Origin of the sequence: Sphingobacterium nematocida (assembly GCF_900168125.1) — a bacterium.
Taxonomy (GTDB): domain Bacteria; phylum Bacteroidota; class Bacteroidia; order Sphingobacteriales; family Sphingobacteriaceae; genus Sphingobacterium; species Sphingobacterium nematocida.
Genome location: NZ_FUZF01000002.1, coordinates 402,491 through 517,833 on the forward strand (window position 1 = coordinate 402,491; position 115,343 = coordinate 517,833).

Here is a 115,343-nt window from a genome sequence, read left to right on the forward strand (position 1 = left end):
CGGACCTTAAGAAAAAAGCAAAGTCCCGTATACCCAAATTCGCTTTCGACTATCTAGAAGGCGGCTGTAATGAAGAGTTGAATCTATTCCGAAATGAAAATGATTTTGATGAGATCCTACTGAAACCACGCTACCTGAAAGAAGTAGGACAGATAGATACCTCCGTCGAATTATTTGGCAAGAGATACAGCGCCCCTTTTGGAATATCACCCATTGGATTGCAGGGGCTTATGTGGCCCAATGCACCAGAGATACTTGCCAGATCCGCGACACAGCAAGATATTCCCTATATACTGAGTACAGTATCTACCGCAAGTATCGAACGGATAGCCGAAGTTTCCGAAGGCAAAGCCTGGTTTCAGCTTTATCACCCTACTGAGAATCGGTTGCGAGACGATATTTTACAACGATTAAAAGATGTCGAATGTCCTGTGTTGGTTGTATTGGTCGACGTACCCTCGTTTGGACTTCGCTACCGGGAGATAAAAAGCGGACTTTCTATGCCTCCAAAGTTAAATCCTTCCACCATTTTACAAGCGATGCGCTGCCCTACCTGGGGTATACAAACCCTACTTCAAGGTATTCCCTCTTTTGCGACACTAAAGCCCTATATGGACAAGGGACTTGATCTGGCACAACTGGGACAATTTATGAACCGAACCTTTACCGGCAAGGTAACCGTCGACAAGATTAAGGCTATACGTGACATTTGGAAAGGGCCTTTGGTCTTGAAAGGAGTTGCCACCCAAGAGGATATGGACGATGCATTACATATTGGAGTGGATGGCGTCATCGTGTCCAATCACGGCGGACGGCAGTTAGATGCGGCCGAGTCTTCTATTCATTCCTTGATGCGGTTGGCGAGCAATGAGCACTATCGGAAAAATATGACTATCATGCTGGATGGTGGTATTCGTTCTGGAGTAGATCTAGGAAGAGCGTATGCCGTAGGATCCTCGTTCAATTTTATGGGCAGACCGTTTATGTACGGTGTAGGAGCATTGGGAGAAGAGGGAGGTACACATACTATCAATATGTTTAAAGCACAATTATACCAGCTGATGCAACAATTGAGCATTGAAAAAATAGGACAGTTTTCTGAAAGGCTGATAAAAATATAAGTAGCATACACGAACAGTTTTAACACCTTCTTATCTCAAAATCGATGATAAGAAGGTGTTATTGCATGTGGAAGAATATTTTTTATTTTCCTGATGGGTACAAAGGGAAAACAGTACTTTCTTTATGAGCCGCTTCCAGTTGTACCGTAAGTTTTTTTACTATTTCGGTGTATCGATCGGCTAGATTTTGAATTTCTTTCGGATCCTTTTTAATATTGTAAAGTTCAAAGACCGGTTGCTTACTTTTGGCTTTTAGTTTGATTAATTTCCAATTGTTTACCAAGATAGCTTGTCTTCCACCATCCTCATGAAACTCCCAGTATAAGTATTCGTGTTTCTTCTGTTTGCTGTTGCCTTTTAACGTTGGCCAAAATGAAACACCATCGGTATACGAGTCCATTGTATTCCCACTCAGCTCGACAATTGTCGGCATAATATCCCAAAATGCTGCAGTATGGTTTATAGTTTTGTTGGCCTTTATTTTAGAGGGCCACGATACGATAAAAGGTGTTCGAATTCCACCTTCATAAAGATCTCTTTTATAACCACGCAAACCTGCTGTACTGTTGAAAAAAAGAGGATCAGCACCACCTTCCCGATGAGCCCCATTATCACTGGTAAACATAATTATGGTATTATCCAACAAATCAAGTTCACGTAGTTTGTCTACGATCTGTCCGACATAATGATCCATTCTGCTCACCATTGCAGCATAGGTAGCTCGAGGTTTTTCAACAGAGGCATAGCCTGCTATTGTTGCATTTGAGCCGTAATCATTGCCCTTGTGTGGCGTTTCTGGAAATGTATTCTTGTATTTTTCGTGAAATACATCATCTGGGCCAGCGAGCTCGGCGTGAGGCAATACCGTTGGAACAAATAAGAAAAATGGCCTGTTTTTATTCGCTTCTAGAAATGCTAATGTTTTCTCCTGTATTAGTTCAGGAGCATAATGAACTTTGCCCGTAAGATCGTTACCTTTCAATTCAATACGTTGACTGTTGTGCCATAGATGAGTAGGATAGTATCGATGCGATTGCCGTTGACAATTATAGCCGTAGAATTCGTTAAATCCTTTTTTATTGGGGTCGCCACTGGTTCCGACCATTCCGAGTCCCCATTTACCAAATGCTCCTGTAATGTACCCCGCTTGCTGTAATGCCATTGCCATTGTTATGACCGAGTCTGCAAGCGGTTGTTGCCCCTCAGGTTCAATTTCTTTATTCCCTCTGATGAAGGTATGTCCAGTGTGCTGACCAGTCATGAGAGCAGATCTGGATGGGGCACATACAGAAGTTCCCGCATAAAAATTGGTAAATCGGGCACCCTTTTTTGCTAGTTCATCGATTCGGGGCGTGTTTATTTTAGTCTGTCCATAACAACCCAAATCTCCAATACCTAGGTCGTCAGCCATGATTAATACGATATTAGGTTGTTTTTGCTGCGCGTATGTCTCAGTTATGAAGAAGAGAGCAGCAATTAATAGCCATTTTTTCATAATTCGTTCTTATAGTTAGGATTTAGTTTATTTGGAATTTTAGCATTTGTATCCAAGATTTTCTTATTCAATTCTAATTTCATCTTCTCTAAGATTTTCGGACATGCAGAAGCTTTGTTTATTCGTTCACCAATATCTGTCGATAGGTCATATAAAAGGTAGGTATCGTCTTCATAATAATGGTGGAGTTTCCAGTTTTTAGACCGTATGGTACTTCCTGGGCGGGTTCTGAATTTTGGATCTAACCCATCATCCTTGGATTCATTGTAGGCTTCAAGATAGATAGGGAAATGCCAGAATAATACACGTTCTTGTAGATTTTTCTGTCCCAGCATATTGTTCCACAGTGATTCACCGTCTAATTGCATTTGTGAGTCATCTTTTACAATTCGTTTTATCGTAGGTAGTATGTCGAGGTGGCTGACCAAGGTGGTACTGTCCCGACGTGGTTGGACATGGCTGGGCCAGTGTACAAAGAAAGGGATTCGGACTCCCCCTTCAAAATAAGAACCTTTACCAGCGCGGAGCGGCTGTTGCGGAGAGATGGTATTTATACCGCCATTGTCCGAACAAAACCATAGTATTGTATTCTCCGATAGTCCCTGATGTTTGAGTTCAGAGATGAGCTTGCCGATGTTATGGTCCAATGATTCAATCATGGCGGCATATACCGGGTAGTCTCGTTCCCCGGTTCCGTAGAGTCCTTTATAATGATTTTTTAAGGAGTCAGGTGCTTCTAAAGGGGTGTGTATCGCATAGTAAGAAAGGTATAGAAAGAATGGCGTTGTCTCCTTTTGTTGACGAATGTACTCGATAGCTTCGTCTGTAATTCGGTCGGTTAGGTATTCACCTTTCATTCCATCGGGTATTGCCGTGTTTTTGTAAGGAGAAAAGTGTTTATTATGTCCGGTATGGTTGCCACCAAAACTGTATGAAAAGCCATGGGAGGAGGGAGAATCACTGAGGTGCCATTTACCTATTGAAGCGGTTTGGTATCCATTGCTGCCCAAAAGTGTAGCTATAGTAGGAAGGGTGCTGTCCAGTGTATTGTTATTTTGGATAGGAATTAATTTTCTATCTTCTGTTTTGCCCCTTTCTGAAGAGCCGACAGTGTATATACCGTGTCTATTTGGTAGTAAACCTGTCAAAAGACTCGCGCGACTGGGAGCGCAGTTTGATGCCGCTGCATAGGCTTGTTGGTACACTATAGACTCTTTTGACAAGCTATCCAAATGAGGCGTGCGGTAAAAATTACCTCCCATAAAACCTACATCCTTGTATCCGAGATCATCCACCAATATAACAATGATGTTTGGAGAGGTTGATTGTGCATAGGTTTGAGTCATGCAGCAGATGGTAAATAGCCAGAAGATATATGTGGTTTTCATCGTGTTTTTAGTATAGAGGCTGTCTCTATGGAATTAAATCATATAGACAGCCTCAAATTTATTATTTCCACTCCGGGTTCTGCTTTATTTTCGGATTCATTGCGATTTCGGCAGAGGGTATAGGGTACAGATAGTAATAGTCAGGAAATGCAGGAGGTTGCCCTTCGTAGGCGATATATCCTGCAGTTGCGCCATTGAGAATAGGTATAGGTGCGGTTTGAGGAACATCTACTCCTTTCGTTAAGTATCTTCCCAGTTTTTGTTTGGCTGCATAGTTCATTTTCTTCCATCTTCTCAGATCATCAAATCGGAATCCTTCACCCATTAGTTCTACAGCACGCTCTCTACGTATTTTCCATAACAGAGGAGCGATTTCCGAATCTCTACTGGGATCCAAAGGTATAGCGCTTATCTGCAGAGCTGCTACTTTTCCTCGATTTCTAAGTTTGTTAATAGTCTGATTGATGATATCTTGATCTATCTTTTGTAATTCGTAGGCAGCTTCTGCATAGTTTACAAATATTTCCCCCATTCTGAAAATCGGCGCATCATTAATATCTTCGTTCTGCAACATTTTGATCTTGTTGCTGAATTTATAGAACCGATACCCGGTGAATGTTACATTAAAGGGTTGTCCATTTGTATAATCCGCATAATGAGGTTCTTGTCTCAAGACCAATCCTTGCCAATTTAACGTAGGTAATGTTTTTCTCGTAGCTACAGACAAGGTGTTCATCAGATCAATATACTCTCTATCTGCAGCGACTCCCGTATGGGCCCAAGCATAACTAGGGTGTGCTACAGTTACTTTAAATGGAGGTGGGACAGTGTAATACAATCTGATGTCACGATTTCTAAATTCGCTGTTTGGAGTTTTGTCTCCATCAAAGGTAGGACTTGTCCAGCGCGATTGTCCGTCCTTCATAAGGTATAGGTCTACAGCATCTTTTGTTAGATCCCAACGACCAGCCGAGTTTCTAGCTAAGGAAGACAAGGTATGTGTGATCTGGTTGACCTCGTATTGCTTGTAAAGTAAAACTTCTTGGTTATTAGCTAGCGATTCACTATTGAACAGTTCGTCATAGTCAACATGTAGATTTGGAAAATCAGTAATCAACCCCTTCGATGCATCCATTGACAATTGAAGGTATTTGTTCGCATCGTTTAGACCATGATATTTACGCCAGGTACCTTCCCTCAGACCAAATCGAGATATAAGTGCCCTAACGACATGCTTGGTTATGGTGTTTTTGCCATCACCGCTTAGTTTTATATTTTGCTCGGCGTAGCTAAGCATGTCAGTTATTTTTTGTGCAATTTCATCACGCGTCGAAGGTGTACCGTACAAGATGTCTGTATCACCATCATCAATGGCATTTTCTACCCAGATGACACCACCATATTTGTTTAGCAGGTTCATATAATTATAGGCTTTGAAAAAATAACCTACACTGCGGATATGTTTCTTCTCTATATCCGTAAGAAAAGTCGATCCCTCGATATTGTCCAATAGGATGTTGATGGATCTGATATTTTCATATGGCACTTTGTAATCATCTGACGCCCCAGGGGTGACCATTCTATTCCAGAGCCAATCCGAGGTAGCGTTGGTATTGGCCTTGGCAAAAAAGTCCCCATGTACTTCAGAGTCTGGTACTGCATTCGTGTATCCTGGAAATACGCCGTAAAATTGCCATGCATAGGTGACGAAGTTATTGTAAGAGGTAAACGTCGTTTTCTCGACCAACGATCCTTCCGGAGTTAAATCCAAAAGATTGGAACAGCTTACGCTCGAAAAACCGATGGCAGCCGCAAATGATATATGTAAAAATGATTTTATTATTTTCATTGTAGTAGGAGTAATGGGTTAGAAATTAATATTAATACCAGCACTGAATTTTTTGAGGTAAGGGTATATCCCTCCTGAACTAATATTCTCCGCATCGGCTTCTATCCCCTGCGGAAGCTTGTCAAATAAGAATAGATTCTCTCCTGTAAAATAAAGACGGATGTTTTCAATCTTTTTCGTTTTTAGCAACTCTTTGCCTAGGTTATATCCCACTGTAATATTACGGACCCGTAGATAAGAGCCATCTTGCAAGTATTTGGTTTGTACACGACGATTGGCTCCAGTGTTTAATCCTCCATTAGCGTATACACGACCATAATATGCATCCTGGTTTTCAGGAGTCCAGTAGTCTAATGTATGCTCATAGAGTGTGGCAAATTCATTGGTGAATGGCCAGATAGCCGGGTTGCTCATCCAAAGATCCCTTTTACCTACCCCCTGTAAGAATATGGATAAGTCAATGTTCTTATAACTAAAGTTGCCGTTGATACCGAATTGGTAGCGTCTTCGGTTATTACCGATAATCTGCATGTCACCTGGATCATTTATTGTCCCATTTCCGGAAAATATAATACCATCTTGATTTAGATCTTTGTACAATACATCTCCAGGATTCTGTGCGACACCATTGAAATATGGAATACCAGGTTTCAGTTTCCCTCCGGTAAGATCTGCTTTGAGAGAACCTGGCTCAAAATCATCAACGGTATAGTATCGATCTGTCACGTATCCCCATATTTCACCTATTTCTTTGTCTTGATGATAATTATTGATAGCTCCTGCATTATTCTCAAGTTTGGTTATAAATGCCCTATTATCTGATAGGTTGAACCCCAATGAATAGTTGAAATTATTAATCTTATCTTTCCATACCAGTTCCCATTCCCAGCCCTTTGATTCCAGATCTGTGATGTTTTGGAAGGGAGCTGGCGCACCCAAAACTGAAGGAAGACCTAATGGTTGGAATAACATACCGATAGTCTGTCTTCTGAACCAATCGAAACTTGTCGTTAGTCTATTGTTTATGAGTCCCATATCAACCCCTAGGTTTAATGTTCGTACTTTTTCCCATGTAAAAGTAGAAGATACCAGGTCTGGACGATTGATGGTTAGATAGCGGATACCAGTTTCTGGATTAATCCAACCCGCATTTGTGGTTGACATCTCAGGATTTACAGGGAAATAGTTTAGAGTTTGATCCGTATTGTATACAACTTGATTTCCGATCTCACCGAAAGAGCCTCTTAATTTTAATAAGGGTACCCAATTACGGACAGAAATTGAAAGTAGGCAGTAAAGATGCGGTTAGAGATATAAAGAGAGCTCATATTGTAAGAGAGGTCGCTGGTGATAATGCTACTGTAATGTTGGATGCGAATCAACAGTGGACCTTGCCTCAGGCTTTATCAATATGTCGGGACCTAAAAGAAATCAACCCCTACTGGATTGAGGAACCAATTCATCCAGACGATGTCTTGGGACATAAGACCCTGGCCGATCAAATAGCTCCGTTAAAAATTGCAATGGGAGAACATGTGCCTAATCGTATTCTTTTTAAAAACTACTTGCAGCTAGGGGCGACAGGTTTCGTGCAGGTCGATGCCGTTCGGGTGGGAGGAGTCAGTGAGTTTATAGCAGTGAGTCTTTTAGCCCGGAAATATAATATTCCTGTCGTGCCGCATGTGGGAGATATGGGCCAGTTGCATCAGCATTTAGTGTTGTTTAATCATATGGCGATGGGACACGAAGCACTTTTTTTAGAACATATTCCACATCTTAGATCAAAATTTGTCCATCCGGTACATATTGAAGGTGGGGTGTATCATACCCCGATGGAAGTAGGAAGCAGCTGTGACTTATTATAAATATTGAAAAGACTATGTTAAGTTCTATTGATTTGAGTATTGCTTTGCTCTATATATTGTTTATCCTCCTGGTGGGGCTCTGGACAGGCATCCGTCAAAGGAAGAAGTCACTGAATAGCGCCGACGATTATTTTTTAGCCGGAAAGTCCTTGAAATGGCCGGCTATCGGGCTGGCACTTTTTGCTACCAATATTTCAACGGTACACCTTGTTAGCCTGGCTCAAAGTGGATTCGATACGGGCTTGCTGAACGGTAATTTTGAATGGATGGCGGCCTTTACCTTGATCTTGTTGGCTTTGTTTTTTGTGCCATTTTATCTTAAATCGGGTGTAGCTACATTGCCTGATTTTTTAGAACGTAGGTATGATCGATCGAGCCGGGAATGGCTAACCATGATTTCAATAGTATCGGCTATAGTGATTCATATCGCCTTTTCTATGCTAGCAGGCGGTATCGTGCTTAAGACCCTATTTGGGTTTGATATGTATGTGAGCATTACTGCTATTTGTTTGGTGACAGGGCTATATACCATTATAGGTGGATTGCGTGCTGTTGTGGTTACGGAATCCATACAGACGGTGGTACTGCTGATAGGGGCTTTTATTATAAGTTATGCTGCTTTTGATAAGATGGGGGGATGGGCACCTATGAAAGAAAACTTGGCCCTGGAAGGTGAATTGAGCAAGCTTTCGATGTTGCGACCTTCAGGTGATGCTAGCGGTATGCCCTGGTATGCTGTGTTTTTGGGGTACCCCATTTTGGGTATCTGGTACTGGTGTGCGGATCAGACTATCGTACAGCGCGTACTTGGGGCCAAGAGTGAGAACCATGGAAGGGTAGGTGCTCTATTCTGTGGCTTCATAAAGATTCTGCCTGTTTTTATTTTTGTGTTGCCAGGGTTGTTTGCATTTACATTGTATAAAACGGGACAATTGGACTTGTCAACGTTGGGGCTGGATGCTGCCGGAAATGTAAATTCAAAGGGAATTTATACGTTGATGATTACACAACTGTTGCCTTCGGGATTGATAGGGGTATTGGTGGCTGCTTTATTATCTGGATTGATGAGCCAGATTTCCGGAGCTCTAAATTCGATATCAACAATGGTAAGTTATGATATCTACAAGCAAAGAAAGCCCCAAGCCAGTGATAAGCAATTGATCTGGGCGGGTAAAGTATCGGCTGTACTGGCGATGATCTTTTCGTTAGCCTTATTGCCTTTGTTGGATAAATATGAAAGTATTTTTAATGGAATAAATGATGTGATAGCACACATAGCGCCTCCTATTACCTGTGTATTTGTGGTTGGTGTATTTTGGGAAAAAGCATCGGCAAAGTCTGCAAAATTAACACTATGGATTGGGTCTGCTTTAGGGGTGATTATCTTTGCAATTAATAAGCTTGTGCCAGAAAGCTGGATTGGTCAGGTCCCTTTTATGATGATGGCATTTTACCTGTTTTTGGTTTGCGTTGCGATACAAATTGTGACTTCTTATTGGTATCCTGTGGTGCATACGGCACAAAGTAGGGAGCTGTATTGGCGAAATCCACTTGAACCTTTGAAGGGGGCTGCATGGAAGGGATTGGGGAACTATCGCCTTTTGTCTGGATTATTGTTATTCATTGTTTTTATACTGTATGGAATTTTTAAGTAAATTATACCGGATATCTTTGTTTGGATATTTATTGGGGGCTTTGCTGATGACCGCTTGTACGGTAGCGCCAAAAGAAGATGTGGAGGTCAAGCGCTTTGCGTCGGTAACGGGAGTCAAAAAGGATAAATTAGCGTATTATAAACAACTGCATGCAAAAGCATGGCCCGGGGTATTAAAACAGATACGGGTTTGCAACATTCAGAATTATTCTATCTATCTGAAAGAAATTGAAGGACAATATTATTTGTTCAGTTATTTTGAATACGTGGGCGATAATTTTGAAGCAGACATGCATAAAATGGCTCAAGATCGAGAAACACAACAATGGTGGAAAGAAACGGATCCCTGTCAGATTCCGCTACCTGATGCTGCGGCGAAGGGAGCTATTTGGGCCGATATGGAAGAAGTTTTTCATACAGATTAATATGGATTTAAAAGATAAAGTAATCTTGGTGACCGGCGGTACAGCGGGAATTGGAAAAGCTTGTACGCTTGCTTATGTACAGGCTGGAGCATTGGTCGCTGTAATGGGATTGGAACAGGAATATCTTAAAGATACGATCGATGAAATAGGAGCGGATCATCTTGGTATATGTGGAGACGTCTCGCGCGAAGAAGATGTGGTGTCGGCAATAGACAAAGTGATCGCAAAATTTGGTAAGCTCGACGCTATTCACAATAATGCGGGAATAGCCTCTCCTGCCAAACCTTTGCATAGCACAACCGACCAAGAATGGGATAAACTTATAAATGTCAATTTAAAGGGGATTCTTCTCACTACACGACATGGATATACCCATCTTCAGGCCTCGAAAGGCTGTATATTGAATACAAGTAGTTTGGTCGGAAATATTGGACAGGAAAATCATGCCGCATACTCGGCTACAAAAGGTGCTGTCAATGCGCTTACGAAATCGATGGCTATAGACTATGCAAAGGATGGTATACGTGTAAATTCGGTACTGCCTGCTGCTGTAATGACACCGATGCTGAAAGTTTGGGCCTGGGAACAACCAGAACCCGAACAAGTTTTTGAATTTTTAGAAGACATACATCTTTTGGGTTATTGTCCTGAAGGTGATGTCATCGCTGATGCTTGTGTCTTTTTACTTTCGGACAAAGCTCGCTTTATAACGGGGGTAAATCTACCGGTAAGTGGTGGGGCGGAGTTGGGATATAGACGCAACGTTTAAAAACATCACCTAGACCTGCTACTCCGTGGAGACAGGTTTACCTCGTAGTTCTGCTTTATACACGGAAGGGGTTACACCTTTTATGGACTTGAATATTTTATTGAAGTTGGACATCGAATTGAAGCCACAGGTATACGCTATATTGGTAATCTGATCGCGTTCTTGGCTGATTAGTTTGCATGCTTGACTAATTCGAACTTCATTTACAAATTGTATAAACGTTTTTTGGGTTCTGGATTTGAAATATCGACAGAAAGCAGTCTTCGTAAGATTGGCTATTTCCGCTACTTCGTCTAGCATTATCTCGTTTCGGTAATTGTCGAATACATGTCTGAATATTTTATCGATAACGTTATTATCCTTACTCATATAGGTGTTGACATAGCTTGCTCCCGAGAGAATTTTATACTCCTGGGTATGGATTAAAATTTCTAACATTTCGAAAAGATAGATGGTTTGCTGTAACTCATTGGCATCTACCATTTTTTGGAGTATCTGTTTTAACTGGTTTTTGGTTTCGCCATAAAATAACAAACCTTGTCTGGATGTTATCAAAAACTCATTTAATGTAACCGTATTAAAAAGGGATTCACAGATATTTAGGAGTCTATCTGGATCGAAGAAAAGTGCTAAAGAACTCGCTTTGTGGTCTTCGACGGTTAATGTTTTGTCATTGTGCCAAACATGGGGTAGATCAGAGCCAATAAATGTCAACTCATCGCTTTCAAAGGTGTCCAGACTGTCCCCGATAATTCGTCTACCTTCACTCTCTACAATGTAGGTCATCTGGCATTCTCTGTGAAAATGGAACTCGGTGGAAAAATAGGGACGTATTATTTTTCGAGTCTGATAAATTGTACCATCTAGGTTTTCGAGCACCTTTGCGAAAATCGGCTTCATCAATATTGCTTGTTTTTAGATTTTTAAAGGTTATTCATGCTAATATAGTGATAAATCTGTAGTTTTCGAAGATCTTAGGTAAGAAGATGTGGGACATGAGGTCTGCATAGATGTGACAACAATTTTATTTATGTCGGGCGCTCCTTTATAAACTGATTTATTTTATTTTTGTGGGTAAAATATCTACCTGTTTATTGGACATTTAGCCAACTGGAGGATATTGCCAAACAATTAATACCAAACAAATTACCATTATGAAATACTCATGTTTAGCGAAGCACAAACACCCATGAGTATTCCATATGACAACTGAAAATCAAATTATATACATATGAAAAGAATACAGTGTGAAATCAACGTGCGGCATATGTTGTCCCGATATCTCGGTCAATTGACCTCCATTATACAATCACGGATTGTAGGAGTGTCTTTTGCGAAGTTAAAAGAAGAAAAACTTTTGTCGAATAGAGACTAGTTATGACGAGAGCTGTACAACCTAATCCTACGGGATGTAAAGAAATTGTATATTTCTTTGATCAGATACACCCGGTATCGCCCGATGCCGCCAAGTTTTTATTAAAGAATACAGAATACGTCTTTGTCAAAAAAGGCAAATTCCTCCGAAGTCCGATCGATCAGTCTGATGTCGTTTATTTTATTGTTCAAGGTTTGATACGGGGTTTTATCAAAGACGAAGGGGTGGAGATTACGACCTGGATCAACGAAGAACAAAATATTGTTGGAAGCATCCGCAATTTGGGATTAGACTATGAAACGGATGAATACCTACAGGCACTAGAAGATACGCTGCTGATAGAGATCAGTCGCGCTTCACTCGAAAAGCTCTATGATAATTTTTACGAAGCAAATATTATTGGTCGTAAAATCCTTGAATGTTATTATCGGGATGCCGAAGAAAGAGCCTATCTGTGCCGCTTGCCCAGTGCAGAGAAGAGGTACCGGCGATTTGCGTTAACCCGCCCTTCGCTGCTAGGTAGAGTATCCCTGAAATATCTAGCGTCCTATCTAGGTATGAAACAGGAGACACTATGCAGGGTAAGAGGTAAATATCAACCTGTAACTAAGAAGTAGTTGTAACATGATATTGTACCGGGATGTTGTTTTAAAAAAGTGACGTAGATCACTTTTTTAAAAATATATGCAATTATAGATTGATATATGTCAATAAATTTATTCGCGCTACAAAAAGCTGTTTGAAAATAAAATACCTTTATAATGTCTTAGAAACACGTCATCTATAGAGCCTGACGTATATGCTAGACCCTACTTATTGAAATGAATAACTTGACTATGAAAAACATGTGCCTTCACTACTGTGATTTACCCTGAGTATTAATTATTGCTATTTAAAAAGCTCTGTGGGAGGGCTTGGGAGTGCTTTCAAAGCTGGATTTAATTTATTTATTCAGCTGAAATTTAGTGGTTTAATGCTGTTGTCCAGTATTTGTCCCCCAATTGTCCCCCCCTCTTAAATTGTGTTTTTTTAGGCTTTTACTTACATTTACAAGACAATTATTAATTACATCCAATGAATAAAAATTTGACCATTACGGAATGTCAGCAGTGTATGCAGTTTTTGGGTACTAGGGAGGTCGGTCGGAAAAAATCAAACAATTCTAAAAATGAGTAACAATAACAGACGCGATTTTTTAAAGCATAGTGGTTTGCTATTAGGAGGGCTCTTATTCAATTCGAGCAAATTGTTTAGCGGAGCAGACAGCGGATTTTTAGCAGGAGATACACATTTTCTTTCCGAGATCGCTATTTTTTCGTTTGGCTTTGCCCCGAAAGGCTGGGCACAATGCAATGGACAATTATTGCCTATCAATCAAAATCAGGCTCTTTTTTCGTTATTAGGTACTATCTACGGAGGAGATGGTCGTGTTAATTTTGCCTTACCGGATCTCCGGGGCAGGGTGCCCATGCACGTAGGAAACGGGCATGTTTTGGGTGAGAGAGACGGAGAACAAGCACACACCCTGAATATCATGCAAATACCAACGCATGTGCACTCGGGTCCAATCTCGATCACACCACAGATCGGTGGAAATGCAGACCAGTCAAATCCGATTGGAGCATTACCGGGTAAAAACAACAGTTATGCCAATCGTTTTTCGACGTCGAGTGATGAAATGATGGAAATGAACATTCCGGCTTCGGACAATAACACGACGATCGGCGGCAGTCAGGCTCATCTGAACATGCAACCTTTTCTTACCTTGAATTTTTGTATCGCTTTAGAGGGAGTTTTCCCTTCACTAAATTAAACGACTATGGCCGCAACAGATCCATTTGTAGCAGAAATATGTATATTCCCATTTAACTTTGTCCCGAAAGGTTGGGCTTGGTGTGATGGACAGTTATTACCGCTCTCCCAAAATACGGCTTTATTCTCTTTACTGGGAACCACTTATGGAGGTAATGGTATGTCAAATTTTGCTTTACCCAATATGCAGGGATGTGTTCCCATGCACCCTGGACAAGGCCCCGGATTATCCCTACATGATTTGGGAGAAAGTGGTGGAGCGGATACCGTCACACTACTAGCCAGTGAGATTCCTGCCCACAGCCATCCCATTAAGAATGTGAGCTATCCGGTAGCAGCGGAGGCCGATACGGCTAGTCCTGTACAGACATATTTCGCAGAAGTACCAGATGTAAATTTATATAGCAGTACCGCGACACAGGGCGCCCCCCGGCAGATGACCATTGTGGATCTACCGGTAGGAGGAGACCAGCCCCATAAAAACTTACAACCTTATTTAACACTTTATTTCTGTATTGCTCTGCAGGGAGTATTCCCCCCAAGAGGTTAAAATTATTATACTATGGCATCTTATGTTGGTGAAATAAGAGTATTTGCTGGGAATTTTGCTCCGGCAGGATGGATGTTTTGTGAAGGACAGCTATTACCCATCTCGGAGAATGAAACATTATTTAACTTAATTGGCACTACGTATGGTGGTGATGGAGAGTCAACCTTTGCCTTACCCGATCTTCGAGGACGCATCCCCATTCATCAAGGCAATGGTTTTATACTCGCCGAGACAGGGGGAGCTGAAGAAGTAACATTGACCATAAGTCAGATCCCAGCACATAATCATTTTGGTGCAGGTCCTGAAACTGTACAGGCAAAAATATCCGGATACGCGCAGGGTTCACAGACCGGTTCTTCGGCAGACCCGACGGTAGGTTATCCGGCTATAGTCCCTGGATTAAAGCAATTCGGAAAAATAAAATCTTCCAATACAACCGCAAAATCGACTACCGTAGTAGCTAACACACAGACAGGAACGACAGGTGGGAGCGAGCCACATACCAATTTTCAACCCTATCTCTGTGTCAATTTTATTATTTCGCTATACGGAATTTATCCATCTCCCACTTAAGAGAACCCTATAAGATAGAATCAGGAGGGAGGCTTTAGGCTTCCGGATACACACGGCTGAAGGTAATGCGAATATTCTAAATAATTAATGAATAACTCGGATGAGAATGATAACCCATCTTTTAAAAAATAACTTATTCCAATGAAAATAGCTGTACTGATACCCAGTTCGACAACTCATCCGCAGTTGGGCTATGATTTCTATTTATCGTTGCAGTATGCTCTAGCACAGCATGATATAGTCGTCGAGTGGATGAGTGCATCTATCGGATTTGGTGTCGATGATGTCGATATGCTGGCTAAAGCCGAAGATTTGCTACTCAATAAAGGGGCAGATCTTTTGGTTGCTTTTGCGGATTATCCAAAGATAAGTAAGCTTTTTCCGTTGTTGGAAGCTGTAAATAAAGAATTGGTCGTTGTCAACATGGGTGCAAAATTACCTTTAGATTGGCATCCACATCCCTTAGTATTCCATCTCAGTTTGCAAGAAAGCCTATTGGCTTATGTGACAGGCAAAACAATATATGAAGAAGGTAGTAAGCAACTTGTATTGGCTAGCAATTATTATGAAGGCGGCTATGCACCTTGTCAACTTGTAGTCGACGCTTTTATGCAAGAAGGAGGTGAGGTCATTTACAATTTTATACCGCATAGTAAAGGGGAAGCATTTTCGTTGGAACCGCTTACGACATACCTTACAGAATCCAAAAATAACCTTACGATCTTTGCTAGTTATTCAAATCCACTTACTACGGTGTTTTGGCAGCAATGGTCGCAACAGTGCTTTTCGCAGGAACATGGACTTTGGGGCAGTTCTACCTTTTTGATGGAGTCTCTGGTTAATCATCGAGATGTACTAATCCATAATAATCAGACTTCTGGTTTTATAGCCTGGGATAGGGCACTGGACAATGAAGAAAATACCCTGTTTTTACGTGTATTCGAACAAAAATTAAATCGTGTAGCGAGTTGTTTTGCAGCTTTGGGATGGGACGCAGGCCTGTTGATCGCCAAAGCCTTGCAGGATAAGCAAGGAAATTCATCTTTTAGTCTAATCGCTTCAATGGCAGATCTGGCAGGACCGATTAGGTTAACTAGGGGGGAGGCTATCGTAGACAAAGACTTTCTGACACTGATAGCACCAGTACACCAGTTATCGGTAATAGACAAAAAGATACAGTATCAAACCATTGCGGCGATGGAAATGCTTTCTGTATGGCAGGATCTTAAAGCACAACATCCTCAACCCAACCAAAATGGTTGGTTTAATACCTATTTGTGTTCCTAACGAACCAATTAATTATGAAAAAGATATTTTATATTCTAGCGAGCTTCTTTATTACCTTGTTTCAGCTCTTTAACTGGAATAACGTACAGGCCCAATGTAACGATGCTACTGGACTGATTGCTTTTACGGGGTATCAGATCGCTGACGCTGCAAATCCCCAAGGTCAAAAGGACAGATTCTCCTTTGTGGTGCTAGACTCATTGCCTGCTAATACCGCAATTCGATTCACAGACAGAGGGTATACAGGAGGGCCATTTCAGTCTTTCACAGACGCACGCTCGGATGGCGAATTGATATGGACTGCAACACAAGGGATAAGTCCCGGTACCACAATTGTCATTACGTTGGATGGCGCCAATACCCTGGCTTCGAGCGGAAGTATCAGTGGCTATCAGGGGAATTTCGATTTGGGACTTGCCGGCGATCAGCTCTTTGCTTACGTCAATAGCCCATTTAAGATACATGCTGCAATGCTTATCAATAAAGCGGGATGGGATACCGAAATGACGCAATGGGAATATTATCCCATATTATCTTCTTCAAAGTCCTTGAATCCGAATATTAGTCCGCGGCAGACTGCTATTGTCGCTAATCTTCAAGGTATTGATCAGGAGAATGCATTTCAGGCTAAATTAAACCCGATAACGCTAACGGGCGGTAGGAATGCCTTGCGCACACAGCTGTTCGCCAGAACATTTGCCATATCGGACAGACTCGATGTACAGGATTTCAATCTGACGAATTCTCCTATCACTTGGAATGTAAGTGCACCGACGTATACGGCGTTGCAGCTCAGCAATAATACGATTACAGGTACCTTTACAGATGCTTGTTATTTCCAATGGCAAAGTAGTACAGATGGAATAAATTTTAATAATATTCAGGATGGTGCCGCATTTGCGGGTACAAGTACAGCTGCATTGACCTTAAATACCTTATTGACAGAGGATACTTGGTTCCGTATACGCCTGACGGGAGCAAAAGCTACCCTTACAAATCCATTGAAGCTAACTGTTCCAAAGATAAATGATCATCCTGAAGATAGTAAGATATGTGCGGGGAGCGGTACTGGTTTTACCGTCGGTGCGACAGGGAGTGGTACGTTGACTTATAAATGGCAGGTCAATACCGGAAGTGGATTTACCGATTTGTCAAACGGTGGAGTATATAGTGGTGTGACTGCGTCGACGCTGCATATTGCGAATGCACCGATTAGTATGAATAGCTATACCTATCAGGTGATTGTATCCAGTAATATAGGTGTATCTGTAACTTCTACAGCGGCTAAATTGACCGTGAATCAAGTTACTATTGCCGATAATACAACCAAGACAGATGTGTCTTGCCACGGAGGAAACAACGGGACAGCCACAGCGTCAGCGACAGGCGGTACCCAACCGTATTCCTACAGTTGGGTGCTAAAAGGTTCTATCTTAGAGCTGTCTACAGAGCAGACGATCACAGGTCTCCAGGCAGGAACGTATGTGGTGACCGTGACGGATAATATGGGGTGTATCGCTACCCAAGAATATACTATCGGCCAGCCCGATGCTTTGTATATCGCACTGCCCACGGTAACCCCCGTAACGAGCTATGGTGGTAATGACGGTAGGATAAATATAACGGTCACGGGGGGGGTACTACCTTACACGTATAAATGGTATAAAAATGGAGCGATGACGGCATTTGCGATCACAGAAGATGTCACTGGTCTTACCTCAGGTGCTTACAAAGTGGTGGTTACCGATCATAATGGATGTGTATTAGAAGGCAACGATATCGTGGTGACCCAGCCCAATTATGTTCCGGTGGTAACCGGAACGGCGAGTAAGGTATATTATACCGAAGGTCATCTAGGGGTGGTCGCTGATGGTGGAATCACGCTTACTGACCTCGATAATACCACACTGTCCACGGCGAATATTTTGATACGTGGTGGATTGCTGTCTGAGGATGTGCTGTCCTTTGTGAATGATAACTCTACCATGGGTAATATCATAGCTTCTCCGTTTTCGGGTAGTATATTGATGCTATCATCTCCTGGAAAAGAAGCTACGCTGGAGCAGTGGAACAATGCGTTACGCTCGGTGACGTACCACAATACGTCGAATAATCCGGGGACACAACTTAGGGAACTGGCTTTTACCGTGAATGATGGAATCAGTACTTCGGCTGAGTTTGGGCGGGAGCTTCAAGTCTATTCGGTCAATAATCCACCAACACTCACTGCGACTGGAGGAACAGTGACGTTTACCGAGGGGGGATCAGCAGTAGATTTATTTTCTGCAGTTTCTTCGTCGACCGTGGAAAGTGGTCAGCTGATGCGACAATTGACGTTAACAGTAACCGGAGTTTCTGATGGTGCTGAAGAGATATTGGCTATTGATGGCAGTGATGTCGCCCTGACGGATGGTAATTCCATTATCACGGCAACTAATGCATTGTCTGTGACAGTTACGGTGAATACGGGTGTCGCAATGGTAACGGTATCAAAGTCATCAGGCATCAGTACCTTGGCACTCCATACGCTAATTGACGGGGTGAGTTACCGAAATAGTAGTGAAGCTCCTACTAGCATAAATCGTGTTGTCTCCCTGACTAGTATTCAGGATAATGGTGGTACAGCCAATGGTGGGGTTAATACCACTAGCTTATCAATAGCGTCTACAGTTACTGTGGTCGCCGTAAATAATGCGCCCGTAGTAACCACTAGCGGTGGTAATACGACTTTTACGGAGGGAGCATCCGGCGTTGCAATCGACGGTGCCGTGACCCTTTCTGATCCGGATAATACAACCTTAGCTACTGCAAGAGTAGCGATTACGGGTAATTTCCAAGCTGGACAAGATGTGTTGGAATTTGCCAATAATGGGACTACAATGGGTGATATAACGGCAGCGCTGTACAATAACGCAACGGGTGTATTGACACTTAGCTCTGCTGGATCCTCGGCGACTTTGGCGCAATGGCAGGCGGCTTTGCGCGCGGTTAAATACGATAACTCGTCGCAAAATCCATCAACAGCTGCACGTACAATAACCTTTACCGTCAATGATGGTAGTCTTGGTTCTGTGGCGGCGACAAAGACTGTTTCCGTAGTTGCTGTCAATGATGCACCTGTTGCTACGAATGATTCTTATATCATTAATGAAGATGTGACGTTGACAGTTCCTGCTCCTGGTATTTTAGCAAATGATACCGATGTGGATAGCAATACACTAACTGCGGTACTTGTAACAGGACCTACTAATGGTACGCTTACCTTAAACGCTAATGGATCATTTGCCTATACACCGAATGCGAATTTTAACGGTACAGATAGCTTTACCTATAAAGTGTATGATGGAGATTTAAATAGCAACGTGGCGACAGTCACGATAACCGTTAATCCGGTAAATGATGCACCAGTAGTTACCGTACCTGCAAGTATTTCTGTAACAGAAGATGTTGCTTCTGCGCTTACAGCGATAAGTTTTTCTGATGTGGATGCAGGTATCAATCCCGTGATAGTTACTTTTTCTGTGCCGACTGGTACGCTCAGTGCGACATCAGGAATGGGTATTACCGTAGGCGGAACGGCAGCAATGTTGACACTTAGTGGAAGCATTGCTAATATCAATACTTTTATAGCAGCTAGTGCTGTTACATTTACAACGGCTAGTAATGCCACGAATAATGTCTTATTGACCGTGTCCATTAATGATAATGGTAATAGTGGAGGGACTTCGTTAACGGATACCAAGACGACTACATTGCTCGTCACTGCTGTCAACGATGCGCCAGTTAATTCGGTGCCGGGACCTCAATCGGTGGATCAAGATGCTACTTTGACATTTAGTACTGGGAATAATAATTTAATCTCCATTTCGGATGGAGATGCTGGATCTTCAAATGTTCAGGTTGCTTTGACTGCAACGAACGGTAGGATGACATTGGGTAGCACCAATGGGCTGATTTTCCTATCAGGTAGTGGTACAAGCGATGCTATAATGAAGTTTGAGGGGACGATAGCAAATATTAATAATGCCTTAAATGGTTTGATATTTACTCCAACCCCAGGTTATAATGGATCTGCTTCCCTACAGATAATAACAGATGATAAGGGCAATTCGGGCTCTGGTGGAGCTAAAACGGATACCGACAATATCGTTATTACAGTCAATTCGATCAATCCCAAAGTAACCTCCGTTGGGGCATCAACTCCTAATGGTACGTATAAAATAAACGATGTCATTGCGCTGACAATGACTTTCGATCAAACGGTGGTGGTCAATACAGGTGTAGGTATACCTACACTTTTATTGGAGACAGGAGTAATCGACCGGGAGGCGACTTATGCAAGTGGTAGCGGAAGTAATACCTTGACATTTAACTATACGGTACGGGCTGCTGATATCTCTGCCGATCTAGACTATACATCGACTACTGCACTTTCTTTGAATGGTTCGACTATTAAAAATATACACAATGATGTTGCCATATTGACCTTGCCTGCTGTCGGCAGTTCAAACTCCATTGCTGGACAGCGTGCTATTGTGATAGATGGTATTGTTCCTACAGTTACATCTGTCGCTGTACCTACAAATGGCTATTATCTACTTAATCAGAACCTGGACTTTACGATTTACTTCTCGGAGGCTGTGACTGTAGATGCGATAGGAGGAACGCCTCGACTGTCGCTTACGATCGGAGGACAGACGGCATATGCGAATTACCTGTCTGGTTCTGGAAGCCCTGCACTCGTATTCCGATATACAGTGGCTGCAGGATTGGAGGATCATGATGGTGTTGCAGTGGGCGCTTTATCATTGAATGGGGGTACAATCAGAGACGCTGCAGGCAATAATGCGGTGTTGACGCTAAACTCGGTTGGAAATACTACAGGTGTAAATGTAGATTCTAATCCGCCAGTTGTTCCTGCTAATTTTACAGCTACAGGTCAGGATGCGCAGATATCGCTGGCTTGGGAAGCGAATATGGAAACTGACTTTGAGAAGTATATACTCTATGTTAAACCTGATGGTGGCGTAAAAACGTATTTAACAGATATAGCAAAAGGAACAGAATACTATACGTATTCGGGTCTTCCTAACGGAGCTTCTTACGAATTTTTCCTAATCGCTATAGATCAGCGAGGCCATCAGAGTGGGGAAGCATTAGCGTCTGCAAAAACGATGGGCGAGCAGTCGATCAGTTTTGCGGCATTGACCAACCTAACTTATGGTCAGCAAGGGGTAGTATTGACGGCCTCAGCAACATCGAATCTTCCTGTGTCGTTCGTGTCGTCTGACTCGAATATCGCTGAAGTATATCAGGACAACAATGATGGCGGTAAATGGAAAGTCAATGCTAAAAAGGTTGGAACGGTGACCATTACAGCTACCCAAGGTGGAAATAATGTATACTTGCCTGCCGCATCTGTTCCGCAGTCATTAACCATAGTTCCAGCTATTCTTACTGTAACAGCGGATGCGAAGACTAAGGTCTATGGGGAAGCAGATCCTGCACTGACTTATATGGTGAAGGCTTCTGATCTTCGTAACGGCGATGAAGCGACAGTAGTAAGTGGTAGCCTGACACGTGCACAAGGTGAGGCTGTGGGCAACCACGATATCACGAATGTGGATCTTGCAGCAGACAACTACGCGATAAACTACGTTAAATCCCAGTTGAGCATCACCAAAGCGATATTAACCGTAACAGCGGATGCGAAGACTAAGGTCTATGGCGAAGCAGATCCTGCACTGACCTATGCGGTGAAGGCTTCGGATCTCCGTAACGGCGATGCAGCAACAGTAGTAAGCGGTACGCTAACGCGCGCACAAGGGGAGGCTGTGGGCAACTACGATATCACGAACGTGGATCTTGCTGCGAGTAACTACGCGATCAACTATGTTAAATCGCCATTGAGCATAACGAAAGCTGTATTAACGGTAACAGCGGATGCGAAGACGAAGGTGTATGGTGATGCCGATCCTGCGCTGACCTATATGGTGAAGGCTTCGGATCTCCGTAATGGCGATGCAGCGACAGTAGTAAGTGGTAACCTGACACGTGCACAAGGTGAGTCCGTAGGCAACTACGATATCACGAACGTGGATCTTGCTGCGAGTAACTACGCGATCAACTATGTTAAATCAGCATTGAGCATTACGAAAGCGGTATTAACGGTAACAGCGGATGCGAAAACGAAGGTGTATGGTACAAACGATCCTGCCTTGACATATATCGCTACAGGATTCAAACGTACAGACAGTAAATCAATACTGATTGGAGGTCTTACACGTGTAGAAGGTGAGAATGTCGGTAGTTATGCTATCCAAAGAGGTACACTGGCGGCAGGTGATAACTATACTATCAGTTATACAGGTGCCAATCTGATAATCACCAAGGCGACCCTATCGGGATTGAGTTTTGTGAACAAGGATGTGGTCTATGATGGTGCTGTTAAATCAATCCAGCTGAACGGCAGTTTGCCTACTAGCGTGACTGTCGCTTATCAAAACAACGACAAGATCAATGCAGGTAGTTATGAAGTGAAGGCTATTATTGCTGAAACACAAAACTATTTTGGTACAAGCTTCAGCGCAACGTTGTTGATCCGCAAAGCGAAACAAACGATTAGTTTTACGGCACCAGAGGTATTGGGCCGCGATGCAGGTAAAGTTGCTTTGGATGTGTATAGCAGCAGTAATCTCCCGGTTAGTCTAATTGTAGATGATCCTATGGTGGGTACGGTATCAGGAACTGATCTGAACGTGTTGCGTCTCGGTACGGTACTCATAACAGCGACACAGGCTGGTAATGAGAATTATGAAGCGGCAAGTCCAGTGACGGTATCGGTACGTATTGCAAATGACGCATCGGCTAAGTTGCCTATTATCGTACATCAGGCGGTATCTCCAAATGGGGATGGTATCAACGAATTCCTGATTATCGAAGGTATTCGCGACTATATCGATAACAAGGTGACCATTTTTGACAAGAACGGTGTTGTTCTGGCTGAAATACAAGGCTATGACAATAGAGAACGGGTATTCTTTGGTAATGCTCATCGCGATGGTACGTACTATTACTATATCGATGTAAAAGATGGTAATACCTGGAAGCGTGAAAAAGGATTTTTTGTGATTAAGAGATAATAAAGTCGGTTACAATGTTACAGAGGTTACAAGGTTATAACTGTTAACTTTCATCACCTCATAACCTTCATAACTTTTAAAAAATGAAAACAATAAACATAATTATGAGCCTGTTGATCCTACTGCCCCTGTGCAGTAGGGCACAGCATGGCGTGAGTTACAATCAGTTTGGCCAGTTGCGCAATTCATTTAACTCCTCGCTGAGCACCATGGATGAACAGGGGAATTTTTCTGTGCTTGGACGAAGCCAATGGATGGGGGTGGATGGTGCTCCTCGTTCGCTATGGGCGTCGGGGCACGGAATGATATCTAAATTGGGATTGGCCATCGGTGGCGACATTAAACACGCATCACTGGGAGTCGTCAAAGAAAATGAAGTGACAGCATTTGCCTCGAAAGCTGTACGATTAGATAGAGATGAGTACCTGAGTCTTTCTATGGGGGGCGGCCTTTTGTTTTATCAAGGCGATTACAACCAATTGGATCCCAACGATCCCTCATTCAAAGAAGATATTCGTGAAACGGCAGGTGTCCTTAGTATAAGTACTTCGTACTATAAAAAAGATAAATACTACTTCGGTGTTTCGATGCCGCGGTTTTCGCTGAATAGGAGTGGTGATCAGGAGTATGAATTTCGTAATGTGTATTACGTGACTGGGGGAGCATTGTTTAGACTAGATAATAGTTTTTACCTTCGGCCTTCATTCTTGGTAAGCCACATGGACGATATGACACCAAGATACGACGTCAGCGCCTTGGTATTTATGGGGGCCAAACTGGGACTAGGGATGGGCGTACAGAATCAGGGAGATCTCTCCGGATTATTACAGTTGAATTTTGGATCTTTTGGGATAGGGTATAGCTATCAGTTCAGCCCTAAAAGCAATACGCTCAATCAACGTATTTCGAATAATACCCATGAATTTGGTTTTCGCTATAGAATTGGTGGTATTGGGTTGTTATAGATATAATACCAACAAGTCTAAATTATAATAAATGCCTGAAGCGGAGAGCTTCAGGCATTTTAACTAACCAATTATTAACCTAAATTATGAATACTTAGGTATTAGCCATAACTGTGCCAAAAAAATCTCTAGCACGCTATCTTCTTTGTAATAAATCTGTTGGATTTTAAATTTATCTTCAAGTAGCTTCGTTTTGTTTCGGTTTTTAGTTTTGATTTGTTTTATATTTGTTCTATAACCTTAAATGTAAGTATATGAACACATTTCGTCCCTTTGTACTCTGGATGGCATTAAGCCTATTCACCGCTTCTTTTTCGATAAGCTGTTCGCAGCGTGTTATTAAGTCTACAGATAAGATGCTTGCGGTGCCGATCCCCGATAAAGAAGGAGCGACAGTCAAAGGAAGGGTTTATGCCAAAGGTAGAGGTGTAGCGAATGTGGTGGTGTCGGATGGGGTTGAAGTGACGTCTACGGATGAAAATGGGGTATATTACTTGGCTTCTAGCAAAAAGCAGGGCTATGTGTTTATCTCGATTCCGGCCAATTATGAAGTGAACAGCGTAGGAAATCTGCCGCAGTTTTTTAAGTACCTGCAAGCAAGTCGCGAGGAGGTAGAAGTTGTAGATTTTGAATTAACCCCTGTTCGTAATGATAATCATAGCGTAATAGTGATGACAGACTTTCATCTGGCCGATCGAACGGACGATCTGTCGCAGTATGCACGATTTGTGAAAGATGTAAATGGCAGTATTCAAGAACTACGTGAGCAAGGTAAAAAGGTTTACGGCCTGACATTGGGTGATCTGTCTTGGGATAATTATTGGTATTCAAGATCCTTCGCCCTACCGGAATATGTCTTACAGATGAATAAACTGAATACAACAGTATTTAATACGATTGGCAATCACGATAATGATCCCTACATAGCGGGAGATTGGGATAGTGGAGCTGCCTACCGTAAATATATAGGGCCCACTTATTATTCCTTTAACATTGGAAAGATACATTACGTGGTGTTGGATAACGTGGAGTACTTGAATAAAGGTGGAAACCAGGGCAAAATCGGCGAACGTAATTATAAAGCCCGGGTGCTGGAGGAACAGATGGAATGGTTGAAGAAAGATTTGGAGACGGTACAGGACAAATCTACTCCTATTGTATTGGCTATGCATGTGCAACTTAATAATGCCCCTAAAGCAGACCAGTCTGCTACCCAGCGATTGGATAATGCTTCAGAATTATTGACGGTATTGGCCCCATTTAAAAGGGTTCAGGTACTGACAGGTCATACGCATGTAAACTATACGGTCGAAAATACACCGAATCTAATGGAACATAATATTGCTGCGGTATGTGCCACCTGGTGGTGGACAGGCAAAGATGGCTACACCGGTAATCATATTTCGCAGGATGGTTCGCCGGGTGGATACATGGTTTGGAACATGTCCGAACGGAATATAGATTGGTATTACAAAGGAATAGATAAGGCCAGGGATTATCAATTTAGAGCCTATGATCTGAATAAAGTTAAAATTACAGCGGCTAAGTTTGCACCGAATAGTACCGATGCCAAATTAAAGAACTATACCAACGGTTATGAGGTCGCGAACAATAAAAATGAGGTATTGATTAATGTCTGGGGGGATGACCCACAATGGAAAGTAAATGTAACGGAAAATGGTGTGCCACTGAAGGTGACTCGGGTACAAACCTACGATCCATTGCATATCGTGTCTTATGCGGCGATGCGTCTTCAAGATAACGCCACCCCCTCTAAGGGATTTGTGACTTCAAAGTCCGCCCATTTTTTTAAGGCGACTGCCTCGTCAGCCAGCAGCACACTGGATATCAAGGTGACAGACCGCTTTGGTAATGTCTATAAAGAATCTATGGTGCGACCAAAAGAATTTTCGACGAAGATGATGTAATTAGGTCAACGTACTTTTACATCCAGCGTTTTAAAAATTTCAATACCCACCCTTTATTTGAATAGGGTGGGTATATAAGTTTTGACATTGGAACCCGGGATTGATACATGACCGAACGTTCGTGCGAGAATGCTTTAAATCCAAAATAACCGTGACTACCACCCATTCCACTATGATTGACCCCCCCAAAAGGAAGGTTTGGATTCGAGACATGAAGTATGACATCATTGACGCAAGTGCCCCCAGCAGAAGTGGATTTGATAATGTTATCTATAGCTCTTGTGTTACTACTAAATATATACAAGGCTAGAGGTTTAGGCTTGGACCGAATAAAATCTATGGCTTCCTCGATATCGCTATAGGTGACTATGGGTAATAGGGGGCCAAATATCTCTTCTTCCAGTATACGGCTTTCTGGCTTTACGTTACGTAATATCGTTGGTGAAATACTATCTTCTAAATTATTCTGTCCCTGCCAAGCAATCTCTGCGCCATTCTGGATGGCGTCTTCGATAAGCAAGTTGAGCCGGGCCATATGTTTTCCATTGATGATCTTTGCGTAGCTGTTTGGATCTATTGTGCCATTTTCCCCATATATTAGTCGAGTGGCGGCAGTCTTAAAGTGTTGGATGAATTTTTCTTCTTGGCTGTGATGAATCAAAACATAGTCGGGAGCAATACAGGTCTGCCCGGCATTGATCAGCTTACCCCACGCGACCTTTTCAGCGGTTTTCTCCAGGTCAGCACTGCTGTGGATCAGTGCAGGAGATTTGCCACCGAGCTCTAGGGTAATCGTACTCAGGTGTTCGGCCGCTGCCCGCATGACAATCTTACCTACCTGGGTACTGCCGGTAAAGAAAATATGATCGAAAGGTAATTTCAATAGTGTTTCAGATACCTCCTGCCCACCTAAAGCACAGTAAACAACCGATGTGTCAAATGCTTCGTCAAGAATTGCAGCTATGACGGCAGCCGTGTGGGGGCTATATTCCGAAGGTTTGATAATAGCGGTATTGCCTGCTGCGAGGGCAGAGACCAAAGGACTCATGGTGAGCTGAAAAGGGTAGTTCCACGGGGCGATAATCAGACAGCTTCCTTTGGGCTCGTAAATGATCCTATTTTTGGCAAATAGACTGGCAACAGTTGGTCTCGCCCGTCGTGGCTTTACCCAATTCGACAGGTGCTTAATTGCAAAATCAATCTCGGAATAGACAAAATAGATTTCAGTGACGGCAGCCTCAAACTCACTTTTGCGAAGATCTGTAGATAGTGCGTTGAAAATCTCCGGTTCATGACGTTGGATCACATCTTTCAATTTTTTTAAATGATCGATACGTTGTCGCGCTTCCAATAGCTTATTGGAACGTTGATAAGCTTTCTGTTGGTGAAATAGGACGTCTACTTTTTGATACATACCGTGGTAATTTTAAGCAAATTTAGTTGTTTGTATTGACCTTCGCTATTTATTGTTTTTAATGATAATCGTAGAACCAAGGAATTCGTCTCCTTGATTTATCATCTGACAGGAATAGCTAATTCTAATTTCATTAAGAAATTGTATAAAGCTCTTTTGAGTACGGTTTTTAAAGTATCGACAAAAAGCTTGTTTGGTCATGTTGGCAATAACAGATATTTCGTCTAGACTAATCTCTCTGTGGTAGTTTTCAAACATGAATCGGATGATATTATCCATTTTTTCAGGATCATTTGCCGAATAATTGGCCTGGAAGCCTGCGCTGCTCAAAATTACATATTCCTTTGTGTGGATCATAATATCCATCAGCGTTAAGAATAGCGCAACTTGTTTGAATCCCTCACTTTGAGAAATAGCTAAAATTAATGGTTTAAGTTGCTTTGTTACTCCTTTTTTAAACACAAGGCCTCGTCTGGAAATTTGTAGAAAGGAGACCAGTCGTTCGGGATCTACGAAATGTTTCATCGCCGAAATTAACTTGTCGGGATCGAAAAAAAGAGTAATCGAACGTGCCGATCCCTTAGGGCCAAGTGCATCAGCGTGTGTATGCCAGACATGTGGTAGATCCGAACCTAAAAAAGTAATCTCGTCAATCTCGTATCCGTCAATACTGTCGCCGACGATTCGTTTACCAGTACTTTCCAATACAAGATTGATTTGACATTCATGGTGAAAGTGAAATTCGGTCGAGAAATTAGAATTAGAAAATTGTTTGATACTAAATGTTTGATGGTTGATATCATTTAATATTTTGGCAAAGACCGGTCTCATAACGTAAGTTGTTTAATATTTGTAAACTTATTGCTAATATAGTATAGCTCGTTCAAAATTGCAAGAAGACATTTCTAGATATTAATTACCTTAAATAATAAAGGGTGCAAAGGGGCAAATTATATATACAACGGTAAAAACAAGGTAATAAATGTTTAAAGTAGGTTAATATTGTTTAATAATGCGACGTTAGTTTTATATACTTTTAAGAACTGGTTAGGAAACCCAAAGCCCTGTTTTTTCTGAAATTGTCTGCGTTTAATGGACAACAAGAACTTTCATGTCTGTTGGTGATCCAAAGGAATCATGAGAGTTTTTTATAATTAAAGTATATACCATGACAATTTTTAATCAAATACTGTTAGCTGGTTGCGGACTATTGGTCTCTTGGCAAGGATTTGCTCAACAAAAGAATGTGGCAAATACACTTCCAACAAAGAATACCTATGCTGTTAGTGCTACAGATACGCATGCCGATATTATTCAGAAGGCAGCGCATGTAGTACCTACTGCAAGACAGTATGAGGCATTGCAGAACGAATTTATAGCCTTTATACACATGGGGCCCAATACCTTCACGAAAATGGAATGGGGTAACGGCAAAGAAGACCCACGTATTTTTGACCTGAAAGAATTGGACACAGATCAATGGTGTCACACCATGAAATCTGCCGGGATGAAAAAAGTGATATTGACAGTCAAGCACCACGACGGATTCGTCTTATGGCAGAGTAGGTACACGGATCATGGGGTTATGTCTACCGGATTTAGAAACGGTAAGGGGGATATTTTGAAAGACCTATCGGCTTCCTGTCAAAAGTATGGATTAAAGCTGGGGATATACCTTTCGCCAGCAGACTTATTTCAGATAGAAAATGAAAAGGGCCTGTACGGCAACCTCAGTAAATACACCAATCGTACTATTCCTAGACAGGTAGAAGGTAGACCATTTAAGAATAAGACCACCTTTCAGTTTGAAGTAGATGATTATAATGAATATTTTCTGAATCAGCTTTTTGAATTGCTTACGGAGTACGGTCCAGTACACGAGCTTTGGTTTGACGGGGCACATCCAAAAACTAAAGGAGGACAAAAGTATAATTATGCAGCTTGGAGAGAGTTAATTAACACTTTAGCGCCAAATGCTGTTATTTTTGGAAAGGAGGATATCCGTTGGTGTGGTAATGAAGCAGGTGGTACACGTAAGACGGAGTGGAACGTGATCCCTTATGACGCTGATCCACATAGCTTGGAAGGATTTAGGGATCTTACCGATGAAGATTTGGGAAGCCGGGAAAAATTATATTCGGCAAAGTACCTCCATTACCAGCAGGCAGAGACCAATACGTCTATACGTGAGGGCTGGTTTTATAGAGATGATGTGCATCAGAAGGTACGAAGTGCGGATGATGTTTTTGATATTTACGAACGTGCTGTAGGAGGTAATAGTACGTTCCTTTTAAATATCCCGCCAAATCGGGAAGGCCGATTCTCCGACGAAGACGTTCAGGTGCTGACGGAAGTCGGCAAGCGAATCAAAGAGGGGTATACGAATAATCTCCTTCAGAAAGCAACAGCTCCCAAACAGCTCTTGGATAAGGATCAAGCTACAGTATTTATAGTAAAAGATGGTGCAATAGAATTTAAAACAGCAAAGCCCATACGTACCAATCGCTTTGTATTGTAGGAGGCTGTACAGCAAAATGGGGAGCGTATCGAAAGACACGCGATTGATATCTGGAAAGACGGAGGCTGGAAACAGATTGCCGAGGGTACGAATGTGGGGTACAAAAGGATATTACGGTTTCCTATGGTGGAGGCTAGTCGATTCCGATTGCGTGTGTTAGAAAGTCGAGCTACCCCCGTGTTGACGACTGTAGGCGCTTACCTAGTCCCTGTGAGGCCACCTCAGCTTGCTATTCAGCCTGATCTGGATGGTAAAGTCGAGATTAAGCCTCATCAGCATGAATTTGGATGGAAACCACATGGTGAGGATGTGCTAGCCAACCTGACTTCAGATTATCGTATTTATTATACCGTAGATGGTTCTAATCCTACGGTTAAGTCGCAACTGTATACGGGCGCTTTCTTACCGACTGCCTCTATCATAAAGGCTGTTGCCATAGATCGCGAAGGGCAAAGAGGAGCTCCAGTAGAAGAGACTTTAGGTATAGCCAAAAGGAATTGGAAAGTGGTTTCGAGCAGCGGGGCTCGTGAAAAATTCGCTGCGGATAAAGCTATTGATGGAAATGAAAATTCATTCTGGCACTCGCAATCCACAGGAGCAGATCAGTTTATTGAAATAGACTTAGGTCGTGACTATGCTGTTTCGGGATTTGCCTACACCCCTCAGCGAAAACATGGGGAAGGTATGATGGCCAAAGGGTTATTGAAAGTAAGCCTAGATGGTAAAAACTGGCAGGATGCTGGTAGTTTTGAATTCGGTAATTTAATTAACGATCCCTCTAAAAGGAAACATCTATTCGGAAATAAGGTGAATACACGTTATATTCGTATTATATCAACCGAGATCACAGGGGGCGGCAACTCGCTGAGTATCGCAGAACTGGACTTTTATAACTAGTCACTAAACTTAAATACACATATTTTGAAGACTTTAGTAAAAATTGGAATGGCAAGCCTCCTATTGTGGGGGCAAAGTGACGTAATACAGGCTCAAACGGCTGCGAAAGGGAGGACATTCGTAGAGATGGCAGACCCAACGGCAGATACGCTTTCTGACTGGTCCGCTGTAAAGGCAGGACTTAATAGCTCTTTTGTTTCGATAGATAAGCGCTACGTGCGCTCTATAGCACCACAGGTGCCCTTGCAAAAGAAGATGTTGGTCAAAGGTTGGAAGGGCGAACGTGTCTCCGCTCAGCTTCTTTTATGGTCGAGCGCATCCGTGAAAAATGTCTCCTTAGAGATTGGTAATTTCCATTCATCAAAGCGTCAAGAAATCAAAGGCGATGTGGCACAGGTCCACTTTGTACGTTATGTGATGACCGATGAATATGGTCCTGGATGCGGTTATCGTAAACCAAAAGATTTTGCAGCTTCATTGTCGCCCGATATGCTGGACGATGTAGATAGCTATGATATTAAAGGTAAAGAAGTGCGTCCAGTATGGGTCACCGTGGATATCCCTCGAGATAGTGAAAGTGGAATATACAACAGCACGGTCACTGTTAAATCCGGAGAGAAGAAGATAGAGACGTTGACATTGGAACTGGAGGTGGTCAACGAGTTGTTGCCAGCCGTCAGCCAATGGACATTCCATCTAGATCAATGGCAACACCCATCGGCAGTAGCCCGTGTCGAAGGACTGACGATGTGGTCAGACGCGCATTTCGCCGCGTTAAAACCTGTGATGAAGCGACTCGCAGATGCCGGACAAAAGGTTATCACAACCACGCTTAATAAAGATCCATGGAATGTACAGACCCTAGATCCTTATGCGGATATGATTGTCTGGAAGAAGAAAAAAAATGGTTCCTGGGAGTATGATTATACGGTCTTTGATCGGTGGGTTACACTCATGATGGATCTTGGGATAAAGAAAATGATCAACTGTTACTCTATTATTCCGTGGAATAATATGATTCATTATAAAGATGAAGCCACTGGCAAATTTGTGGATGTGGAGGCTAAGCCAGGGACAGCTGTTTTTGAACAAATGTGGGCACCATTTCTTACCAATTCCTCTGCCCATCTGAAAGCAAAGGGATGGTTGTCTATTACTAATATTGCAATGGATGAGCGTGAACCCGATCAGATGGAAGCAGCTTTCGCCTTGCTGAAAAAGATCGCACCAGAATTGGGCGTATCGTATGCGGATAATCAAAAAACCTACAAAAAATTTCCGGATAGCAGAGACATCAGTATCGCTTCGGGACACCCTTTCGCTAAGCAGGATCTAATCAATAGAAGGGCAATGGGATTGAACAGCACATTTTATGTCTATTGTGGCAACTCTTTTCCTAATCAGTTTACGTTCTCTGATCCGGCGGAATCGACATACCTTGCCTGGTATGCTTTAGCAGCAGGTTTTGATGGGGTGTTACACTGGGCCTATAATTCATGGGTGGAAACTCCATTGCAGGATTCGCGGTTTCGGACATGGCCCGCTGGAGATACCTATGTTGTATACCCGCAAAACAGAAGCTCTATACGTTTTGAACGGATGCTAGAAGGTATTCAGGATTATGAAAAAGTACTTGTATTACGTAAGAAATGGACCGATGCCAAGGATCAGGATAAGTTGAAAGCATTGGAAACTATCATCCAAAAATTGGATAATCCGAAACGTACCGAGACCTGGAATGAAGACCTTAATAAGGCTAAAGCGTTATTGAATTAAAAAACAGATAGCTTCATGAGAGTAGCTCAGATTACTTATTATATATTAGGAGGAGTTAGTATGCTGTTAGGCTCGTGTTCTGTATCCAACAGAATGGCCGAGCACCCACAGGTCTATCTTCAAAAAGAAGGGCGCGAGGAGAAAAAGTGGAAGTTGATTTGGAAAGATGACTTTAATGAAAGGACATTAGATACGAATAGGTGGAGTAGAATACCCGCTGGAACAGCAGATTGGAATAGACACATGAGTACGGATGATAGATGTTTTGAGCTAAAAGACGGGCAGCTACATCTACTAGGAATCAATAATCCAGACACAACTAGGGATAAACGACCTTTTATTACTGGAGGTATCTGGAGTAAAGGCAAATTTGCATTTCAATACGGTCGAATTGAGATCCGGGCCAAACTTGGTAGCGCTCAGGGAGCCTGGCCTGCCATGTGGATGTTGGCAGAGCTGGATAAGTATGGTAAATACCCCAAAAATGGAGAGATAGATATCATGGAGCACCTGAACTTTGATAAGATTATTTACCAGACTACCCACTCTTATTACACGCTAGATCTAGGTGAAAAGACAAAACCACCGCATTACGGAACCGCTGCTATCGAGGCGGGAGTTTACAATGTGTATGGTATAAGCTGGTATCCGGATCGTATCGTGTTTCAATTGAATGGTAAAGATACATTCACTTATCCCCGATTGAAAGGTGTGGATCCTTCTCAGTGGCCCTATGACCAGCCATTTTTTATTTTAATTGATCAACAGCTTGGAGGCAGCTGGGTAGGCAAAGTCGACCAGAGCCAGCTACCCGTTGTGATGGAGGTTGATTGGGTAAAAGTGTATCAGTAGAAGCAGAAGCTATATCATCGTAACATAAGCGACAGGAAGTATTTTAACTTTCTGTCGCTTTTTTTCTGAAAGTGTTTGTATTATTGATTCGTTTCAACTTTTCAATGCATCAATGAGCTCTCTTCGCTCGGTTCAATGGCCATCAAGAACTTTCATGTCTGTTGCTGATCCAAAGGCATCATGAAAGTTTTTTTGTGGATGATTTTAACGAAACCGGACCAACCGGTTGTGTAGGGGTAAAATAGTTTTAAAAGCTGTCAATATAGTGTTAGTTGCTTCACTGTAAATTTTCTATTTTTACGATAACCAACGGATAAACAAAAGTTCCAGAGCTAAACCGTCCCCTATAGTTATTCATAATCGTAAGGAGGTGTAGTGGAATTCATGTGAACCAATTGTAAGATAATGAAGTTGTTTGAGAAGTAATCAAAGCTTTGAAGACAGTTTCATCGCGTGAATATTTAAAAGCAATGAAGAAACGTGTTTTAGTAATTTCGATAATACTTATTGGGGTTTTAGGGATCGTATTTTTTTCCATTCGGAAGGAGAGACCCGTTGATTTTAGTGCAGAGGTAAAGCCAATTATTAATAAGCATTGTATTTCCTGCCATGGAGGTGTTAAAGCCAATGGCGGTTTAAGCCTGCTGTTTGAAGAAGAGGCTTTTGCTAAGACGGAGTCGGGGAGTCCTTCAATCATTCGCGGTGATGCTGATCACAGTGAATTTATCAAGCGTCTTATCACGGACGATCCAGAACTAAGGATGCCTTATAATGCGATCAGCCGGTATGTATGATCGAGTGGTTCGCTTTTAGAGAACCCCTACCGAAAGCAAATGAGGTCGAAGCTGGCAGAATGCAAGACTTGTTTCTATCGCTGATTAATACACAGCCCGAGTCTGTCCCCATCATGATCGAAAATCCCTTGGATATGAAACGTAAGACCCATGTTTTCGAAAGGGGAAATCGGTTGACCCTGGGTGAGGAGGTGCAACCTACTGTACCGGCGGTGCTAAATGATTTTCCTGAAAATGAACCGAAAAACCGTCTTGGATTTGCCAAATGGATTGCGAGCAAAGAGAATCCTTTAACAGCCCGGACTTTGGTGAATCGTGTATGGGCACAACTATTTGGCCGCGGACTGGTTGAGCCATTAGGCGATATGGGTACACAGAGTAATCCGCCTATACATGGTGCTTTACTGGATTATCTCGCATTGGATGTGATGTACGAGAAGAATTGGAGTATGAAGAGCCTTATTAAGGAGATTGTAATGTCATCAACGTATAAGCAGTCGTCCGATCTGAATACCGATGACACCAAGAAAGATCCGGATAACCATTACCTCGCTAGAGGATCGAGATTCAGGCTTACTGCCGAACAGATCCGTGATCAAACACTGTCTGTCGCTGGATTATTAAGCACCAAAATGTATGGTCCTTCTGTTATGCCTTATCAGCCAGATGGCGTTTGGATGACGGTGTACAGTGGCGAGTCTTGGAATAAAAGTCAAGGAGAGGACCAGTATAGACGTGGGGTGTATACCTTTCTAAAGCGCACCAGTCCTTATCCATCTTTTATATCTTTTGATGCCTCCAGTCGAGAGTTGTGTCTAGTGGATCGAATACGGACCAATACGCCGCTACAGGCACTGACCACCTTGAATGATCCTGTGTATCTAGAAGCTGCAAAACACCTCTCGGAGTTTATGGAAAAGGAAAGCAAAGGGGATCTACAGAAGGCTCTAGCGATGGGGTATAGAAGGGTGATGCTCCGGAGCCCTATTAAAGAAAAACTAAATGCATTAGAAAAATTATATGGAAGTGCAAAACTCGATTTTAGTAAAAAGCCAAAGGATGCGGAACGATTCTTAGGGGTACAGTCGGGTAAGTTGACTAATGAGCAGGTGATTTCGCAAGCAGCGTATATGGTTGTCGCGAATGCACTATTGAATTTGGATGAATTTTTAACGAAATCATAAAGCGGAAAGGGATGAAAGACTTTAATAAATTGTTTAAGGAATTAGAGCAACAGCAATTACAGGCTGTGACACGAAGACACTTTTTAAAAGACTGCGTTGCCGGAATCGGAAGTATTGCTTTAGGTAGTTTTCTCGCGAGTTGCGCAGGTAATTCAGGAGGTGCCGGATCAGGTATAGACCTGAATGCATTGAATCCACTAATCCCCAGAGCACCGCAGTTTCCGGGCAAAGCCAAGAGTGTGATTTATCTCCACATGGCGGGAGCTCCATCGCAACTGGAACTTTTTGATTATAAGCCTGCATTGCATAAGCTACATAATCAACCTTGTCCGGAATCATTATTAGCGGGCAAAACTTTTGCTTTTATACGTGGTGTTCCCAAGATGTTGGGACCACAGGCGACCTTTGCACAATATGGTCAAAGTGGTGCCTGGATTTCAGACCACCTCCCTCATTTTACAAAAGTAGCCGACGAAGTTAGTTTTTTAAAAGCAGTCCATACCGATCAGTTTAATCATGGGCCGGCCCAATTGTTTATGCATACCGGTAGCCCTCGCTTGGGTAGACCGAGTATAGGTTCTTGGGTAACTTATGGTCTAGGTTCTGAAAATAGTAATTTACCGGGTTTCGTGGTATTGACCTCAGGAGGTAAGACGCCCGACGCAGGCAAGAGCGTGTGGGGATCGGGATTTTTGCCCTCGGTATATCAAGGAGTACAATGCCGTTCTAAAGGAGATCCTGTATTGTATCTTGCCGATCCAGATGGAATGGGACGGGACTTAAAGAAGCAAACGATCAGTGCGATCAATGAAATTAATAAGGCCGAGTACGATACGTATAAAGATCCAGAAACACTCTCTCGGATAGCGCAATATGAGATGGCTTATAAAATGCAGGTGGCCGTCCCTGAAGTCATGGATATCAGTAAAGAACCGGAATATATTCATGAATTATACGGTACTGAGCCAGGAAAGGAATCCTTTGCAAATAACTGTCTTTTGGCGCGTAAACTTGTAGAGCAGGGTGTTCGTTTTGTGCAGCTTTTTGATTGGGGATGGGATAGTCACGGCACAGATTCGTCTACGTCTATTGATCTTGGTTTCAGAAATAAATGTAGGGAGATAGATCGACCTATGACAGCTCTTTTATTGGACCTGAAACAGAGAGGTCTTTTAGACGAAACATTAGTGGTTTGGGGAGGAGAGTTTGGACGTACACCGATGCAAGAAAATCGGGATAATAGCGATATGCCATTTCTAGGAAGGGACCATCATACCGATGCCTATACCATTTGGATGGCCGGTGGAGGTGTAAAGAAAGGAGTGACCTATGGCGAAACGGATGAAATAGGGTTTGCCGGAGTTTCGGGAAGGGCATCTGTACATGATGTGCATGCTACGATGCTACATCTATTAGGGTTTGATCACGAGAAGTTTACTTACGAGTTTCAAGGTAGACCTTTTCGACTTACTGATGTACACGGAGAGTTAATTAGTGCAGTCGTGTAGCCTGTGGTTTATTTAACATTAAGGAATTTAATACATATATGAAGAGGATACGATATTCTATATTATGGTTGTTATTGTTGGTTAATACAATGGCGGGTAGTGCACAGTCGAATACGGGATTAAAAATTAAAATCTATTGTACAAACTGGGGTATGACAGATAGCTGGGATGTGTTTTGTGCCAAGGTAAAGGATGCCGGATTTGATGGGGTAGAGACCTGGCTGCCAGGAACAGATAGCGAACGTAGTGACATGTTGGAGGCCTTAAAACGATATGAATTGTCACTGGGGTTGCTATGCGGTGGGGGTGGACGATCATTTCAAGAATACCACGATAGTTTTGTGAAGAATATTGAAACCGCTATCCGTGTGAAACCTGATTATATCAATTGTCATACGGGCAAAGATTATTATACGTTTCAACAGAATAGTACATTGATCGATGCTGCAAGTAAGCTCAGTAAGTTAAATAATCTACCTATCTACCACGAGACACATCGTGGCCGCTTTAGTTTTGCAGCCCATGTCACCAAGCGATTTTTGGAAGAGCTTCCGGCGCTAAGTCTCGCTTTGGATATCTCGCATTGGTGTAGTGTCCACGAATCTTTATTGGGTGACCAGAAAGAGACCGTAGAGTTGGCGCTCCAGCGTACCGGACATATTCATGCACGTGTCGGACATCCTCAGGGGCCTCAGGTCAATGATTTTACGGCGCCAGAGTGGAAGAGCACCTTGGAGCAGCACTTAGCTTGGTGGGATAGAATAGTGCAGTTGCACAAGGAAAATGGACGCAGGACCCTCACTATAACGACCGAGTTTGGTCCTGCCGGTTATCTGCCTACTTTGCCTTTTACGCAACAACCTGTGAGCAGCCAATGGCAACAAAACGTATCTATGTTGAAACTTTTACGAGCACGATACCAATAATGGGACAGTTTTTTGAAGAGTTAGGCGAATTTATCGGTCGAGCCCATCCATTGTTGGTGCATCTTCCAATAGGTATGTTGGTGGTAGCTTTTTTTATGGCTGTTCTTGCCAAAAGAGAGAAATATAAAGAGATACATGTTGCTATTCCGGTAGTGTTATTTTTCGGGAGTATGGCTGCTATTTTAGCCAGTATTGCGGGATACCTACTGTCCTTGCGGGGTGGATATGAACAGCAAACGTTAGATTTTCATCAATGGCTAGGGATAGCAGTTGCGGTTATTTCGGTATCCGTATATTGGATGTATCGAAAGAAATGGAGTTATCGATTTTTGGTATTCAGTTTACTGTTTCTACTAATTGGGGCGACTGGTCATTTTGGAGGGACGCTAACACATGGTGAAGGGTATTTTAAGGAGGCAATCCCTACAGTGATAAAGGATATGCTGGGGCTAAAAAGTGAGGAGTTCCAAATGGCTAAAATTGAGAATGTTCAGGAGGCAGCTTTATATCAGGAGATCATAGCACCGATTTTGATGCAGCGCTGTGCCTCTTGCCATGGAGAGAGAAAGAAAGAAGGTGGCCTGGCAATACACAGTCAGGAATTTCTTTTAAAGGGGGGAGACGGTGGTGTCGTACTAAAACCGGGAAAGATGCCCGAAAGCGAATTGTATGCTAGACTGGTGCTACCAGTAGGTCATGAGAAGCGTATGCCTCCTAAAGGTAGGACCCCGATTACCGCCGAACAGATCAAGCTGATCGGTTGGTGGATTACCGAAGGAGCCAGTTTTACGAAGAAGGTGAATCAAACAAATCAATCTCCTGAAATAAAAACACTATTAGCACAATTGGAAGAAGGAGGAAATGAGGCCGAACAGTTGGAATACGCCGACCTTCCTGAAGGAAATGATCTTCCAGAAGAATTTGTCCGAAATCTTCAAGCAAAAGGGATCAAAGTATTACCCGTTGCGGTTAATAGTCCTTATGTAGCCATAAATGCGATCAATTATCCAGAGTTTTCAGATAAGGATTTAGAGGATCTTTTGCAGATAAAAGATAATATCGTACAGCTTAAACTGGCACGAACAGCCGTTTCGGATGCGGCTATGGCGAGTGTTGTAAAAATGCCTTATCTGCGGAAGCTTCATTTGGAACATACAAAATTGTCTGACGAAGGACTCCATGTACTGAAAGGAAGTAAGTCTTTACGCTATATCAATTTGTTTGGAACAGCGATTTCTGATCAGGGGCTTACCCATTTAGGGCAATTGCAGGGTTTAAAGCAAATTTATGCCTACCAGACCAAGGTGACCGCAAAGGGTGTTGAGGGTTTGAAAGCTTTAGACGTAGAATTGTATGTGGATTCCGGAAAGTATCAACTTCCCTTTTTAAATTCAGATACGGTGAAGTATTAGTATTTCCTATCTACCTGCCTGCTGTGTTTACTGCGATAAACATAGCAGGCAGCCATTTTTATGCAGGACTAATAACTTAACGTCCGATCTTCAATCTCGGCCATGACAGGATAGATATCTGTTAGACCGGGTGGCGTTGTTTGGTCATTGCCGGCGAATTTACTTTTCTTGCCTTTTATCTTTATTTTGCGCTTACCGTCAATTTCGACAATGGCCCATATTGGGGCTTCATATACGATGGTATGACGGAGTATAGGGTGCTTCTTATAGAAATCCTCAGAGAATGCCTTGCTTTTGTAGGACTCGTCCACCCAGTAGTAGGAGGAGCTATTGATTTGCACGTAATGTATACCATTGATATTATTGTAGTAATTGGAGTGATGGTGTCCGCTAAATACAAGTATAACTTTGTTAAAGCCCGCGTTTACGTTGATCTGTTCGAGTAGATAACGCACCTCCATGCCATTTTCAATACCATTATTGGTGTTGTCTATTCCTTGGTGACAAAAAATAACAGTTCTTAGCTTGGTCTTTTCTAGGTCTTCTTTGAGCCATGCCAGTTGCTGTTTGCCGATAGTTCGGGGGTAACCTTGTAGCTTAGAATTAAGCGGTTTTTCATTGCCATCTAAGATGACGAAATGAAAGCCGTCCTTGTCAAAGGAGTAGTACGGTCGGTTAACATTCCAAAAACGCAAGGCCTGATCTTTTGTAAAACCTCCGTCGGTGTCGTGATTGCCCAATACATAGTGCTTTTCTCCTTTAAATTTATTCCAGATATCCATTAGCGGTTGGTTCTGTGGTTTTGGAACACAGAAGTCACCAAGGCTTATAATAAAATCGGGCTGTTCTTGGTTCATGGCATTGATAAATGCTTCTGCCCGCTCTCCCGCATCGTGCATTAGATCGTAATGTAAATCGGAGATGATGCCGAACCTTAGCGCTCTTTTTTTTACCGCATTGTCAATCTCATTCAGAGGTGATGCTAGGCTATTGTTTAAAAAGAGACCGGACAGCCCTAGGCTGCCGATCTTGATGAAGTTTTTTCGGTTTATCATGGTTTAGTACGCTATTTAATAACCTATTCATTTAGTTTTTTGATGATGTCGATCATTTCAATTGGCTTCGAAATAAACTGATCATGTTTATAACTTTGTAGTTCTTCCTGACTATGTGTTCCATAGAGGGATCCCACAGAATACAGTACATTTGCAGCTTCTGCCGATTGAAGATCAGAGGGGGTGTCGCCCAGATTGATAACCTGTTTCGGATCCGCAATGCCACATTTTTTCATAGCCAGATGAATCATATCCGGTGCAGGTCGTCCATGTACGACATCGCTACTAGCGGTAGAGCAGTTAATGATGTTTTCGTTACCATTCGTTAAGCAGATATAATCGCTGTTTAATCCTTTGTCCCAACCCAGTTTCGCAAGGATGATATCGGTTACCTTTCGGTAGAAGCCTGTTGTCAGCGCTATTTTGATTCCGTTTGATCTGCAGTAATCGAATACCTCCAATACGCCCTCATAAGGCTTGGCGCCAACTGTTTCATAGTGTTCTTCCAAGGTCTTGGTGAAGTAATTGTAAGATTCTTGGACCTTTTTCGAATAATCTGGATGATCTTCACCGATTTCTTCTTTCCATATTGTCTCAAATACAAGGATTTTCGACCAGCCCATCATGCTATTAATCTTTTCCCTTGATACATTCAGATGGGTAGCTTTAATCGCATCATAAAAACACTTTTCAACTTCACGTTCATCCTGGACTGTTGTTCCAGCCATATCAAAGATGGCTAATTTTACTTTACTCATGATTATTTATGGATTCTTTAATTTTAACAAATGATATGATACATGCACATAGCGCGCAGATAAGGGCTACAAACAGAAAGATGTTCGCTGTATTTCCCGTGTAGTCAATTAGTTTGCCGAATAGGGGTTCGCCCACAGCAGCGAATACATAGGCAAACATATTCATAATGCCTATCCCTGTTCCGACCAGTTTGGTGCCTAATAAATCAGGACTCAGTGTCCAAAAATTGGCCTGCGGACCGTATACGAAAAAACCTGAGGCAAACATAAGGACACCTATTAGAAGGTGGTTTTCAATCGGAACGAGGTATATTAGCACTGCAATTATACAGCTGATCAACATCCCCGCTCGAATGGACTTGCTCCTGTTTTTTTTGAAGATTAGATCCGAGATATAACCAAATGAAACTGCTCCAAGAGCCATGCCTATAGGAATGAGGAGGGTAAGCCATAGATTGCCACTGGATTGTTTATAATCATTTCCAAGGAAATGTATAGGTACCCAGAATATGAGACCGTATCGCGCCATACTTTGAAAGCCGATTGCTACAGAGGCGATCATAAAATTTTGATTCCGAAATACCGCTTTATAGGCTTCCTTCCAGTTTCGAGTAGCTGTGGTCGATTCCGACTCCTCCTCTTCAGGGAGGGTATATCCTTTGTGTTTAGGATGGCTATACGCCAGAAATAGAAATAATAAAAGTGCCCCCGCTAAAAATAGAATAGGGTAGCGGAATAAGGTTCGCCAACTTTGATCTTGATGAACTAATACTAGAGCCATGAAAAATGTGAGGACAGAGGAACTGCCTGCTGCCATGGTATAAAAGCCAAAGGCTTTTCCCCGTTCCTCGCTGCTCCACCAATTTGCTATTAATCGACCTCCGGATCCCCAGGCCATAGACTGAAAATACCCATTTAATGTCCATAATAAGAGGATTGCCGTATAGCTATTTGCAAAACTGATGGATAGATTGCACAGTATCGAAAGCCCCCCTCCTGTAATGATCATGGTCTTGGGACTAAGTCGGTCGGCAAGGTTTCCGTTGATCAGCTGACCGATGGCATAGCCCATCAACATGGCAAAACTGATCCAACCTACCTGTTGAAAACTGATGTCGAGCTCTTCTGCAATTCCTTTTGCAGCCCAACCAAAGTTATGTCGCCCCGTGTAGAAGAATAAGTAACAGAACATAGTTACAAAGAGCATCTTCCACTGGTCTTTTCTAAATGTAGTACCCATTATTCTTCGGTTTTAACGGCTGGATTAGACATATATAGACCGGCACGTATCGGTTTGTTTGCTATGGCAAATTGGATAGCTTCGTTGATATTGGATAGTGGAAAGTCACGTTCAATTAATGACTCGAAAGGGTATTTCTTCCAGTTTTTAACAATAAAATCCACCGCATTGGAGAAATCAGTATAGTTGTAATTATGCAGACCTTTGATCGTAAGCATTTTTCGTATCATTTGTTCGGCATCAATACCAGTCTTACGTTGGTTGAATACGGCTCCAACAAATACTGCCTTGCCATGCAGTTGTAGTGTATCGATACCAAGCTCCATCGCATCAGGTGATCCGCTCATATCAATAAAGCAGTCTATCGAAAGTTTTTTCAATACCTTGTCAGACTCCTGTTCTTTCAGGTTTAGCGTATGTGTAGCTCCAAAATCTTTAGCGAGTTTCAGCCTATCTTCATTTATATCCGAAGCAACGATATGATTTGCCCCCATTTCTTTACACATGGCGATCGCGACAAGACCGAGTAGACCGATCCCGGCAATATGTACGTTCTTGTTGGCCACCGAATCAGTAAGACGGATGGCTCCTGCTGAGGTTGCTATAGCACAGTTGATAGTGGCCGCTATGCTTAATGGGATTTCCTGGGGTAATACCCTAATACAAGTGTGTGGCCGTAAGACGATGTGCGAAGCTAATCCACCGTGAAAACTATCTTTGGTTGTTATCTGCCGATGACCATATTTATAAAGATCACTGTTTTTCTGAGGAGTTTCAGCCTGATAATTGGTCGTGTTCGGGTCGCTAGCAAATACCGTCCAGGTCACAAGATCTCCAATATGGAGCGGTGTTCCGATAGCGTCCAACCCGCTGTGCTCTGGAGAAATCTTTTCGATTACTCCTACAATCTCATGACCTAATATGGTAGGGCAAGGCTCTTGTCTCAGGCCACAGTAAGTATGTAGATCACTACCGCAGAGTGTTGCGTAGCGTATGTTTACTAATATTTCGTTCTCTTGGAGATCCGGCAAGGGCATCTCAACCTTTTCTAAAGGTTTGTTTGCCTCATGGAATACATAATAAGTCCCTTGTTGTTTCATATCGTTGTATAAATATACAAATGTTTTGCAATACTAAACAAAGTTTATTTATGCTATATTTTTATAGCGTTAATTTATTGTTAAGTTTTTTCAGAAGGATTGGACTTTTGTTCTGATAAATTAATATCAATTAGCAGATATATTTGCTTATTTTTCCTCTATAAGAGAATGTCAATGGATGAGGAGAGCTACAAAATTCGCTTTTATATCTATGAAACAATTTTTTTTGCGTGCAAACGCGAATTTATGTAGGTTTGAAGAATAACATGGAAGATAATACATTATTTAAGATAAGCCAAAAGCTGAAAGAGATACGTAAGGAGAAAGGTATTACGATTCAGGAGCTAGCGGACCGGGCTGGAGTGAGCAAAGGGTTGATTTCACAGATTGAAAACAACAGGACCATTCCTTCTCTTTTGGTATTGATTAATATTATAAAATCGCTCGAGATTGACCTTAATGAGTTTTTTAAAGATTTCAATTCGGATGAAGACTCGGGGCCGATTATTGTTCGTAGAAAGGATTCCTATACCGCATTTGAAAAGGAACAGGCACTGGGCTTTCACTATAAGCGTATTTTTACTTCCTCAATCGATAGCTCGACCTTGGATATTGTGTTATTAGAGCTGTTGCCAGATGCTAGCCGACCTATGGTCGAGACAGAGGCATTTGAGTATAAGTATATAATCAGTGGTAAGGTGGAGTATGTATTCGACGATCAGGTCGTTGTATTGGAAGAAGGTGATTCGATCTTCTTTAATGGAAGACTTGCCCACACACCTAGAAATATAGGCGACGAGAAGGCCTTGATGTTAATTGTCTATTTTTTCGATCAGAAGCATAAATAATACAAAATTTAGAATTTTAAAAGGAAAGCCTTGAACGTATAGTTCAGGGCTTTTTTAGTGTTTTACAAATGCTAAAATAGTTTTGTAATATTGTTTACAAATACTTAACTTTAGTTTAGCGTTTGGTTAATAACATAACTATACTTTTGGTTGCTTAATAAGATTTTTTACCAATAAGTATACGATTATGTCACTAATACATACTATAAAAAATAGGTTTACACGCTTAGATGAACGGTCCGTGGCAGTTGTTCTGGCATTGGCTGCTTTCTTTTGTTATACGAGTATGTATTCCTTCCGGAAGTCCTTTACAGCAGCAGGATTTGCGGATGAACAGCTTTTGGGTATTAGTTTCAAGGTATGGCTTGTTGTTGTCCAGATGTTAGGTTACATGTTTAGCAAATTTTACGGTATCCGATTTATTGCCGAGAGTAAAAATAAAAACAGAGAACGTTATTTGGTGGTGCTTATTTTGATTTCCTGGTTTAGTCTATTTCTATTTGCATTGGCGCCGAAACCTTGGAATATCGTATTCATGTTTTTTAACGGATTTCCATTGGGAATGATTTGGGGCTTGGTTTTTTCTTATTTGGAAGGAAGGCGTTTTACAGAGATTATGGGGGCTGTTATGGCGGTGAGTTTAATCTTTGCTTCGGGGTTGATTAAGACAGTAGGCCGTTGGTTAATGAGTTCCTTTGCTGTCACCGAGTATTGGATGCCATTTTGCACCGGGTTGTTGTTTTTTGTGCCCTTTCTATTGTGTGTTTGGGTATTGGGAATGGTTCCTGCTCCAACCGCTGCGGATGAGCTTTTAAGAACAGAGCGTGTCGCTATGGACGGAAAGATGCGTAAAAAGTTTTTGAAACGTTTTATGCCAGGGATCGTGCTGACAGTACTTGTTTATATGTTATTGACCATACTTCGTGATGTTAGAGATAATTTTGAGATAGAAATCTGGAACATGTTACATATTAAGGATAATGGTATTTATGCGAAGGTCGATGGGGTGATAGCTCTAATTGTGCTGTTTATGATTTCCATGCTTATCCTTGTAAAGGACAATCTGAAGGCATTTAAATTGATTCACCTACAGATTATAGCGGGGTTCCTTATTTCCGGCCTTTCTACGTATTTCTATACGATTCATCTGCTGGATGGTCTTACTTGGATGTTGTTGGTTGGGTTGGGATTATACATGGCTTATATACCCTACAATGCCATCTTTTTTGAACGGATGATAGCTACTTTTAGGGTGAAGAGCAATACCGGATTTGTTATGTATCTAGCGGATTCTATAGGTTACTTAGGTAGTTTTGTTATTATGATCAATAAAGAGATGCTGCCCAATACGCTGAGCTGGGGAGGGTATTTTATACAGCTGGTGTTCTTTGCATCTTGTATAGGAGGCGTTTTGTCTGTTCTGTCGCTGATTTATTTTGTTCGCAAACAGAAATCTCCTGTAAAAGTGCGACGTCCCAAAACACGGGTTTTGTTATGGGGATGATTTTAGGTTTTATTTATAAAGTGTAATACATATAGAATTGATGAAATACTCATGTTTAGTGAGAAGCATAAACACTCATGAGTATTCCATATGACAGATAAAAGCAAATTATACACATATGAACAATAAAAAATATGATCTGATAGTGGTAGGAGCAGGAGTGTTGGGTACATTCCATGCGTATCATGCCTTGGTTAGGGGGCTTCGCGTTTTACATGTGGAGAAAGATAATTATCCACAGGGATCTACGGTTCGTAATTTTGGACAGGTAGTGCCATCTGGAATGGCCGGCGAGTGGTTTGGATACGGGGTAAGAGGATTGGATATTTATCAGTCCATACAGCAAGAGGGAGATATATCCATACGGAATAACGGTAGTATCTATATTGCTTCCGATCAAGATGAAGTACAGGTTATTCACGAGTTGAGCGTCCATTATCAGCAGGTAGGTTATGCCCATGAGCTTTGGTCTAAGGAACAGGTTCTAAAGGCTTATCCGATGTTGAATGGAGCGTATGTGAAAGAAGCTATTGTCTTTAAGCAGGAACTCAGTGCGGAACCAGACTTGATGATCAGGAAGATACACGGTTATTTGAAAGAAAAATTTTCTAATTATACCTTGCATTACGATACCGCAATTGTGGGCTGTGAAGAACTGGGGGACACTGTTTCTTTAAGATCTAGCCAAGGCGAAAGTTTCGATGCGGACAAGGTGGTGATTTGTAATGGTTATGAATTTAAATTGTTGTTTAGAGATCTTTTTGAAGACAGCGGTCTCAAAGTGAGTAAATTGCAGATGATGCGTACCAAGCCTCTGCCGCATTTGAAGATGCCAGGGAATATTCTCACCGGACTTACGGTACGTCGATACGAGAGTTTTGAAGCTTATTGCCCATCTTTCCATACGATGTCTGTACCCACACACTATGAAGAATTACGCAAATGGGGGGTGCATATTCTTTTTAAGCAAGCGGTAGATGGCAGTATCATTATAGGCGATTCGCACGAGTATGCGTTAGGCAGTCGGATCGATGACCTTGGTTTTTCTATCAATAATACGATCAATAGGCTCATGCTTGCCGAAGCGAATAGAATCATGCCGGTAGATGAAAGTATGATCGAGTCGACCTGGACCGGTTGTTATGCACAGCACGATAAGCAGATTTTGGAAATTGATGTGTCGGAGCGTATACATGTCCGTACGGGGATAGGGGGCAAAGGAATGACGGCTAGCGCCGGTTATGCGGAGAAGAGTCTGGAAAAGATATTGTCCTAAAATAGATCGGCAGAAATTGATATCCGTAGTAAGCCGATATTAAGATCGGCTTACTACGGATGTGCTTGATGGAGGGAGCGCACGATGCATGCTGAAATATTTCCCTACTGAAGATTACCATGTGTCCCAAAGGCAGATCTCATCGTATAAAATTAGCTTTTGAATTATAACGCTTAGGCTATCTTTTTCAAGCTATGAAACAGCGCCTTATATTAGCTATTTAAATCAGGCATTCCATTTTTTTGAAGAATTATGTTCTGCCTGATTTAACCTCGCTTAAATATGACAGCAGTCCGCTACCTTGTAGTTCTCCTCTGTCACATTACCAACTACCTTACCACAGTCAGGCATTTCTATAGGATTATAAGGATTACGTATCGCTTTATTGGTATGAACCCAGTACGCCTTTTCCATTGGGCAGTATTGCAAGTAGACTGGTGCATCGGAAAACTTCATCACATCCATAACAGACCACAGTTGTGTGCTGATTGCGGAAAACGAGGTCTTTATCTTCTCAAGATCTTTAAGCTTCGATAAGGCCAAGCTATTGCTTCGTAAGGAATCACGAAGGCTCATCATCCTACCCAAATGTTGTCCTGGTATTCCTTTCAATCGCATTTTTTTTAGTTCAGTATGGAATAGAGTAGCCTGCGCCTCAAATGCAGCTTTGTCTTCCGCTTCTATTGCATCTTTGGCTTTCATGTATAGTTCCAAAAGTCCTTTACGTTGTTCAAATTCAGGGGTATTACCCTCTTGTGCCTGTCCAAATCGCACAGATAGAAGTATACCTCCGATCATTAATAGTCTGCACAGGAAACCAATAGGCAGAGGTGATAGTTGTTTGTGTTTCATATGTTCTGTTCTTTTATTTTGGTTGTTTGCCATCTTGTATACGTTTGATTTCTTTAACCATATTGGCGTAATGCGCTTTATTCAAGTTCCCCTTGGACTGAGCCTGTAGACTTTCTACCTTCTTCTGCAGTTTAGGTAGATAGGCGCGAGTGTACAGGTTGACATCACTGCGTTGAGCTTGGCTAATGGGATCACTTACACCGACAGTTTTAGGATTCACTATCGCATCAATACGATCTAGGAAATAACGTTGTAAACTTCTTCTGTAGTTGTCCAGTTGTGTGTCACCGCTCATATCGCTCCATACACCCTTGGATATTTCTGCTATATATTCCTCCAAGTCAAGAGCTTCCGTATCTTTCATGGATTTATAATATATGTTTTGCATCATGACCGGGCTGAATAGCATAGTTAGCATTTGTTCTTGCTGGTCGAGGATCTCTTTATCGCCATCACGTCCCGTATACTGCTGTACGTCCTGCGGATACAGCCAGGTAGGTGGATTAAATACATTGTCCGTGACGTATTGAATTGCTGCCTTGCTTTTGGACTTGGGAATGGCACTGTATACTGGTCCTTCGTCTATACGGATGCGGTCAGTTACGTACCTATTTCCGATGTTTTTCAAAACGTGATATAGGTAACGATCGAACTGTGCCCGTACAGCTTTTTGCATATCCTTTAGGTTAGTGTAGTCGTCATTAGCGCTCGCCGTCCAAGCGACTAGATTTTCCATTACTCTTTTTAAATTCTTGATACCATAAGTATTAGCCAACATAGAGTCGTCGCCGAGGTCTTCGGTTTGACTGCGAGGGTCTTCATTTTTCCCTTCTCCTCCAAACCATAATTTGGGATTGCTCCGTAGGCTGTCCGTCACCTGACGAATCAAAAAGGTTTGTTCGGAGTGTGCATCTTCAAACTGATTTAGATGCTGGTATCCCCATTGTATGGCCCATTTATCGTAGATTCCTATACGAGGGAAGATGCCATTAAGGCCGATGTTATCCTCCGGTTGGGCTACATAGTTAAATCGTGCATAGTCCATGATGGATACCGTATGACCATGCTTTTCGACCCATGCTTTGTCCCGAAGTTTTTCTACTGGCGTCATCGCACTTGATCCCATGTTATGGCGAAGCCCAATGCTATGACCAATTTCATGAGACGATACAAACCGGATCAGTTCGCCCATGATTTCATCATCAAGCTCCATTTTCTGTGCGCGTTTATCCAGCGGACCGACCTGTATCATAAACCAGCGCTGTAGAAGGCGCATCACATCGTGGTACCAACCCACGTGACTCTCTATTATTTCACCACTTCTGGGGTCAGAGATACGTGGTCCATATGCATTTGCTTTTTCTGAAGCAAAATAACGGATTACTGAAAAACGGGCATCTTCTAGGCTCATGGTCGTGTCATTTTCAGGCCATTCTTTTCCTACAATAGCGTTTTTAAAGCCAGCTTGTTCAAAAGCTGCATTCCAATCGTTTACTCCTGCAATAAGATACGGTCTCCACTTTTTAGGTGTTGCGGGGTCGATATAGTAGATAATCTGTTTTTTTGGCTCCACAAGTTCGCCGCGAGTGTATTTCTCAAGATCCTCTTCCTTGGGTTCTAAACGGTAACGCTGTATAAAGCTATGGGGCTCACTACGCTGTTTCTGGTCAGAGAAGAGAATAAACTTGTTAGCGAAATAACCTACACGAGCATCAAACAAACGTTTTTGCATGGGCACTTTCGGTAATAACACCATAGAGGTATTGATCGTGAATGTTTGAGCACCTACATTTATAGCAGGCGAACTCGTAGAATATGTTTTGGTAGTTTGTACTTCGATGTTGATAGGATAGACACGCATATCAATGATAAATGAACGATCGTCGGCTAGCGATCCCAACTTGTTTTCTGTTTTAATACTGTTGGCTACAGATAATACGGGGTTATCCTTTTTAAATAAATCCGTCACATCTACGAGGTATGCATCCTTTTCGGGGCTAGTTCCTTTTATATCCATTGCTGTTATAATCGGTGTCAGCTGTGATTTTTCCAATGCTTGGAAGATGGCATCATCCGACGAAGCGTCCTTTCTATAGTCTACAGATCGTAGAAAGATACGATTAGCATTCCCTAGTTCAAAATAGACGGTTTGCTCATTCAGTTTTTCGCCACCATACAGAGAAAAGCCCGCCGGTGTTGACACGAGACGTGTCACAGTTAGGAAATAACGGTTCATCAGTGAATCTGGGATTTCCAGGTACCACTTTTTGTCCGATTCGTAGACTTTGAAAACTCCACTACGACTAAGGGTGGCTTTACGTATGATTTTCTGGTATTCGTTTTTCGGGCTACTAGCGCTGTCGGCGGGTAGGGAGAGAGCTGACGCTTGTACTAGCGACAGTCCTAAGATAAGGCATGTAAATAGTTTTTTTAGCATTTTTATTTAGTGGTCTTCTTGTTGTATTAAAAAGGTGTTTTCTCGTCCGTATTAGGACGGATATTTGGATTACGCTCCATCACATCGAGCGGGAATGGAATGATATACAGTCTTGAGTTGGGAGCTAGGCGGTACGTCTGCTGTGGTACCGTTTTGTTGACGATAGGAAATTTGCGTTCTAACGTCTTCGCATACTCCGGTTCTGTATTCAGACGTTTGAGGTCGAAAAATCGATGATAGCCAAAGGGAAGCTCCTTGCGACGTTCGTTGATGACTAGCTCCATGGTTTCTTTGCGCGTACTTGGCGTGGATAGTATGGCGGCATCACCTTCGATCCTTTTTTTACGGAGGGTGTTCAAGGTCTCGATCGCATTGATATAGTTGTCTTCACGTGTATAGCATTCAGCAAGCATGAGATAAAGCTCTGATGTTTTGATGCCTACAGTAGGGAAGAAGAAGTTGGTAAATCTCATATCGTAGTAAGATGTACCTGCACCCGCATCCTGAAGGCTAGTGCTTGTCTTGTTAAAGAACAAGGTAAAACGCCTATCTTCTTTTTGAAACATTGACGTGAGTTCAGGACTCAGTAAGTAATTGTAGCCAAAATTCATCTCATTGTATCCATTAATGTACATATAGCTCATGATTTCTGGGTTGTTTGCTGCTGGCATGGGAAGGACTGTTGGTCCGCCTTGTTTAGCGTAGGCCACTAGATCAATCAATTCATTCTGATAGCTCATCGCTTTCTCTATCGCAGCTTTTGCCTGTGTTATTTCACGTTTGAATAGATGTACCTTTGCTTTGAAAGCCCACGCGAAGGCCAGTGATGGGTGGTATACATTTGTTGGAGTTTCCTGCAGGTATGGAATTGCCTCCTCGATATCCCTTTGTATAAAATCATAGGCCTGTTGTACCGTAGATTTAGTAGGTACCGCTTCTAGATCGTATTTATCCATTAGACATATACCGCCATCCTGTGCCGCAGTAGCAGGATCATATGCTTTCGCATAGACGTTTACCAAAAGAAAGTGGTCATAGGCCCGGAATATTTTTGCTTCCGCTTTTGCCAGTTGTTTCAATGCTTCATCACCCGTGCTGCCATCTACCAGACTAATGATATTATTCCACTGCCCGATATATTTATAGGCCTGATTGTACATACTGGAGCTGGTAATGCGGTTTACACGATCTTCACTTTCATCAAAAAGAAAATTAATAGTATTAATATTTTTAGCAACACCGATCACATGACTTTCCCTCATCCATTGGTCATCTACTAGATATTGGAAATTATTGATGGGGTAGGCCCGATTGGGCCAGGCTACCAGTTCATAGAAATCTTGTGTAGTTGTAACCAGTTGTGACCCCGTTGGAGTCAGATCCAAGTATTTATCGCAGGAGCTCAAGACCATCAGACCTAACATTAGTGCTCCTATTTTATATAGTTTCATTATTTGCAGTGTTTAGAAATTGACATTTATTCCCAATACATATGTTTTCGGGTTTGGCATAGCGCGTGTACCCGAGTTGAGTGAATATACTTCGGGATCTATACCGTCCCCGGCCGCACTCCAATACCAAAGGTTATTAATCTGAGCCATGATTTTGGCATTTGCCAGCCCAGCTTTGCGGACCCATGTGTTAGGAAGGTTGTAACCGACCACAATGTTGCGGAGCTTTATATAGTCCGCATCCAGCACATGCACATCAGCATTGCGCCACATTGAACCTGAGGTACTGGCATATGTGAGTTTGTTTTCGGGATAATCGACTAATAGACGTGGGTAATCCGAAGAGCCCCCCTGTGACCATCGGTTCACCAAGGCTTTATTGTACAGTACATTGCTATTGATGTCTATCACATCTTTACGTAGTTTATTACCTCCAGAGTAAACCAACATTGCCGATAGGTCAAACGATTTGTAACTGATGCGTTGATTAAAGGATCCCGAATAGGTCGGGTTTAAGGAGCCCATATACACCAATGCATCTTTAGAGGTAATAGATTTGATGCTGGTAGGTACGCCATTGGCATCGAATACAGTATTTGCTATACCATTTTCGTCAAGAAAGTAAGGATATCCTTCTGTCATCCCGCCGTAGCGATAAGCCATAAGCGAGTTGAAGGGTTGGCCTTCGAAGAAGTAGTTTGTCGGCGCACCCACATAGGATGCCGCCGTCGACGCGGCCATGCTCACTTTATCCACTTTGTTACTATTATGTGCATATACCAATGTAGAGCTCATCCGCCAGTCCGTAGTCTTCAGCCATGTCCCTGTCACAGAAAGTTCTATACCGCGGTTGCGTAGTGCGCCATTGTTGAGACGTCTAGACAGTGCTCCCACCGTAGGGTCTAAGACAGAATTGACGAGTAGATCCGAACTATATCGGTTATAATATTCGATGCTACCCATTAGACGGTTGTCCAGCAAGGCGTAATCGATACCAAAGTTCCAGGTACTTGTTTTTTCCCAGCGAAGTTTGGGGTTAGGCAGGTTTGCGATTTCCAGGTAGCGCAACGAAGTATAAAGCCGGTCGGTTTTCCAGGCGGCAGTAGAGTGCGGAAAAGTAGTCTGGTCAATATTACCCGTTATACCATATGTGGCACGTGCTTTAAGCACATTGATAATCGGATGATCCTGTAAGAAAGATTCATTGCTAATATTCCATCCTGCGCCCATCGACCACAATGGACGATACCTATATTTGGGATCTACCCCAAAAAGATCAGCCTGATCTACCCGTACACTACCTGTCAGGTTAATACGTCCATCGTAGGTGTAACCTGCATTTGCATAGGCTGATACATAACGGTGATGGATATTGCTGAGTTTACTAAATGTTGGATTCGAAAAGCGATTGTTTCCACTGTATACATAACTTTGAAAGCCATTTTCGCTGGCTGTAGCCCAATCTATGTTTATTGAATTGAGTGTTACAGGATCATAACCGTAGAGTACCCGTGTGAGACTAGGAGGAGTCTTTGTCTGTCTCATTTCGAAGCCGGCTAATGCCGTTAGCTGATGCTGTCCCTGAGTGCCAAATGTACCATTGTAATTCAGCTGATTTCTAAAGGTGTAATTGTAGTTTTTGTCATTATATTGAAAAAAACGACCACCATCAGGTAGATTGGATCTGTACGTGTTGTTTGCTGCAGTATAGCTTACCAATCCATTGTGCAACATCCGCATAGCATAGTCATTTTTGTCGTAAAAACTATTGGCACCACCTTGACCAAGCTCGTAAGAGAACATCACCTGATAAGAAAGCCCTTTTGTGATCTTTGCCTCGAGGTCGGTAAAGGCACGAAGATTAAGTCTGTTGAAATTTTGAACACCTTGTTCCAACGCATCCAAAATATTGAAGCCCGTGCTTCGCAACTGGCTGTGTGCTTCGATCTGTTCAGCAGTACGGCCATTTACGGCTGCGCCGGGCCCCGCAATACTACTGGCTAGATCAATATAGGGACTGATATAGCGCGAACCATCCTGATTCAGAATACGTGCATAACGGGGCTGGAGCCTATAATCATTATAGGTCTGTTCCGTTTCTTTACCAGCAGTATAGTTTCCGTTTAGCCCTATAGTAGCCGAAAGCCAGTTAGTTATCGTAAACGAAGACTTCAAATTAAGGTTGAAGCTTTTATTGTTGTTATGCCGAATACGGCCGTCAGCATTGCTATAATTGAATGATGCGTAGGTGTTACTGCGACTTCCGCTCTGCGAGATATTCGCATTGTACCGCTGAGTAGTCTGGTTTTGCCATACCTGATCTGTATACTCCTTATAGTAGTCATTTTGCTTCCACTGTAGTATTGTTGCATCAAATTGTTGACTGCTGATCTCTCCCAGGTCCCGACGTCGGTAAAGGTCGTATAGCGGTGAATAGTATCGAATAGAGCCGTTATTCATCGAGCCATAATTGGCGAATAAGGATTGCGTATTTGCATAGCGCGAAAGTTCACGCGCGTATACATCCATTTCAAAATCGATGAGATCGGCCGTAGAGGCATCGTTAAGTTTCGTAATATCAGGCTTTTCCGTTATAAAAAAATCAATGTTGGCATTGACTTTAACGCCTTGTCCCTTGCCCTTCTTTGTAGTCACAATAATGACACCGTTGGCAGCGCGGGCGCCATAAATAGACGCAGCTGAAGCGTCCTTCAATACCGTCACCGATTCGACGTCGTACGGATTGATATCAGAGAGACCTAGTTCTGTCGGTAGGTTATCCATGACGATCAATGGACTTGTTCCTACTGTAGTAGAGTAGGTCCCGATACCCCGGAGTACAGGTTCATCGGGCCCCATACCAAAAGGGTTTTTGGTATACACCAGACCAGATACCTGTCCCTCAAGGGCAGATAGCAGGTCGGTGTTAATCTGTTTGTTAAGCTGATCGTTTTTGACATGCACAAAGGAACCTGTGGAGCGTTCTCTAGGAATAGTCTGGTATCCTGTGATCATCACTTCATTGAGCATTGATTCTTTAAGCGACAACAGGATGACGATAGGCCTTTCCGCATTTACTTTTGTAACCGGTAAAGATCGGAGGTTGTAACTCATATGATGAAAGTACAGTGTATTCTCTTCCGCTAGGAGCGATAGTTCGAAGGAACCATTTTCGGCGGACAGCGTCTGTTCCTGAGGAGAATCTGTGTGTATGGATACTCCGGCGATAGGTTTTCCCAGGCTATCCAACACTCTGCCGCTTACGATATAGGTTTTCTGTCTGGTTGATCTTTTGGGCGACAGAACGATACGGTTTTTATCGATACGGTAGGCGAACGGCTGGTTTTGGAACAATAGTTCAAGAGCCGTGCTAAGCTCGACCTGTTCTACGGTGCGTGTAATTGGTTTTGCCTCTTTAAGAAGATCGGCATCAAAGATAAACTGGTAGCCATATTGTTGTGATAGCTGTTGGATGACCTCTTTTACCGAACTATTTTTAAATTGCACAGAGACACGTTGTGCCTGAACAGAATTTACCTGGAGCAGACATGCTGCACACAGCATCATCATACACCATACATAGCGTGGACGAGTTGTTGTCATTAAATGGATTAGGTTAAACATAAAGTAGTTAAATGTTAGCAAAGTGTACTTCAAATTAAATTTTTATGGACCGCAGGTGCGGGATGTTTGGGGTGGACTATTCATTTCGTTGATTATCTGGTGTTTCTTTTTTATATATCGTGATTTTACGGCCTTCGATCTGATAGTGGAGGTTACTGGTTTCTTCCAGAAGCCCCAGTACTTCGGAGAGCGGTAGACCCTTTTCGATTTTCATATATATATTCTTGTCATTTGGTACACTCTGTGTGTCGAGTGTAGTGCCGTACCACCTACAGATATCCAACAGCACACGAGATAGAGGTTGGTCTTCGTAGGCAAAATAGCGATCTCGCCACGCTATAGTCTGTGCTACGCCATTTCTCATTGCTGCGATCCCCGTATCAGTACTGGACACTTTCTGCCCTGGGCTCAAGATAATCTTTTGCCCACCCTTAGTGTGCGATAATGCTATTTTTCCTTCAATGAGTGCTGTTTCCACCAGTTTTTCTTCGGGGTAATTCCTTACGTTAAATTGGGTGCCTAAGACCTCAATTAGCGTATGGTTGGCATGAACCAAAAACGGACGCTCGTTGTCATGGCTAACTTGAAAGAACCCCTCCCCCCACAAGGACACCTCTCTTCTCGTCTCCTCGAAAGGCACAGCGAGGGTCAGGCTAGAGTGTGCATTTAGCGTCACTACCGATCCATCCTCCAAGATGATCCTGAAGTCTGATCGATCGGTCGATATGACCTGCTGCGTAGGAATCAGTGCTTTATCAGTCGACCTGTTGATACGTACGGTCTGACTATCGATCCTAGTTATAATCAACCCAGTTAAATTCCATATGCTGTCTTGCTGGTGGTGTATATCTATGACTTTGCCTTCGGTAGTTCGGATGGAAAGCACAGGGGTAGGTGCGTAAAAGTCCTCCTTTTGTTTATATGGATACAAAATCATAAAGCCTATAGCCAGTATTGCTACAGCCGCCACATAGGCGACTCGACGAATCTTTCCGCTCCATAAGGGTTTTACCACAGGGGCGGTATGCTCGGCTAGGCGCTGCTGCACGCGCTGCAAACTTTCTTGTGTATCGGCCGTTACGGGGAGGCTGTCCGCACCGGTCAATGCATGATCCATCAGGAGTCGAAGCTCCGCTTCAGACGTTTCTTCAAAATACTCAAATAATAGATCAAGCTCCACTCGGTTTATGGTCCCATCCAAGTACTTGCTATAGATATTGATGATGTTTTGTGCCATATTCACTAGTATATACGCAGCCGTTCTTCAAAAACACTACGGTATTTTAAAAAAAAGATTTTTTTTGATATTCTTTCGAAATCTCTCTCTTCAGAATCAGGTTCGTAGTGGTTTTATCTTTTTTATGAAGATGTAAAGCGGGAGGGTACTTTCTAGCGAATCGTGCAGGTGATCAGGAATAGCAAAATTTCATCGTAATGGGCTTGTACAAAAGCGCGGATCTGCTGGTTGCTTCTCACCATAAGGTTGCTTACAGTGGAAGGCGAAATGTCGAGGAGCTGTGCCACTTCATCATAGCTTTTGCGCTGTAGCTTACAGAGTTCAAAAATTTGGCGTTTGCGCTCGGAGAGCGATCCCAGTGCGCGGTTAAGAAGGTCTAACTGTTTGGATTGAAGGTCTTGTTCCAGATCTATATGATACAGTTCGTCAAAAGTATTGTAAAGTTGTTCCTGTATTTTTTGATCTTTGGCAGCTTTTCTATAGTAAGTGTACACTTCATTTTGTGCTATTTTGAATACCCAAGCCCGGAATGACTTTCTGGTATCCAACATCATTCTATTGTCCCATACTTTGACGAAAGTGTTTTGCAGTAACTCTTCAGCGGTACTTCTATTTCTTACCATTTTAAGTAGTAATTGAAAAAGCCCGAGACTATATTTTTCATATAGTTCGTTAAAAGCTTGTTTGTCACTTGCTTTCAGTCGTTCCACCAACGGTACGATATCGTCACCGGTATACGTCTCTTCCATAAAAGATACCAAAGTTGCCGAATGGCATTCCACATTTTGGCTACACGCAAAGGCTAGCACCTGTGAAACAGTTAGTTTGTACAAACATAATGAAATTTGCTAAAAATAATAATGATTTCAGATAGAATCTATATTTCAGATTAAAATACGATTATGTCAGATAAGAGAAGATGCAGATAATGATATATTTCTGTGTCCAAAATGTTCTTCTTCTATTTTTTGCTTTCATCTTGTATATTTGTCCTGTCAAGAGTTTACTTTTTCCTAAACGGAGTACATATAGCGTGAATTTCCTTAGTTGACGATGAAGTGGGATAAGACTTTAAACCTTAAATCTGTCTCCCGCTAAAGGTTGCACCTCCAAATCTTACCGTAGCATAAAGAGATGCAATTGTTCGTTTTCTGGGAGCTATTTCTTCTGTTCCGATGAGTGTAAAAAGACCTTCTCTGCCAGAGTTAGATGAATAGATTACCTTTCATAATCTCCATCTTGTTTCAGATTTAGCTATTCTTCGTATCTTAGCAACCGATTATATTCCTGTAATCTTTGCTTGAAACGCTTAATATGGATATTTTTTTTGAATTTTTAAACAACCTGTCCAATCCGGATTGGATCGTATCGCAACAGTCTATCTTTTTTGATTAGCGTTCTTCCTATTTATTTACACTTTAATAAAGCATCATTAGACAATGATAGATGATATAAGGGATGACAGTTAGTGACGGTTATGCAAAGAAAATTATGGAAAAGATATTGTCTTAAAATATACAAGACAACAAGCGCCGAAAGGCGCTTCGTTGTTATATGTACTTCTTTTCATTCATTGGAAATTAATGTCATGAAAAAGGGTGTCAAATTCTTTCCTGTCAAATTCAAAACACGTCCCTTATTCGGGAGACGTGTTTGTTAATTACAAGAATCTTTAATACCAAATTGATTTAAGGCAAATATTACGTAGTTTTACAGAATTACCTTTGAATTAGCAGAATGCCGAAACCATTTTTAAGAAATCTTCAGCTAGGCTTTGGAGTGTCGTTAGTCCTTTTGTTTGCAAGTTCTATAGCCTCTTATGTCAGTATTCAGGAACAAATTAGTAACCGATCCCAAGTTGATCACAGTCGACAAGTCATCAGTTCAGCTAATAAAATATTACATGATCTTCAAAATGCAGAGACAGGTCAACGGGGATTTCATCTAACGGGTTTAAATACTTTCCTGGCACCGTATAATCACAGTCTGACATCGTTACCCGAATCCTTGAAGAAGACTAAGGAGCTTGTTGCAGATAATTCTATTCAAAGTAAAACTGTTATTGAACTCACTGATTTGGTCGAAACACGGTTGCAAATCTTGACTCATCTGGTGGAGTTGAAAAAAAATGGAGGTGAGGCTACCCTGGCCCAATTAGAGGAAGGGAGGCAATACATGGATAGCTGTCGAAATATTATAGCCCATTTCATCGAGGCTGAAGGTATGTTGTTGGATAGGAGGACCGAAAAATTAAATAGTCAATCTTATCGTACATCTATATTCGTTGTTGTATCTGCAATTGTATCCTTACTCATCACTATTGTATTTTATCTGAAAATCCGGGAAGATTTTGTGAAAAGAGAGCGCCTACAACAAGCGTTAAAATCAAAGGATGAAGAAATTAGGCGTCGTCTTGCTGCGACACAGCGTATTGCTGCTCAGATAGCGAGTGGTGATTACGCCGTAGCTATTGATGACCAGGAAGACGATGACCTTGGAAGTCTTAGTGGCTCTTTAAAGGGGATGGCAGCTTCCTTAAAGCATTCTTTTGATGAACTCAGCCACAACGAGTGGCGGCAGACCGGTTTGGCGCAGCTTAACAATCTAATGGTAGGCAATAAAACTCAGCATGAACTGGCGACTTTAGCATTGAACCACCTTGTTGGTTATAACGATTGTGTAACAGGAGCTTTTTATCTATTAGATCGGGATACAATTGTTTTAAAGAGTACTTATGCGCTCGAAAGTAGCGTTCCTCATTCGTTTTCGCCGGGGGAGGGTGTCATAGGGCAAGTTTTTAAGGATGGTAACGTCAAGTTATTAGACAACCTTAGAGAAGAGGATTATGTGGTTAGTTTTGCGAACGGACAACTTGGTATTACAAACGTTCTCTTTTTACCCATTCGGGTAGATTTTCAGAGTATCGGTGTTATAGAGCTAGGCTCTTTAAGTGGATTTGCAAAGGAACAGTTACCCTTTTTTAAGGAGGCTGCCCGAAATATCGGAATCTCTATAGCTGCGGCCCAGAGCAGAGAGCGGGTACAAAATCTATTAGAGGAGACCCAGGCCCAATCGGAAGAATTACAGACACAACATTCTGAATTAGAAAATTTCAATACGGAGTTAGAAGCACAGACACAAAGGCTACAAGCTTCCGAAGAAGAGCTTCGAGTCCAACAAGAAGAGCTTGTACAGACTAATTTTGAACTAGAGGAAAGGTCAAAATTATTGGAAGAGAAAAACCAGCTTATTAGCGAGCGAAATATAGAGATCCAGCAAAAGGCAGAAGAGCTTGAATTGAGTACAAAATATAAGTCTGAGTTTCTGGCCAATATGTCCCATGAGTTACGCACGCCGCTAAATTCCATACTTTTATTATCTAGGCTTCTGGGTGAAAATACAGATAAAAATCTAAACGAAGATCAAATAGAATCTGCAATGGTGATCCAGAGCTCAGGTAACAGTTTATTAAATCTAATAGATGAAATCCTAGATCTTTCCAAAATCGAATCTGGAAAAATGGATCTGGAATATGTTCAAGTACCATTGCGAGAGATAGCTGAGGATTTAACAAATATGTTCACGCCTCTTGTTAAAGAAAAGGGTATTGATTTTGAGGTCAATATTCAGCCCGGTATTGCACCATATATCCAAGTCGACCGCTTACGCCTTGAGCAGGTATTACGCAACCTGCTTTCCAATGCTATAAAGTTTACACCTAAAGGTATTATCTCCTTTTCCATTAGGGATGATGAATTCGATACCAAAAGTATTATTTTTTCTGTAAGAGATTCCGGTATCGGTATTCCTCTTGAGAAGCAAAAAATAATTTTTGAAGCATTTCAGCAGGCAGATGGATCTACGCGGAGAAAATTTGGAGGTACTGGACTGGGACTGTCCATCAGTAGAGAGATCGCCCGTCTTCTCGGTGGCAAAAGTAAGATAGAGAGTAAAGAGGGAGAGGGAAGTACTTTCGATTTTATTATACCAAAAAAGCAAGAATTTGTTACAGTTGCTGGAGATCCGGTTCAGCCGGTTAATGTATCAAAATCTATTGGGGCAGAACCTAATGAACCCAAAGAGTCCGTATCCATTACCGTGGAGCATATCCCGGAAGAAATAGAAGATGACCGTAATAATATAAGCCAGGGAGATAAGGTTATTTTAATTGTCGAGGACGATACCAATTTTGCGAAGGCACTGCTCAAATACACCCGACAGCAACAGTATAAAGGCGTAGTGGTCGTCCGAGGCGATTATGCTACCCCTGCAGCATTAAATTATACTCCTCTAGCTATATTGTTAGATATCCAGTTACCTATAAAAGATGGTTGGCAAGTGATGGATGAATTAAAGGGCAATCCTTTAACACGTCACATACCTGTACACATTATGTCGTCCCTTAGCGTTCAGAAAGAGAGTCTATTAAAAGGGGCGATAGATTTCATAAGCAAGCCAATTGCGCTCGAACAGATCAGCAACATGTTCAGTGCTATTCAAGAGGCCCTAACCCATCACCCAAAGAAAGTTCTTATCGTAGAAGAGAATCCTAAACATGCCGAAGCGCTTTCCTTCTTCCTGAGCAATTTTGATATTACGACAGAGATAAGCAGCAGTGTAGAAGAAAGTATAACAGCTTTAAATTCGGATAAAGTACATTGTGTCATATTAGATATGGGAGTACCCTATAAAGGTGGTTATGATGCGCTAGAAGAAATCAAGAAGAATCAAGGTTTGGAAAAATTGCCGATCATCGTATTCACCGGCCAAAATCTTACCCAAACAGAACAGACGAGACTTAAGAAGTATGCAGATTCCATTGTTGTTAAGACCGTACATTCTTACCAACGTATCTTAGATGAGGTAGGTCTTTTCCTGCATTTAATAGAAGAGAACACCTCTCAACCCCATAAAAAAAGCTTTAATAAGCTTGAGTCTTTAACAGAAATACTTCATGGCAAGAAAGTACTCGTCGCTGATGATGACGTTCGAAATATTTTTTCATTAACTAAAGCCTTGGAAAAATACAAAATGACCGTTGTTTCGGCTATTAATGGGAGGGAAGCATTGGATACATTAAAAAATGACTCCGAAATAGCGATTGCACTGGTCGATATGATGATGCCCGAAATGGACGGATATGAGACAATCCGGCAAATACGGACTGATCCAAGATATGTTAATCTGCCTGTTATAGCAGTTACCGCTAAAGCTATGACAGGTGATCGAGAGAAATGCATATCAGCTGGAGCCTCAGATTATATATCCAAGCCAGTTGATACAGATCAGTTAATGTCTCTGCTTAGAGTCTGGTTGTATTGAAAGTGAAAAAATGACACTTCTGTCCTTTTCAATTCTATTGGTCGGATGTACCCGGTAAGAGCGTGCGGTTATTTTGATTTTGACGCCAAGATCCTGAGGTCTATCTGCAACGGTGTGCCTGCAGCATCCCGTAATATTTTATTACTTGCGATAGATCCTAAACATTGGTTATTCATATAATACTAAAAAAAATAAAAGAATAATCTTTCCGAAGCTTTTATAAATGTTTTTATTCTAGCCAATGTTTGGACCCCAAATATATTCCAAAGGTATTAAGAGGCTTTTGTGCAATAAAATCCCAATCCTAACCTTTGCACAATTGAACTAAAATCTCCATATAATGTTCTATAGAAGAACAAAATCAAATTATATGGCACATTTAGAAGTAAGACCCAAAAAAGGTACACCATGGTGGGTGTGGCTTTTGCTTGTTGCGGCAGCAATCGCAATCCTCCTATTTTTTATGAGACGATGCGACAGTTCCAATATGGACAATGATAGGGTAGATGATACCCTAGCGAATAGCGAGCTAGACACCGCTAATGTATTGGCCTCTACCGAGCCAAATTGGAACAGCGTAGATTTTAATACACCCATTTCTACCGATTCAGATATCAGCGACGATGCTATACAGATTCGAAACCATGCCGATTACACCATTTTCAGTATCGGTGAGAACATTCTTTTCCCAACAGATGGCAATGAGATCCAGGCAAATGCTACAGACAAACTTAAGCAAGTTGCCGTAGTCTTGAATAAGCGCTTTAATGGTGCTTATATAGGAGTGTTTGGCAATGCCGATTCTACCGGTACCACTGATCATAATACCGCGCTCGGTGCGGAACGTGCTAATGCTGTAAAGAATTGGTTGGTAAGAGAGGGAAGTTTAAATGTAGATAAGATATCCGTTCATTCCCTTGGCGAAGATGCCCCTGTGGCCGACAACCAGACCGCTGCGGGTCGCAAACAAAATCGAAATGTGGAGATAGTGGTATTCAGAACAAAACCTTAAAATTAAATAGCAAATATTAAAAGATAAGTTATGGCATTACAAGATAATAAAAATAAATATGACCATCTCCAAGAGTTGGGCGGAAGTGGGTATGAGATTGTAGATGGACAGCCGGATATTCGCGGCTGGGTAGTTAAGAATGAAGTGGGGCATATCATTGGAGACGTAGACGAACTACTTTTCAGCACCGAATCTCAAAAGGTAAGATATATAATCGTGACAGTAGATGCTGAAAATCACCCCTCAGAGGACGAACGGAAAATTTTAATTCCTATCGGAGTCGCCGATCTTTACGACGAAGGGCAGATTCAAGACAGTATCCCTTCTATTATAGAAGGGGACAGAACTGGAATTTATGATCCTAGAGAAGATGGGCAGGTTGTGGTGGTTCCTATTAATGCCCAACAATTAATTATGCTGCCTAACTATTATGAGGGACAAGTGGATCCCGAGACCGAGATGTTGGTTCGCCATACTTTGGAGGGGGCTAACGACGTCGGGTTTGTTGTCGGAGCTACTTCTTATGATCCGAATGATTTTTATCAACATAGCCATTTTGACGAAGACCGGTTTTACGAGCGCAGATGGCGTACAGGTGATGGTGCTCCGCCACCGACTGGAACCACTGGCGGGTCAAGGTTTCGTTCCCGCAATACAGACGACCCAACTAACGATAACTTAAATCCTTCAGATCCTTATTAAGAGAAAAAGAGGTATAAGAATTATCTTATACCTCTTTTAAATTTCAGTCGTTTATTCGTTTAAATTGATAAATTAAATGTTTATGCTGGGGCGTAATTAATTTTGAGCATTTATATAATCATTGGTTAAGCAACGCAGGTTGTTACAGTAGCAACATTTCTTATAATCCTAAGTAAAAAATCCTGTGATAAATCCCAAAAAAAATTCTGTCACACGACAGGAAGCTGTTTATATAAGATTAAACAGATATAAATAAAATTTGTTTGCGTATTCTAAAAAAAAACCTCTAAAACGAGAAATTGCAGCACATAAGGAATTTTAATGATTTCTTTAAGTAATTAAAATAAATGATCCCCCTATACTTTGGGAGCGCAGGGGAGTCAAGGAGCATGTAATTAAATATAGAAGTTTAGATTTAGCGAGGTGTAGTATCCCTTAATTGTTTTATATGGTTGTGCGCTTTGAATTGTTCACTAGCTTGGCTCTGTAATACGACTAATAAATCCATGGGAAGCTGAGCTGATTCCTTCATCGCATCATTATATACATTTATAAATTCGTCTTCACCACGTTCACAACTTTCCAAAATAGCATGTGAGGAAAATGGGTCAACAGCAGATTTAATTGACATCCAAGCTCTAAATAATTTACCTGAGGTTCGCGTCTCATCACTAGGAGTTTCCCCTTGTTGTACCACGAAAGGAGTAATTTCAGCCTTGAATTTAATAGATTGATCTCGATAGCCTTCAAATAATGCTTTTAATCCCAAGTTTTCATCTTTAGGCAACAATGTTATAGCCTTCTCATAGCCTTCTATTCGATCATTATTAATCTCTATCAAATTATTTAAAAATTCTCCCAGATTATTTTGCATGTTATCCATAAATAATAATGTTTTAACCAATGAACAAAGTATTTATGGAAAGGTTCGATATTGAATAGGAACTAATTGTCGGGAAAAGCTATTATAAGAGTTGTGCTAGTATTAATTTTACTTTCGATCTCAATTGATCCACCCAACATATTTACTAATTGATTTACTAGAGCCAAACCTATACCAGCACCAGGATATCCCAACGCATTTTTACCTTTATAAAATGCATTCATAACTAGATTTAATTCATCTTCTGGTATTCCAATACCATTATCATTGATTTTGTATACAACCATTTTGTCCTTCTTATAACTGGATAAGGATATGCGAGCATTAGCTTTAGCCGTACTAAATTTAACAGCGTTATCGATGATATTTGAAAAGATTTGTCTTATTGTCGCCTTTTCACCATATATGGGCATAAGATCAAATATTTCGAGCTCACATCTAGAATTGTTATTTTGCTTTTTACTTTCTTCAAACAGATTCGGAATCAGCGGATGTATAGCGATCTCTTCTTTTTTGAAAATAACATGTTTGGAGCGCATGAATGCTACCGTTTTGTTTATTAAACTTTCCATGTTTTCCAAACCGGCGACTATATTGCTTATACATAGATTCTGAATATCTTGGGACATATCCATTTTTTTCTGCAATAACTGTGTACTCAATCTGACCGCTGATAATGGGTTTTTTAAATCATGAGAGATTGTATGCGTGATCATTTCCAGTTCATTATTTGCAGTGATCAACATTTCTTTTGTCTGTTCTTCATGTTTTGTTCTTGCGATTATTGCTTTAGTTATCATCTTATCAAGGCTTCTTATAAAAGACAGGTCTTCATCATTCCAAAAAGCCGCTGTATCCACTATTTCGGTCTCCATCAGTTGCAAATTCCCTTCGCTATTTCCCTGCTCGTCGTCTTCTCGCGAATCGCAAACCTCCATCAGAGAAGTTTTACTTTCATCTCTAAACCAGAGTATCCAATGGTCTTTTTCTCCACCTACCTGCAAAGCTGCTACACCAGCAATAGGTAAGGGAGACGTAAAGTCATGTTTTCTTTTTAACCTGAAATTGTTGTCTTTAAAGATTTTTTTATTAACCTGTTTGATGGTATCCAGGATCTTATCGATTTGTAAATTAGAAGGCGTATTTTCAAACTTATGGATCACACCATGATGATAAATAGCGACTCCATCTGCTTTCGCCAAATTAGCGATTTCGTCAATATGTTGTAATAAACAATAATTCAGAGATCGTCCATTAGATAGGTTATCGTCAAATTGCTTTTTTGTCTGCTGTATAATTTTATCAAATTCAATTCCTTTCTTTTGTAAGATCTCCTCATGACGTACCGAAGCATTCTGTACCAATAGTTGGCAAAGAAGTCTTTTTTGGTAATCTATTTTCTTTAACGTTTTATTTATACATACTACTAATCCCCACAGACATTTATTGATAAGGATAGGAATAGTGAAAGTTGATTTTGCAGAAATTAAGTTCGAAAACCTCGCCTTTTGTGATAGAGGTAAGTACTCAATCGGAATATTTTGATCTGGATGGGCACAAAATATAATTTGCTGCCGTCTAGCTAAATCTGGGATATACATCACCTCGTTTTTTGAAAAATACGCGTATAAATCCTCCGATATAAAGCTTTTCGAGAATAATTTGTCCGTATAGGCAAATTCATGATCGGTAGTCGCTATCACTCTACTCGTCTTATCTTCCATGATTTGTGCTACAAGTACATTGTCAGCCTCGGTCACGCCTTGTATGTTTTCTAAGAGTTTACACCAAATGGAAGATAAGGTCTCGTTATCAATAGGTGTAAAATCATTCATTTCCGATGAAAAAATAATGTCCGATATTTTTTCTTCTATCCGGATAAATAGTTGATTCGCTTGTTTGTGAATATGTAAATAATACGGGACGTCTTCCTCTTTCACTACAAATGTCCTTCCGCTATCACAAATTTTTGAAGGGTCACTTAGCAATGAAGATAATTCAGGAGATAAGGTAAAACGATTCTCAAGGAAAAGTTCAAGATCAGTACTTATAATAAGTTTCGAATCTATTCCAAGCGGAAGTAAATTTTCGCTAATAGCTATTATTTTTTTAAAATAATCAGTTATTAAAAATTGACCATTAGCCTTCATAGTTAAAGGATAAACAGAAAGTGAATTCTCGGATTTTTTTTGAGCCATGTAAAGCGAGTATAAAACTATGTAAGGTAAATGTATTCCTTGATAACTCCAAATCGGCTGGCTTTCTAAATCCTATAATTTGTTGCACAGCTATTCATTATTGAACGAAGTTAACAGTGAATTGTTATCCTGAGAAAACCCCAATGGAAAATGAAAAAGTTATATATACAATTGGGCATTCCACGCTTAGTTATGCTGATTTTGTTAGTTTATTAAAGTTGTATCATATAGAATTGCTAATGGACATCCGGCGTTTTCCGGGCTCGAGAAAATTTCCTGTTTATAATAAGGTGAATTTGGAAACCAATCTTCCAAAAGACAATATACAATATATACACGGGCGAGAGTTGGGAGGAAGAAGGAAGGTTCAACCAAATTCAGTGAATCAAGTCTGGCGTAATGAATCGTTTCAAGGTTATGCAGATTATATGCTGACGGATGAATTTCACGAAGGGATAAACCAATTAAAAAGAGAAGCAACGATAAAGACAACTGTATATATGTGTTCAGAAGCGCTATGGTGGCGATGTCATCGTGCCATGGTTTCGGACTATTTAAAAGCAGAAAATTGGAATGTGTTTCATATTACGTCAGCCGGAAAGGTTATTCCACACCCTTATACCAATCCGGCGACCGTAGAAAATGGTCGGGTAGTTTATAAATAATTTTGTTAACATTTTATTTTATTATAGTATTTTTAATAGGTGTTTGTTTAGTGGACCTAATCCCCACCATTTTATTGGGTGGGGGAAGGTCTATTAATTTTAACTTAAGCAAACTGACGCTGTAAACGCTTTCGTATAGCGAAGATCTTGGATTTGATAGTGCCTTTCGGCATACAGTACATATCAGAAAGCTCTCGGTACTTATATCCTTTTACGTACATATTAAAAATTTCTTGGTTTTCATCAGACATACACGCCAAAGCTTTATTAATATCTTTTAATATCAATTGTTTATCCACCGTGTTTTCTGTGAAAGGTTCATGACATCCCAAATTTTGGTATTCTGTCGCCTTCTGGTTTTCGTAGGTAAACTTATATTTTTTTGTTCGGTACTGATTGATATATATATTTTTCATTATAACGAACAGCCAGGGAATTATCTGAGGGTTATTAAAAAATTGGTCAACATATTTCAATGCCCTTAGCAATGTTTCCTGTACGAGATCCTGTATATCCTCAGGATCACTGGTAAATTTATAAGCTAGATTTTTTAATACGGATCTGTATTCTAGCAGCTGTACGTTTAAGTCCTTATTTGTCATCTCGAAGTTGTTAAGTTTTTAATAACTGAGAAACAAATAACATGCGATTTATTGCTTTAAACCATATTACAGGTATTCTCACCGTTAAAATGGTAACTAAAACTTGCAGAAGGGATATTTGTACTTGTTCAGTGTGAGGTATTAGTGATTTTAAGTAGTATAAATACGGTTACAGTATGTTTAAGCACTCATTTTAACGCCTTGTAAAAAATTAGAATTAAAAACGCTCATATTACAAGCAACCAATTCTTTCTATAACTGTTAACAGTACACACATCTAATGTATACCCTACAAAATCATTTGTTTTGAACAGAATTGGACGAATAGCTTTAAAAACTTTAATATGGATAGTAGGCACCCTTATAGGTCTGCTGGTTTTATTAATTTTAATCATCAGGATTCCAACAGTGCAAAATTATGTTGTTGGAAAAGTGTCCAGCTATCTCGAGCAAAAGATTGGAACACCCGTGGACATCGGAAACGTATATATTACTTTTCCAAAAAAGTTGCTTCTTCAGAATATCTATATTGAAGATCAAACTAAAGATACCTTAATAGCAGGGGAGAAATTACTCGTCGACATTAATATGTTCAAACTCCTTAAAAATACAGTAGAGATAGAGGAAATCGAGTTAAAAGGAATCACTACAAAAATCAAACGCACCCTTCCAGACAGTACCTTCAATTTTGATTATATCATACAAGCTTTTAATTCGGAGAAAGAGAGTTCTGCCTCTGCGGACACGACCTCAGCACTGGTATTTGATATTGACAAGGTTTCTCTTGATAATATACATGCTATTTACGATGACGCCATAATCGGTACCCGCGCTGAGGTGCGCTTGAAACATTTTGATACCAACCTTAAACGCTTTGATTTAACGGGCAATATGGCTTTCGCTATGCCTAAGATCAAGGTAGAAGGTTTTACAGCGTTGATAAATCAATGGCAACCGGCCCAAGCTTCTGATGCCCCTGCAGCCAGTCACTTTGGGGTAACTGATCGTAGTGTTGAGACGACCTCGATGCTTCCGGATATTGATATCTCGAACATAGACCTCGTCGATATAAGTTTAAACTACCAAAATACCGCGACAGGACTAAAAACAACATTTGACCTCAAAAAATTTGCTACAGATATAAAATTAATAGATCTCAATAAGTCTATTGTTGAATTAGGAGAACTAATGGTCGACCGGGCCGATGCGGATATTATTATGGATAAAATTTCCACTCCAAAGATAGAATCTGCTTCTAGCGATACATCTTCAGCGAATTGGACCGTATCGGCCTCGCGGTTGCTTATAAACGATACGAATATAGGATTTAAAGATAAAGGAAAAGCTCCAACAAAGGGCTTTGATTATGCCAATATTAGCATAACAGAGCTAACAGGCCAGTTGGATGACTTTTATTACCGCGCTGATTCCATTTCTGGATCGTTACATAATCTTTCGGCAAAGGAACATTCCGGACTAGATTTATTAAAAGCACGAGCTAGTTTTGTGTATAGCGATACAAAGACAGAGCTTACTGATTTATTGCTTCAGACACCAAAAACAATTATCCGGGATCATATTAAGATTACATATCCTACATTAAGTGCATTAACTCATAGTCCCGACAAAGTAAATGTGAATGTCAACCTTACGAAGTCCACCATTTACATCGGGGATGTCCTTCTTTTTGCACCATTTTTAGCCAGCGAACAGTCCCTACGCCCGCTATTGGCGCAATCATTTTATATTGATGGAACAGTTAATGGCAATTTGTCCAACCTACTAATTCCGCGTCTAGAAGTGAAGACAGCTTCGCGTACGCATCTCATTGCAAAGGCTACACTCAAAGGGCTTCCAGACTTAAAAAAAACATATATCGATCTGCAACTAAATAAGTTCACTACAGGCCGCAAAGATATTCAACAGTTGGTATCTCGGACATTATTGCCGCCCAATATAAAGTTTCCAGAATCTATTCGATTAAATGGATTCTTTAAGGGCGGCTTAAATGGTTTTGCTACTCGGTTAAACTTAGGGACTGACCTAGGAAATGCATTGGTTAGCGGCAACCTTAAAATAGAGAAAGATACCTCCTATAATGCACGCATAAAGATTGATGGGCTAGATATAGGAAATATTTTAAAACAAGATTCGACGATGGGCAAACTTTCGGCGGATGCAGATATCGCTGGCGTGGGGTTGGATCCTCGCAAGATGAATACAAAAATAGCAGCGACCATCCATAGTTTTAATTTTAAAGGCTACAATTATCAGAATGTTACTTCAGAAGTTTTAGTAGACCATGGACTAATTAAGGGCTGGTTAGATAGTCCCGATCCCAATGCGCGTTTAAATCTCAATTTCAACGCTAATTTAAGTACTTCCTATCCTAGTCTTAAAGCTAATCTAAAGGTAGATAGCGTAAACCTACAAAACCTTCGTATTGTCAACGAGGACATACGATACCGGGGGCAGCTACAGGCTGATTTTGATACTGCAGATCCAGACAATCTCAACGGAACAGCACTTATTTCTGGCTCCTACCTGGCTTATAAGGATACCCGCTATGCTCTGGATAGTATATTACTTACTGCAAAGTCTGATAAAGAGCAAAAACTATTGACCTTACAATCAGATATAGTGAAGGCACATTTGGTGGGTAATTATAAGCTAACCGAATTAGGCAAGTCGTTCCAGCAGATCATTAGCAGTTTCTATAATAACGGGCAAGCCATATCACAAAATCCGGTAGCCATAACACCACAGCAGTTTGAATTCAGTGCCAAGCTATCACAAACACCCTTGATAAAGAGCTTTCTTCCTAAACTGACCGATATGCATACGGTTACCCTAGATGGAACATTCGACAGTAGAGACCATAACATGCAGGTTAAGTTAAATGTTCCTCTTGTGCGGTATGACAATATGCTTATTCAACGGTTAGGAGTTGAGATAACAACTGCTGACAGTGCTTTATATTATTCAGCAACTGTTCAAAATGCTCAAATTTCTAGCTTTCAACTTAATAATACCTTGCTATCAGGTCGGCTCAAGCAGAATCAGGCCGATATTAAATTATGGATTAAAGACAAAGCAGATAGCCTTCAATATGCGCTAGCTAGTGCCGTGCAAATTGCTCCTGATGCATATGATATACGACTAATGCCAGACAGCTTGGTTCTAAATTATGAGACATGGACTGTAGCTCCTTCCAATCATATTCGCTTTTCTAAAGCAGGCCTTTATGCAAATGATTTTAATATAATAAATCAGGCACAGGAGCTCAGCATACAATCGGCCGATTCTACGGCCAACTCACCATTGACCGTTAGCTTTTCTAACTTTAAGTTACCAACCCTTACCCGTATGGTTACAACCGATTCTTTGGGGATCGAAGGAACCATCAATGGCAAAGCCACTATTTCAGAGCTACAAAATAATCCTACCGTAGTGGCGGACCTTCTTATAGAACAGTTTACTTATGCAAAGCAGCCCGTAGGCGACATCAGTGTTAAAGTAAACAACGAACAACAAAATATATATGCCCTTGATATAGATGTCACGGGACAAGACAACAATGTGCAATTATCCGGGACGTATTCGATAAACCCAACCGGTGAATCGCAGATAGATGCCGATCTGAGGTTACAGCCATTGACAGTACGCACTCTACAAGCATTCTCCATGGGGGCTTTAGGTCAGTCGACGGGGGAATTGACCGGCAATTTAAAAATTAATGGCACACCTAATGCCCCTCAGTTAAATGGAGAAATAGCGTTTCAAGACGTTAATTTAAATGTCGCCATGATAAATGCCGATTTTAGTTTAGATCAGCAGATTATACGTTTTGCTAAAGATGCGGTCCACTTTGATAATTTTGAAATAACTGATGCAAAAGGGCATCCAGCTATTATAGATGGCAAAATAGGAACCAGCTCCTTTAGCGATTTGGATTTCGGACTTCAGCTTCGTTTGGACGATTTCGAAGCCGTTAACTCTACTCGCGAGGATAATGACCTATTTTTTGGTAAGCTATATCTGAGCTGTGATCTTAATCTCACCGGAAATATGAACCTTCCGCGTCTTGATGGAAATATACGGGTAGAGGATAGTACAGACTTTTCTTTAGCTATACCCAATAAGAATCCGGGAGTAGTAGAGCGCGAGGGAGTAGTCGACTTCGTAGACAGGCGCGACACGTTATTTGCGCAAAATATGGCGCGTTTAGATTCCCTGACAACTTTAGATCAATTAGCCGGGCTTGACATCGCTATAAATCTTTCTACAGACCCCGAGGCAAAGTTTAATATTATACTAGACGAAGGCACACAAGACGCTCTCCATATTCAGGGTGTGGCCGAAATAAATGCTTCAATAGATGCGAGCAACAAGATAAGCCTCTCAGGTACTTACAGTGTGGAGCAAGGTTCCTATACCTTTTCACTAGGGCCTATTTCCCGCCCATTTACATTCCAAAAAGGAAGTACCATTACCTTCAATGGGGATCCTTTAGATGGTAGTCTGGATATAACTGCTGTCTACACGAATAAATTCCCGACATTGGAACTGGTGCAACCTCAAATAGGATCAGAAAACCCCAATTTATACAAACAGCGGTTGCCATTCGATGTCAAACTTATACTGTCTGGCGAGTTATTGAAACCTGAAATAGCTTTTGATATCGACATGAACGAAGAGCAAGCAGTAGCATCACAAGATGTGGTCAGCAAAGTAAATATCGCGCTGTCAAGTTTAAAAGAAGATCCATCAGAGTTAAATAAACAGGTTTTTGCGCTTATAGCCTTGGGTCGGTTTATGTCTGCCAATCCTTTTGAAAGCCTTTCGGGCGGGGGCGGAGTTGAAGGAATAGCACGTAGTACCGTAAGTTCTTTTTTGACCAGCCAGCTGAATAATTTAGCATCAGATTTGATTAAAGGCGTAGAATTAGACTTCAATCTCCAATCCGAGGAAGACTACCTAACAGGAAATGCGCAAACGCGTACCGACTTGAATGTGGGTGTATCCAAGTTGCTTTTCGACAATCGTCTTAAAGTTACAATAGGCTCAAATTTCGAGGTAGAAGGTAATTCCAGACCCGGAGAAAAATCAACCAATATTGCGGGAGATATTGCGCTTGATTATCAGTTATCTAGTGACGGACGCTATATTGCACGTGTCTATCGTAAAAACCAATATCAAGCCACCTTGCAGGGGCAATTTATCGAGACAGGGATAGGTTTCATTATGAACAGGGATTACAATTATTTCAGGCAATTATTTATCCGGTCCAAAGCAAAAAATATTTATAATACCGATAAACGGAGCTTTAAACGCCGTTTTGATGTAAAACGTATGGGAACAGATTCAGTTTATAGGGACAGTGTGCGTACGCTTCTACGGGATAGTGTCGAGCGAAAGGGCGGCGATTATAGAAAGCCTCTGGGCAGTAATAAATTATCACAACTGAACGTCACTTCCAAGAGCAATAGGGAGGGTGCTCAAGACACGCTGTATATGCCTAAAAAATCGCTAATAAGAGAAGAAGAATTAAATAGGAGATAAATCACCATGACCAAAAAACTTTATAAACTATTTTATTATCTAACCATATTTATAATTTTTGGTGCTTGCAATCCCACAAGATATCTAACCCAAAATGAAAAACTATTTAATGCGGCCAAGGTATACATTCAACAGGATAGCTTTCCGAAAGATCGGAAGGAGGCTTTTGAAACCCATCTCCAAGAGTTGATTCGGCCCAAACCCAATAAAAAGATTTTGGGTATACGTTATAAATTATGGTTCTGGAATCTGGGCGGCGGCCCGGATAGTACCAATAGCGCAATTAAGAAATGGTTAAAGAGAAGGGGAGAGGAGCCGGTTTTATTACAGGATGTTAATTTAGAATACAACGAAAACTTGTTGCGTAATCGTATGGAAAATCTAGGTTTTTTCAACGCTTACGTAACTTCGGATACAATCGTGAAAGGCAAATATGCAGACGTACATTTTAATGCTTTTCCTGGTAAAGTATTTCGTATTTCTAAAGTGGATTTTGAGGTTGATTCACAGCGTATCGGTCAAGATATCATCTCTGCTAAAGAAAATACATTATTGAAAACGGGAAATAATTATAACCTCGATGTTATTCTTAAGGAGCGGGAGCGTATAGATGACGATCTGAAAAATAAAGGATATTACTATTTCTCCCCCGATAATATATTAGTCGAAGTCGATAGTAACAGGCAAAATCAAAAAGTAGATATGTATGTCACTATCAAGCCCGAGACTACCGATAAGTCCCTGTCGCCTCAGCGCATTGGTAATATATTTGTTTACCCCAATTATACAGGCGCCGGCGGTAGGGCAGATAGGCGATTAGATAGTGTTAGCTCACACCACAGAGACGGTTTACACTTTATTGATCATCAAAATACATATCGGAAATCTGTTCTGGCCAATCATATTTTCTTTAAAAAAGGAAATCTTTACACACGCGAAGATCACAATATGACCCTACGCCATTTGGTCAATCTAAATACATTCAAATTTGTTAAAAATAACTTTGTAGATAGTAAAGATACTGCAAACCGCTTGGATGTTTATTATTATTTAACTCCTCTGCCTCGTAAGTCGTTACGTTTCGAGGTATTGGGAAAAACCGCCTCGGTCTACAACGGCACGGAAGCAAATATAAATTGGACATTGCGTAATGCGTTCAAAGGATTTGAAACACTGACACTCTCTGTTTTTGGAGGTTATGAGGCACAGACCGGGGGAAATATAGCGCTCAACTCAAATTATATCCGATATGGAGCTGAGATAGGCATCAGTTGGCCCCGCCTATTATCACCTTACAAATGGGCACCTTCCTTACGTTTTATACCGCGTACGTACGCTAAGGCAGGTTATGAGTTTTTGAATAGACGAAATGCCTATACTTTAAATTCACTGCGTCTCAATTATGGCTATCAATGGAAGGAAAATGAACAAAAGGAACATGACCTTGCACTTGCCGAGATTATATATGTGAGGCCTAGTAATATTTCGGACACATACCGCGCACAGATGGATACTGTGCCTACGTTACAGCATGTGGTAGATCGACAGTTTTCTTTTGGACCCAATTATACATACACCTTTACCAATACCATGTTGGAGAGCCGTAAACATACCTTTTATCTCAAGACCGGCGTCAATACATCCGGCAATGTACTTGGGTTGATTCAGGGAGCTGATTTTAAAGATGGAAATATTAAACGGTTATTTGGCACTGCCTATGCGCAGTTTCTCAAGGCAGAGATTGATTTCAGACACTATATAAAATTTTCGCCGAAATCGCAGCTTGCTTCACGCCTTATGATTGGTACTAGTTATTCTTATGGAAACTCTAGGTCACTCCCTTATTTAAAGCAATATTTTACGGGCGGTCCGAATGGCTTGCGCGCTTTCCGCGCACGCTCCGTTGGTCCGGGTTCTGCCGTACCACAAAATTTAGGCAGTGATAATTTTTTTGCTGATCAGACAGGCGATTATAAATTAGAAATAAATACAGAATATAGAGCACCGATCTCCGGTATGTTTCATTGGGCAGCTTTTGTAGATGCAGGCAATGTATGGTTACAGCGTGAGGACGAGGATAAAATGGGCGGGAAGATTAGCAAAAATTTTTATAAAGAGTTAGCGGTGGGGGCTGGGCTAGGTTTACGGCTCGATCTAAATTTCTTATTGCTCCGACTGGATGTCGCCACGCCATTACGTGTTCCGTACCGTGAACAAGGCGATCGATGGGTAGTTAAATATATGGATATAAGAAATTCAGAATGGAGGAAAGACAATTTAATTTTTAATCTGGCAATAGGATATCCTTTTTAAATGTATCCTTACCGAGAAAGAGATTGAGACTAGTTTTTAGCTATAAGTTCTTTTAAAGATCGCGCTGATTTAGAGATTTTAATATATTAGCGTAGCTGTAAAAAATGGAGAGAAAACATGGCGTTACATAGAAATCAGGACGTACTTCGCAACACTATCGACAGCTCTTTGGATATGATCCAGGTGTTTAGGGCAGTGCGGAATGATAAAGATGAAATAGTGGATTTCATATGGATCTTAAATAATAAAGCTTCAGAGAAAAAATTTGGTGATGTTATCGGCAAAAGCTTACTTACGCTGAACCCCGGGGTGGTAGAAACGGGGATCTTTGAAACTTTCAAAAAGGTGGTGGAAACTGGTCAGCCTGATGAGAGTATTAGACATTATGTCCATGAACAATTTAACGGGTGGTTCCAACAATCATCTGTCAAACAGGGAGATGGGGTAGCGACTACCACACGAGACATCACCGCATACAAAAAAGGAATAGAAATGCGGATATCAGCTGCACGTGCTGCAGAAAGACGGATTCGTAAATTAGAAGCGGAGCAGCAACGGGAGATTTTCAGGGTATCGTTAAGCACTTTAGAAGAAGAACGTAGGCAGATTTCCGAGCGACTTCACAACGGTATCGGCCAAATCCTTTACGGAATTAAAATAAGTATGTCAGCGCTTCATTACGGTTTAGATGAAAGTGTTTTTAAAAACGCGAAGTCATATACCGACAAGCTTTTAAAGGATGCTATCGACGAAACGCGTCGAATTTCCCACGAACTTATGCCCATTAACTTGGAACAATTCGGACTTAAATCTGCGATTGAAGAAATTTGTGTCGAATTGTCAGGTAGCACGACGTTCAAATTTAATATTAAAGGTCCATACAAAAATATCGAGAATTACTTACAGCTTGCTGTCTATCGTACAGTTCAGGAATTAATGCTCAATGTTATTGAGCACGCGCATGCTACACATTGTAGTATTAATGTTGAAGTTAATCGAACAGAGATTTTAATCGCTATAAGTGATGACGGGCGAGGAATAAATATTTTACAAACACAGAAGGCAGACTTAGGATTGACAAGCATCCTTAGCAACATCAAATTACTAAATGGCGATGTTCATATTAATGCAGCACCTAGGGGCGGAACTGTCGTTAACATTACGATTCCACGAAGTGAAAGTATAATTGTTTAATCTTTAGCCAAGTCAAACTTCGCTTTTCCTTCTGTGTCATTTAATGTACTTTCAGAATTGACAAAAATCACTGTCTCTTTAGTATTAAATCTAAAAGAGACAGTAGAGTTTTAGCGCATATTTTTTAACGGTATTTGCTTTTCCAATTTCACGGATTCCATTTTTGTGGAGTCATTCAATACATTCTTAAACCACTCTTCAGACTTTTCTGTTCCAGACTTTTGCATGAGCAATTTACCCAGTTCGATTACATCGTCGTTGGCCATCCGAACCGAACCGTGCGATTCTGCATTACCCAAAGATTGGATATCTTTTGTACCATGTATAGTATAGGGCATTTGGTATACAATACGTGCCCGGCCCATAGGATTACCATTCTCTCCCGGCTTTTTATAGCTTTCGGATTTTGCCCAATCGCTTTCCGGGGGTGTCCAGTCCGGATTCCAATCAATCTGATGAATCTGAAAATCACCCTCTGGAGTAGGATGTCCTTCTTTACCTACCGCTATAGAAAATTTTTTTAGCGTATCGGTACCATCTAGCACATATAGTTGTCGTTGCGAGATACTAATAAGAACATGCGTACTGTCCTTCGATGTTTTTTCTTTACTACTGACTTCCTTCTTAGCGGATCTTTCCCCGCAGGATGCACTTAGGAGGGCAAGGGCAAGAATGAAAAATTTGCTTTTTGTTTTAATCATATGATAATTTATTTATTTAAGTAATCTTTATTAAAAGTATCCGGTAATCCATCGTATTATCAATCACCGTTTTCACTATTTTATTTTTTTGTCACTACCTATTAGATATCCTATGGGTTGTAATGCTGGCACCCGGTCGCATATTATCTTAATTATGCCTGCACAGGGTATTGCTATTACCATACCGGGTATGCCCCATATCAACTCAGCTATGACCAAAGACAAAATAGTAAACAGCGCATTTATATTCACTTCGTCCCCTACAATAAGAGGTTCTAATAGATAAGTTTGCACAAATTGTACGAATGCATATATACCTATCACGCCCACTATAATTCCCGTCTCTCCCCCTTGTGCCATTACCCCCAGTAGCGTTATGGCCGTACCCGTTAGGTTACCTATAAACGGGATTAACTCTAACAATCCACATATAATTGCAAAAAAGAAAGCATTTTCCACACCTATTGCTGTAAAGCCGATTCCGTATAGGATCCATAGGGTTAATATCATCTTTGCAAGACCGATAACATAGCTAGCTGCCACCGTACTTGCCGAGTCTACGATTTCCAACGTGCGTTTTGGATTGTCTGATTTTGTACTTTTAAGCAAAAATGCCTTTATTCGCGAGCGATAGAACAGAAGCAAATAAATATATACCAAGACCAATATAAAGTCTACTAGCATTCCAAACAACGTAGAAATTATTGACGTGCTACCTACATCCGTACCGTTTTTCATCTGATCTTCCACGATCGCTTTTTGGCGCGCTTCGTCAACTCCCACTCTATTTTCTATCCAGGACTGTAATTTAGAAACCATACCGCCCATGTTTTTTTTCATATCTACCAGCTGTTCGGCAAAGCTTTGTAATTGCCAATTCAATAAGAATATAATTCCTGAACAAATTACCAATAGACACGCAATAGCTATCAAAGCACTGGCCCATCGAGGCATTCCTTTCTTTTCAAAAAAAGTGGAAGGGCCTAAAAATAACATCGCTAAAATTCCGGCCATCGCTAGCGGTGCCAATACCTCTTTCCCAAAGTATAAAATTGTTATAGAAAGAACAGTGAACAGAATGATCTGTGTCCCTTTAAAAAGTGAATTAGTCATATTTTTTGGTCAATTTTTTCAAATTTCTATGGCCTTTTATCAAAGAATTTATTGTTTTACCTTAAAACAGCGATATCACTTTTAAGTTCATCTCGATTTTTTGTGAAATAGAAACTGAAGTTTAAAAGCCTTTCTACTCGATTGGGAGCGAGTAGATTACATGTTGAAAATACTTGTGTTAATTTTTAATAGTTAACACATAGCAGAAGAATTAAGCAGTAACTTACAGACAATCTGGAATGTGCAGGCTGGTACGAGCGCTGGCGTTAGTATCCTAGATAATTCAAGCGGGTAGTGCGAACGAATTTGGTCGCCTAATGGCTTGCTTTAGCTATTAACCCTTAAAAGAAGTATCGAAAGTACCCACTACTAAGAAAATAAAGATAATTGTTGTCCGTTTTGAGGTTGATTAGGCTTCTTAGCATCACCCATTACCGTCTTCCCTCCATATTTCCAAGAGTCTCTTCTTTCTTGTTCGATAACTTGTTGCACATCAAACTGAGGCGTAAACTGTTGTTCTGCCTGTAATACGATTTGGTGAAGTTTCTGTATCGTTTTTAGTTTGTCGGTATTCCCTAACTTCGACTTTTGTATACCATTGTGCAGTATTTTAATTCCCTCATCATAGACTTTGATCGGTACAGGAAATGGATGACCATCTTTTCCTCCATGTGCGAAAGAGAAACGCGCCGGATCATCAAAACGGCATGGGGCGCCGTGTATGATCTCGCTGACCAGTGCCAATGACTGCATAGTCCGCGGGCCCACTCCTTGTAATAGAAGAAGGTCTTCAAATGTATTGATATCAGCTTCCCGGGTGACATATAGTAATGCTCCTAGGCGCTTTAAATTGACATCTTTGGATTGTATGTCATGCCGCATGGGCATCTGGAGATGGCGTATTTCTTTCAGAACCCGTGAGTGGTCATCTTTTGATAAGGATAGGATACCCTTGCGGTTTTGAGTAGCTTCCGAAGCAGTCAGGTTTAAAATACGTCCTTTCGAAATACCGCGTATGCCACTATGGGGGGCATCGACGAATGACTTCAGGTTTTCGGAGTGCCAATGATAGCGTCGTGCCGTCCCGTCATACTCATGCATGCCCTGCTGGACAACAGCCCAATTCCCCTGGTCAGAAACAACAAAATTGTGAAGGTACAACTGATACCCATCCTGTATAGCGCTATTGTCTACTTTGGCGATTAGTTTGCTTGCGCGGACAAGGCTGTTACCATCTATTCCTGTAGCATGTGCTATCCGTTGTATCTCAGTCGGGGTATTACGGGACAATTTTCCTTTACCTCCACAGATATATATTCCGAGTTGCCTAGCCTGGGGATTTATCGCTCGTTTCAGTGCACCCATTACGGATGTGGTGATACCGGATGAATGCCAGTCCATACCAAGTACAGCTCCAAAACTCTGGAACCAAAAAGGGTCGGCCAGTCTTTTCAATACCTCATCTTTTCCATAATCGCTTAATATATTTTCGATAATAGAAAGTCCGAGAGCAGACATACGTTCGTAAAGCCAGCTAGGTACTTTGCCGTAATGTAATGGAAGATCTGCTGTGCCGGACTGCTTCATGTGTGCTAATTTTATTAGTACAAATCTAGCGTTATTTTTCTTATGATTGACAGGCGAGTTGAAAGATGTTTTGAAATATTTTAATTTTCATTCGGAATTTTTACGAAGTCAACTGTAATCTAAAATAGGAATAAAATTGTTGTACACCCCAGTTTTGCTTGGTAGCTTCTTTTAAATAATACTTTCACGTATTAACATCAATATCCCTCGTAATAGTTCGAATATGAGACCATTCCAATTTGGTGCACGCGTGTGCCAAATCTTCCCAAATAGGAAAATTCGGATAACATTTACGGATATTTTGCAATGTACGAGTATTGAATCAGTTCTCTCTACCTAGATGTCCTGCTGTTTAAGATATTTAATCCGCTAGTATGTTCACGTCATGATATAGTAATCTTATGTCAAGAGTTATTATGTTTTCCTACAAATCATTCAATTATAAAACAATAAGATATAATTCGGTCTGTACTAATTCTTTCTATGTGTAGTTGTTTTACAGATTGATTTTTAAGAATATTTTAATTTTCAGAATTAATTTAAGAGTTTTGACGCGGATAGTATACTATCCTTCTTAGTTATATGCATAAATTGCGTCTGATGAGTTTTAATAAAGTTGGTTGTGGATAAAAATAATAGTGTTAAATCAGATCTAAATCTTTTAGCTGAGCTCCGTGACGGTAGTCAGGAGGCACTATTGGCGATTTATGACCGCTATTACGATAAATTATTTTTTTACGCTTCAAAAGGCTTGTCCGATAAATTCATTATTGAAGACCTGCTCCAGGATACCTTTACGTATATATGGGAGAAGCGAACAAAGCTGATCCTTACCCATTCTTTAAGTACTTATCTTCACACCATTGTTAAATATAAGGTTTTTCAGCAGATAAAGAATACTTTAAATCGAGAAGAGGGGCTTTCCCGATTTGGTGAGCATCTGCAACAGACAAAAGAATTAACTCCTCATCAATTGTTGGAAAATAAAGAAGCCCTTAAATTTCTTTATTTTAAGTTAGACGAATTGCCCGAAAAATGCAAGGAAGTATTTATATTGAGTCGCATAGATCGACTCTCGCATAAAGAAATAGCTGATAAACTAGGTATCAGTACAAAAACTGTAGAAAATCACATTACCAAGGCTGTAAAGATTCTAAATATTTCAGCTAGGGTTATCTTCATACTTTTCTTTTCAGAGTAGCTAGCTTTTTAAAGCTATCGCACTGTCTTTTTCTTCACTTCGTAATTCTATTAGTTTTTAAAAAAAAAATCACATTCGAGTAGGGGATTTTCCACCCTATGTTATACTAATGTTAAAAAATCATAAACCGTGGAATCACAAAAGTTAATAGAACTCATTGAAAAATATGAGATAGGAACTATTACGATAGAGGAACTATCTATATTAGAAAACTATTATTCCTCTTTAAATGAAGGAGGTCATCTTAACGTTGATTATAAACGTAAAGCACAAATCCGTTTACTAATTGAAGAGTCGCTTAATACTTCATCTATCAGAAGTTACCCTTATTGGACATATGCTGTTGCTGCCTGTTTACTTGTATTTCTGAGTTTAGGAGCTCTTTTATTCAAGTTCAACCTTTCTTCATCTTGGTCGGATGACGTTGTGACATTGTCTTCAGATGCCACTGATCTAGTCCAGCAATACACAACGAATAAAGAAAATCGAATTGTTGTATTACCAGATGGAACCAAGGTCACTCTTAATGCGGGTAGCCAACTTATTTATGATAAAGAGTATGGTCAAAACAATAGGACAGTTAGGCTAGTTGGCGAGGGGTATTTTGATGTTAAACGAGATACACTTCATCCTTTTGTTATTGAAGGGGTCAGTTATAACATACGTGTTCTAGGGACTACCTTTAATCTGAAAAATTACGTTGGCGAGATCTCTGAGACAAGTTTGATTAGCGGTTCCCTCGAAATTCTGGATAAGAAGACACATAAAAGACAGGCTCTGCTAAAACCACTACAGAAATTTGTAATGGACAAAAATCAGCTTTTAGCACATAGCAAAGTGGAGAATATGGTTCCTGTAGTAGAAGCCAGTAATACGATCATTGGAGAAGTCGCCTGGATAGAAAACCGTCTCGTATTTCAAAATGCCAAAGTAGAGACCATTCTCAAAGATCTCGAGCGCGCCTTTGATGTCAAGTTTGAAGTGCGTTTGACAGAGATACTTGATCATCGGTTTACGGCAACCTTTGAAGATGATTCTTTGGATAATATTTTAGAATCCCTAAAATATGTCAAGAATTTTAAGACTAAAAAAGAGGGAAATAAAATAATCATTTATTAGAATAAACACTCAAAACTAACTTACAAATACTCACCTTAATTATTGAATACATGCACAGATTAATTGCAAAAAGAGCATTGGTTCACCTTGCGTTGGCTTCGTGTGTCTCGATACCTATTCCACAGCTAGTAAAAGCTACTACGCTTCAGGTACGTGATATGGGACAGAAGATGACTGTGGAGCAGTTGCTTAAGAGAATTGAGCAAGAGACAACGTACCGATTTGTTTACGAAAAGGACATTGCAGACCAGCCGATCCTCTTTGATGGAAACTTTCAAAGACCAATACAAGAAATATTAAATGAAAGTCTGACCAAGGAAGGGCTGATATTTCAGTTATTTGGTAAGAATCTTATATCAGTCCGTTTAAAGAATCAGGCTGCTCAGGAAAGAGTAGTCCATGGTTACGTTACTAATGAAGATGCAAAACCATTAGTTGGCGTTTCTGTGCAGGTTAAGGGGGGAAAAAGGCCCGATACCAATGCCGTAACTGATAGTCAAGGCTTTTTCACAATAGTCTTAGGGGATGATGATCAGGTACTTAGATTTAGCTATGTAGGGTATGAGGACTACGAAGTAAAACTAAGCAACAAAAATAGTATTGCTGTCACTCTTGTTTCCAAAGCAAAAGATATTGAAGAAGTAGTAGTTAACGGTATATTTACGCGAAAGAAAGAAAGCTTTACTGGCGCCACATCCTCTTTTACCCAGGAAGAAATACTGAAGGTAGGCAATCAAAATGTGATCAAGAGTCTAAGTAATCTTGATCCATCATTTCAGCTGCTTCCTAATCTTGCAATAGGATCAGACCCAAATCAACTGCCAGATATTCAACTACGTGGACAAACTGGTTTGCCCGACCTCTCCGGCGAGTATAGGACCAATCCCAATCTGCCACTGTTCATTTTGGACGGTTTTGAGACCACACTTCAAAAGGTTGTGGATCTCGATGTTTATCGCGTCAGTCGTATCACCTTATTAAAGGATGCGGCTTCCAAAGCCATATATGGATCACGTGCGGCTAATGGGGTTGTGGTTATTGAGACTATTAAACCTACTCAGGGCAAGATGAATGTTTCTTACAATAGTAACATCAACATTGAAGCCCCCGATCTGCGGAGTTATAATTTAGTAAATGGTCGGGAAAAACTCGAAGTGGAGCGTCTTGCGGGATTCTACGCAGATGCTGATCCTCTCCAACAGCTTCGCCTTACCAGGGCCTATAACGAAAATCTAAAAGCCGTAGAAAGCGGTGTCAATACAGATTGGCTGGCACAGCCCCTACGCAATGGAATCGGTCACCGCCACTCCTTGCGACTGGATGGAGGAGATGATTATTTCCAATACGGGGTGGATCTATTATATAACAATATTGCAGGAGCTATGAAAGGGTCAGGAAGATCTGTTGTGGGAGGAGCCATTAGCCTGAGCTACCGCTATCAGAATTTTGCGTTCAATAATATTTTGACGATAAACCACAATAAGTCCACCAACTCCCCATATGGAGAGTTCTCTCTGTTTGCCAGGCTCAATCCATATGTGTCACCTTACGACAGCCGGGGCAACATTCAGAAAGTTGCCAATTTCTATCCGGGTGAAGCTGGTTCTTCAAGGCAGTTGACTAACATATATAACCCCCTTTGGAATGGAACAATCGGTACCAGAGACTTTTCCCGATATACAGATATCACCAACAATTTCAGTGTAGACTGGCGCCTGACCAAGGATCTACGTATCAACGGACGGGCCAGTATTACCAAACAGGATAATGAGACTGATCGCTTTCTCCCTGCCGAACATACCAGCTTTGCCGATGTTGCCGACCCGCTGCGCAGAGGTAGCTACAGTAAGGGCAATGGTAAGCTTCTGGATTTTGTTGGTAATGTCAATGTAAGTTATCTTAAACAGATTAATCAGCATTATATCACTGGTAATGCAGGTTGGGACCTCAGCAGTAATAGTAATGAGAGACTCGGCTATATTGTTGAAGGATTTATGAACGAGAATCTTAGTTTTCCTTCCCTTGGGCTACAGTATCAGGAAGGATCCAAGTTGAGTGGTGCCGAGAGCCTCGTCAGGGATATGGGCGGCTTTTTATCAGCCAACTATTCGTATGATGACCGTTATCTCGCTGACTTTTCCTACCGTCTTACTGCCTCTTCGCAGTTTGGAGACAATGAGCGTGTGGGACGGTTCTGGTCCGCTGGTCTAGGATGGAATTTGCATAGAGAATCATTTGTAGGCCAACTCGGGCTGTTTGATGAATTAAAGTTAAGAAGCTCCTTAGGTTTTACTGGCTCCCAAAATTTTAACTCTTTTCTGAGTATGACCACCTTCAATTATTTTCAGGATAATACCTACCTGGTCAATAATGGAGCGTATGTCATAGCAATGGCCAATCCTGATTTGAGATGGCAACGCAAGAAAGATCTGAATGTGGGACTGGATATGAAAGTTTTTCAAAGCCGCACATCATTAACCGTTGACTATTATCAAAGTCATACAGATGGACTATTGTCTGATGTGAGTTTGCCGCCATCTGCTGGGTTTAACTCGTTTAAAGCAAACCTTGGTAAGGTCAAAAACGAAGGTATCGAAGGCCGGATCAGCCACCGCATATTCAATAATAGGACCACTGGCAATTATCTGAATGTGTATGCCACATTCGCAAGCAATAAGAACACACTTCTGGAAATATCCAATGGCTTGGAAACATTTAATGAGAAGCAGGACGAGATTATAGGCAATACCCCTGTTGTACGTTACGTCGAAGGACAGTCTCTCAATACCATCTGGGCGGTGCAGTCCCTTGGTATCGATCCATCCACAGGTAGAGAGTTGTACCTCAAGAAAGATGGGACGCAGACCTATGTCTGGTCAGCAGCCGATCAAATTGCCGCAGGCAATGATCTCCCGCGGTACTATGGAAATGTAGGGTTAGATTATCGAGTTCATGGCTGGCAGTTCAACGTTGGGTTCGGTTACCGTTTTGGCGGACAGATGTACAACCAGACCCTGTTGGAAAAGGTTGAAAATGCCAATATCTTATACAATGTCGATAGGAGAGTGCTTTTGGATAGATGGAGACAAGCGGGAGATATGTCTTTCTTCAAGGATATCGCCAATAGTGATCTCACCCAGCCAAGTACACGATTTGTTGAGAAACTTAATGAGTTCTCGATGACATCAGTGGGTTTTACCTATGAGTTGGACAGGTTGGCATCGGTACGAGCAGCTGGTTTTAAGAGATTGCGCGTAGGATTAAATAGTAACAATGTGTTTGTAGCCTCATCTGTACGGATCGAAAGAGGTACCGAGTATCCTTTCGCACGAACCTATTCATTCACTTTACAGGCTATGTTTTAATTTCAAAGAAAATGAAAGTATTGCAAATATTTAAAAAAGTCAGTTTCCTACTATTTCTATCAGGACTATTGGTTTCCTGCGAGACATGGACTGACGTAAAACCACAGACTCAAGTCGAAGAAGAATTATTCTTTTCAAAGGAGTCCGGATATAAGGATCTGCTTGCTGGCGTATACATTAAGATGGGAGACCCGGCATTGTATGGTCGAGAGCTAACCTTTGGTGTTAGCGATGTACTAGCGCAGTATTACGATCTCTCGTTGGAGCCCAGCCGCGAGAATCAGACCTATCAGCGGGCTGAGAAAGCAAATTATGCCGATACAGAGGTCCGTAAATTGATTGATAACATTTGGAGCAATGGTTATAATGCCATTACCAATCTCAACCTCTTGCTACAAAAACTGGAAAACGCAGACCAGAGTATCTTTCAGGAAGGTAATTATGATATCATAAAAGGTGAAGCATTAGGGCTGCGGGCATATGTCCATTTCGATATGCTACGTCTGTTTGGAGCCTCTGTTAGATCTGGGGGAAATGCGGCTAAAGCCATTCCATATGTCACGGCGTATAAAAATCAGGTTACTCCCCATAGTACCCATGCCGAGGTAATTGCCTACATATTGAATGATTTGAAGCAGGCCCGTAGTTTACTGGCACAGGATCCTATTGTCACAGGTCGGCCTATCACGTCAGATCACGACAATGGTTATTTAATGAGCAGATCACTACGATTCAATTATTATGCCGTGCGGGCACTAGAAGCGAGAGTGCATCTTTGGGCAGGTCATACTGAGGATGCATTGATTGCCGCACAGGAGGTCATATCGGTTGCCGAGACCAAGTTTCCTTGGGTGCAGAATGCACAGCTTACTGGCACAGAGAATAATATAGACCGCACCTTTACCTCCGAGTACATTTTTGGACTTTTCCAGAACAAAAAGATCGAAAATATAGAAGGCTATATCACAGATCAGGCTTACAATTTTCAACCGTTAGCTATTACTACAGGTACGCTCAATACGATTTATCCACTTGCAGAATCAGGAGCAGATATTCGTCGGATTTATTTAACGCGTACAGTGTTCGGGCAGATATACTTTGCTAAAATGTACCAGACCACCCAGACAAATCCGAGTTTTGCCAATCGCATGCCGTTGATCCGTATTCCAGAAATGTATTATATCGCTGCTGAAGCATTGATCGGTAGAGATAATGCCACTGCGGTCGGTTATCTGGAAAAGGTACGAACGGCGAGAGGCGTGAGCCGTCGTCTCTCTATAGATGTTTCCAATACACAGCTTGAGACAGAGATCGCTCTGGAATACCGCAAAGAAATGCCTTCTGAGGGGCAGCTGTTTTATTACAACAAAAGACTCAATAAAACAAGTGTTCCCGGCTATAGTGGTAGCTACAATACACAGTATTATGTGTTGCCTCTTCCATTAAATGAGATTGAGTATGGACGATAATCAAATAGATATAAATCTTTAAACAGGTAGTTTTTATGAATAGGTATACATTCCATATATTTTCATTAAGCATTCTTTGCCTCCTATGCGGGTGCAAGAAAAATGATCAGAGCCCATTTTTTGACGGTGTTCCCGCTTTGAGTATTTCCGGGGAGAGCAGGCAAGGGATTATCTCTGACTCGCTCGAGTTTTCGTTTGGCGTACTCAATTCCCAGATTACAGATTCCGTAATCAATCTGCAGGTGCGGGCGATCGGTGTTCCTTCTGGCGCCGACCGTGACTTTCTACTGGCTATTAATCCAGCACAGTCCACCGCTATGCCTGACGAATATACTTTCCCATCACATTTTGTGATACCTGCAGGGCAGGTATCAACCACCATTCCTGTCCAAATAAAGCGTAGCGAGCGCATTGAGTCGACAGAAGCCAAGCTTGTCATCGAGGTAAAAGAAAACGCCAACTTTATTCCAGGACCGCGATTAGAGGTCGCCGGGCAACCGACATCGGGGCCACGCTTTACATTAATCTGGACCTCGCAGCTCACCAAGCCGGCCGCGTGGGATGGTTTTCCGTTTGCAGCCTTATATTTCTGCCTGGGTGATTACAGCAAGACCAAGCACCAAATTATAATCGATGCTACCGGGATCACTACCTACGACGATGTTATGGCTGTCTCTGATACCTGGTATTACATCTATAACAAGTGCATCGAGTGGCTGGATAGCTATAATACTGCTCATCCCAATGCTCCGCTGCGGGATGAAAACGGAGAAATTGTTGAATTTCCCAATTTTTAATTGATTAATGTATTAGACATGAAAAAAAATATAGCATCGATATGTTTTCTATTAATAGGTCTGCTCTTTCTTTCCAGATGTAAGGAAGACACCGGCAATTATGATTACATACAGTTACCTGCTTTTTCGATAGATACTGCAGGTACGGGTGTCCTTTTGGCAGAGCAGAGTAGTATCTTATCTATTTCTCCTAAAATTAATTTTGAAGGAAAGTCAGAAACATTGTCTTTCCTATGGCGTATCTATTTGCAGACCGGACGAGGGGTTATCGATACACTTTCTTCCAAACGTGATCTGGCCGAGCCTATTGCGAGAAACCCTGGACTTTATATGGTAGAATTACAGGTAAAGGAATCCGTTCATGGCATTACTGAAGTAGCAGTCTATCCCCTAGAAATAATTGAACAGGATGCGTTGCCGGCAGGCCTTTTAGTCTTCGAGCAGACCGGTGCTGTCACTGATCTGAGTCTTATTTCCTCACCCACTTTTATTTCCGGCAATGGTGTTTCCGAGCGCGTTATCCATGAACTGTTACAGACGTACAATCTGGAGAGTTTGACGGGAGTTCCTATTCAGGTCCAGCAAAAAGGTCGCGAAGTCATTCTGTTGACATCAGATGACATGCTCTCGGTAGGTGTTTCCAGCTTTAAGATCAACCGGCATTTTGCCCAGTTCTTCTTTAATGCCGCCGATGCGCCGAGTGTGGTAGATCCCAGGTGGGCGATTACAAATGGAAAAGCATTTGTCAACGGCAAGGACGTGTACCGTGGCGCGGGCACACTTTTCAATGCTAAGATTATTCTGCAAGATGGCAAGGGATATGAAGCAGCGCCCTATTTGGTTGCAAGCTCTTACAACGATTTTTTCTATGATCAATTAAATGGTAGATACGTATTGATGACAGAGGGTTCCATCATAGGACAGCCCTTTACCAAGAAAGGAGACAAATCTCTTTTTAGTCCAGAGCGTACAGAACGAAAGATGTTGTTAGGAGCGCGCGGCTATCCTGTGGTGTCAGACTATTATGATGAGATTATTCTATCGTCTTGGGGGGTATTTGGCGACCAAGTGGCGGGAGATCGGCGTTATCTGATGGCTCTAAATGAAGGCAGCGGCCCGTTGGCCAATGTTGATATTTCTAATGCACCGGATATACAAACTGCGAAACTGCTGCGGGTCGGAGACAAAAATTCTTTTTGTCTCTATAGCAACGGGGGTGCGATCCGCCATATCCAGGTCGATATGGTTTCAGGTACATCAGCTACCTATTCTGATGCAGGATTTGCGCCTGCCAATGGCGAGATCATTACAGCGATGGAGATCGTAAAGCCAGGCAATACGCTCCTGTTTGTTGCCACTTGGAATGAGGCTAGCAAAGAAGGAAAACTGCACCTCGTCCGGATGAACGAAGTATCCGGTAAACTTTCAACGGTGATAAACACGTGGACTGGCTTTGGCAAGATTCAGGCTATGGGACTTAAAACACTATAAATATGGATATCGTAGCTCTTAAAAGGAAGATAACTACTATGGTCTGGACTTTATTGTTTCTGATCGTCGTCCAGACAATGGGGGTAGCACAAGGGATAACATTCTCCAAATCGGATAATTGGAAGGAGGTGGTTGATCAGGCAAGGTCCGAAGGTAAGTTTATTTTCGTGGATTGTTATACCACATGGTGCCATCCCTGTCGCCTTATGGCTGCTCAGGTATTTGCCGATGATAGCGTGGGCAGTTTTATGCGTGATAAGTTTATCTCAGTCAAGTTGCAGATGGATTCCACCAAGACCGATAGTGATTTTGTTAAGAGTTGGTACGTTGATGCAAAGCATATCGGTAGTACGTATGAAGTCAGGAGCTATCCGACGCTGCTTTATTTTGACTCGGATGGGCAGATTGTACACAAAAGTGTCGGTGCAGTTCCGATTCCGGAGTTTTTACGCATCTCTTCCAGTGCATTAGTTCCACAGGGACAATACTATACCTTATTGCAGCAGTTATCTCAAGGAGATCGATCTAGAGAAACGTATATTCATGCCTTTACAGCAGCTCTTGGTGCCAACGAGGCTGGACGCGCAGATAGCCTGTTTCGCACCTTTTGGAGTCTATGTGATCAGACAGACAGACGTAGTTCTCAGGTGTTGTCCCATGCTGCCAAGTTTGTACAGTCTACCAGTGATTCAGTGTTTACCGATCTTTTGGAGGGTGTTGAGGACAATGTTGCCGGTGCCGACGTCAAGCGTGTGGTGAAGAAGCTGATTGCTGATGAGGTCACTACATTTCTTACTCGAGATGTGGAGAAGCCTGACTTTGGCGAAATCGACAAGCTGATTCAACGGAAGTATCCCGCCTTTGCACAGGAGGCATTGGTCAAATCCAAGCTAGCATATCATCAGGATAGGAGCGAATGGCGTCAATTTGTAAAGATAGTAGACGCCGAGAACAGCCGAGAGGAGTCCAGTCTTGCTTTTGACGAGCTGATGAATTATGCTTACATGGTTTTTTACCATTGTGGCGATAAAAAATCTTTAAAAACAGCAGAAAGTTGGCTTAGTACAACCGATTCACGAGATGCGCTTTCTGCTGCGGTTATCCAAAGTTTGCTCCAGTATAGACAGGGAGAGCGGGCAGCAGCTATCACCTTAATGGGCAGTACGATATCGAAACTATCAACAGCAGGAGGAGAGCAGCCAGAGCTGCAGCAGATGCTGTCTCGTATGACCAAAGGCGAGATGCTTTGGTCACCGGAATAACGTTATAGAGTGACATATAATTATATACATATTTTATTTAATCACGAACATATTATGAAGATAAGAGCATTAGCATTGGTTTTATATAACGTTTTGGCATCTACGACGTATGCGCAGTCACATGACGAAAATAACGATAACGGCGTAACCTTTGGTGTGGGTACTGAAGTTACTACATATCCTCAGGTTACATGGCTGAAAGGAGAGCCTATCCAGACATTTGATAAAGAAAAGACCTACATCGTTGAGTGCTGGGCTACGTGGTGTGGTCCATGCTTAGCCGCTATCCCACATCTGAATGAACTGCACCGTACCTATGGAAAGGATATTGTTATCATCGGTCAGAGTAGCATGGAGAATGATTTCAAAAAAGTGGAAAATTTTGTCGAGAGCAAAGGAGACGATATGGCTTACCGTGTCGCATATGCTGGCGGTGCCAGCAGCGACTTCTCCAGACAATGGCTTATTCCTGGGCGGATCAATGCGCTTCCCCATACCATAGTCATTCAGAATAACAAGGTCATATGGATGCCTCATCCCAACGAGCTGACGACAGAAGTGATCGAGATGTTGATCAACAGGACATTTAGTCTGCAACATCTGGAGCAGGCACGCAAGCAGGACCGCATGACAATCGTGCGTGGGTTGATCCGTTCAAAAGATTACGAAAAGGCTCTATCCGTGCTAGATACGCTGCTGTCCAAAGATCAAGACAATAGAGAAGCTATGTCTACTAAGAGTACGGTGCTGACACAAATGGGACGATACAGAGAGGCGGTAGAGTTGTTGGAGGTTAAACATGCGGATGCCCTCTATTCGGATATCTCCTACCGTCTTTACCAGACATTGGACCAGGGGGGGGACACGGTCAAACTGAAAGCACTGATTGAGCAGGATATTGAGAGAGGATTGCAGGATGCAGAGGCACCAATACTGGATATTGTTTCCGAAGGCTATAGATTATACGCTAGGGAAGGGGACAGTGAAGCTCTCGCTGATTTTGTGCGCCGCATCACCAAAAAAAGTACAACGTCCAATCCTTTATTGGCGCTTTTAGCAATTAGTCCCTATTACCCTATTTCCGATAAGGATGGACAAGTAGCAACAGAGCTTTTTAAAACCGCAGACAAATTTTTCGGTATCAGCCAAATGGAGCTTTATTATTTATATAAAGTAGCCGGTATGTTTTGGGAAAAGGGACACCGTAATATGGCCTGTCAGGTTGTAGAAAAGTCTATAGCGGCCGGAAGGCGGGATAATTTGCCTAAAAACAGAATAGATGCTACAGCTACTTTGTTGCGGCAAATGCAAGGTGGCCAATTTCCCTCCGAGGAAGATATTAGGAAACTGATGGAGGAAGCAAAGCAATAGGTTTAAGATTAAATCAGTTGGCTTTTTTTGTACAAAGCTCCATTATGCATGCATATGGAGCTTTGTTGTTTAATCGGATTTTGTTAACACTTCTATTATGTCACAATCCTTGAGAATATTCTATATTATTTTGATTCTTTAAAGAGTTATTTTGATTTTCCTTGTTTATAAACTTCTAATTTGTTTTTATATTCATCCAATGTGTCTTTTGTGACTGTGCCCGCCATTGTGCTTTCATTAAGAGCGTTTTCAGCGATCTCGATTGCCTTTGTTTGACTTTTAATAGCCTTCTCAAAATGGTTGGCTTTTGCATAGCACGTTGCTACAGCATCTGCAACGAGCGGGTTTGTAATTTTCTCTATGTCATCAAAATTATCTGCTGCCCAAAGATATGTGGCGCTAGCCAAACCGTCGACTTTATAGATTTCTCCAAGTATAATTGCAGAACTCAGATCATCTGATATTATAGACTTTTTAGCAAATTCGATAGCTTTATTTTCATCTACTTCGGTTAACAATGTTTTAAATTTAGTCAAATCCATTATTTTTTTGAAGTCAGGTTTATCGGCCGCTAATTTATCCATAAGAACAAATGCCTTTTCAAAATCTTTAGCTAGTAATGCTTCTTGTATTGGATTGAAAAGAGCCATCTGGGCTTCCATAAATTCACGTTCTTTTTGGGCGGCCTTATCAGCTTCTATTTTGAATGCTTTACTATCAAAGCTTCCATCAAGTACTTTAGGAACAATAGAATCTAGCCCACTTGGATGTCCCACCCAAACAATTCTTCCATCTTTAACTACGAAGCTTGCTGGTATACCATTTTGACCAGCAGCTTTGAGCCAATTATTTCCCATATATTGTTCTTTGTCATCGACAATTACTGTATAACCCATATTAGTATCATTAGCCTTTACAAATTTTTCAACTGCAGGAACCACTGTTTCATACGATTCGTCTTTCTGTACTTTTTCCCATACATTCACGCCTACAAACGTTACTTTTCCATGATATTGTTTTTGCAACTCTGTAAGGTGTGGCATTGCTGCTTTGCACGGGCCGCACCAGGTGGCCCAAAATTCCATAACATAGACCTTTTGTGGATCAAAGGTTTGAAATTGTGCACCTTTTATCCATTTTGAAAACCTGATTTCGGGTGCGGTGTCACCTACGTCTAGTTTGTTAGTGTTCTGACCAGAGGTAATATTTATAAATAGGGTGCTAATTGACACTATTAAAAGTATTCGTTTATATATCATTTTTATATTATTTAGTAATTTTGGTTAAGTGTTTCATTAAATTGTGTAGCACTTTGTGGAAATGGTAATATCCATAGTGGTGAATCAGGCTTTAATATATAGGTCTTGCCATTTATTGTTCTATGGATAGTTTCTGCATAGATCCCCTCGCTATTCCATCTTTTGATATTGACAAAGTTTCTCCAGGTGAATAAGAACTCGATTCGGGATACCTTTTTGAGATGAGCCATAGCGAGGGCTTCGTCACTTGCTGAAAGTGGAACATATACAGCTGGGTCAATTCGCCGTACGCGGATTTTTTCAATTTCAGCTATGCCTTCTGCTATCTTATTTGTTCTTATCAAACACTCAGCTTTCATTAGGACGAGATCTGAAACCGTTAGACCAGCGCTGTTAGATTCATAAAGCAAAGCGATCCAGGCAGGAATGTTTTGTAAGCCTACATATAAAAATCCAAACTGGTAATTATAAACATTAGTCCTATCTTTAATAATATTTCCAGGTTCGTAGTAATCACTTAAAATTTCATAAGAGGGTGTAAGTATGGACGGATCAATACTATTGGAAAACGCATAAAATAGATTATCAGGTGCTTCAAGACCAGACCTTGTTAAAATTCTTTTTTCCAGTACAGGTTCAGCCAACAATGGTCTATGATCTTCTAAAGTGCTGTTATACTTTAGTGCTTCATTTGTTGCTATGAGTGCTTCATTATAGTTACGCATAGATAAAAGTATTTTAGCCTTCACCGCATAGGCGAATCCCTTACCTACTCGCATGCTGTTTTTAGGTTTATCAGGCAGCGTATTTAATGCTAAAGCAGCTTCAATATCCCCCAAAAGATTTTCATATACCTCCTTTACAGTATTTTTAGTATTAACCTCTTCAAAGTTTATGTCTTTGACATAGGGGATGCCACCATCAGTGGCTGCAGTACTTGGATCATAGGCCTTAGCATACATATTGACCAAGAGGTAGTGCATGAAAGCCCTTAACACGTAAGCTTCAGCTTTCAGTTGTGTTAATAATTTTTGATCACCTTTTGCACTATTTGCATTCGTCAATACAATATTAGCGACCATGGCGATGTTTTTGTAAAGACCATCATAGCGACCATCGGTCGGGGTCAGTGCTGCCCGATCAGCAGTTTCATCATAGGTCAGCAATACCTTGTCCATAGTGACTACATTCGATGATATCACATTTGGGACATTGTAAGCCAGAAGATACATGTCATTTGCTATCAGTGAAAGACGATTCATATTAAATGTACTCCCAGAATACTGTACGTTGAGCAATTGGTCAAGATCCTCTACCCGATCCAATAGGTTCTGTCCCTTTGGTACAAAGTCCGTATATTTTGCACAACTGATAACTGTGCTTAGTAGCAGTATGCTACATAAACTATATATATATAATCTTGTTTTCATTTTTTTAAAAATTAGCGTTGACACCAAATACAAATGAAGTCGGAATAGGTGCGCCACCTGTCTCCGGATCTATATGTACATCGTTCTGTTTTATCCATATTGATTTGGGATTATTAAGTTGGAGACGTACCCTTAAGTTATTAGCTCTTACTTTCGAACTAATCTGTTGTGGGACTGTATAACCAAATACAATGTTTCTGATTTTGATAAAATCGGCCTTACGAACCAGATTGTCCGAATAATAGTATTGGTTAGTAGCAGGGATTTGATAAAATTCACCACTTCCAGGTACATCTGTATCTTTATTAGTAGGCGACCAACTTTCCAATAGATAGGATGGCAATGAACCATAATTAGGCATCTGGTAGGGTAGTGGTACAGGTCTAGCTCTAAAATGATGCCCTCCATAATATATGGCATATATACCAATATCAAAGCCTTTGTATGAAAAATCGTTGTTAAAGCCGATATTGACTTTCGGGTCTTCACTACCCGAGTATACGATAGCTTCAGCCTCTGTAGGCCCGAGAGTTGTTTTTGTAGGAATACCAGCAGTATTAAACCATTGGGCCATACCCATATCATCCAATCCTGCAAAGCGGAAAGAAAATATTGAGTTTACCGGATATCCAACTTTGTAAGAGCCTCCCCCAGCCAATGTAATTGGATTTCTGGTCAATTCATCCACTTCGATAATTTTGTTTTTATTCCATGCACCAGTGAGCTGAGACGTCCATCTAAATAAACTTTCTGATCTCATCCAATCATAACTAAGACTGAATTCGATTCCCTTGTTTACCATGCTTGCATTGTTAATAATCATTGAATTGAAACCTTCTGAGGGGTCCATTCTTTTTAAGGCAAATAGATCTGTTCCTTTCCGATGGTACCAGTCTAGTGTCCCTTTTAGACGGTTGTCAAAAGTTGAAAAATCAATGCCTACATTTGTTGTTGCTGTTTTTTCCCAGCGCAATTGATCATTAGGTGGGTTTGATACTGTAGCGTTCGGAAGTTGTGTCAGATTATTCGTTCCCGAGGTCGCGGCTAAGCGCGCTGTTACATTTTTAATATTCCCTGTTAAACCGTATGATGTTCTAAGCTTTAAATAGTTAATCCAAGTGTAAGACTTTATAAAATCTTCATTGGATACGACCCAAGACGCCCCCATCGACCAAAGAGGTTTTCCTCGATAACGCTCGTCTCCACCGAAAAGGTCTGCATAATCCTTACGCAGAGATCCAAATAGATTATATTTCTGTTTGAAGCTATAGGTGAGATTGGCATAACCTGAGGCAAATCGATGCATTTCGTCCCGCTCTAATCCCATAGTAGATAGTTCTTCAAAGAAGTGGTATTGTCTTGTTGGGTAGTTCATATTCCAGAATGTCCCCATGTTTCTGTTGAAAAGGTCATTAAAGTTCACATTGTTTGTAAACTGAGTCTGAAGCTGGTCATCATATCCCAACAAAATTCCATGTTGGCCATAATTACGAGTCTGACGTATCTCAAAACCTGCTAAAGCTATAATTCGGTGATCCTCTAGACTGCGATCATAATTAGCTTGCATACGAGCGGTGTAGTTAGGACTTCTTATCGCTGAGGTATTCAGTTTACCTCCTTTAGGCAGCATTGCACCATAGGTTCCGTCAGTTTTAGTGTACACATTTTGTAGCCAGCGCATGGTATAACTTTCCGCTTCCGAATATCCCGATATATCCGTTCGAATATCTTCATACTGAAACATAGGACTCAATATAAGTCCTTTTATAGGTCTGATATCCATGTTTACATAGTAACGAGTATGAAGAGAAGAGGTGTTCTTAAAGTCACGTTCCAGTTCATCTAGATGATTAAATTCTGCCGAATACAGTCCCGGAATAGTCTCAAATATATTGTTGTATGCGTTAAATCTATTTGTAGTGTAATATGCCCGGCTACCGTCTTCGTTTAATAATCTATAGTATGACGGAACATTAAATGGAGTAGTTGCAAATTGGCTGTTATGTGCTCTGGTTTTTCCAATTACACTATTCACACCATAATTAATATCAAGCCATTTATCAGGTGTATACGTACCTTTGTAATGAAGATTGATCCGTTTATCAAAAGCATTGATAATGCCTTGATTATTGGATGTATAGTTGATGACTAAATTATTTTGTGTTCGTCCATTGTTGGTCCGCAAAGCCAGATTATACTGTTGCCCAATTCCCTTTAATAAAGCATGCTCCCGGTATTCTTTAGCAAAATCATTTTGCCTGTAGCTGTCTAAAACAGCGTCCAATTGTGTTTGTGAAATTTCATTTTTGGTGAACTGGTAATAGCCATACCGTATAGGCGATATGGGATTACCTGTGTTTATATCGCTCTCCAATTGATTTATGGGGTTAGCAACAGAGCCATTACCTCCCGAAAACCACCACTTATAATAGTTACTTTCCCATTCTACTTGTTGACTGGGGGTCATATAATTATTATAGCTATAATCAGGTTTTTGCGTTAAAGTCAGGTTTGCGGCAGCTTCCACAACGGTTTTTCCTTTTTCCTGAGCATTTTTAGTAGTGACCACAATGACCCCATTAGAAGCTCGGGCACCATAGATCGCGGCGGCGGCTGCATCCTTCAGTACGCTTATACTCTCCACATCGTAAGGATTCAGGTCGCTGACAGATCCTTCAATAGGGAGTCCATCGACAACGATCAATATATTTGCATTTGCATCTAGTGTGCTTACACCCCGTATGCTGGCTTTGCCCTGATACTGGACCAAACCAGGTACCACTCCTTCAAGATTTTCCATGATATTCACGGCGTTTCTTCTGCCAAGTTCTTTGCTACCTATAGTGGTCACCGATCCGGTTACGTTTTCTCTGCTTATTTTCTGATAGCCTGTATTTACAATGGTGATTTCCTCCAGGTTTTCCGTCAGCGGCTTCATGTGTATTATCAAATACTCCTTCTGCGCCAGTTGGCCGCTTGTGACAGTAGTTTCATTTATTTTATATCCAACATAAGTTATTTCCAGAATATCACCGATTTCCAGTCTTTCAAAGCGAAAAAATCCTTTGTTATCTGTAACGGATGCCAGAGTGCTGCCTTTCACTTTTACGGTAGCTCCAATAAGAGGAGTTCCTTTCTCATCGATGACAAGACCTGCTAATCCCTGTTGGCGAATGCTGTTATTACTCTCTAAGTTTTTCGTGGATGAAGCCATTACACTTTTAGTTATCACAACAGATTTGCCCTCTAAGGTGAAGCTTAACCCATGTTCTTTTGAGATGAGTTTTAATACCTCTTGTAGGCTTACATTTCTAACCTGGATATTTATTTTTTTTGATACCGAGAGTGCCTCTTTGTCCAAAAGAAAATCAAAGCCTGTTTGTTGCCTTAGTTGTTTTACAACAGTCTCGAGAGTGGCATTTTTTTCCATTATAGTGACGTTCTGTCCATAAGAGCTTGCGTAGCTGTGAACAAATAAAACTGTCATGAATAAAAAAGTAAATTTCATAATTAATAACATTTTAGGGAGCCATGGTCTATAGCGCCGCAAGTGCATCAAAGCATTTTTTTTCATACTTTTGTTTTGGGGTTTAATGATTAGTAATAATTCAGATTAATTTATCAGAACAGGTGAATAAACTGACAGCGGTATTTAACCCTACTAGCCGTAAAGTGGTAGCACACTTTGCGGTTTTTTGCTGTCAGGATTTAATTTAAATGCGTGTTTTCTAATTTTTCATATGGATAGTATTTATATTAGGTAAGACCCTTACTTTTCTGCCTTGTATTTCAAATTTGATCTTATTGGTTCTTTCCAGCTGCTTTAGGACAGATATTAGATCATTGGATCTAGAAACATAACCCCATAGACTTAATTCTCTAGGTATGTTTTCATCGTAGCTAATGTCTACATTATACCACCGACTTATGGACTGCATCACGTCTGCTAGCGTACCATCAAATTTGAAGAAACCATTTTTCCAGGCCAGTACGGCTTCTAAATCTTCCTTTCGCATAGTTAACTGCCCATTGTTGTTGACCGCCTGTTGGCCAGGAGATAATATTTTTTCACCCATCTTGGACGCTACCTTTACTTTGCCTTCTGCAAGCGTTGTTTTTATTAGGCCATCTTTTTCGCCATATGCATCGATATTAAAATGTGTGCCCATTACTTCAACCTTCTGCGATTCTGTTTCAACAATAAACGGTTTGGCTGATTTTGCAATTTCGAAATAGCCTTCACCCTTGAGTTTGACATTTCTATAATTTTCACGGCCTATATTAGAATCAAAACTTAAGCTCGAAGCAGAGTTTAACCATACTTTTGAACCATCGGGAAGTAGGATCTGATAGGTTTCACCATTTGATGTAGCCAATCTGTTATATCTTGAGGACAATTTGTTCGTATTATCTTGTATTATGTGGTATTCCAAAAAGCCATCTTTAGATTTTGAGATAGAGACACCTTCTTCTAGGGCAACTTGTCCAACATTTACATTCGTTAAGTTAATATTGGATCCATCAGCCAACGTCAGGGTCGCACCCGACTTACCCGGAGCTATAACGCTACCAGCATAATCTTGGACAGTATAAGTTTTAACAAAATTTTTGTAGACGTAAAGGCCCGAAATACCACACACCAAAAGCATAGCAGCTGCATAGGCAAACCATTTCGCTTTTCGTATCCTAGGCCGATAAATGTTTGGTTCTAAAGAAGTCCACATTTCAGATTTGATACGTTCATAGTTTTCCTCTTGGTTTTTACCCGTTGGAAATATGGTTTTATAAGCATACCACTCTTCAATAAGTCGTCGTTCCTTGGGTGTTGCTTCGCCCGAAAGGTATTTATGTATAATTTTTTTTACGTAATCTTTATCCATCTCACTTCATTACTTGGTTAGTAGTCCGATATACTATATATACAGATGAGAGGATGTTTGGGAGTAGATTAAATTAAAATTTATTTAATTTTAATTTAATCTACTATTTTAGGTTATGAAAGCATTATTCTCTAATAAAGATTAGAAGAAGTAATCCATATGAACTGAATTTTGATAGTCTATCCCTTAATATCTTTAAAGCGTTTTGTACTTGCTTTTTCACTGTTGTTTCACTGATATTTAATCGTTCTGCAATTTCTTTATGGGATAGATCCTCAATTCTGCTAAGTTGAAATACTTCACGCATTTTCTCTGGAAGTTTAGCAATTTCTGAAGCTACCAGCAGAAAGAGTTCTTTCTCATCAAGTTTTTCAGTAGTCTCATCCGTTATATTGACGCTATAATTAGCTACTTCCGTCAAATAATCGCTCCTGGTATTCCCTTTTTTTATTAAATTAAGGACGCGACTTCTAGATGCAATGTAAAGATATCCAGATAGGTTTTGGTCCTCTTTGAGTTTGTCAGACTTTTCCCATACATACGTAAAGAGTTCTTGAATTATATCTTTCGATGCTTCTTCATCTCTGAGGACTTGATTCACTTTATAATAAAGTATCATCGCATATCTCTCATAAATCTGCGCAAAGGCTTCTCTATCACCTGTTTTTAAGAGAGAGACAAGGTCCCGATCAGCGAGATTTTTGTAATTATACATCTATTAATGTTTATTAGTTGATAAAAATAGATTTTTTTTTATAAACGAAAGACAGATAGGATTAATAGCTAATACCAATCAAACTCAATATATAGAAATGGTTATAGACTCTAGAATTATCGTTTCTATTTTTCCGATTCCATAATCTTTTTCCCCTGTTCTGTAATGATGTAGTAGGAAAGGAAACCTTCTTCTGTGTTTTTTTGTCGCATTTTTAGCCAACCTGTCTCGACGCAGGCTTTTATCGATGCGGTCATTCTTGAACTTTTACGCTTTAGTCCTAAGTGAGAAAGGATTTCCGACTCTACCCTCTCTTCTTGGCAGAAAGGAAGAAGCTCTGATATACGTTTGATATCTTGGGCAGTAAGACCAAGCTGACTTATTATTTTCTTTTCAGTAAGCTCTTTTGTAATGTTATTGATTACATTCTCGGAAGGAGAAAATTCTTCTTTTAATTGTAAGCTGGCAAAAAGCTCCTTATGCATCTCATAACCATTTTCATTAATAGCTTTTGCTATCAATTCTAGTTCGCTAGATCGTAAATAATGGATTGGTTCATAACATAGCCAAGTCATCCTTGTTTGGTGGATACCAGTCCTTCTAGAAACTTCAGCTTTATTTACTGATCTTTTCTCTAAATACTCCCCTAAAGCATTTAAAATTCTCTTTTTCTTTGCCATAGTACTTTTCTAAAACGTTTAAAAGTACTTGTTGCGTTAATTTATACATATTATAGTTGTTTTTATACATATAATATGTATATTTGTTTAATTTAGTTTTTTAAAATAGAAAATAGTATCACTAGGTGATGTTATAAAATATTATACTTTAAAAATCTTGCGGAGAAAAGTAGGACATTCGAGTGCAAGGAGTAGGAAAGACCTATGTCTTATACTATATTTGTGTAGTCAATAAGACAGGGTCACCCTGCTTGCTCTGTGCTCGGCCGTCGAAAGATGGTGGCTGTCCTACGCCTTCTCGGCAGAGCAAGCAAAAGGGTGGCTTTTTTTATGCCCGCTTTTATGTTCTGCTGATTTCTCCCCGAAATAGAAACATAAAAGCAATGAAAACAAAAAGAGAACAGTACAAAAACATCATTAAAGGTCCGGAGTAGCTTCGTTAACCTTAGTCATCTAGCATGACTTTTCTATTCTTGTGATGTGTATTATATACCGATTATACAAACTTAAATTACCTTCTTAGCACATCCGAGATAATCATTTAATCAATTTTTTATTAAAACGTGTGGCCTGATCAAGGATCAGGTACCTGTAGATTGTTGATAAAAGAGACGCTCTGATCCGCCCTCATTAGGCCACACCTAATGAACCAAAAAAATGAGACAATTTTTTAGGGGTGGGAGAGGACTGCCCTTTGGGAAAGGTGAACAAGTTAACGTGTTAACGAGTTATCAAGACCGTTCTGGTCGCCCAATAGAAGAAAATAAAAGTAGATTGCGAGATAGACTGCTTCTACCGCTAGGGCGGTATTCCCGAAGTAAATTCGGGACACTGCGCAGTGACGTATTGTTAATAGTATTCTGTGTGTTGTTTAGTGGTCCCGACTTGCTAGGGACTGGCGCTATGGCGCAGTCCCAGCATCGGGACAAGTCTCCCTTGGTTTCTTCTGCCTTCGGGCAGGAGGCCAACGGCCTAACTCAAACCTTGCTTCGTGGTGAGATCCGCTCTGCTGCCGATGGGCAGGCTATCGAAGGAGTTTCGGTCTCTGTAGATAAGAAGCATACGCGTACGGATAAGCAGGGGAGGTTTACCATCAGCGTGGACAAGCCTACTACAGGGATATTACTAATAAAACACATTGGATATAAGGAGCAACTGGTTGTTTATGAGAATACGTCTACATTATTGAATATCGCCCTACAGGCCAATGAAAAACAGATCGAAGAGGTGGAAGTAGTATCTACTGGATACCAGAAGATACCTAAGGAAAGAGCTACGGGGAGCTTTTCTCAACCAGTAAAACAGGTTTTTCAAAATCGTGTCACTCCTGATGTGTTAACACGACTTAATGGAATCTCCAATGGATTAATTTTTAATGCAAACTCATCTAATACCGTAAATGGAAAACTGGATATAAATATTAGAGGAAGAAATAGTATTAATACCGATGATCAACCATTAATCATTGTGGACAATTTTCCATATCAAGGAGATATTGTAGCTATAAACCCAAACGACGTGGCTGATGTAACTATATTAAAAGATGCGTCGGCAGCATCTATCTGGGGTGCGCGGGCAGGTAATGGTGTCATTGTTATCACAACTAAGACTGGACAAAAGGACAGTAGGTCAAAGATAGGGTTTAATGCAAACAACTCTTTTTCATCAAAGCCAGATTTGTATTATAATCCGTACTTCCTCTCTTCGAAGTCTTATATTGAAGTCGAGAAGTTTTTATTTGATAAAGGTAAGTACCAATCGGCCCTTAATAATATTATTACATATCCTGTCGTTTCCCCTGCTGTTGAGATTATGAATAATGAACTTATCTCATCAAATGATTCACTGCGGATGCTTGCTGAACTAAGTAATATAGATAGTAGAGATGGATTACTTAGGCATTTTTATCAGCCCTCTAGAGCGCAGCAATATGCTTTAAATATATCTGGTGGAAGTGGAAAGTCATCGTATTACGTATCTGTCGGTTTTGATAGAAAAGAGAGCGAAAAGAAACTAAATAGTAACAATCGTTCTACTATAAGCTCATATATAGAGCAAGATGTATTCAATTGGCTACGTGTCAAGAGTGGGGTTTATTTAATAAACACCAAAAAAAATGTAGACAATACCTTGAATTCCATTATCCAACGAAATGAAAGTAATTTTCCCTATATGTCTTTTGTAGACGCGTCTGGTACTCCACAGGCTATTGATTATTACTATCGTAAGAGTTTTGTTGATGATGCAGTGAATCATAGTTTTGAAGACTGGTCATTTGTCCCTCTTGACGAATTAGGGCTAACAGAAAACCTGACGTTTGAAAATAACTCCCGCTTTTTTGCTGGAGCTGACTTTCGTCTTGGAAAAGGATTTGGTTTTGAGGCCAAATACCAGTTTCAAAAGTCTAAATCTGATGGACGCATACTGCATCCAGAGAATTCGTTTTTCACAAGAGATTTGATTAATAGGTTTGCGGTAACCAATGATAATGGTGAAGTCGTAACGTACAATATTCCTAAAGGTGCCTACCTAGAGAAGCTCTTCAATAATCAGCATGGGTATAATTTGAGGTTTCAATTGAATTATGATCGGACTTTTGGTGCTCACAAGATAAATGCGATAGGAGGGTTTGAACTTAATGAGCAGACAAACTCCAATGATTATTATGTTCATTTTGGTTACGATGATAATCTAGCAACTTCCATTCCTGTAAATTCAACTGGTTTTTTCAAAGTTAACCCTTCTGGTTATGCTTCAATACCTACTAATATGTTCTTGGTTGGCGGTATTGATCGTTTTCGTTCTACATTTGCTTTAGCATCGTATGTATACCATGATAAATATGTGTTTACAGCAAGTGCTAGGGCCGATGGCTCTAATTATTTTGGTATTAATGCTAACCAAAAGACTGTGCCACTATGGTCTATCGGTAGTAAGTGGAAACTAAGTGATGAAAGGTTTTACAATTTTGATGTTATACCAAAACTTCATCTTGTGTTGAGTCATGGCTTCAGCGGTAACCTGGATAAAGGGTCTACCGGCATAAGTACCTTTTCATATGTCAGTTCTGCAAGATATAGTGGCCGCAATTACGCTAGTTTACGAACTGTTGGCAATCCAGATCTACGATGGGAAAAGTTAAGGCAAACTAAAGTTGGACTCGAGTTTTCGGGTAAAGAAAATTGGATTACTGGTGTCATAGATTTCTGGCAGAAAGAAGGAATAGGACTAATCGGAAATGCTGTCTTTGCACCTAGTTCAGGAGTTACGAGTTATAGAGGGAATTATTCCAGTATGAAAAGTAATGGTTTGGATTTACAGTTAAATATGAATGCCAAGCATAACAGTGTTTCATGGACAGGAAATTTATTAATGAGTTTCGCTAGAGAAAAAGTGACTGATTATGATCTGCAGTTGAATAATAATCTAATTCTATCATCAGATGGTCTCAATGGGAAAGGAATAATACCAATTAAAGGGAGACCTCTTTATAGTGTTTACGCTTTGCCTTTTGCTGGGCTAGATCCTGAAAATGGTGATCCATTTGGGTATGTAGATGGTCTGAAAAGTAAGGACTATAACAGTATCATGAAAACACCCATAGAAGATCTACGGTATTATGGTTCGGCTACGCCCGCATCTTTTGGTAGCTTCATAAATACAATAAGCTGTTTTGGCTTTTCTCTATCCGCAACAATTTCATATAAAGCTGGATATTATTTTAGGCGGAATTCTGTTCATTATACCAATCTTTTAGGGGCAAATATTGTCCCACATGAGGATTATGATTTACGATGGAGGGAAAGTGGTGATGAACTACAAACAAATGTACCATCAATCCAGTATCCGATAGTTCAAGGTCGAGAAGACTTTTATAGGTATTCGTCGGTTTTGATAGAGAAAGGAGATCATGTCCGGCTTCAGGATATCTTATTAGCTTATGATATGCCAAACTTGAAGAGGTCAAAGTATGGCCACTTAAATGTCTATATGCAATTAAGCAATCTTGGTATACTTTGGAAGGCTACTAATACAAATTTAGATCCAGATTTGGTGCCATCACATGGAATATCTTATCCTACACCTTTACAGGTTTCTTTTGGGATCAAAGGACAATTTTAAACTTAGAATAGATTATTATGAAAACTAATTTTTACTGGGCAGCCTTGTTGTTTTTAATGTCGGTTTGCTCTTGTAGTGAATCTTGGCTTGATGTAAAGCCTTCCAAGTCATTGGTAGATGCGAGTTCTTTAAACGATTTACAAGCTGTTTTAGATAATTCAAATATAATGAATAGTATGACTGGCTTACAGGAAGTTTCTGTCGGAGATTTTTTTATAGAAAATGATGTCTGGAAAAACTTGGATCTTCATTCAGAACGTAATTCATACCTATGGTCGCAGGATATCTACGGCACTGAGAAGTCTAATTTAGATTGGACCAAGGCTTACAATAGGATTCTTTATTCCAATATAGTACTTGAAAAAGTAGAAGCTTGGGAAGATAAAAATGGTGTTACTGATGAAAGCGGAAACATCAAAGGACAAGCGCTATTTTTTAGAGCATTTGATTTTTTTAACCTTGCTCAGCTCTTTTGTATGCCTTATGGGATGGTAGAGTATGAGAGTTATGGTCTTCCTTTACGTCTGAATGCAAACGTAAATGACTTAACAAATAGAAGTTCAGTGCCAGAAACATATAGTCATATTATAGCTGATTTAAAGCAATCTTCAGAACTTATATTAACTTCTGATGTTGATAAACTTAGACCTAACAAATCCGCGGCATTTGGAATGCTGGCAAGAGTTTTTTTGTCTATGCGAAAGTATAAAGACGCCAAGCTGTATGCCGATTCCTGTATAAGTATACAGAGAGAATTGTTAGATTTTAATGATATAGCTTTCAAATCAACGGGTTATTGTTTTTCCATATTCAATAAGGAAGTGCTTTTTCATTCTGAATTGAGTAATTACTGGTCAATTTTTGGTGACAATTTAAATGTTGTTCCTGACCTTTATGCGTCTTACTCTTTAAAAGACTTAAGGCGTAATCTTTATTTTCGAGAGGTTGGAGACTTGGTGAAGTTTAGAGGAAGTTTCTCTGGTGGACGTCCACTTTTTGGAGGAATAGCTTTGGGGGAGGTCTATTTGACAAGGGCTGAATGTAGTGCAAGGTTGGGGATTCCTAGTGAAGCTATTGAAGACCTTGGATACTTTATGCAACATCGCTATACCGAAGTTGACATTCCTGTTAATCTTAACGCGACTGATCTAATTGAGTTTGTAAAAGAGGAAAGGCGAAAAGAGCTTGCGTTTAGGGGGATTCGATGGACAGATATCAGGCGATATAATATGGAGGAAGCTCACGAGCATATTTTTCAGAGAAGAGAGACGGAAGGAGTTGGTTATGAAATTGAGCCGAATTCAAGTCGGTACATGTTAACGATTCCTGAAAATGAACTTTTAATAAATAAAATACCTCAAAATCCAAGATAACATATGAACTTTCTAAATAAAATAATAATATTCACCCTATTTATGGGCTGTCACTCATTTGTATATGGACAATCTGAAAATTTTCCATCAAAAGATACTATTGACTTTTCGAAATATAAACTAGAAGATGCAACAGGGAAAATTGTTCGAATTTCAGATTTTAAAGGTAAGGTTGTCTTCCTAGATTTCTGGTTTACGGGATGCGCGGGTTGCATAATGTTTTATGAACAAACTCTCCACAGGCTTAAAATGAAATACCACGATCAGGTGGTTTTTATAACGATATCAATAGATAAGGATAAAGAAAAGTGGCAACGCAGTGTAGCGTCTGGTATGTATACCGATAGCTTAGCCGTCAATCTCTATACGAGAGAACAAGGAGGGAAGCACGAGCTTATTAGAGATTTAGGAGTTGAGGTGTATCCAAGCCTATTTATCCTAGATAGAAATCAGTACTTTGTAAGTAAAAATGAGAATAAAGAGCTAAGAAAATTAGAAGGTAATAAAGCGGAACAGCGATTGTTACAAGCTTTATTACCTTCTGAAGAGAGAGATTAAAAAGTAATTTATGAGCTGTCTTAATAAAGACAGCTCGTGAATTAAAAGTGTTTAGTTACCTGGTATGTATGTACCAAGGTCGTCAGCTGATACTTTCGCTCCATTTGGATGCATGCCATTTGTTGGAGTACCTGTATGTGTCCATTGAGCAGAACAAGCCTTTTCAGATTCTCTACAATTCCCGGAGCTATCATACACGTAATCCAAGGGATTTGTACTTAATGGATTCCCTGATATGTTGAAAAACCGATGTTGCTGTTGGGTAGTTTCTTTTTTTTCTACAGGCTTATTGTCCTGTTTTTCAGTTGTAAATGCCGAACCAACAACAGCTAGTCCTAATAATAGTGCACCACCTAGCACTTTGACCTTGTTTTTAAATGAATTTTCCACGTCAATATATTTAATGGTATATAATAATGTTGTTTTTTTGTCGGATAGACCAAATCCCCAAGATTAACCATAGTATATTAAAAGCTAAATGGGTGTTCCATCCCATACTTTCGATTACGCCACCACAACTACACAAGTGGTTAGGAACAAAGTACATCATGAGCGCCAGATATAGGGTGAAAATCCCTATGAGCATGGTGCTGCCCAATAATGCTCTTCTTTGAAAACGCGGTATTATCAGACCAATAGCCAATAAAATCTCCAACTGTACGACATCCCAGCCGATTGGCTGTGCATAGTTACCAATATAAGGGACATCTGCTATTCCTTTAATAAATTTTTCCATATCCCACAACTTACTGGATGCAGTGTACATATAGAGTACGGCATAGCCATATACGGTAAAATTATAAATAGGTATACTTAGGTGCGAACGATACCATGTTGAAAACTTAATTAATCTATTGATTATTGCCTGCTTATTACTGTACGTTATCATGTTTCTCTTTACTTATGTTTAGCGTTATCATGTTCGAAAGCATTCTGTGCTGCGTAGTGTCGCTCTATCGATTGTCAGCTACAATTCCATCTTGTTTCACGGACTGGCCGGAATAAGGCGTGTTTCATTTTTATCTTTTTCATCTCTTTTCTGTTGGTGTCTACGTCAAAGTTAGATCAAGACGAAAAGAAGATACTGATAGAAGACGGATTTAATATCTGATAGCCATTATGAATTGGATGTCCGTATATATTGCGTAGCTGTCATACCGGATGCGTTTTTAAAAAAATGATAAAAGGCCTCGGGAGAATTGTACCGCAGTTCGTAAGCACAGTTCTTTGGGCTCGTGCCCTTATCCAATTCTTCTTTAGCTCTGGCTAGAAGAAGCTCATTACGCAACTGCTTTAAAGAAATACCAAAATGTAGCTTGTGATAGCGGTTTATGGTGCCTAGATCGAGCTTCAGATCCTGGGATAATACGTTGAGCTGTGTTTCTTGTCCGTTTTCTTTGATATGCATAGCCAATAGTTTGCCTGCCTGAGTCGCTATTTTGAGATCATAGCTCATTTTGGTTTCTTCTTCCGATATCTTCTCGGCCGACAGGTCGATAAGATCGTGGATAAAGCCAAACACGAAGCTTTCATTCTTGAGTTTTCTTTTTTTTAAGCCACGGCACAGTGCATGTATATACATCCGGGTACGTCTGCCAACCTTAAAATCTCTGCTCACTACCACTTCGGGCAGTTGTGCTCGCCGGGCACGCAGTAGACTGTGCAAGAAAATATAGGGTGCTTTATTTTTCTTGCGAAATGTTTTACTTCGGAAATAATAGCCAAAGAGTTGGCTTTTTCCTGCCGGTATCGTTACGCTATAATGACCCGGCGGTAGGTAATAGTACATACCACGGCCACAGGCTTGTTGGCTTACTTGGGCGCCCTGTGCATCGCAGAGATGAATAGCAGCGCTGGCCTCGAGGACGTACAGCACATGAATATCGTACAGCTTCACCTTGATCGGAATCGTACGCTCTTCACCGAATAGTGTGTCCAAACAACTCAAAAATACTTCCAGCGTATCAAACTCTTGTAGTATGGCCTCATCTGTGCCACGCTTCCAATAGCTGCTTTGGCTATCACGGAGTATCAGGTTGGCTATAAGCTGCTCTAGACAATGGGAGCTCGCGACCTCGTCCAGGATGTGCCGAAGTTTAGATAGTACAGATCGCTTCATAATTCTTTAGGTTTAAAGTTTGGCCTTTTCGTGAATCACGGTACAGATTCACCAAATAGTTAATTAGGCTAATAATCATAATTGTTTGTTTAGAAAATGGCATATATCAGATGTCGAATCTAGCCCTAAACCAGTCCTAAAACAATAGAATTTCGTACACGCAGCATTCTATTTCGTAAATACACTTATTCGTTTCGTAAATCATTTACGAAGCAAAATCATGGGAGAGGTTAAGCATCTGAATTGCGTAAAATAGCGGAAATCGAAACGTACGTTTTTAAGATAAAACATGTTGCAATTACTACCATATTGCGGCAGTTAACGTTTCGAAGCGAACTAAATGTGGGCACGTTGTGCTTAGAAAAAATGTTTTATTTAATTTTTAAAAGAAATGAAAAACGAAAGAAAATCACAGATTTCAAATGATTCAGGTATGATCATTAAAAGCGATGTTATTTCTTGGACTACACTAAAATATAAGCTAGATAGTGGGCCCCAAGAAAAAGATCTCGAATCGGATCAAAAATGTCCAATTGTTACCTTTTAACTTTTTCACAAATAAGGCGAAGGAATTAAAAAGGTGATCAGAAAGTCGGCCGCTGTAGATGGCCGGCTTTACGTAAACTTTTTTTAAAAAAATTACAAGAAAACTAATATGATTTTACAACATGTAAGTAAATGGGAGTTTGCATTGTTTAGTGCAAATATAAATCAGGTTATGACAGACCGGAGTTGGAAAGAGCATGCTGTCATATTCAATAAATGGAAAGAGTATCATGGGAGTGCGGATTCCCGTAAATTAGACTGTTTTCATTTGCAATGCCACAGCTTGCTGACTAAGGGTGTTCCTGGTATTTTAGCTATGTTTCATCTAGGCAACCACATGCATTGGCCTTTACTAATGGCTCAAGAAGGTGTTTTATTCGATGTGGTTTTGGATAAAGCAGTTTATGACCGTAATCCCGAACTATTTGATCAGCTCCATAGGCAGATGAATAAAACCAATACGTACAATTATTTATTTAGCGAAGATCCCAGATTATTGTTTGGAATAAAACGAGCATTGGCTACGGGCAAACATATTTTAATTTTCGCCGATGGTGCTTCCGGATCAGTAGATTCACAAAAGGATCAAAGGTTTTCTATACCCTTTCTAGAGGGTAACTTAAATGTTAAAATGGGAATCCCATTTATTTCATCAGCATTTAATGTCCCCGTATATACGTTGATCGATCATAAAAGGCGTAATAGTTATTATTTGGATGCGTTAAAGCCGATTACACAAAAGGCAAAAGAAGATCGATTTGACTTTGTATTACGTACGTTGGATGTAATGTATCACCAACTCGAAATTATAGTAAATAAACAACCCGAACGCTGGGAATGCTGGGCATACCTACATAAAAATGGTATGTTGGATTTGGACGAAAGCATTGTAGACGAGGCACTCACAAACCATCCCTTACTGGTTCTAGAACTTGATGGCGAATATTGTGTTTTCGATAGAAGATACTATACCGCGCAGAAAGTTAATCTTGTTCCTCAACAATAAGAACATTATATTTGAGAAACAAGCTATCTATTTTATGTCCAATCTGCCTAAATTATTTTTGTGCTGGAATGCACTTAGCTTACCTACATTCTATATTTTTTTTAAAGTACTTAACTTCTTTTTTGCCGATAGACCCATCCCTGAAAATCAAATTATCGCAGTAAGTATGTTATTTGCAGTATATTTTATGCTTTTGTTTGCGGCTACATGGTTAGGGGGACAGCAGACATGGAAAAGTAGGACTACTGGTTTAGGGATCTGGCTCATAGCTTTTTTGTTCTTGGTATTATATGGTTATGAACTCATTTATAGTTGGCTGCCCGCTTTAGGGATTAATTTTCATAATCCTAATAAATCATTTAGAATTATTGAATTTAGAAAGCGATTGACCACAGGCTTTTTAGTGACCTGGATTATAGCTAGTGCCATAGTATTCGCAGTAAGGTATTTTAGTAATAAAAAAAGACTGAGCCTTAAGAAAGAGAAGCTCAAGCAGTTAAATAATGATATATCACTACTGAAATCGCAGTTAAATGCGAAGCATTTGTGTCCGCATTTTATCGAAGGGGTGATTGCCATTACAATGGGTAAAATGACGACAGATAAGCAGGAAGATAATTTGGATAATCTGTTAAAGTTGGCCTCCGTCATGCATCATGCCATTGAGATGCAAGAAACAGAGTCCAGTATCCCCATAAAAAAGGAATGGGAACAGGTCGTGAATTTGTTGGATTTGGCCAGTTTAGGCCAAAAAGAGGCTATAGAAAAAGTTTCGTTGCCGCCCAGTTTACAAGATATTCGGATACCGATAGGGCTTTTTCTAACGCCTGTTGAAAATGCTATTAAATATGGGGATGTCCTAAAAGGAAGTTCATTCTCTATAAGGTTCATAATCTATCAGGATAAATGGATATTTAGAGTGGTGAACGATATAATACATGCAAAAAGAGATAGTATCAAATCTCAAAAGACGGGATATAAATTGTTGAGTAAGCGTATCGCAAATGGCAATTGGCCAATTAAAATTGAAAGAGAAGAAAGTCAAACACAATATTTGGTGTCCATATCAGGACCTATAAACTAAACTTGTTATGGATAAACTAAAGTATACCGCAGGATTTATGGATGATCAGCCAGAATCGATTACTATATTCCGCAAAATGTTAGCCCGATTCGACTTTTTAATCCAGCTGGATCCCGTTTCAAGTATTCAGGCTGCACTGAATATGCAAGAAGTGCAATCCGTTGATATATTGTTTCTGGATCTACAGATGCCCGAATTAATGGGCTGGGAATTCGTTAAACTGCTCGAAAATCCTCCCGTAATCATTGTAGTGTCTAGTTTTGGAAATTATGGATTTGAAGTAAATGATATAAATGCGGTAGCATATTTGAAAAAATTACCGGACTGGGAACACTTAAAAAGAGCAGTGGAAGAGGCAGTGAAAAAAGTGGATGAAAGAAATAGAATATCGATAAACAACAGTACAACGGTCAAAGTGCGCAATTTTGAAACCAAGCAGGAAGAAATATTAAAACATGTAGATATGGTATATGCCGAAGTAGAGGATAAAGACATTACTATATTTTTAGATAACGGAAGCAAGGTGATCTATCAAAAATCCCTTACTACCTTAATGGCACTTTTGCCGCAAGATAAGTTTGTTCGGATCAGTGCAAAGCATGTCGTGGCTATACACGCTGTCAAATCGTATAACAGAACAAAAGTCCAATTAACTATGGATGATATTTGCCTAGATATTAATTTTAAGCCAGCCTTGAGAGCCCTAGATTTATACCATGATAACAAGCTGTAAAACAATCAAATGATATAAATTATTAACTTATCTAATATACTGTTGAATGGAAACCAAACTAAACAACACCCCCACACAAACACAGGACAAGTATGTAGAGCAATGTAGCGCTAAAAAGCTAACCGAAGAGCTAAAAGAAATTATCTCACCATTATGGGACCGTATGGATCAACTTATCGAGACCACAAAAGGAATATCGCTCTTGATAATGCAAAACCAAAAACATGAAGACCTCAACTTAAGTCAACGACTTATTGATAATCATGATCTTAAAAAAATGTTGAAATTGGGAAACACTACTTTTTTTGAGAAAAAAGCCCTCTTCAAAACTTATAATTTAGGAAAAGATTACTATTTACAGGATGAAGTTTTAAAAGTAATCAAAATGCATGAAGTGATACCAGCTAAGAGCCCTAAATCCTCTTCAAGAAATCGAAATGTACCGGAATGAACCAGGTACGAGCTGACTCAATTATAGCCTAACAACTACCTAACAACTACCTAACAACTACCCAAGAAACACCCAAGGATTACCCAAGAAATACCCAAGAACCACCTTAGAAACTACCAGCCTATACACAGCCTATACACAACGAATAAACAAGAACTACCCAAGAATCACCCAAGAATCACCCAAGATTAACTAGCACCGCCGTCGCCAACTTTCCAAAACCGACCAATTTAGAATGTGATAATCAACTTCGCGCAGAAAGTATCAGGTTAACAGTAGTAACATTTTACCGTTCAGAATCATTCATAATCGTTCGGAATCATTCGTAATCATTCGGATGAGGTTGATAGCCATTGTTTTATGATTTTTTGTTTAAACCTTTGTAATGTAATCAATGACGGAAGGCGCCCCGGAAAAGCATTACACTAACAGAATTTTTAAAAACAAAATTTAACAAAAATGGCAAAGTCAAAAGACAATGTAGTGATGCAGGGAGCATCAGGAAAAGTAGGTAGAAACCTCGTGTTTCGTCAAAAAGGCGATCAGACGATAATTGCTAAAAGGCCAAGGACAGTTACAGGTAGGGTATTAACTGACAAGCAACTAGCAGTGCAGAACAAGTTTTATGACGCTTCGCAATATGCAAAGCGAGCAATGCTTGATCCGATTTTGAAAAAGGCCTATGCCGAAAAAGCTACTATAAATCAGCAGCCTTATAACGTGGCATTCAGAGATTACTTCAATGAGCCTACTATTCGTAAATTCGATGATAGTGCCTACAAAGGTCTTGTTGGTGATATCATCACAATCCAGGTAAAGGATATCATGAAAGTCACAGAAGTCAGTATAGAGATATTGGATCAGGCTGATGTTCACATTGAATCTGGACTGGCAACGGCAACGGACGATTCAAATTCGCAATGGACGTACGAAGCAACAGTCGCAAATGTAGACTATGATACAGCCAAGTTTAAAATTACCATGCTGGATACACCGAAGAAAATCACCAAAGTGCAAAAAAGCTATGGAGAGGACATGAACCCCTAATCCCTAAGCGAAGGGCGGAGCTAGCCTCCGTCCCTTCCTTACTTTCGTAACCTTCATAACTCTCATCACTCACATAACTCTTGTCCCGATTTTCGGGATCATAACCCTCATCACATTATGATGCAAACAACAAACACTCCCTACACGCTAGCCCAGGGCTGGCGCGAGGAACTCACTATAAAAGAAAAGCTCTTCTTTGGCTTGGTCTTTTTAATCATCGGCTGGCTAATGGTATCGGCTGTATTACAGCTGTTCGACCCCGCTATAGGTGTGCTGGACTTCGGTATTCTCACCGTTGCGGTATTCGGACTGCTGCTCGGTTGGCTAGCCGTGTACATCAGCATTTGGCTGCAGGAACTGCTGTGGCACCCTTTTAAATCTTTTCGTAAACAATTTGGACATCACTTTAATCAACTATCCTCATGGCAACAATGTATTCTCTATTTTTCGGTCTTTTTTTTACTGCTCTATGCAGTGATAATGGGGATGGTAGTGGTGTTTTAGTTTCCCTCAAGCCGGGAGAGGCTCATACTTTCTTGCTTGATCAAGA

General features: G+C 40.7%; 83 protein-coding genes (2 of these 83 running past the window's edge). 51 read left to right on the forward strand and 32 right to left on the reverse strand.

Going from position 1 to position 115,343, the window contains the following annotated elements; all coding sequences use genetic code 11:
- On the forward strand, window positions 1-1,121 hold the 3' portion of the coding sequence (locus tag B5X76_RS04005) for an alpha-hydroxy acid oxidase (RefSeq protein WP_079641434.1). The gene continues 31 nt to the left of window position 1, outside the view; the window shows 1,121 of its 1,152 coding nt (coding positions 32-1,152); the start codon falls outside the window, past its left edge; its stop codon occupies window positions 1,119-1,121.
- Between the two features lie 82 nt (window positions 1,122-1,203).
- Here the strand turns inward: B5X76_RS04005 and B5X76_RS04010 are convergent, their stop codons facing one another.
- The 4 genes from B5X76_RS04010 to B5X76_RS04025 form a co-directional block, all read right to left on the reverse strand.
- Entirely contained in the window at window positions 1,204-2,616 is a 1,413-nt protein-coding gene (locus B5X76_RS04010; RefSeq protein ID WP_079641436.1) for an arylsulfatase, read from the reverse strand.
- The gene (locus tag B5X76_RS04015; protein WP_079641438.1) at window positions 2,613-4,004 is read right to left on the reverse strand and encodes a sulfatase; all 1,392 of its coding nucleotides are present in this window, start codon (window positions 4,002-4,004) and stop codon (window positions 2,613-2,615) included. Before B5X76_RS04015 ends, B5X76_RS04010 begins: the two co-directional genes overlap by 4 nt.
- Window positions 4,005-4,065: 61 nt before the next feature.
- On the reverse strand, window positions 4,066-5,853 hold the full coding sequence (locus B5X76_RS04020) for a RagB/SusD family nutrient uptake outer membrane protein (RefSeq protein ID WP_079641440.1): 1,788 nt from the start codon (window positions 5,851-5,853) through the stop codon (window positions 4,066-4,068).
- An 18-nt stretch (window positions 5,854-5,871) separates the two neighbouring features.
- Entirely contained in the window at window positions 5,872-7,017 is a 1,146-nt protein-coding gene (locus B5X76_RS04025; protein WP_079641442.1) for a SusC/RagA family TonB-linked outer membrane protein, read from the reverse strand.
- Between B5X76_RS04025 and B5X76_RS04030 the strand changes: the two genes are divergently transcribed.
- The 4 genes from B5X76_RS04030 to B5X76_RS04045 are packed head-to-tail and all read left to right on the forward strand — an operon-like array spanning window position 7,005 to window position 10,566.
- On the forward strand, window positions 7,005-7,718 hold the full coding sequence (locus B5X76_RS04030; RefSeq protein ID WP_079641444.1) for an enolase C-terminal domain-like protein: 714 nt from the start codon (window positions 7,005-7,007) through the stop codon (window positions 7,716-7,718). The genes B5X76_RS04025 and B5X76_RS04030 overlap by 13 nt on opposite strands.
- A 14-nt stretch (window positions 7,719-7,732) precedes the next feature.
- Window positions 7,733-9,373, forward strand: a complete 1,641-nt coding sequence (locus B5X76_RS04035; protein WP_079641446.1) for a sodium:solute symporter — start codon at window positions 7,733-7,735, stop codon at window positions 9,371-9,373.
- A complete protein-coding gene (locus B5X76_RS04040) occupies window positions 9,357-9,797 on the forward strand; it encodes an L-rhamnose mutarotase (RefSeq protein WP_245800936.1) in 441 nt (146 codons plus the stop codon). The genes B5X76_RS04035 and B5X76_RS04040 overlap by 17 nt, the downstream gene beginning before the upstream one ends.
- A 1-nt stretch (window position 9,798) precedes the next feature.
- Window positions 9,799-10,566 carry an SDR family NAD(P)-dependent oxidoreductase gene (locus tag B5X76_RS04045; protein ID WP_079641448.1) on the forward strand — a complete coding sequence of 256 codons (768 nt, stop codon included), beginning with the start codon at window positions 9,799-9,801 and terminating at the stop codon, window positions 10,564-10,566.
- Window positions 10,567-10,584: 18 nt separating this feature from the next.
- Here B5X76_RS04045 and B5X76_RS04050 read toward each other — a convergent pair whose 3' ends face one another.
- Window positions 10,585-11,466: an AraC family transcriptional regulator gene (locus B5X76_RS04050; protein WP_079641450.1), complete on the reverse strand. Its 882-nt coding sequence runs from the start codon at window positions 11,464-11,466 to the stop codon at window positions 10,585-10,587.
- A 331-nt stretch (window positions 11,467-11,797) separates the two neighbouring features.
- On the opposite strand from B5X76_RS04050, the gene B5X76_RS21930 reads away from it, so the two are divergent.
- The 9 genes from B5X76_RS21930 to B5X76_RS04090 all read left to right on the forward strand — a co-directional run bounded on the left by B5X76_RS21930 (window position 11,798) and on the right by B5X76_RS04090 (window position 26,198).
- Complete coding sequence (locus B5X76_RS21930) at window positions 11,798-11,941, forward strand: hypothetical protein (RefSeq protein ID WP_176140982.1); 144 nt, start codon at window positions 11,798-11,800, stop codon at window positions 11,939-11,941.
- A 2-nt stretch (window positions 11,942-11,943) separates the two neighbouring features.
- Entirely contained in the window at window positions 11,944-12,558 is a 615-nt protein-coding gene (locus tag B5X76_RS04055; RefSeq protein ID WP_079641452.1) for a Crp/Fnr family transcriptional regulator, read from the forward strand.
- A 551-nt stretch (window positions 12,559-13,109) separates the two neighbouring features.
- Window positions 13,110-13,754, forward strand: a complete 645-nt coding sequence (locus tag B5X76_RS04060; protein WP_079641454.1) for a phage tail protein — start codon at window positions 13,110-13,112, stop codon at window positions 13,752-13,754.
- A gap of 6 nt (window positions 13,755-13,760) precedes the next feature.
- A complete protein-coding gene (locus tag B5X76_RS04065; RefSeq protein WP_079641456.1) occupies window positions 13,761-14,303 on the forward strand; it encodes a phage tail protein in 543 nt (180 codons plus the stop codon).
- Window positions 14,304-14,315: 12 nt separating this feature from the next.
- On the forward strand, window positions 14,316-14,876 hold the full coding sequence (locus B5X76_RS04070) for a phage tail protein (RefSeq protein WP_079641458.1): 561 nt from the start codon (window positions 14,316-14,318) through the stop codon (window positions 14,874-14,876).
- A gap of 141 nt (window positions 14,877-15,017) precedes the next feature.
- On the forward strand, window positions 15,018-16,163 hold the full coding sequence (locus B5X76_RS04075) for an ABC transporter substrate-binding protein (protein WP_079641460.1): 1,146 nt from the start codon (window positions 15,018-15,020) through the stop codon (window positions 16,161-16,163).
- A gap of 14 nt (window positions 16,164-16,177) precedes the next feature.
- Window positions 16,178-23,305 (forward strand): MBG domain-containing protein, encoded by a 7,128-nt coding sequence (locus B5X76_RS04080; protein ID WP_079641462.1) that lies wholly within the window; start codon window positions 16,178-16,180, stop codon window positions 23,303-23,305.
- An 83-nt stretch (window positions 23,306-23,388) separates the two neighbouring features.
- Window positions 23,389-24,270 (forward strand): PorP/SprF family type IX secretion system membrane protein, encoded by an 882-nt coding sequence (locus B5X76_RS04085; RefSeq protein WP_079641464.1) that lies wholly within the window; start codon window positions 23,389-23,391, stop codon window positions 24,268-24,270.
- A gap of 254 nt (window positions 24,271-24,524) precedes the next feature.
- The gene (locus B5X76_RS04090) at window positions 24,525-26,198 is read left to right on the forward strand and encodes a calcineurin-like phosphoesterase C-terminal domain-containing protein (protein ID WP_079641466.1); all 1,674 of its coding nucleotides are present in this window, start codon (window positions 24,525-24,527) and stop codon (window positions 26,196-26,198) included.
- A gap of 16 nt (window positions 26,199-26,214) precedes the next feature.
- On the opposite strand, the gene B5X76_RS04095 is transcribed toward B5X76_RS04090, so the two are convergent.
- Together B5X76_RS04095 and B5X76_RS04100 are read right to left on the reverse strand one after the other, a co-directional pair.
- Window positions 26,215-27,612, reverse strand: coding sequence for an aldehyde dehydrogenase family protein (locus B5X76_RS04095; protein ID WP_079641468.1), 1,398 nt, complete (start codon window positions 27,610-27,612; stop codon window positions 26,215-26,217).
- 45 nt (window positions 27,613-27,657) lie between these two features.
- On the reverse strand, window positions 27,658-28,443 hold the full coding sequence (locus tag B5X76_RS04100) for an AraC family transcriptional regulator (protein ID WP_079641470.1): 786 nt from the start codon (window positions 28,441-28,443) through the stop codon (window positions 27,658-27,660).
- Between the two features lie 337 nt (window positions 28,444-28,780).
- Between B5X76_RS04100 and B5X76_RS22130 the strand changes: the two genes are divergently transcribed.
- From B5X76_RS22130 to B5X76_RS04140, 9 genes are all read left to right on the forward strand, one after another.
- A complete protein-coding gene (locus tag B5X76_RS22130; protein WP_217699619.1) occupies window positions 28,781-30,130 on the forward strand; it encodes an alpha-L-fucosidase in 1,350 nt (449 codons plus the stop codon).
- Window positions 30,131-30,223: 93 nt separating this feature from the next.
- Entirely contained in the window at window positions 30,224-31,027 is an 804-nt protein-coding gene (locus B5X76_RS22135) for a discoidin domain-containing protein (RefSeq protein ID WP_217699620.1), read from the forward strand.
- Window positions 31,028-31,075: 48 nt separating this feature from the next.
- Complete coding sequence (locus B5X76_RS04110) at window positions 31,076-32,803, forward strand: DUF4091 domain-containing protein (RefSeq protein WP_139375207.1); 1,728 nt, start codon at window positions 31,076-31,078, stop codon at window positions 32,801-32,803.
- A 15-nt stretch (window positions 32,804-32,818) separates the two neighbouring features.
- Window positions 32,819-33,655: a glycoside hydrolase family 16 protein gene (locus tag B5X76_RS04115; RefSeq protein ID WP_079641472.1), complete on the forward strand. Its 837-nt coding sequence runs from the start codon at window positions 32,819-32,821 to the stop codon at window positions 33,653-33,655.
- Window positions 33,656-34,125: 470 nt separating this feature from the next.
- A complete protein-coding gene (locus tag B5X76_RS04120; protein ID WP_079641474.1) occupies window positions 34,126-34,449 on the forward strand; it encodes a c-type cytochrome domain-containing protein in 324 nt (107 codons plus the stop codon).
- On the forward strand, window positions 34,446-35,633 hold the full coding sequence (locus B5X76_RS04125; RefSeq protein ID WP_079641476.1) for a DUF1553 domain-containing protein: 1,188 nt from the start codon (window positions 34,446-34,448) through the stop codon (window positions 35,631-35,633). The genes B5X76_RS04120 and B5X76_RS04125 overlap by 4 nt, the downstream gene beginning before the upstream one ends.
- A gap of 11 nt (window positions 35,634-35,644) precedes the next feature.
- Window positions 35,645-37,141: a DUF1501 domain-containing protein gene (locus tag B5X76_RS04130; protein ID WP_079641478.1), complete on the forward strand. Its 1,497-nt coding sequence runs from the start codon at window positions 35,645-35,647 to the stop codon at window positions 37,139-37,141.
- A gap of 38 nt (window positions 37,142-37,179) precedes the next feature.
- Complete coding sequence (locus tag B5X76_RS04135; RefSeq protein ID WP_079641480.1) at window positions 37,180-38,067, forward strand: sugar phosphate isomerase/epimerase family protein; 888 nt, start codon at window positions 37,180-37,182, stop codon at window positions 38,065-38,067.
- Complete coding sequence (locus B5X76_RS04140) at window positions 38,016-39,479, forward strand: c-type cytochrome domain-containing protein (protein ID WP_245800938.1); 1,464 nt, start codon at window positions 38,016-38,018, stop codon at window positions 39,477-39,479. The genes B5X76_RS04135 and B5X76_RS04140 overlap by 52 nt, the downstream gene beginning before the upstream one ends.
- Window positions 39,480-39,547: 68 nt before the next feature.
- Here the strand turns inward: B5X76_RS04140 and B5X76_RS04145 are convergent, their stop codons facing one another.
- From B5X76_RS04145 to B5X76_RS04160, 4 genes are read right to left on the reverse strand one after another with little or no spacing between them, the layout of a single operon-like run.
- On the reverse strand, window positions 39,548-40,534 hold the full coding sequence (locus tag B5X76_RS04145; protein ID WP_079641484.1) for a metallophosphoesterase family protein: 987 nt from the start codon (window positions 40,532-40,534) through the stop codon (window positions 39,548-39,550).
- 23 nt (window positions 40,535-40,557) lie between these two features.
- Complete coding sequence (locus tag B5X76_RS04150) at window positions 40,558-41,292, reverse strand: HAD family hydrolase (protein WP_079641486.1); 735 nt, start codon at window positions 41,290-41,292, stop codon at window positions 40,558-40,560.
- Window positions 41,285-42,532, reverse strand: a complete 1,248-nt coding sequence (locus B5X76_RS04155; RefSeq protein ID WP_245800940.1) for an MFS transporter — start codon at window positions 42,530-42,532, stop codon at window positions 41,285-41,287. The genes B5X76_RS04150 and B5X76_RS04155 overlap by 8 nt, the downstream gene beginning before the upstream one ends.
- Window positions 42,532-43,632 carry a zinc-binding dehydrogenase gene (locus tag B5X76_RS04160; RefSeq protein ID WP_079641488.1) on the reverse strand — a complete coding sequence of 367 codons (1,101 nt, stop codon included), beginning with the start codon at window positions 43,630-43,632 and terminating at the stop codon, window positions 42,532-42,534. The genes B5X76_RS04155 and B5X76_RS04160 overlap by 1 nt, the downstream gene beginning before the upstream one ends.
- Window positions 43,633-43,898: 266 nt before the next feature.
- Here B5X76_RS04160 and B5X76_RS04165 point away from each other — a divergent pair, with 266 nt between their 5' ends.
- The 3 genes from B5X76_RS04165 (at window position 43,899) to B5X76_RS04175 (ending at window position 47,260) form a co-directional block, all read left to right on the forward strand.
- The gene (locus B5X76_RS04165; protein ID WP_079641490.1) at window positions 43,899-44,480 is read left to right on the forward strand and encodes a helix-turn-helix domain-containing protein; all 582 of its coding nucleotides are present in this window, start codon (window positions 43,899-43,901) and stop codon (window positions 44,478-44,480) included.
- 187 nt (window positions 44,481-44,667) lie between these two features.
- On the forward strand, window positions 44,668-45,984 hold the full coding sequence (locus tag B5X76_RS04170; RefSeq protein WP_079641492.1) for a DUF5690 family protein: 1,317 nt from the start codon (window positions 44,668-44,670) through the stop codon (window positions 45,982-45,984).
- Between the two features lie 118 nt (window positions 45,985-46,102).
- Entirely contained in the window at window positions 46,103-47,260 is a 1,158-nt protein-coding gene (locus B5X76_RS04175) for a TIGR03364 family FAD-dependent oxidoreductase (RefSeq protein ID WP_079641494.1), read from the forward strand.
- Between the two features lie 276 nt (window positions 47,261-47,536).
- Here the strand turns inward: B5X76_RS04175 and B5X76_RS04180 are convergent, their stop codons facing one another.
- The 6 genes from B5X76_RS04180 to B5X76_RS04205 all read right to left on the reverse strand — a co-directional run bounded on the left by B5X76_RS04180 (window position 47,537) and on the right by B5X76_RS04205 (window position 57,694).
- Entirely contained in the window at window positions 47,537-48,112 is a 576-nt protein-coding gene (locus B5X76_RS04180; RefSeq protein ID WP_176140983.1) for a DUF3347 domain-containing protein, read from the reverse strand.
- Window positions 48,113-48,125: 13 nt separating this feature from the next.
- Window positions 48,126-50,549, reverse strand: coding sequence for a zinc-dependent metalloprotease (locus B5X76_RS04185; RefSeq protein ID WP_079641498.1), 2,424 nt, complete (start codon window positions 50,547-50,549; stop codon window positions 48,126-48,128).
- Window positions 50,550-50,575: 26 nt separating this feature from the next.
- Window positions 50,576-52,000, reverse strand: coding sequence for a RagB/SusD family nutrient uptake outer membrane protein (locus B5X76_RS04190; protein WP_079641500.1), 1,425 nt, complete (start codon window positions 51,998-52,000; stop codon window positions 50,576-50,578).
- A 12-nt stretch (window positions 52,001-52,012) separates the two neighbouring features.
- Complete coding sequence (locus tag B5X76_RS04195) at window positions 52,013-55,603, reverse strand: SusC/RagA family TonB-linked outer membrane protein (protein WP_176140984.1); 3,591 nt, start codon at window positions 55,601-55,603, stop codon at window positions 52,013-52,015.
- Window positions 55,604-55,700: 97 nt separating this feature from the next.
- On the reverse strand, window positions 55,701-56,861 hold the full coding sequence (locus B5X76_RS04200; RefSeq protein WP_079641502.1) for a FecR family protein: 1,161 nt from the start codon (window positions 56,859-56,861) through the stop codon (window positions 55,701-55,703).
- 152 nt (window positions 56,862-57,013) lie between these two features.
- Window positions 57,014-57,694: an RNA polymerase sigma factor gene (locus B5X76_RS04205; protein WP_139375195.1), complete on the reverse strand. Its 681-nt coding sequence runs from the start codon at window positions 57,692-57,694 to the stop codon at window positions 57,014-57,016.
- Between the two features lie 904 nt (window positions 57,695-58,598).
- Here B5X76_RS04205 and B5X76_RS04210 point away from each other — a divergent pair.
- The 3 genes from B5X76_RS04210 (at window position 58,599) to B5X76_RS04220 (ending at window position 63,897) form a co-directional block, all read left to right on the forward strand.
- A complete protein-coding gene (locus B5X76_RS04210; RefSeq protein ID WP_079641506.1) occupies window positions 58,599-62,183 on the forward strand; it encodes a response regulator in 3,585 nt (1,194 codons plus the stop codon).
- 370 nt (window positions 62,184-62,553) lie between these two features.
- Window positions 62,554-63,195: an OmpA family protein gene (locus B5X76_RS04215; protein WP_079641619.1), complete on the forward strand. Its 642-nt coding sequence runs from the start codon at window positions 62,554-62,556 to the stop codon at window positions 63,193-63,195.
- Window positions 63,196-63,225: 30 nt separating this feature from the next.
- A complete protein-coding gene (locus B5X76_RS04220; protein ID WP_079641508.1) occupies window positions 63,226-63,897 on the forward strand; it encodes a PRC-barrel domain-containing protein in 672 nt (223 codons plus the stop codon).
- A 415-nt stretch (window positions 63,898-64,312) separates the two neighbouring features.
- Here the strand turns inward: B5X76_RS04220 and B5X76_RS04225 are convergent, their stop codons facing one another.
- Together B5X76_RS04225 and B5X76_RS04230 are read right to left on the reverse strand one after the other, a co-directional pair.
- Window positions 64,313-64,780, reverse strand: coding sequence for a ferritin-like domain-containing protein (locus B5X76_RS04225; protein ID WP_079641510.1), 468 nt, complete (start codon window positions 64,778-64,780; stop codon window positions 64,313-64,315).
- Window positions 64,781-64,842: 62 nt separating this feature from the next.
- Window positions 64,843-66,978 carry a GAF domain-containing sensor histidine kinase gene (locus B5X76_RS04230; protein WP_079641512.1) on the reverse strand — a complete coding sequence of 712 codons (2,136 nt, stop codon included), beginning with the start codon at window positions 66,976-66,978 and terminating at the stop codon, window positions 64,843-64,845.
- 143 nt (window positions 66,979-67,121) lie between these two features.
- Here B5X76_RS04230 and B5X76_RS04235 point away from each other — a divergent pair, with 143 nt between their 5' ends.
- A complete protein-coding gene (locus B5X76_RS04235; RefSeq protein WP_079641514.1) occupies window positions 67,122-67,643 on the forward strand; it encodes a DUF488 domain-containing protein in 522 nt (173 codons plus the stop codon).
- 104 nt (window positions 67,644-67,747) lie between these two features.
- On the opposite strand, the gene B5X76_RS04240 is transcribed toward B5X76_RS04235, so the two are convergent.
- Window positions 67,748-68,245: an RNA polymerase sigma factor gene (locus B5X76_RS04240; RefSeq protein WP_079641516.1), complete on the reverse strand. Its 498-nt coding sequence runs from the start codon at window positions 68,243-68,245 to the stop codon at window positions 67,748-67,750.
- A 408-nt stretch (window positions 68,246-68,653) separates the two neighbouring features.
- Between B5X76_RS04240 and B5X76_RS04245 the strand changes: the two genes are divergently transcribed.
- The 3 genes from B5X76_RS04245 to B5X76_RS04250 all read left to right on the forward strand — a co-directional run bounded on the left by B5X76_RS04245 (window position 68,654) and on the right by B5X76_RS04250 (window position 77,314).
- Entirely contained in the window at window positions 68,654-73,807 is a 5,154-nt protein-coding gene (locus B5X76_RS04245) for a translocation/assembly module TamB domain-containing protein (protein ID WP_176140985.1), read from the forward strand.
- A 6-nt stretch (window positions 73,808-73,813) separates the two neighbouring features.
- Window positions 73,814-76,120 (forward strand): translocation and assembly module lipoprotein TamL, encoded by a 2,307-nt coding sequence (gene tamL / locus B5X76_RS21615; protein ID WP_139375197.1) that lies wholly within the window; start codon window positions 73,814-73,816, stop codon window positions 76,118-76,120.
- Window positions 76,121-76,237: 117 nt separating this feature from the next.
- Complete coding sequence (locus B5X76_RS04250) at window positions 76,238-77,314, forward strand: sensor histidine kinase (RefSeq protein WP_079641517.1); 1,077 nt, start codon at window positions 76,238-76,240, stop codon at window positions 77,312-77,314.
- 110 nt (window positions 77,315-77,424) lie between these two features.
- Here B5X76_RS04250 and B5X76_RS04255 read toward each other — a convergent pair whose 3' ends face one another.
- The 3 genes from B5X76_RS04255 to B5X76_RS04265 form a co-directional block, all read right to left on the reverse strand.
- A complete protein-coding gene (locus tag B5X76_RS04255) occupies window positions 77,425-78,015 on the reverse strand; it encodes a L,D-transpeptidase (RefSeq protein ID WP_079641519.1) in 591 nt (196 codons plus the stop codon).
- Window positions 78,016-78,090: 75 nt separating this feature from the next.
- Window positions 78,091-79,128 carry an AI-2E family transporter gene (locus B5X76_RS04260; protein WP_079641521.1) on the reverse strand — a complete coding sequence of 346 codons (1,038 nt, stop codon included), beginning with the start codon at window positions 79,126-79,128 and terminating at the stop codon, window positions 78,091-78,093.
- A gap of 369 nt (window positions 79,129-79,497) precedes the next feature.
- A complete protein-coding gene (locus B5X76_RS04265) occupies window positions 79,498-80,715 on the reverse strand; it encodes a DUF763 domain-containing protein (RefSeq protein ID WP_079641523.1) in 1,218 nt (405 codons plus the stop codon).
- A gap of 622 nt (window positions 80,716-81,337) precedes the next feature.
- Here B5X76_RS04265 and B5X76_RS04270 point away from each other — a divergent pair.
- The 8 genes from B5X76_RS04270 to B5X76_RS04305 all read left to right on the forward strand — a co-directional run bounded on the left by B5X76_RS04270 (window position 81,338) and on the right by B5X76_RS04305 (window position 92,790).
- Window positions 81,338-81,916, forward strand: coding sequence for an RNA polymerase sigma-70 factor (locus B5X76_RS04270; RefSeq protein WP_176140986.1), 579 nt, complete (start codon window positions 81,338-81,340; stop codon window positions 81,914-81,916).
- Between the two features lie 129 nt (window positions 81,917-82,045).
- Entirely contained in the window at window positions 82,046-83,035 is a 990-nt protein-coding gene (locus tag B5X76_RS04275) for a FecR family protein (RefSeq protein ID WP_079641527.1), read from the forward strand.
- A gap of 50 nt (window positions 83,036-83,085) precedes the next feature.
- On the forward strand, window positions 83,086-86,400 hold the full coding sequence (locus B5X76_RS04280; protein ID WP_079641529.1) for a SusC/RagA family TonB-linked outer membrane protein: 3,315 nt from the start codon (window positions 83,086-83,088) through the stop codon (window positions 86,398-86,400).
- A gap of 11 nt (window positions 86,401-86,411) precedes the next feature.
- Window positions 86,412-87,869: a RagB/SusD family nutrient uptake outer membrane protein gene (locus B5X76_RS04285; RefSeq protein WP_079641531.1), complete on the forward strand. Its 1,458-nt coding sequence runs from the start codon at window positions 86,412-86,414 to the stop codon at window positions 87,867-87,869.
- A 35-nt stretch (window positions 87,870-87,904) separates the two neighbouring features.
- A complete protein-coding gene (locus B5X76_RS04290) occupies window positions 87,905-88,666 on the forward strand; it encodes a DUF4843 domain-containing protein (protein WP_079641533.1) in 762 nt (253 codons plus the stop codon).
- A gap of 18 nt (window positions 88,667-88,684) precedes the next feature.
- The gene (locus B5X76_RS04295) at window positions 88,685-90,157 is read left to right on the forward strand and encodes a PKD-like family lipoprotein (protein ID WP_079641535.1); all 1,473 of its coding nucleotides are present in this window, start codon (window positions 88,685-88,687) and stop codon (window positions 90,155-90,157) included.
- Between the two features lie 2 nt (window positions 90,158-90,159).
- Complete coding sequence (locus B5X76_RS04300) at window positions 90,160-91,419, forward strand: thioredoxin family protein (protein WP_079641537.1); 1,260 nt, start codon at window positions 90,160-90,162, stop codon at window positions 91,417-91,419.
- A gap of 54 nt (window positions 91,420-91,473) precedes the next feature.
- A complete protein-coding gene (locus B5X76_RS04305; protein ID WP_079641539.1) occupies window positions 91,474-92,790 on the forward strand; it encodes a redoxin family protein in 1,317 nt (438 codons plus the stop codon).
- Window positions 92,791-92,936: 146 nt separating this feature from the next.
- Here B5X76_RS04305 and B5X76_RS04310 read toward each other — a convergent pair whose 3' ends face one another.
- From B5X76_RS04310 to B5X76_RS21620, 6 genes are all read right to left on the reverse strand, one after another.
- Window positions 92,937-94,049 carry a thioredoxin domain-containing protein gene (locus tag B5X76_RS04310; RefSeq protein ID WP_079641541.1) on the reverse strand — a complete coding sequence of 371 codons (1,113 nt, stop codon included), beginning with the start codon at window positions 94,047-94,049 and terminating at the stop codon, window positions 92,937-92,939.
- Between the two features lie 11 nt (window positions 94,050-94,060).
- Complete coding sequence (locus B5X76_RS04315) at window positions 94,061-95,479, reverse strand: RagB/SusD family nutrient uptake outer membrane protein (protein ID WP_079641543.1); 1,419 nt, start codon at window positions 95,477-95,479, stop codon at window positions 94,061-94,063.
- Window positions 95,480-95,483: 4 nt separating this feature from the next.
- Entirely contained in the window at window positions 95,484-98,987 is a 3,504-nt protein-coding gene (locus B5X76_RS04320) for a SusC/RagA family TonB-linked outer membrane protein (protein WP_176140987.1), read from the reverse strand.
- Between the two features lie 220 nt (window positions 98,988-99,207).
- Window positions 99,208-100,359, reverse strand: a complete 1,152-nt coding sequence (locus tag B5X76_RS04325; protein ID WP_079641547.1) for a FecR family protein — start codon at window positions 100,357-100,359, stop codon at window positions 99,208-99,210.
- A 124-nt stretch (window positions 100,360-100,483) separates the two neighbouring features.
- The gene (locus B5X76_RS04330) at window positions 100,484-101,074 is read right to left on the reverse strand and encodes an RNA polymerase sigma factor (protein WP_079641549.1); all 591 of its coding nucleotides are present in this window, start codon (window positions 101,072-101,074) and stop codon (window positions 100,484-100,486) included.
- 125 nt (window positions 101,075-101,199) lie between these two features.
- Window positions 101,200-101,754, reverse strand: coding sequence for a helix-turn-helix domain-containing protein (locus B5X76_RS21620; protein WP_139375198.1), 555 nt, complete (start codon window positions 101,752-101,754; stop codon window positions 101,200-101,202).
- Window positions 101,755-102,411: 657 nt separating this feature from the next.
- Here B5X76_RS21620 and B5X76_RS04340 point away from each other — a divergent pair.
- The 3 genes from B5X76_RS04340 to B5X76_RS04350 are packed head-to-tail and all read left to right on the forward strand — an operon-like array spanning window position 102,412 to window position 107,807.
- Entirely contained in the window at window positions 102,412-105,876 is a 3,465-nt protein-coding gene (locus B5X76_RS04340) for a SusC/RagA family TonB-linked outer membrane protein (RefSeq protein ID WP_079641551.1), read from the forward strand.
- A 17-nt stretch (window positions 105,877-105,893) separates the two neighbouring features.
- Window positions 105,894-107,249, forward strand: a complete 1,356-nt coding sequence (locus B5X76_RS04345; RefSeq protein WP_079641553.1) for a RagB/SusD family nutrient uptake outer membrane protein — start codon at window positions 105,894-105,896, stop codon at window positions 107,247-107,249.
- Between the two features lie 3 nt (window positions 107,250-107,252).
- The gene (locus tag B5X76_RS04350; RefSeq protein WP_079641555.1) at window positions 107,253-107,807 is read left to right on the forward strand and encodes a TlpA family protein disulfide reductase; all 555 of its coding nucleotides are present in this window, start codon (window positions 107,253-107,255) and stop codon (window positions 107,805-107,807) included.
- 51 nt (window positions 107,808-107,858) lie between these two features.
- Here B5X76_RS04350 and B5X76_RS04355 read toward each other — a convergent pair whose 3' ends face one another.
- The 3 genes from B5X76_RS04355 to B5X76_RS04365 form a co-directional block, all read right to left on the reverse strand.
- Window positions 107,859-108,197, reverse strand: coding sequence for a hypothetical protein (locus B5X76_RS04355; RefSeq protein WP_079641557.1), 339 nt, complete (start codon window positions 108,195-108,197; stop codon window positions 107,859-107,861).
- A gap of 10 nt (window positions 108,198-108,207) precedes the next feature.
- A complete protein-coding gene (locus B5X76_RS04360) occupies window positions 108,208-108,696 on the reverse strand; it encodes a MauE/DoxX family redox-associated membrane protein (protein ID WP_139375199.1) in 489 nt (162 codons plus the stop codon).
- 228 nt (window positions 108,697-108,924) lie between these two features.
- Entirely contained in the window at window positions 108,925-109,926 is a 1,002-nt protein-coding gene (locus B5X76_RS04365) for an AraC family transcriptional regulator (protein ID WP_079641561.1), read from the reverse strand.
- 655 nt (window positions 109,927-110,581) lie between these two features.
- Between B5X76_RS04365 and B5X76_RS04370 the strand changes: the two genes are divergently transcribed.
- The 7 genes from B5X76_RS04370 to B5X76_RS22220 all read left to right on the forward strand — a co-directional run.
- The gene (locus tag B5X76_RS04370; RefSeq protein ID WP_079641563.1) at window positions 110,582-111,478 is read left to right on the forward strand and encodes a lysophospholipid acyltransferase family protein; all 897 of its coding nucleotides are present in this window, start codon (window positions 110,582-110,584) and stop codon (window positions 111,476-111,478) included.
- 166 nt (window positions 111,479-111,644) lie between these two features.
- On the forward strand, window positions 111,645-112,562 hold the full coding sequence (locus B5X76_RS04375; protein ID WP_139375200.1) for a LytS family sensor histidine kinase: 918 nt from the start codon (window positions 111,645-111,647) through the stop codon (window positions 112,560-112,562).
- 7 nt (window positions 112,563-112,569) lie between these two features.
- A complete protein-coding gene (locus B5X76_RS04380; RefSeq protein WP_079641567.1) occupies window positions 112,570-113,295 on the forward strand; it encodes a LytR/AlgR family response regulator transcription factor in 726 nt (241 codons plus the stop codon).
- Between the two features lie 46 nt (window positions 113,296-113,341).
- Window positions 113,342-113,746, forward strand: a complete 405-nt coding sequence (locus tag B5X76_RS04385) for a hypothetical protein (RefSeq protein WP_079641569.1) — start codon at window positions 113,342-113,344, stop codon at window positions 113,744-113,746.
- A gap of 459 nt (window positions 113,747-114,205) precedes the next feature.
- Window positions 114,206-114,793: a hypothetical protein gene (locus B5X76_RS04390; protein WP_079641571.1), complete on the forward strand. Its 588-nt coding sequence runs from the start codon at window positions 114,206-114,208 to the stop codon at window positions 114,791-114,793.
- Window positions 114,794-114,910: 117 nt separating this feature from the next.
- Window positions 114,911-115,297, forward strand: coding sequence for a hypothetical protein (locus B5X76_RS04395; RefSeq protein ID WP_079641573.1), 387 nt, complete (start codon window positions 114,911-114,913; stop codon window positions 115,295-115,297).
- A protein-coding gene (locus tag B5X76_RS22220) for an NlpC/P60 family protein (protein ID WP_245800943.1) crosses the window boundary here: on the forward strand, window positions 115,216-115,343 show its 5' portion. 946 nt of this gene lie beyond the right edge of the window; only the first 128 of its 1,074 coding nucleotides appear in the window; its start codon is at window positions 115,216-115,218; the stop codon falls past the right edge of the window. The genes B5X76_RS04395 and B5X76_RS22220 overlap by 82 nt, the downstream gene beginning before the upstream one ends.

Bases quoted from the DNA above. Each gene is read 5' to 3' on its own strand.
- B5X76_RS04190 (WP_079641500.1), bottom strand. From the start codon at position 52,000: ATGAAACTATATAAAATAGGAGCACTAATGTTAGGTCTGATGGTCTTG.
- B5X76_RS04040 (WP_245800936.1), top strand. From the start codon at position 9,357: ATGGAATTTTTAAGTAAATTATACCGGATATCTTTGTTTGGATATTTA.
- B5X76_RS04100 (WP_079641470.1), bottom strand. From the start codon at position 28,443: ATGAGACCGGTCTTTGCCAAAATATTAAATGATATCAACCATCAAACA.
- B5X76_RS04195 (WP_176140984.1), bottom strand. From the start codon at position 55,603: ATGACAACAACTCGTCCACGCTATGTATGGTGTATGATGATGCTGTGT.
- B5X76_RS04070 (WP_079641458.1), top strand. From the start codon at position 14,316: ATGGCATCTTATGTTGGTGAAATAAGAGTATTTGCTGGGAATTTTGCT.
- B5X76_RS04045 (WP_079641448.1), top strand. From the start codon at position 9,799: ATGGATTTAAAAGATAAAGTAATCTTGGTGACCGGCGGTACAGCGGGA.
- B5X76_RS04145 (WP_079641484.1), bottom strand. From the start codon at position 40,534: ATGATAAACCGAAAAAACTTCATCAAGATCGGCAGCCTAGGGCTGTCC.
- B5X76_RS04060 (WP_079641454.1), top strand. From the start codon at position 13,110: ATGAGTAACAATAACAGACGCGATTTTTTAAAGCATAGTGGTTTGCTA.
- B5X76_RS04325 (WP_079641547.1), bottom strand. From the start codon at position 100,359: ATGGATAAAGATTACGTAAAAAAAATTATACATAAATACCTTTCGGGC.
- B5X76_RS04340 (WP_079641551.1), top strand. From the start codon at position 102,412: ATGAGACAATTTTTTAGGGGTGGGAGAGGACTGCCCTTTGGGAAAGGT.
- B5X76_RS04210 (WP_079641506.1), top strand. From the start codon at position 58,599: ATGCCGAAACCATTTTTAAGAAATCTTCAGCTAGGCTTTGGAGTGTCG.
- B5X76_RS04315 (WP_079641543.1), bottom strand. From the start codon at position 95,479: ATGAAAACAAGATTATATATATATAGTTTATGTAGCATACTGCTACTA.
- B5X76_RS04015 (WP_079641438.1), bottom strand. From the start codon at position 4,004: ATGAAAACCACATATATCTTCTGGCTATTTACCATCTGCTGCATGACT.
- B5X76_RS04130 (WP_079641478.1), top strand. From the start codon at position 35,645: ATGAAAGACTTTAATAAATTGTTTAAGGAATTAGAGCAACAGCAATTA.
- B5X76_RS04165 (WP_079641490.1), top strand. From the start codon at position 43,899: ATGGAAGATAATACATTATTTAAGATAAGCCAAAAGCTGAAAGAGATA.
- B5X76_RS04375 (WP_139375200.1), top strand. From the start codon at position 111,645: ATGTTATTTGCAGTATATTTTATGCTTTTGTTTGCGGCTACATGGTTA.
- B5X76_RS04155 (WP_245800940.1), bottom strand. From the start codon at position 42,532: ATGGGTACTACATTTAGAAAAGACCAGTGGAAGATGCTCTTTGTAACT.
- B5X76_RS22130 (WP_217699619.1), top strand. From the start codon at position 28,781: ATGACAATTTTTAATCAAATACTGTTAGCTGGTTGCGGACTATTGGTC.
- B5X76_RS04265 (WP_079641523.1), bottom strand. From the start codon at position 80,715: ATGAAGCAGTCCGGCACAGCAGATCTTCCATTACATTACGGCAAAGTA.
- B5X76_RS21620 (WP_139375198.1), bottom strand. From the start codon at position 101,754: ATGGCAAAGAAAAAGAGAATTTTAAATGCTTTAGGGGAGTATTTAGAG.
- B5X76_RS04260 (WP_079641521.1), bottom strand. From the start codon at position 79,128: ATGACTAATTCACTTTTTAAAGGGACACAGATCATTCTGTTCACTGTT.
- B5X76_RS04255 (WP_079641519.1), bottom strand. From the start codon at position 78,015: ATGATTAAAACAAAAAGCAAATTTTTCATTCTTGCCCTTGCCCTCCTA.
- B5X76_RS04090 (WP_079641466.1), top strand. From the start codon at position 24,525: ATGAACACATTTCGTCCCTTTGTACTCTGGATGGCATTAAGCCTATTC.
- B5X76_RS04185 (WP_079641498.1), bottom strand. From the start codon at position 50,549: ATGCTAAAAAAACTATTTACATGCCTTATCTTAGGACTGTCGCTAGTA.
- B5X76_RS04395 (WP_079641573.1), top strand. From the start codon at position 114,911: ATGATGCAAACAACAAACACTCCCTACACGCTAGCCCAGGGCTGGCGC.
- B5X76_RS04050 (WP_079641450.1), bottom strand. From the start codon at position 11,466: ATGAAGCCGATTTTCGCAAAGGTGCTCGAAAACCTAGATGGTACAATT.
- B5X76_RS04360 (WP_139375199.1), bottom strand. From the start codon at position 108,696: ATGATAACGTACAGTAATAAGCAGGCAATAATCAATAGATTAATTAAG.
- B5X76_RS04120 (WP_079641474.1), top strand. From the start codon at position 34,126: ATGAAGAAACGTGTTTTAGTAATTTCGATAATACTTATTGGGGTTTTA.
- B5X76_RS04320 (WP_176140987.1), bottom strand. From the start codon at position 98,987: ATGAAATTTACTTTTTTATTCATGACAGTTTTATTTGTTCACAGCTAC.
- B5X76_RS04085 (WP_079641464.1), top strand. From the start codon at position 23,389: ATGAAAACAATAAACATAATTATGAGCCTGTTGATCCTACTGCCCCTG.
- B5X76_RS04380 (WP_079641567.1), top strand. From the start codon at position 112,570: ATGGATAAACTAAAGTATACCGCAGGATTTATGGATGATCAGCCAGAA.
- B5X76_RS04080 (WP_079641462.1), top strand. From the start codon at position 16,178: ATGAAAAAGATATTTTATATTCTAGCGAGCTTCTTTATTACCTTGTTT.
- B5X76_RS04115 (WP_079641472.1), top strand. From the start codon at position 32,819: ATGAGAGTAGCTCAGATTACTTATTATATATTAGGAGGAGTTAGTATG.
- B5X76_RS04235 (WP_079641514.1), top strand. From the start codon at position 67,122: ATGGAAAATGAAAAAGTTATATATACAATTGGGCATTCCACGCTTAGT.
- B5X76_RS04215 (WP_079641619.1), top strand. From the start codon at position 62,554: ATGGCACATTTAGAAGTAAGACCCAAAAAAGGTACACCATGGTGGGTG.
- B5X76_RS04010 (WP_079641436.1), bottom strand. From the start codon at position 2,616: ATGAAAAAATGGCTATTAATTGCTGCTCTCTTCTTCATAACTGAGACA.
- B5X76_RS04350 (WP_079641555.1), top strand. From the start codon at position 107,253: ATGAACTTTCTAAATAAAATAATAATATTCACCCTATTTATGGGCTGT.
- B5X76_RS04035 (WP_079641446.1), top strand. From the start codon at position 7,733: ATGTTAAGTTCTATTGATTTGAGTATTGCTTTGCTCTATATATTGTTT.
- B5X76_RS04095 (WP_079641468.1), bottom strand. From the start codon at position 27,612: ATGTATCAAAAAGTAGACGTCCTATTTCACCAACAGAAAGCTTATCAA.
- B5X76_RS04365 (WP_079641561.1), bottom strand. From the start codon at position 109,926: ATGAAGCGATCTGTACTATCTAAACTTCGGCACATCCTGGACGAGGTC.
- B5X76_RS04385 (WP_079641569.1), top strand. From the start codon at position 113,342: ATGGAAACCAAACTAAACAACACCCCCACACAAACACAGGACAAGTAT.
- B5X76_RS04280 (WP_079641529.1), top strand. From the start codon at position 83,086: ATGCACAGATTAATTGCAAAAAGAGCATTGGTTCACCTTGCGTTGGCT.
- B5X76_RS04135 (WP_079641480.1), top strand. From the start codon at position 37,180: ATGAAGAGGATACGATATTCTATATTATGGTTGTTATTGTTGGTTAAT.
- B5X76_RS04285 (WP_079641531.1), top strand. From the start codon at position 86,412: ATGAAAGTATTGCAAATATTTAAAAAAGTCAGTTTCCTACTATTTCTA.
- B5X76_RS04125 (WP_079641476.1), top strand. From the start codon at position 34,446: ATGATCGAGTGGTTCGCTTTTAGAGAACCCCTACCGAAAGCAAATGAG.
- B5X76_RS04075 (WP_079641460.1), top strand. From the start codon at position 15,018: ATGAAAATAGCTGTACTGATACCCAGTTCGACAACTCATCCGCAGTTG.
- B5X76_RS04175 (WP_079641494.1), top strand. From the start codon at position 46,103: ATGAACAATAAAAAATATGATCTGATAGTGGTAGGAGCAGGAGTGTTG.
- B5X76_RS21930 (WP_176140982.1), top strand. From the start codon at position 11,798: ATGAAAAGAATACAGTGTGAAATCAACGTGCGGCATATGTTGTCCCGA.
- B5X76_RS04160 (WP_079641488.1), bottom strand. From the start codon at position 43,632: ATGAAACAACAAGGGACTTATTATGTATTCCATGAGGCAAACAAACCT.
- B5X76_RS04140 (WP_245800938.1), top strand. From the start codon at position 38,016: ATGGCAACAAAACGTATCTATGTTGAAACTTTTACGAGCACGATACCA.
- B5X76_RS04110 (WP_139375207.1), top strand. From the start codon at position 31,076: ATGGCAAGCCTCCTATTGTGGGGGCAAAGTGACGTAATACAGGCTCAA.
- B5X76_RS04370 (WP_079641563.1), top strand. From the start codon at position 110,582: ATGATTTTACAACATGTAAGTAAATGGGAGTTTGCATTGTTTAGTGCA.
- B5X76_RS04305 (WP_079641539.1), top strand. From the start codon at position 91,474: ATGAAGATAAGAGCATTAGCATTGGTTTTATATAACGTTTTGGCATCT.
- B5X76_RS04390 (WP_079641571.1), top strand. From the start codon at position 114,206: ATGGCAAAGTCAAAAGACAATGTAGTGATGCAGGGAGCATCAGGAAAA.
- B5X76_RS04295 (WP_079641535.1), top strand. From the start codon at position 88,685: ATGAAAAAAAATATAGCATCGATATGTTTTCTATTAATAGGTCTGCTC.
- B5X76_RS04345 (WP_079641553.1), top strand. From the start codon at position 105,894: ATGAAAACTAATTTTTACTGGGCAGCCTTGTTGTTTTTAATGTCGGTT.
- B5X76_RS04065 (WP_079641456.1), top strand. From the start codon at position 13,761: ATGGCCGCAACAGATCCATTTGTAGCAGAAATATGTATATTCCCATTT.
- B5X76_RS04225 (WP_079641510.1), bottom strand. From the start codon at position 64,780: ATGGATAACATGCAAAATAATCTGGGAGAATTTTTAAATAATTTGATA.
- B5X76_RS04180 (WP_176140983.1), bottom strand. From the start codon at position 48,112: ATGAAACACAAACAACTATCACCTCTGCCTATTGGTTTCCTGTGCAGA.
- tamL (WP_139375197.1), top strand. From the start codon at position 73,814: ATGACCAAAAAACTTTATAAACTATTTTATTATCTAACCATATTTATA.
- B5X76_RS04020 (WP_079641440.1), bottom strand. From the start codon at position 5,853: ATGAAAATAATAAAATCATTTTTACATATATCATTTGCGGCTGCCATC.
- B5X76_RS04025 (WP_079641442.1), bottom strand. From the start codon at position 7,017: ATGTCAACCACAAATGCGGGTTGGATTAATCCAGAAACTGGTATCCGC.
- B5X76_RS04310 (WP_079641541.1), bottom strand. From the start codon at position 94,049: ATGATATATAAACGAATACTTTTAATAGTGTCAATTAGCACCCTATTT.
- B5X76_RS04330 (WP_079641549.1), bottom strand. From the start codon at position 101,074: ATGTATAATTACAAAAATCTCGCTGATCGGGACCTTGTCTCTCTCTTA.
- B5X76_RS04220 (WP_079641508.1), top strand. From the start codon at position 63,226: ATGGCATTACAAGATAATAAAAATAAATATGACCATCTCCAAGAGTTG.
- B5X76_RS04055 (WP_079641452.1), top strand. From the start codon at position 11,944: ATGACGAGAGCTGTACAACCTAATCCTACGGGATGTAAAGAAATTGTA.
- B5X76_RS04250 (WP_079641517.1), top strand. From the start codon at position 76,238: ATGGCGTTACATAGAAATCAGGACGTACTTCGCAACACTATCGACAGC.
- B5X76_RS04300 (WP_079641537.1), top strand. From the start codon at position 90,160: ATGGATATCGTAGCTCTTAAAAGGAAGATAACTACTATGGTCTGGACT.
- B5X76_RS04170 (WP_079641492.1), top strand. From the start codon at position 44,668: ATGTCACTAATACATACTATAAAAAATAGGTTTACACGCTTAGATGAA.
- B5X76_RS04290 (WP_079641533.1), top strand. From the start codon at position 87,905: ATGAATAGGTATACATTCCATATATTTTCATTAAGCATTCTTTGCCTC.
- B5X76_RS04230 (WP_079641512.1), bottom strand. From the start codon at position 66,978: ATGGCTCAAAAAAAATCCGAGAATTCACTTTCTGTTTATCCTTTAACT.
- B5X76_RS04200 (WP_079641502.1), bottom strand. From the start codon at position 56,861: ATGGCACAAAACATCATCAATATCTATAGCAAGTACTTGGATGGGACC.
- B5X76_RS04240 (WP_079641516.1), bottom strand. From the start codon at position 68,245: ATGACAAATAAGGACTTAAACGTACAGCTGCTAGAATACAGATCCGTA.
- B5X76_RS04150 (WP_079641486.1), bottom strand. From the start codon at position 41,292: ATGAGTAAAGTAAAATTAGCCATCTTTGATATGGCTGGAACAACAGTC.